The sequence below is a fragment of the Actinomadura verrucosospora genome, assembly GCF_039540335.1.
GTDB classification, from domain to species: domain Bacteria; phylum Actinomycetota; class Actinomycetes; order Streptosporangiales; family Streptosporangiaceae; genus Spirillospora; species Spirillospora verrucosospora.
Window position 1 is genome coordinate 56354 of the sequence record NZ_BAABEV010000012.1, and the last position, 115343, is coordinate 171696.

93 protein-coding genes and 1 riboswitch (2 of these 94 running past the window's edge) are annotated in these 115343 nt (G+C 72.5%); of the genes, 45 read left to right on the plus strand and 48 right to left on the minus strand.

The genetic code is table 11. The features are described from left to right. Both ABD944_RS15850 and ABD944_RS15855 read left to right on the plus strand, forming a co-directional pair. Positions 1–1702 carry the 3' portion of a thioredoxin domain-containing protein gene (locus ABD944_RS15850; protein WP_345176945.1) on the plus strand. 284 nt of this gene lie to the left of the window's left edge, so only the last 1702 of its 1986 coding nucleotides appear in the window; its start codon lies off the left edge, out of view; its stop codon occupies positions 1700–1702. A 210-nt stretch (positions 1703–1912) separates the two neighbouring features. After that, positions 1913–3085, plus strand: coding sequence for a C40 family peptidase (locus tag ABD944_RS15855; protein WP_345176946.1), 1173 nt, complete (start codon positions 1913–1915; stop codon positions 3083–3085). 21 nt (positions 3086–3106) lie between these two features. Here ABD944_RS15855 and ABD944_RS15860 read toward each other — a convergent pair whose 3' ends face one another. Further along, positions 3107–3748 (minus strand): acyl-CoA-like ligand-binding transcription factor, encoded by a 642-nt coding sequence (locus ABD944_RS15860; RefSeq protein WP_345176949.1) that lies wholly within the window; start codon positions 3746–3748, stop codon positions 3107–3109. Beyond that, positions 3729–5267 (minus strand): DHA2 family efflux MFS transporter permease subunit, encoded by a 1539-nt coding sequence (locus tag ABD944_RS15865; RefSeq protein ID WP_345176950.1) that lies wholly within the window; start codon positions 5265–5267, stop codon positions 3729–3731. The genes ABD944_RS15860 and ABD944_RS15865 overlap by 20 nt, the downstream gene beginning before the upstream one ends. A 116-nt stretch (positions 5268–5383) precedes the next feature. On the opposite strand from ABD944_RS15865, the gene ABD944_RS15870 reads away from it, so the two are divergent. From ABD944_RS15870 to ABD944_RS15890, 5 genes are all read left to right on the plus strand, one after another. Then, positions 5384–5905, plus strand: coding sequence for a hypothetical protein (locus ABD944_RS15870; RefSeq protein WP_345176952.1), 522 nt, complete (start codon positions 5384–5386; stop codon positions 5903–5905). 125 nt (positions 5906–6030) lie between these two features. Continuing rightward, positions 6031–6588, plus strand: coding sequence for a hypothetical protein (locus tag ABD944_RS15875; RefSeq protein WP_345176954.1), 558 nt, complete (start codon positions 6031–6033; stop codon positions 6586–6588). A gap of 155 nt (positions 6589–6743) precedes the next feature. Then, a complete protein-coding gene (locus ABD944_RS15880) occupies positions 6744–7568 on the plus strand; it encodes an isoprenyl transferase (protein ID WP_345176956.1) in 825 nt (274 codons plus the stop codon). 219 nt (positions 7569–7787) lie between these two features. Beyond that, a complete protein-coding gene (phoH2, locus tag ABD944_RS15885) occupies positions 7788–9062 on the plus strand; it encodes an RNA 5'-3' helicase PhoH2 (protein WP_378188591.1) in 1275 nt (424 codons plus the stop codon). 554 nt (positions 9063–9616) lie between these two features. Continuing rightward, entirely contained in the window at positions 9617–10483 is an 867-nt protein-coding gene (locus ABD944_RS15890; RefSeq protein ID WP_345176960.1) for an aggregation-promoting factor C-terminal-like domain-containing protein, read from the plus strand. A 75-nt stretch (positions 10484–10558) separates the two neighbouring features. Here ABD944_RS15890 and ABD944_RS15895 read toward each other — a convergent pair whose 3' ends face one another. The 4 genes from ABD944_RS15895 to ABD944_RS15910 all read right to left on the minus strand — a co-directional run bounded on the left by ABD944_RS15895 (position 10559) and on the right by ABD944_RS15910 (position 16044). After that, a complete protein-coding gene (locus tag ABD944_RS15895) occupies positions 10559–11959 on the minus strand; it encodes a class II fumarate hydratase (protein ID WP_345176963.1) in 1401 nt (466 codons plus the stop codon). Between the two features lie 87 nt (positions 11960–12046). Continuing rightward, positions 12047–13309 carry a serine/threonine-protein kinase gene (locus tag ABD944_RS15900; RefSeq protein ID WP_345176965.1) on the minus strand — a complete coding sequence of 421 codons (1263 nt, stop codon included), beginning with the start codon at positions 13307–13309 and terminating at the stop codon, positions 12047–12049. Between the two features lie 151 nt (positions 13310–13460). After that, on the minus strand, positions 13461–15101 hold the full coding sequence (locus ABD944_RS15905; RefSeq protein WP_345176968.1) for a fumarate hydratase: 1641 nt from the start codon (positions 15099–15101) through the stop codon (positions 13461–13463). 1 nt (position 15102) lies between these two features. Beyond that, positions 15103–16044 carry an EamA family transporter gene (locus ABD944_RS15910; RefSeq protein ID WP_345176971.1) on the minus strand — a complete coding sequence of 314 codons (942 nt, stop codon included), beginning with the start codon at positions 16042–16044 and terminating at the stop codon, positions 15103–15105. A gap of 113 nt (positions 16045–16157) precedes the next feature. Between ABD944_RS15910 and pdxR the strand changes: the two genes are divergently transcribed. Beyond that, positions 16158–17576: a MocR-like pyridoxine biosynthesis transcription factor PdxR gene (pdxR, locus tag ABD944_RS15915; protein ID WP_345176972.1), complete on the plus strand. Its 1419-nt coding sequence runs from the start codon at positions 16158–16160 to the stop codon at positions 17574–17576. Positions 17577–17605: 29 nt separating this feature from the next. Next, positions 17606–17839 carry a hypothetical protein gene (locus tag ABD944_RS15920; protein ID WP_345176975.1) on the plus strand — a complete coding sequence of 78 codons (234 nt, stop codon included), beginning with the start codon at positions 17606–17608 and terminating at the stop codon, positions 17837–17839. Between the two features lie 72 nt (positions 17840–17911). On the opposite strand, the gene ABD944_RS15925 is transcribed toward ABD944_RS15920, so the two are convergent. The 3 genes from ABD944_RS15925 to ABD944_RS15935 form a co-directional block, all read right to left on the minus strand. Further along, positions 17912–19177 (minus strand): MFS transporter, encoded by a 1266-nt coding sequence (locus ABD944_RS15925; RefSeq protein WP_345176977.1) that lies wholly within the window; start codon positions 19175–19177, stop codon positions 17912–17914. 103 nt (positions 19178–19280) lie between these two features. Further along, positions 19281–20093, minus strand: coding sequence for an ABC transporter permease (locus tag ABD944_RS15930; RefSeq protein ID WP_345176979.1), 813 nt, complete (start codon positions 20091–20093; stop codon positions 19281–19283). Beyond that, positions 20090–21043 carry an ABC transporter ATP-binding protein gene (locus tag ABD944_RS15935; RefSeq protein ID WP_345176980.1) on the minus strand — a complete coding sequence of 318 codons (954 nt, stop codon included), beginning with the start codon at positions 21041–21043 and terminating at the stop codon, positions 20090–20092. The genes ABD944_RS15930 and ABD944_RS15935 overlap by 4 nt, the downstream gene beginning before the upstream one ends. 83 nt (positions 21044–21126) lie before the next feature. Between ABD944_RS15935 and ABD944_RS15940 the strand changes: the two genes are divergently transcribed. Next, positions 21127–21738, plus strand: coding sequence for a DUF1707 SHOCT-like domain-containing protein (locus ABD944_RS15940; RefSeq protein ID WP_345176982.1), 612 nt, complete (start codon positions 21127–21129; stop codon positions 21736–21738). 19 nt (positions 21739–21757) lie between these two features. Here ABD944_RS15940 and glpX read toward each other — a convergent pair whose 3' ends face one another. Continuing rightward, a complete protein-coding gene (gene glpX / locus ABD944_RS15945; RefSeq protein ID WP_345176984.1) occupies positions 21758–22792 on the minus strand; it encodes a class II fructose-bisphosphatase in 1035 nt (344 codons plus the stop codon). 207 nt (positions 22793–22999) lie between these two features. On the opposite strand from glpX, the gene ABD944_RS15950 reads away from it, so the two are divergent. Both ABD944_RS15950 and ABD944_RS15955 read left to right on the plus strand, forming a co-directional pair. Further along, the gene (locus ABD944_RS15950) at positions 23000–23665 is read left to right on the plus strand and encodes a TetR/AcrR family transcriptional regulator (protein ID WP_345176986.1); all 666 of its coding nucleotides are present in this window, start codon (positions 23000–23002) and stop codon (positions 23663–23665) included. A 20-nt stretch (positions 23666–23685) separates the two neighbouring features. Further along, positions 23686–24393 carry a DUF4245 domain-containing protein gene (locus ABD944_RS15955; protein ID WP_345176988.1) on the plus strand — a complete coding sequence of 236 codons (708 nt, stop codon included), beginning with the start codon at positions 23686–23688 and terminating at the stop codon, positions 24391–24393. A 25-nt stretch (positions 24394–24418) separates the two neighbouring features. Here the strand turns inward: ABD944_RS15955 and ABD944_RS15960 are convergent, their stop codons facing one another. Next, positions 24419–24655, minus strand: coding sequence for an exodeoxyribonuclease VII small subunit (locus ABD944_RS15960; RefSeq protein ID WP_345176991.1), 237 nt, complete (start codon positions 24653–24655; stop codon positions 24419–24421). A 57-nt stretch (positions 24656–24712) separates the two neighbouring features. Then, entirely contained in the window at positions 24713–25921 is a 1209-nt protein-coding gene (gene xseA, locus ABD944_RS15965; RefSeq protein ID WP_345176994.1) for an exodeoxyribonuclease VII large subunit, read from the minus strand. A 144-nt stretch (positions 25922–26065) separates the two neighbouring features. On the opposite strand from xseA, the gene ABD944_RS15970 reads away from it, so the two are divergent. Both ABD944_RS15970 and ABD944_RS15975 read left to right on the plus strand, forming a co-directional pair. Continuing rightward, positions 26066–26491: a MarR family winged helix-turn-helix transcriptional regulator gene (locus tag ABD944_RS15970; protein ID WP_345176996.1), complete on the plus strand. Its 426-nt coding sequence runs from the start codon at positions 26066–26068 to the stop codon at positions 26489–26491. 20 nt (positions 26492–26511) lie between these two features. Beyond that, positions 26512–27735 carry an MFS transporter gene (locus ABD944_RS15975; RefSeq protein ID WP_345176999.1) on the plus strand — a complete coding sequence of 408 codons (1224 nt, stop codon included), beginning with the start codon at positions 26512–26514 and terminating at the stop codon, positions 27733–27735. A 72-nt stretch (positions 27736–27807) separates the two neighbouring features. Here the strand turns inward: ABD944_RS15975 and ABD944_RS15980 are convergent, their stop codons facing one another. Next, complete coding sequence (locus tag ABD944_RS15980) at positions 27808–28764, minus strand: DUF8129 domain-containing protein (RefSeq protein ID WP_345177000.1); 957 nt, start codon at positions 28762–28764, stop codon at positions 27808–27810. A 140-nt stretch (positions 28765–28904) separates the two neighbouring features. On the opposite strand from ABD944_RS15980, the gene ABD944_RS15985 reads away from it, so the two are divergent. Next, positions 28905–29867, plus strand: a complete 963-nt coding sequence (locus ABD944_RS15985) for a 4-hydroxy-3-methylbut-2-enyl diphosphate reductase (RefSeq protein WP_345177003.1) — start codon at positions 28905–28907, stop codon at positions 29865–29867. On the opposite strand, the gene ABD944_RS15990 is transcribed toward ABD944_RS15985, so the two are convergent. Together ABD944_RS15990 and ABD944_RS15995 are read right to left on the minus strand one after the other, a co-directional pair. After that, positions 29864–30478: a DUF6542 domain-containing protein gene (locus tag ABD944_RS15990; RefSeq protein WP_345177005.1), complete on the minus strand. Its 615-nt coding sequence runs from the start codon at positions 30476–30478 to the stop codon at positions 29864–29866. The genes ABD944_RS15985 and ABD944_RS15990 overlap by 4 nt on opposite strands. Then, complete coding sequence (locus ABD944_RS15995; protein ID WP_345177007.1) at positions 30475–31860, minus strand: DNA recombination protein RmuC; 1386 nt, start codon at positions 31858–31860, stop codon at positions 30475–30477. Before ABD944_RS15995 ends, ABD944_RS15990 begins: the two co-directional genes overlap by 4 nt. A 154-nt stretch (positions 31861–32014) precedes the next feature. Between ABD944_RS15995 and ychF the strand changes: the two genes are divergently transcribed. The 8 genes from ychF (at position 32015) to ABD944_RS16035 (ending at position 44804) form a co-directional block, all read left to right on the plus strand. Next, on the plus strand, positions 32015–33106 hold the full coding sequence (ychF, locus tag ABD944_RS16000; protein WP_345177010.1) for a redox-regulated ATPase YchF: 1092 nt from the start codon (positions 32015–32017) through the stop codon (positions 33104–33106). 443 nt (positions 33107–33549) lie between these two features. Further along, positions 33550–34566: a conjugal transfer protein gene (locus ABD944_RS16005; protein ID WP_345177013.1), complete on the plus strand. Its 1017-nt coding sequence runs from the start codon at positions 33550–33552 to the stop codon at positions 34564–34566. Beyond that, a complete protein-coding gene (locus ABD944_RS16010; protein ID WP_345177014.1) occupies positions 34563–34793 on the plus strand; it encodes a hypothetical protein in 231 nt (76 codons plus the stop codon). Before ABD944_RS16005 ends, ABD944_RS16010 begins: the two co-directional genes overlap by 4 nt. 89 nt (positions 34794–34882) lie before the next feature. Continuing rightward, positions 34883–37975: a TcpE family conjugal transfer membrane protein gene (locus ABD944_RS16015; RefSeq protein WP_345177016.1), complete on the plus strand. Its 3093-nt coding sequence runs from the start codon at positions 34883–34885 to the stop codon at positions 37973–37975. Between the two features lie 166 nt (positions 37976–38141). Then, positions 38142–40631: an ATP-binding protein gene (locus tag ABD944_RS16020; protein ID WP_345177018.1), complete on the plus strand. Its 2490-nt coding sequence runs from the start codon at positions 38142–38144 to the stop codon at positions 40629–40631. Beyond that, entirely contained in the window at positions 40628–43108 is a 2481-nt protein-coding gene (locus tag ABD944_RS16025; protein ID WP_345177021.1) for a type IV secretion system protein, read from the plus strand. Before ABD944_RS16020 ends, ABD944_RS16025 begins: the two co-directional genes overlap by 4 nt. Continuing rightward, positions 43108–43749, plus strand: coding sequence for a hypothetical protein (locus ABD944_RS16030; protein WP_345177022.1), 642 nt, complete (start codon positions 43108–43110; stop codon positions 43747–43749). Before ABD944_RS16025 ends, ABD944_RS16030 begins: the two co-directional genes overlap by 1 nt. After that, the gene (locus ABD944_RS16035; protein ID WP_345177025.1) at positions 43746–44804 is read left to right on the plus strand and encodes a C40 family peptidase; all 1059 of its coding nucleotides are present in this window, start codon (positions 43746–43748) and stop codon (positions 44802–44804) included. Before ABD944_RS16030 ends, ABD944_RS16035 begins: the two co-directional genes overlap by 4 nt. A gap of 13 nt (positions 44805–44817) precedes the next feature. Here the strand turns inward: ABD944_RS16035 and ABD944_RS16040 are convergent, their stop codons facing one another. Then, positions 44818–45321: a MarR family winged helix-turn-helix transcriptional regulator gene (locus ABD944_RS16040; RefSeq protein WP_345177027.1), complete on the minus strand. Its 504-nt coding sequence runs from the start codon at positions 45319–45321 to the stop codon at positions 44818–44820. A 61-nt stretch (positions 45322–45382) separates the two neighbouring features. Here ABD944_RS16040 and ABD944_RS16045 point away from each other — a divergent pair, with 61 nt between their 5' ends. From ABD944_RS16045 to ABD944_RS16055, 3 genes are read left to right on the plus strand one after another with little or no spacing between them, the layout of a single operon-like run. After that, the gene (locus ABD944_RS16045; RefSeq protein ID WP_345177029.1) at positions 45383–46669 is read left to right on the plus strand and encodes an amidohydrolase family protein; all 1287 of its coding nucleotides are present in this window, start codon (positions 45383–45385) and stop codon (positions 46667–46669) included. A 29-nt stretch (positions 46670–46698) separates the two neighbouring features. Next, positions 46699–47481: a Mut7-C RNAse domain-containing protein gene (locus tag ABD944_RS16050; protein ID WP_378188490.1), complete on the plus strand. Its 783-nt coding sequence runs from the start codon at positions 46699–46701 to the stop codon at positions 47479–47481. Positions 47482–47509: 28 nt separating this feature from the next. Further along, a complete protein-coding gene (locus ABD944_RS16055; protein ID WP_345177232.1) occupies positions 47510–47896 on the plus strand; it encodes a (deoxy)nucleoside triphosphate pyrophosphohydrolase in 387 nt (128 codons plus the stop codon). Here ABD944_RS16055 and ABD944_RS16060 read toward each other — a convergent pair. Next, a complete protein-coding gene (locus ABD944_RS16060) occupies positions 47893–48909 on the minus strand; it encodes a C40 family peptidase (RefSeq protein ID WP_345177034.1) in 1017 nt (338 codons plus the stop codon). The two genes, ABD944_RS16055 and ABD944_RS16060, sit on opposite strands and share 4 nt — an antisense overlap. Before the next feature lie 7 nt (positions 48910–48916). Beyond that, positions 48917–49048, minus strand: a riboswitch (cyclic di-AMP (ydaO/yuaA leader). A gap of 191 nt (positions 49049–49239) precedes the next feature. On the opposite strand from ABD944_RS16060, the gene typA reads away from it, so the two are divergent. Further along, a complete protein-coding gene (gene typA, locus ABD944_RS16065; protein WP_345177035.1) occupies positions 49240–51093 on the plus strand; it encodes a translational GTPase TypA in 1854 nt (617 codons plus the stop codon). A 70-nt stretch (positions 51094–51163) separates the two neighbouring features. Here typA and ABD944_RS16070 read toward each other — a convergent pair whose 3' ends face one another. After that, positions 51164–51556 carry an FHA domain-containing protein gene (locus ABD944_RS16070; RefSeq protein ID WP_345177037.1) on the minus strand — a complete coding sequence of 131 codons (393 nt, stop codon included), beginning with the start codon at positions 51554–51556 and terminating at the stop codon, positions 51164–51166. A gap of 51 nt (positions 51557–51607) precedes the next feature. Between ABD944_RS16070 and ABD944_RS16075 the strand changes: the two genes are divergently transcribed. Beyond that, the gene (locus tag ABD944_RS16075) at positions 51608–52570 is read left to right on the plus strand and encodes a hypothetical protein (RefSeq protein WP_345177038.1); all 963 of its coding nucleotides are present in this window, start codon (positions 51608–51610) and stop codon (positions 52568–52570) included. On the opposite strand, the gene ABD944_RS16080 is transcribed toward ABD944_RS16075, so the two are convergent. The 6 genes from ABD944_RS16080 to ABD944_RS16105 form a co-directional block, all read right to left on the minus strand. Further along, positions 52474–53241, minus strand: a complete 768-nt coding sequence (locus ABD944_RS16080; protein ID WP_345177040.1) for a 4Fe-4S single cluster domain-containing protein — start codon at positions 53239–53241, stop codon at positions 52474–52476. The genes ABD944_RS16075 and ABD944_RS16080 overlap by 97 nt on opposite strands. Continuing rightward, positions 53238–55151, minus strand: coding sequence for an AAA family ATPase (locus ABD944_RS16085; RefSeq protein WP_345177041.1), 1914 nt, complete (start codon positions 55149–55151; stop codon positions 53238–53240). The genes ABD944_RS16080 and ABD944_RS16085 overlap by 4 nt, the downstream gene beginning before the upstream one ends. 38 nt (positions 55152–55189) lie before the next feature. Continuing rightward, positions 55190–56314, minus strand: coding sequence for a response regulator receiver protein (locus ABD944_RS16090; protein ID WP_345177044.1), 1125 nt, complete (start codon positions 56312–56314; stop codon positions 55190–55192). After that, a complete protein-coding gene (locus tag ABD944_RS16095) occupies positions 56311–58647 on the minus strand; it encodes a serine/threonine-protein kinase (RefSeq protein WP_345177046.1) in 2337 nt (778 codons plus the stop codon). The genes ABD944_RS16090 and ABD944_RS16095 overlap by 4 nt, the downstream gene beginning before the upstream one ends. An 11-nt stretch (positions 58648–58658) precedes the next feature. Then, on the minus strand, positions 58659–59156 hold the full coding sequence (locus ABD944_RS16100) for a DUF4282 domain-containing protein (protein WP_345177049.1): 498 nt from the start codon (positions 59154–59156) through the stop codon (positions 58659–58661). A gap of 190 nt (positions 59157–59346) precedes the next feature. Beyond that, positions 59347–60498: a hypothetical protein gene (locus tag ABD944_RS16105; RefSeq protein ID WP_345177052.1), complete on the minus strand. Its 1152-nt coding sequence runs from the start codon at positions 60496–60498 to the stop codon at positions 59347–59349. A gap of 270 nt (positions 60499–60768) precedes the next feature. Between ABD944_RS16105 and ABD944_RS16110 the strand changes: the two genes are divergently transcribed. Together ABD944_RS16110 and ABD944_RS16115 are read left to right on the plus strand one after the other, a co-directional pair. Beyond that, positions 60769–61773: a hypothetical protein gene (locus tag ABD944_RS16110; RefSeq protein ID WP_345177054.1), complete on the plus strand. Its 1005-nt coding sequence runs from the start codon at positions 60769–60771 to the stop codon at positions 61771–61773. Between the two features lie 40 nt (positions 61774–61813). Beyond that, positions 61814–62323, plus strand: a complete 510-nt coding sequence (locus ABD944_RS16115) for a hypothetical protein (RefSeq protein WP_345177056.1) — start codon at positions 61814–61816, stop codon at positions 62321–62323. Positions 62324–62423: 100 nt separating this feature from the next. On the opposite strand, the gene ABD944_RS16120 is transcribed toward ABD944_RS16115, so the two are convergent. Then, positions 62424–63905, minus strand: coding sequence for a hypothetical protein (locus ABD944_RS16120; RefSeq protein ID WP_345177057.1), 1482 nt, complete (start codon positions 63903–63905; stop codon positions 62424–62426). A gap of 42 nt (positions 63906–63947) precedes the next feature. Then, complete coding sequence (locus tag ABD944_RS16125; protein WP_345177060.1) at positions 63948–65708, minus strand: CpaE/TadZ family protein; 1761 nt, start codon at positions 65706–65708, stop codon at positions 63948–63950. Between the two features lie 150 nt (positions 65709–65858). On the opposite strand from ABD944_RS16125, the gene ABD944_RS16130 reads away from it, so the two are divergent. Next, positions 65859–68501 carry an ATP-binding protein gene (locus ABD944_RS16130; protein WP_345177062.1) on the plus strand — a complete coding sequence of 881 codons (2643 nt, stop codon included), beginning with the start codon at positions 65859–65861 and terminating at the stop codon, positions 68499–68501. Then, positions 68486–72538 (plus strand): hypothetical protein, encoded by a 4053-nt coding sequence (locus ABD944_RS16135; RefSeq protein ID WP_345177065.1) that lies wholly within the window; start codon positions 68486–68488, stop codon positions 72536–72538. The genes ABD944_RS16130 and ABD944_RS16135 overlap by 16 nt, the downstream gene beginning before the upstream one ends. A 96-nt stretch (positions 72539–72634) precedes the next feature. On the opposite strand, the gene ABD944_RS16140 is transcribed toward ABD944_RS16135, so the two are convergent. From ABD944_RS16140 to ABD944_RS16150, 3 genes are all read right to left on the minus strand, one after another. Further along, positions 72635–73183, minus strand: coding sequence for a hypothetical protein (locus tag ABD944_RS16140; protein ID WP_345177066.1), 549 nt, complete (start codon positions 73181–73183; stop codon positions 72635–72637). Between the two features lie 280 nt (positions 73184–73463). Next, a complete protein-coding gene (locus ABD944_RS16145) occupies positions 73464–77282 on the minus strand; it encodes a hypothetical protein (protein ID WP_345177069.1) in 3819 nt (1272 codons plus the stop codon). 142 nt (positions 77283–77424) lie between these two features. Further along, entirely contained in the window at positions 77425–78075 is a 651-nt protein-coding gene (locus ABD944_RS16150; RefSeq protein ID WP_345177071.1) for a hypothetical protein, read from the minus strand. A 101-nt stretch (positions 78076–78176) separates the two neighbouring features. Here ABD944_RS16150 and ABD944_RS16155 point away from each other — a divergent pair, with 101 nt between their 5' ends. The 6 genes from ABD944_RS16155 (at position 78177) to ABD944_RS16180 (ending at position 83873) form a co-directional block, all read left to right on the plus strand. Then, on the plus strand, positions 78177–78755 hold the full coding sequence (locus tag ABD944_RS16155; protein ID WP_345177074.1) for a hypothetical protein: 579 nt from the start codon (positions 78177–78179) through the stop codon (positions 78753–78755). A gap of 166 nt (positions 78756–78921) precedes the next feature. Next, entirely contained in the window at positions 78922–80040 is a 1119-nt protein-coding gene (locus tag ABD944_RS16160) for a hypothetical protein (RefSeq protein WP_345177077.1), read from the plus strand. A gap of 30 nt (positions 80041–80070) precedes the next feature. Beyond that, positions 80071–80397, plus strand: a complete 327-nt coding sequence (locus tag ABD944_RS16165) for a hypothetical protein (protein ID WP_345177080.1) — start codon at positions 80071–80073, stop codon at positions 80395–80397. Positions 80398–80425: 28 nt separating this feature from the next. Further along, entirely contained in the window at positions 80426–82387 is a 1962-nt protein-coding gene (locus ABD944_RS16170; RefSeq protein ID WP_345177082.1) for a helicase HerA-like domain-containing protein, read from the plus strand. Next, positions 82384–83124 carry a hypothetical protein gene (locus ABD944_RS16175; RefSeq protein ID WP_345177085.1) on the plus strand — a complete coding sequence of 247 codons (741 nt, stop codon included), beginning with the start codon at positions 82384–82386 and terminating at the stop codon, positions 83122–83124. The genes ABD944_RS16170 and ABD944_RS16175 overlap by 4 nt, the downstream gene beginning before the upstream one ends. Before the next feature lie 35 nt (positions 83125–83159). Continuing rightward, complete coding sequence (locus tag ABD944_RS16180; RefSeq protein WP_345177087.1) at positions 83160–83873, plus strand: nuclease-related domain-containing protein; 714 nt, start codon at positions 83160–83162, stop codon at positions 83871–83873. A gap of 4 nt (positions 83874–83877) precedes the next feature. Here the strand turns inward: ABD944_RS16180 and ABD944_RS16185 are convergent, their stop codons facing one another. Both ABD944_RS16185 and ABD944_RS16190 read right to left on the minus strand, forming a co-directional pair. After that, positions 83878–85017 (minus strand): hypothetical protein, encoded by a 1140-nt coding sequence (locus ABD944_RS16185; RefSeq protein ID WP_345177089.1) that lies wholly within the window; start codon positions 85015–85017, stop codon positions 83878–83880. Next, positions 85014–85943 (minus strand): sigma-70 family RNA polymerase sigma factor, encoded by a 930-nt coding sequence (locus tag ABD944_RS16190; RefSeq protein WP_345177092.1) that lies wholly within the window; start codon positions 85941–85943, stop codon positions 85014–85016. Before ABD944_RS16190 ends, ABD944_RS16185 begins: the two co-directional genes overlap by 4 nt. A gap of 467 nt (positions 85944–86410) precedes the next feature. On the opposite strand from ABD944_RS16190, the gene ABD944_RS16195 reads away from it, so the two are divergent. Together ABD944_RS16195 and ABD944_RS16200 are read left to right on the plus strand one after the other, a co-directional pair. Continuing rightward, positions 86411–87187: a hypothetical protein gene (locus tag ABD944_RS16195; RefSeq protein WP_345177093.1), complete on the plus strand. Its 777-nt coding sequence runs from the start codon at positions 86411–86413 to the stop codon at positions 87185–87187. 10 nt (positions 87188–87197) lie between these two features. Further along, complete coding sequence (locus ABD944_RS16200) at positions 87198–87953, plus strand: hypothetical protein (protein WP_345177096.1); 756 nt, start codon at positions 87198–87200, stop codon at positions 87951–87953. On the opposite strand, the gene ABD944_RS16205 is transcribed toward ABD944_RS16200, so the two are convergent. Then, positions 87910–88620 (minus strand): response regulator transcription factor, encoded by a 711-nt coding sequence (locus ABD944_RS16205; protein WP_345177098.1) that lies wholly within the window; start codon positions 88618–88620, stop codon positions 87910–87912. The two genes, ABD944_RS16200 and ABD944_RS16205, sit on opposite strands and share 44 nt — an antisense overlap. An 86-nt stretch (positions 88621–88706) precedes the next feature. Between ABD944_RS16205 and ABD944_RS16210 the strand changes: the two genes are divergently transcribed. Then, the gene (locus ABD944_RS16210; RefSeq protein ID WP_345177101.1) at positions 88707–89630 is read left to right on the plus strand and encodes a S16 family serine protease; all 924 of its coding nucleotides are present in this window, start codon (positions 88707–88709) and stop codon (positions 89628–89630) included. A gap of 35 nt (positions 89631–89665) precedes the next feature. On the opposite strand, the gene ABD944_RS16215 is transcribed toward ABD944_RS16210, so the two are convergent. The 7 genes from ABD944_RS16215 to ABD944_RS16245 form a co-directional block, all read right to left on the minus strand. Beyond that, positions 89666–91012 (minus strand): J domain-containing protein, encoded by a 1347-nt coding sequence (locus ABD944_RS16215; protein WP_345177104.1) that lies wholly within the window; start codon positions 91010–91012, stop codon positions 89666–89668. A 144-nt stretch (positions 91013–91156) separates the two neighbouring features. Further along, positions 91157–91771: a hypothetical protein gene (locus tag ABD944_RS16220; protein ID WP_345177105.1), complete on the minus strand. Its 615-nt coding sequence runs from the start codon at positions 91769–91771 to the stop codon at positions 91157–91159. A 278-nt stretch (positions 91772–92049) separates the two neighbouring features. Then, complete coding sequence (locus tag ABD944_RS16225; protein WP_345177108.1) at positions 92050–93426, minus strand: hypothetical protein; 1377 nt, start codon at positions 93424–93426, stop codon at positions 92050–92052. A gap of 262 nt (positions 93427–93688) precedes the next feature. Beyond that, positions 93689–94756: a DMT family transporter gene (locus ABD944_RS16230; RefSeq protein ID WP_345177111.1), complete on the minus strand. Its 1068-nt coding sequence runs from the start codon at positions 94754–94756 to the stop codon at positions 93689–93691. A gap of 330 nt (positions 94757–95086) precedes the next feature. Next, positions 95087–96412, minus strand: a complete 1326-nt coding sequence (locus tag ABD944_RS16235) for a hypothetical protein (RefSeq protein WP_345177112.1) — start codon at positions 96410–96412, stop codon at positions 95087–95089. A gap of 191 nt (positions 96413–96603) precedes the next feature. Then, the gene (locus ABD944_RS16240) at positions 96604–97971 is read right to left on the minus strand and encodes a CAP domain-containing protein (RefSeq protein ID WP_345177115.1); all 1368 of its coding nucleotides are present in this window, start codon (positions 97969–97971) and stop codon (positions 96604–96606) included. Positions 97972–98142: 171 nt separating this feature from the next. Further along, a complete protein-coding gene (locus tag ABD944_RS16245; protein WP_345177117.1) occupies positions 98143–99147 on the minus strand; it encodes a trehalose-phosphatase in 1005 nt (334 codons plus the stop codon). Positions 99148–99564: 417 nt separating this feature from the next. Here ABD944_RS16245 and ABD944_RS16250 point away from each other — a divergent pair, with 417 nt between their 5' ends. Both ABD944_RS16250 and ABD944_RS16255 read left to right on the plus strand, forming a co-directional pair. Continuing rightward, entirely contained in the window at positions 99565–101187 is a 1623-nt protein-coding gene (locus ABD944_RS16250; protein ID WP_345177120.1) for a hypothetical protein, read from the plus strand. An 893-nt stretch (positions 101188–102080) separates the two neighbouring features. After that, a complete protein-coding gene (locus ABD944_RS16255) occupies positions 102081–103394 on the plus strand; it encodes a hypothetical protein (protein WP_345177122.1) in 1314 nt (437 codons plus the stop codon). A gap of 217 nt (positions 103395–103611) precedes the next feature. Here the strand turns inward: ABD944_RS16255 and ABD944_RS16260 are convergent, their stop codons facing one another. The 7 genes from ABD944_RS16260 to ABD944_RS16290 are packed head-to-tail and all read right to left on the minus strand — an operon-like array spanning position 103612 to position 111512. Beyond that, positions 103612–104577 (minus strand): ABC transporter ATP-binding protein, encoded by a 966-nt coding sequence (locus ABD944_RS16260; protein WP_345177124.1) that lies wholly within the window; start codon positions 104575–104577, stop codon positions 103612–103614. Between the two features lie 2 nt (positions 104578–104579). After that, positions 104580–105344 carry an ABC transporter ATP-binding protein gene (locus ABD944_RS16265; protein WP_345177126.1) on the minus strand — a complete coding sequence of 255 codons (765 nt, stop codon included), beginning with the start codon at positions 105342–105344 and terminating at the stop codon, positions 104580–104582. Next, the gene (locus ABD944_RS16270; RefSeq protein WP_185032556.1) at positions 105341–106234 is read right to left on the minus strand and encodes an ABC transporter permease; all 894 of its coding nucleotides are present in this window, start codon (positions 106232–106234) and stop codon (positions 105341–105343) included. Before ABD944_RS16270 ends, ABD944_RS16265 begins: the two co-directional genes overlap by 4 nt. Then, positions 106231–107247 carry an ABC transporter permease gene (locus ABD944_RS16275; RefSeq protein WP_345177131.1) on the minus strand — a complete coding sequence of 339 codons (1017 nt, stop codon included), beginning with the start codon at positions 107245–107247 and terminating at the stop codon, positions 106231–106233. The genes ABD944_RS16270 and ABD944_RS16275 overlap by 4 nt, the downstream gene beginning before the upstream one ends. A 1-nt stretch (position 107248) precedes the next feature. Continuing rightward, positions 107249–108835: an ABC transporter substrate-binding protein gene (locus tag ABD944_RS16280; RefSeq protein ID WP_345177134.1), complete on the minus strand. Its 1587-nt coding sequence runs from the start codon at positions 108833–108835 to the stop codon at positions 107249–107251. A 48-nt stretch (positions 108836–108883) separates the two neighbouring features. Beyond that, positions 108884–110458, minus strand: a complete 1575-nt coding sequence (locus ABD944_RS16285; protein WP_345177137.1) for a hydantoinase/oxoprolinase N-terminal domain-containing protein — start codon at positions 110456–110458, stop codon at positions 108884–108886. Continuing rightward, entirely contained in the window at positions 110451–111512 is a 1062-nt protein-coding gene (locus tag ABD944_RS16290; RefSeq protein WP_345177140.1) for an S-methyl thiohydantoin desulfurase family protein, read from the minus strand. Before ABD944_RS16290 ends, ABD944_RS16285 begins: the two co-directional genes overlap by 8 nt. Positions 111513–111631: 119 nt before the next feature. Between ABD944_RS16290 and ABD944_RS16295 the strand changes: the two genes are divergently transcribed. Further along, a complete protein-coding gene (locus tag ABD944_RS16295; RefSeq protein ID WP_345177142.1) occupies positions 111632–113110 on the plus strand; it encodes a PucR family transcriptional regulator in 1479 nt (492 codons plus the stop codon). Between the two features lie 421 nt (positions 113111–113531). Here ABD944_RS16295 and ABD944_RS16300 read toward each other — a convergent pair whose 3' ends face one another. Continuing rightward, complete coding sequence (locus ABD944_RS16300) at positions 113532–114020, minus strand: hypothetical protein (RefSeq protein WP_345177145.1); 489 nt, start codon at positions 114018–114020, stop codon at positions 113532–113534. A 299-nt stretch (positions 114021–114319) separates the two neighbouring features. Then, complete coding sequence (locus ABD944_RS16305) at positions 114320–114754, minus strand: hypothetical protein (RefSeq protein WP_345177147.1); 435 nt, start codon at positions 114752–114754, stop codon at positions 114320–114322. A gap of 151 nt (positions 114755–114905) precedes the next feature. Between ABD944_RS16305 and ABD944_RS16310 the strand changes: the two genes are divergently transcribed. Next, positions 114906–115343: the 5' portion of a hypothetical protein gene (locus ABD944_RS16310; RefSeq protein ID WP_345177150.1), read on the plus strand. 69 nt of this gene lie beyond the right edge of the window; the window shows 438 of its 507 coding nt (coding positions 1–438); it begins with the start codon at positions 114906–114908; its stop codon lies beyond the right edge, outside the window.

Below are 115343 nucleotides of genomic sequence, written 5' to 3' on the forward strand. Positions count from 1 at the left end.
GGCCATGACGGGCCAGGGCGGCTGGCCGATGACGGTGTTCATGACCCCGGAGGGGCATCCGTTCTACTGCGGGACGTACTTCCCGCGGGCGCAGTTCCGGGCGCTGCTCCAGGCCGTCCACAAGGCGTGGACGGAGCAGCGCGACGACGTCGCCCAGCAGGGCCAGCAGGTCGTGGAGGCGCTGACCTCGCGCGGTTCGGGCCTCGCCGGGACGGAGGCGCCCGGCGACGGGGTGCTCGCGCATGCGGTGAAGGTGCTCGCGGGCTCCTACGACGCGGTGCGCGGCGGGTTCGGCGGCGCCCCGAAGTTCCCGCCGTCGATGGCGCTGGAGTTCCTGCTGCGCCACCACGCGCGCACGGGCGACGACGAGTCGCTGGCGATGGCGTCCCGCACGCTGGAGGCGATGGCCCGCGGCGGGATGTACGACCAGCTCGGCGGCGGGTTCGCGCGGTACTCGGTGGACGAGCGGTGGATCGTGCCGCACTTCGAGAAGATGCTCTACGACAACGCTCTGCTGGCCCGCGTCTACGCGCACTGGTGGCGGCTGACGGGGACGCCCTTCGCGCGGCGGGTCGCGCTGGAGACCTGCGACTGGATGCTGCGCGACCTGCGCACGGACCAGGGCGGACTCGCCTCGGCGCTGGACGCCGACAGCGAGGGCGTCGAGGGCAGGTACTACGTGTGGACGCCCGAGCAGCTGCGGGAGGTCCTCGGCGACGAGGACGGCGCGTTCGCGGAGACCCTGTTCGAGGTGACGGGGACGTTCGAGCACGGCACCTCCGTCCTCCAGCTTCTGAGCGATCCCGAGGACGTCGAGCGGTACGAGCGCGTGCGCACCGCGCTGCTCACGGCCCGCGCGCGGCGGATCCCGCCGGCGCGGGACGACAAGGTGGTGGCGGCGTGGAACGGGCTCGCCGTCGCGGCGCTGGCGGAGTGCGGCGCGCTGTTCGATCGGCCGGACCTGGTCCGGGCGGCCGAGGAGGTCGCGCGCCTGCTGGTGGAGGTCCATCTGCGGGACGGCCGGCTGGCGCGCACGTCCAAGGACGGGACGGCGGGCGCGAACACCGGCGTCCTGGAGGACTACGGCGACGTGGCCGAGGGCCTGCTCGCCCTGCACGCCGTCACCGGCGACCCGCGCCACGTGCGGCTGGCCGGTGAGCTGCTGAACACCGTCCTCGAACGGTTCGCCGACGGGTCCGGCGGCTTCTACGACACGGCCGACGACGCCGAGCGCCTGTTCCGGCGCCCGCAGGACCCGACCGACAACGCGACGCCGTCGGGGCAGTTCGCGGCGGCGGGGGCGCTGCTGTCGTTCGCCGCGCTGACCGGGTCGGACTGGCACCGGCAGGCGGCGCAGGACGCGCTGGCGCCCGCCGGGGCGCTGGCGGACAAGCACGCGCGGTTCGCGGGCTGGGGCCTCGCCGTGGCCGAGGCCCTCGCCACCGGTCCGGTCGAGATCGCGGTGATCGGCGATCCCGACGACGCGCGCACCCGCGCGCTGCACCGGACGGCCCTCATGGCGGTCGCCCCGGGCGCGGTGGTCAGCGCCGGCCCGCCGGGCGCCGAGGGCGTGCCTCTCCTGGAGGGGCGGGGCCTGGTGGACGGGGAGCCCGCGGCGTACGTCTGCCGGGGGTTCGTCTGCCGGCTGCCCGTGACGACCCAGGCCGAGCTGAACCGCGAACTGCGTGGGCAATTGGACTGAGGGTCCACTTTATGGCAACGTGACCTTGATCTCAGCTGCCCGGGCTGTTACTACTGAGTAACTGGGGCGTTCCTGACCCGACGGGGTGGAGCGGCCGAGGGTGTCATCAGGCCCCCCGGGTATCTGGACGATGGCCGACCTTCTGGGTCATAGTCGTGTCCGGTGCACGGTCAGGAGCCGGCGCAGGGCGACCATCGAGGGAGCGTGGCAGTGGGAAAGCCGAACCGCCGGGTGCTACCGACGATCATCGGCGTCTCCGTGCTGACGACGCTCGCCGCCAACACCGCCGTCCTCGTCGCGCGCGACGACGGCGCGGCGGACCCGCCGCGCGGCGAGCAGCGCGCCCGCTTCGTGGCCGCGTCCGGCAGCACCGGCCTGTCGCCCACGGCGGTCGCGCCGCTCGGCAAGCGGCTCGTCCCGCACGTCCTGGTGGCGGCGCCGACCACCCTTCCGGCCGACTTCGTCCAGAAGGTCCGCGGCGCCAAGGGCGTGAAGGGCGTCGAGGTCGTCGACGCCGTGCAGGGCATGGTCGCGGGCAAGCGCGTGGGGCTGATGGGCGTCAATCCGTCCACGTTCCGCAACTACACGCCGAAGCCGACCGCCAAGTCGGACGCGCTCTGGCGCAACGTCGCCTCCGGCGACGTCGCCATCTCCTTCACGATGGGCAGCGACGGCGGGGTCGAGCTCGGCAGTCAGGTGCCCGTCGGCGGCAAGCAGCACCAGTCGCAACTGCGGGTGGGCGCGTACGCGACGATGGGCGTCAGCGACGTCGACGCGGTCGTCTCGCACGCCACCGCGCAGGCCCTCGGACTGCCGACCGGCAACGCGATGCTGGTCAGCGTCCCGAAGACGGCGCCGAAGGCGTTCATCACGAAGCTGCGCAAGGCGCTGCCGAAGGGCGCCAAGGCCGTCGCGGTCAACCCGGAGATCGACTTCCCGAAGTCCGGGAACGTGCCGGCCGCCGACGGCCAGGTCATGACGGCCGGCCAGGTCCGGACGGTGATCAAGGCGGCCTACACCCGGCTCGGCTGGCCGTACGTGTGGGGCGGCGAGTCCGAGGCCGAGGGCGGGTACGACTGCTCCGGCCTGATGCAGTACGCGTTCGCCAGGGCGGGCATCCGGCTCCCGCGCGTCGCCGCCGACCAGGCCCGCGCCGGCTGGGTCGTCCCCTACAGCAAGGCCGAGCCGGGCGACATGCTCATCTGGGCCAACGACCCGACCGCGCCCGGCTACATCTCGCACATCGCCCTCTACCTGGGCCAGGGCAAGATGCTGGCGGCCCCGCGGACGGGCACGGTGGTGCAGATCCAGAACGTCTACACCCGCAACATGCGCGGCGCCGTCCGCGTCAGCCCGAAGAGGGCCGCCGCGCTGGCGCGCTGACCCGCCCGTCGCGGGCGCCGGTCACAGCGGGCAGCCGCGGGCCAGGAACTCCAGGTTGCGGTCGACGAGCCCGGGAAGCTCCTCGGTCGTCGCGCGCCCTTCCATCCACTGGTACATGGCCGCCTGGAGCACGCCGAGGACGGCCCAGGAGAACGTCTGCACGTCCGGGTCGTCGGGGCGTCGCCCGGTCCGGTGGCCGACGACGTCGGTCAGCATGGCGAACGTGCCCTCGCGCAGCGCCTCGAACGTGCGGGCGCGCAGCGCCGGGACCTGGGCGGTGAGCCGCAGCCGGGCGTTGACCACGTCCAGGTCGGTCTCGTACATCACGGGGAGCATCTCGCGGAGCGTGGCGCGCAGCGCCTCGATGGGGGACAGCCCGGCCGGCTGGCCCCGCATGACCTCCGCCATGATCGGGTCGTACTCGTCGGTGACGACCACGTCCTCCTTGGTGGGGAAGTAGCGGAAGAACGTGCTCGGCGAGATCTCGGCCGCCGCCGCGATCTGCTCCACGGTCGTCTCGTCGTAGCCCCGCTCGCCGAACAGGCGGAGGGCGTGGTCCTGGATCGCCCGGCGGGTCCGCAGCTTCTTGCGCTCCCGCAGCGGCATCCGGGAGAGCCGGTCCTCCAGCCGGTCGACGGCGTGCTCACGGGACGGCGTGCTCATGCCCCGATTCTCGTGCATCGGCGGAGGGGGCCGCATCCGCCCGGGCCCGGCCGGGCTGGAAGAAGAACAGGAGCAGGGCGGCCGCGACCGCGGCGGCGGCGCACGCGGCGAACACCGCGTCCATGCCGTGGACGTAGGCGCCGCGGGCCGAGGCGAGCAGGCCGGCGTCGCCCAGCCGTCCGGCGACGGCGACGGCGCCGCCGATGGAGTCGCGCGCCGCGCCCGCCGCCTCGGGCGGCAGCCCGCCGGTGGCCACGCGGTCCCGGTAGAGCGCCGACAGCAGGCTGCCGAGGCCCGCGACGCCGAGCGTCCCGGCCGTCTGGCGCAGCGTCTGGACGAGGCCGGAGCCCCGTCCGGCCCGTGCGGCGGGCAGGGCGGTGAGGACCGCGTCCATCGCCGGGACGAGGGTCAGGCCGCAGCCGAGGCCGAGGACGAGCAGCCACGGGACGGTCGCGGAGTAGGCGTCGCCCGGCCCGGTGAGCGCGCCCCACCCGAAGCCGGCCGCGAGCACGAGCAGTCCGGTGACGAGGATCGGCTTGTGCCCGGCGCGGTGCGCGACCCGGTCGGTGACGATCCCGCCGGCGAGCAGGCCGAGCAGCATCGGCGTCAGCCGCAGCCCCGTGCCGAACACGTCGTTGCCCTGGACGGCCTCCAGGTACTGCGGGAGGACGAACAGCGCCCCCGCCATCATCAGGTTCGCGGCGACGGCGGCGACCACCGCCCAGGTGAAGCGGGGGTCGCGGAACAGCGCCATGTCCATCATGGGCGCGGCGGCGCGCCGCTCCCACAGGACGAACCCGGCCAGCAGGACGGCCGCGACCGCGAACGACGCCAGCACCACCGCGTCGCCCCAGCCCCGCACCGGGGCCTCGATGACCCCGTACACGAGCGCGACGACGCCGGCCGCCGACAGCAGTGAGCCGGCGCCGTCGATCCGCGGCGCGGACGGGTCCCGCGTCTCGGGCAGCAGCAGCGCCACCGCGACGCCGCCGACGAGCACGAGCGGCACGTTGACGAGGAAGACCGACCCCCACCAGAAGTTCTCCAGGAGCCAGCCGCCGAGCAGCGGGCCGAGCGGCAGCCCGAGCGCCATCGCCGACGACCAGACCGCGACGGCGCGGGTGCGCTCCTCCGGCGGGAAGATCGCGGGCAGCATCGACATGGACAGCGGCGTCACGATCGCCGCGCCGAGTCCCATGAACGCCCGGGCCGCGACGACGCCGCCGGAGCCGTCCGCGAACGCCCCGGCGAGCGAGGCGGCGCCGAAGACGGCGAGGCCGGCCACCAGCAGCCACTTGCGGCCGAACCGGTCGCCGAGCAGCCCGGCCGGGAGCAGCAGCGCGCCGAACACCAGCAGGTAGGAGTCCACGATCCACTGCAGCGCGCTGGTGCCCGCGTGCAGCTCCTCCGACAGCGTGGTCAGCGCGACGTTGAGGATCGTCATGTCGAACCCGAGCGCCAGCATGCTCAGCGCCAGGGCGCCCAGCCCGAGCCAGCGCCGCGTGTGCCCCACGGTCATGACCGCCACCTCCGATTGACTGTCATTCTAAAATGAAAGTAACTATCAAATGGTGGTGGTTGTCAATCGGTGCGGAGGCTGGCGCATCTCCCGAGGGGGGATGTAATTTTGATTACATGAATACGAGTGAAGCGGTGGAGCAGCTCCGCGGCTGGTTCGCCGGACGGCTCCCCGAGGAGTGGTTCGAGGGCGCGCCCGAGGTCGTCGTCGACCGCGAGGAGGTCGCGGTCGTCGGCACGCTGCCCCTCCCCGCCGCGGCGGCCGAGGCGGCCGGCGCCGAGCGCGCGGGCGTCGTCGCCGGGCACGTCCAGCGCTTCCGCGACGACACCCGCGACCGGCGGATCGCCATCGCCCGGGAGGCCGAGCAGCGCTTCGGCCGCAAGGTCTCCTGGGGCGTGGAGTGCGACGGCGAGCGGGAGATGTTCACCACCCTGTCGGTGCCGGTGATGACGCGGCTGCGGCAGCCCGAGCGCCGCGTCCTCGACACGCTCGTGGACGCCGGGGTCGCCCGCAGCCGCAGCGACGCGCTCGCCTGGTGCGTCCGGCTCGTCGGCAAGAACACCGACGAGTGGCTGTCGGAGCTGCGCAGCGCCCTGCAGCACGTCGAGCGCGCCCGCGCCGCGGGCCCGCAGGCCTGACCGCGAGGGCGGGCGGGGCCGGGCCGGCCATTACCCGATCCGAATGATCACTAGGTGTGATCATGGTGCCGACCTCCTCTACTGTGCCTGGGTAGCGGGCCGGACGGGGGCGGGAGGTGCACGGGATGCTGGGGCTGCGCTGCCTGGACGGGTCCGCGCTCGCGGTGGTCCCGATCGCCTCGCTCGACCGCGGCGGCACCCCGTTCGAGGTCACGCTCGAACTGTGGCGGGACGGCGACTCGTTCGGGGCGGTGGGGGAGCGGTGCGGCTACTTCCTGGCCGGGCTCGCCGCCCGGGTCGCCGCCGCACGGGCCGACGGGTCCCCGCAGGCGGCGCGCTGGCCCGACCCCGACGACCGCTTCCCCGACCCCGTCCCCGGCGACACCGCCCGCGAGCCCGAGCTGTTCGCGTTCCGCTACCGCGACCGCGGTGACGTGATCAGCACCGGCGAGCTGCGGTGCTCCCTGCGCACGTCATCGATGTGGGTCGGCCGCCAGCAGTCCGCGGCGGGACGGTGGCGGGTCGCGCGGCGCGCCGTGATCGAGGCGTGGGGCGCGGGCGGCCGCGGCGTGCGCGCCGTCCTCACGTCGGCCGAACTGGCGCGTTTTCTCTCCGACCTGCTCGCCGAGGCGGACCGGGCCAGAGCAGGCCATCCGCCCCGCCTGACGCCTCCCGCGCGTTAGCCTGGCCTCACGGGGACGGTGGGAGAAGTGTCGCCGTCGGGCCATAATTGAGCGACTTTCCGCCAGGGTCGGTCGCTCGAAGGGAAGCCCATATGCGGGTTCGGCGTACGGGAGAGCCGCGCACCAGGAGGACGCGCGGCGCGCGGAGGGACGGCGTGCGCCGGCGCCCCTCCGAGGGAGGGCGGCTGGTCTCGGCCCTCCGCCGCAGCGGCCCGTACGCGGCCGTCCGCGACGCCGTCTACCGGATGTACGAGCGGCGCGTCGAGGCCGATCTGCCCACCGACGTCACCCCCCGGCACGTCGGCGTGATCCTCGACGGCAACCGGCGTTGGGCCAGGTCGATGGGGCTGGCCGACGTCAACTCCGGGCACCAGCGCGGCGCCCAGAAGATCTCCGAGCTGCTCCAGTGGAGCGCCGAGGCGGGGGTCGAGCACGTCACGCTGTGGCTGCTGTCGACCGACAACCTCAACCGGCCCGCCGACCAGCTCGAACCGCTGCTGGCGATCATCGAGAACACCGTCCGCAAGCTCGCCGCCGACGGCTGGCACGTCAAGCCCGTCGGCGCCCTCGACCTGCTGCCCGATAAGACGGCCCGCGTCCTGAAAGATGCGGGAGAGGCCACATCGAGCGCACCCGGCCTGATTGTGAACGTCGCGGTTGGGTATGGAGGTAGGCGTGAGATCGCTGATGCGGTGCGCTCTCTGCTCATCGAGCAGGCGAGTCGTGGCACCAGCATCGAGGAACTCGCCGAGGTCCTCGACGTGGAGCACATCGCGGAGCATCTCTACACGCGCGGCCAGCCGGATCCGGACCTGGTCATCCGCACCTCGGGGGAGCAGCGTCTCTCCGGTTTCATGCTCTGGCAGAGCGCCCACTCGGAGTTCTACTTCTGCGAGGTCCATTGGCCGGACTTCCGCAAGGTGGACTTCCTGCGGGCCATCCGCTCCTATGCCGCGCGGCACCGGCGCTACGGTACCTGACCGTCCACTGAGGACCACCGCCCCTGCGCGGGCGGACCTGCGCGCCACCGGCAGTTCCCCCATATCCAGGGAGATCGAGTGGCCACAACCTCCGCGCGCCGTCCCGGCACGTCCGCCGGGATCCCGTCCGGGACCTCTGTTCCGGAGACCTCTGGAGACCGCGGGGGCGCCGCTCCCGGCAGGGAACCGGACCGGCGCACGTACGTCCTCGACACCAGCGTGCTGCTCGCCGATCCGGGAGCGATGACGCGGTTCGCCGAGCACGAGGTCGTACTCCCCATCGTCGTCATCTCCGAACTGGAGGCCAAGCGGCACCACCCCGAGCTCGGCTACTTCGCCCGGCAGGCGCTGCGCACGCTGGACGACCTGCGCCTGCGGCACGGCCGGCTGGACGAGCCGGTCTCGGTCGAGGGGGCGCTCGGCGACCAGGGCGGAACGCTCCGCGTCGAGCTGAACCACGCCGACCCGAGCGTCCTGCCGGACGGGTTCCGGCTCGGCGACAACGACACCCGGATCCTGTCGGTGGCCGCCTGGCTGGCCCGTGAGGGACGCGACGTCGTGCTGGTCTCCAAGGACCTGCCGATGCGGGTGAAGGCGTCCGCGGTGGGGCTCGCCGCCGAGGAGTACCGCGCGGAGCTGGCCGTCGTGGAGTCCGGCTGGACCGGGATGCGCGAGCTGGAGGTCACCGCCGGGGCCGTCGAGGAGCTGTACGAGTCGGGGAGCGCCGATCTGGAGGAGGCGCGGGACCTGCCCTGCCACACGGGGCTGCGGCTGCTGTCCGAGCGCGGATCGGCCCTCGGCCGCGTCCAGCCGGACAAGTCGGTGCGGCTGGTGCGCGGCGACCGCGAGGTGTTCGGGCTGCGCGGCCGGTCCGCCGAGCAGCGGATCGCGCTGGACCTGCTGATGGACGAGGACGTCGGCATCGTCTCGCTCGGCGGGCGGGCCGGCACCGGCAAGTCGGCGCTCGCCCTCTGCGCGGGGCTGGAGGCCGTGCTGGAGCGGCGGCGGCACCGCAAGGTCGTGGTGTTCCGCCCCCTGTACGCGGTCGGCGGCCAGGAGCTCGGATACCTGCCGGGCTCGGAGGGCGAGAAGATGTCGCCGTGGGCGCAGGCGGTCTACGACACCCTCTCGGCGGTGACGACGCCGGAGGTCGTGGACGAGGTGGTGGACCGTGACATGTTGGAGGTCCTGCCGCTCACCCACATCCGGGGCCGGTCGCTGCACGACGCGTTCGTGATCGTGGACGAGGCGCAGTCGCTGGAGCGCGGCGTGCTGCTCACCGTCCTGTCGCGGATCGGCGCGGGGTCGCGGGTGGTGCTGACCCACGACGTGGCGCAGCGCGACAACCTGCGCGTCGGCAGGCACGACGGCGTCGCGGCCGTGGTGGAGCGCCTGAAGGGCCACCCGCTGTTCGCGCACGTGACGCTGACCAGGTCGGAGCGCTCGCCGATCGCGGCGCTCGTGACCGACATGCTCGGCGACGTCGGGGTCTGACCCGGACGAGAGAGGACCCCGGCGGACCGGTGACGGCCGCCGGGGTCCTCGCGTCTCAGAACGCCGTGGACATTCCTACGGAGGGTGATCATTAAACCCCGCAGGGTAGGAATGTGGTGAAGGTCACACTCTCTCCGATGTGAGGGGAGAACCGCAGGTCCGTCCGTGTTTTCGGTACTTGCCGGGCGGGGTTGACAATCGTCCTGTCGGCCGCATTCGTCTCGTTTTGGTTGCGAAGCAGCCCTCGGCCTGGGGCATTGTGTCTCCCCGTAAGCACCCCCAGAGCGGTGCCGGCCCGGAGCGCGCCCCCCTATCGACGCGCGCGGCGGGCGGGGCGCCGTCCCGGGTCCGAGGCCGCCGGAGCAACCGGCGGCAGTCCCGGACCGGGGTGGAAAACAGTTCGTGCGCGTGTCCATGCGCGTGCGACCGTCGGAAGGACCGCCTTGTTCGGAGACCGTTCCGGGTCCCCTAGGCGAGACGATCGACAGAGCTCCGGCCCGGCGCAGCCGCCCGGCCCCTCCCCCGAGGGGCCCGAGGCGCCGCACGAGGACGACGTGCGCGTCGCCGGCACCGGGCCCCGTGCGGGCGTCCCCGCGGGGGACACGCTCGGCCTCCAGCCCCTCCAGGAGCCGCCGCGCACCGGCGTCTCCGCCGGCGGCCCCGCTGACGAGATCTCCTCCGGGCCGGGCGGACCCCGCCGGGCCGGTCGCAAGGGCGGATCCGGCGCCCGCAAGGGCGGTCCCGCCGGGCGCAAGGAGGCCTCCGGCGGGCGCAACGGCGTGCGGATCGCGGTGGTCGCCGCGGGCGCCGCCGTCCTGCTCGGCGGCGGCGCGGTCGCCGCGTTCGCGCTGACCGGCGGCTCCGGCGACGAGGGCCCCCAGACCGTCGAGCCCACCCGGCAGCTCGCCGACGCCGCCGTGCCGAAGATCGATCCGAAGGTGCTGGAGCAGCAGCGCAAGAAGCTGGCGCTGGAGCGGGCCTCCCGCGCGACGCGCCAGGACGGGGGCAAGAAGGGCCCGTCCCTGCTCCCCAAGGGCAAGCCGATCCCGACCAAGACGCCGGAGCCGAAGAAGACCGGCGGCAGCGGCGGCGGCCCGACGGGCGACCCGGTCCCCGCCGGCGAGGCGCAGGCGATCGCCAAGCGGCTGATGCCGAGCTACGGCTTCACCGGCAGCGGCCAGTTCGGCTGCCTGGTCAACCTGTGGAACAAGGAGAGCCACTGGAACGTCCACGCGTCCAACCCCTCCTCGGGCGCGTACGGAGTTCCGCAGGCCCTTCCCGGCGACAAGATGGCCAGCGCGGGACCCGACTGGCGGAACAACCCCACCACCCAGATCAAGTGGGGGCTCGGCTACATCAAGAACCGCTACGGCACGCCGTGCGGCGCGTGGTCGCACTCGCAGTCCGTCGGCTGGTACTGATCCGCCCCGGCGCGTCCCGGCCGCCCTGCGCGGCGCCTGGGACGCGCGGGGCGTCCGGGGCGGGCGCCGCCCGCCTCAGCGGCGGGCCGCGCCGGTCATCCGCAGCACGTCGAGCGCCTCGTCCAGCTGCTCGACGGTCAGCCTGCCCGCCTCGACGTGGCCGCGCTCCAGCACGACCTCGCGGATCGTCCGGCGCTCCCGGAGCGCCTGCTTGGCGACCTTCGCGGCCTCCTCGTACCCGAGGTAGCGGTTCAGCGGCGTCACGATCGACGGTGAGGACTCGGCGTACTCGCGCATCCGCTCCTCGTCGGCCTCGACGCCGTCCACGCAGCGGTCGGCCAGCAGCCGGGACGCGTTCGCCAGCAGGGTGATCGACTCCAGCACGTTGCGGGCCAGCATCGGCAGCATCACGTTCAGCTCGAAGCTGCCGGACGCGCCGCCGAACGCCACCGCCGCGTCGTTGCCGATGACCTGCGCGGCGACCTGCGCCACCGCCTCGGGGATCACCGGGTTCACCTTCCCCGGCATGATCGACGAGCCCGGCTGCAGGTCGGGCAGCCGGATCTCGGCGAGCCCGGCGCGCGGCCCCGACCCCATCCAGCGCAGATCGTTGGCGATCTTGGTGAGGCTCACCGCGATCGTGCGCAGCGCGCCGCTGGCCTCCACCAGGCCGTCGCGCGCGCCCTGCGCCTCGAAGTGGTCGCGGGCCTCGGTGAGCGGCAGCCCGGTGGCCCGGGCGAGCTCGGCGACGGTGCGGGCGGCGAAGCCCTCGGGGGTGTTGATGCCGGTGCCGACGGCCGTCCCGCCGAGCGGGAGCTCCGCCAGCCGCGGCAGCACGGCCTCCAGCCGCTCCACGCCGTGCCCGGCCTGCGCGGCGTACCCCCCGAACTCCTGCCCGAGCGTCACCGGCGTCGCGTCCATCAGGTGGGTGCGGCCGGACTTGACGACGGTCGCGAACTCCTCGGCCTTGCGGGCGAGCGCGGCCTCCAGATGCCGCAGCGCGGGGATCAGCTCGTTCACGACGGCCCCGGTGGCCGCGACGTGGATGGACGAGGGGAACACGTCGTTGGACGACTGGGAGGCGTTCACGTGGTCGTTGGGATGGACGGGGCGGCCGAGCCGCTCCTGCGCCAGCGTCGCCACGACCTCGTTGGCGTTCATGTTGGACGACGTCCCCGAGCCGGTCTGGAACACGTCGATCGGGAACTGGTCGTCCCACCGCCCGGCGGCGACCTCGCGGGCGGCCTCGGCGATGGCGCCGGCGAGGTCCTCGTCGAGGACGCCCAGCTCGGCGTTGACGACCGCCGCGGCGGCCTTGATCTGGCCGAGCGCGGCGATGTGCGCGGCCTCCAGCGTCCGTCCGGAGATCGGGAAGTTCTCCACCGCGCGCTGCGTCTGGGCCCGCCACTTGGCCGCGGCCGGAACCCGGACCTCGCCCATCGAGTCGTGCTCGACCCGGAACTCCTGCTCGCCCATGGAACGCCTCCCCGCTCGACTCCGGCGGCCGCCGCCTGAAAGGGGCAGCCCCGTCAGTGGGTCACGCATTCCCGCGTGAGGCGCGGATCACTCCTTGTTCAGCGTGTAGTTCTGCCGCTCGCCCGGCCTGCCCGCCGGCTTCTGCCGCCCGTTCACCCAGACGTCGCACGCGGACGCGTCGTAGACGACCGCGTTGATGCGCGGCTGGTCGTACCGGCGCGCCTCGCCCATGCGCAGCGTCTCGTCGCTGAGCACCGTCATCGCGGCCCCCGGGACCGACACGAAGATCTTGCAGGAGTCGGTGCGGGCCCGGACGACGAGCGTGCTGGTCGCGGCGCCGGGCGGCGCGGCGGCCTGGGTCGTGCTCGCCGGGGTGGACGCGCCGGCGGTGGGGGAGGGGCCGGGGCTCTCCCGCATCATGCCGACGATGAGGGCGGTGGCGCCGATGCCGCAGGAGGCGACGGTCGCGCCGATGAGCCCGATCACGACCATCAGCCGGTAGCGGGGGGTCGGCGCGCGGCGCCCCGAGCGCGGGCCCGCCATGGCCCGTTCGAGCCGGTCGACCGCGCGGGCGTGGCTGAGCCGCCGGGTGGGGTTCTTCTCCAGCAGCCCGGTGATGACGGGCGCGAGCGCGCCGGCGTTCTGCGGGGCGGGGGTCGACTCGTTGGCCAGCGCCGACAGCGTCGCCATGACGTTCTCGCGCTCGAACGGCGGGCGGCCCTCCAGCGCCGCGTACAGCGTCGCGCCGAGCGACCACAGGTCGGACCGCGGGGTCGCCTTCTCCCCGGCGGCGACCTCGGGCGCCACGTACGCGGGCGACCCCATGAAGTGGCCCGTCGCGGTGAGGCTCGCCGAACCCGAGGAGAACGCGAGCCCGAAGTCGGTGAGGACGACGCGGTCGCCGTCCAGGAGCACGTTGCTCGGCTTCAGGTCGCGGTGCACGATCCCGGCCTTGTGCGCGGTGTTGAGGGCGTCCAGCAGGGCGCGGCCGATGTGCCCGACGCGCTCGGGCGGCAGCGGGCCCGAGCGCTCGATGAGCTGTTCGAGGCTGGGCGCCTCGATCATCTCCATCACGATCCAGGGACGGCCCTGCTCGATGACCACGTCGTAGACCTCGACGATGGAGTGCGTGCGCAGCTGCGCGGGCGCGCGCGCCTCCCGGAGGGTACGGCGGTAGAAGAGCACCCGGTCGTCCTCGGCGAGGTTGTCGGGGATCCGCAGTTCCTTGATCGCGACAGCGCGGTCGAGGAGCTCGTCGTGCCCCCTCCACACCGTGCCGTTGGCGCCCTGACCTATCTCCGAGACCAGCCGGTAGCGCGTCGCTAGCACGAGGCGCTCTGACTGTGACATGGCGGAAAAGATACCGGAGTGGCCAGCCGGTCATCGGGGAGACTTCATCACCAACGCGAATTTTGGCCCAATACTGTGACCTTGCGACAAGAAACCGCGGGGGACCGCCTCCCGGCGGCCCCGGGCGGGGGCCGCCGGCCGCCGCCGGAGGTCAGCGCCTGCCGATGCTGAGGACGGGTCCGGTGGTGTCGGCGAAGAAGTCCTCGCCCTTGTCGTCCACCACGATGAAGGCCGGGAAGTCCTCGACCTCGATCTTCCAGACGGCCTCCATGCCGAGCTCCGGGTACTCCAGGACCTCGACCTTCTTGATGCAGTCCTGCGCGAGCCGCGCCGCCGGGCCGCCGATCGAGCCGAGGTAGAAGCCGCCGTGCTCCTTGCAGGCGTCGGTGACCTGCTTGGACCGGTTGCCCTTGGCCAGCATGACCAGCGAGCCGCCCGCGGCCTGGAACTGCTCGACGTAGGAGTCCATCCGGCCGGCCGTGGTCGGGCCGAACGAGCCCGACGCGTAGCCCTCGGGCGTCTTGGCCGGGCCCGCGTAGTAGACGGCGTGGTCGCGCAGGTACTGCGGCATCGGCTCGCCCGCGTCCAGCCGCTCCTTGATTTTGGCGTGCGCGATGTCGCGCGCCACGACGAGCGGACCGGTCAGCGACAGCCGCGTCCGGACCGGGTACCGGGTCAGCTCGGCGCGGATCTCCGCCATCGGGCGGTTGAGATCGATGGCGACGACGTCGTCGTCCAGGTGCTCGCCGGTGGTGTCGGGCAGGTACTGGGCGGGGTCGGTCTCCAGCCGCTCCAGGAACACGCCCTCCGCGGTGATCTTGGCGAGGGCCTGCCGGTCGGCGCTGCACGAGACGGCGATCGCGACCGGGCAGGACGCGCCGTGCCGCGGCAGCCGGATCACCCGCACGTCGTGGCAGAAGTACTTGCCGCCGAACTGCGCCCCGATCCCGAGCTTCTGCGTCAGCTCGAACACCTGGAGCTCCAGCTCCAGGTCGCGGAACCCGTGCCCGAGCGGCGAGCCCTCGGTGGGCATCGCGTCCAGGTAGTGGGCCGAGGCGTACTTGGCGGTCTTCAGCGCGTACTCGGCGGACGTGCCGCCCACGACGATCGCCAGGTGGTACGGCGGGCACGCGGCCGTGCCGAGCGAGCGGATCTTCTCCTCCAGGAAGGACATCATCCGCTTGGGGTTCAGGACGGCCTTGGTCTCCTGGAAGAGGAACGACTTGTTGGCGCTGCCGCCGCCCTTGGCCATGAACAGGAACTTGTAGGCGTCGCCGGGCGTCGCGTACAGCTCGATCTGCGCGGGCAGGTTGGAGCCGGTGTTCTTCTCGTCCCACATCGTCACGGGCGCCATCTGCGAGTAGCGCAGGTTCAGCTTCGTGTAGGCGTCGTACACCCCGCGCGAGATGTGCCTCTCGTCGTCGCCGTCCGTCAGGACGTGCTGGCCGCGCTTGCCCATGACGATCGCGGTGCCGGTGTCCTGGCACATCGGCAGGACGCCGCCGGACGCGATGCCCGCGTTCTTCAGCAGGTCCAGCGCGACGAACCGGTCGTTGGGGGACGCCTCGGGGTCGTCCAGGATCCGGCGGAGCTGCGCCAGGTGCGCCGGACGCAGCAGGTGGGCGATGTCGCGCATGGCCGTCTCGGTGAGCAGCCGCAGGGCCTCCGGCTCGACCTGCAGGAACGTCCGCCCGTTCGTTTCGAACGTCGAGACCCCGTCGGAGGTCAGGAGCCGGTAGTCGGTCTCGTCCGGGCCGAGCGGAAGCAGGTCGGTGTAGGAGAAGTCAGGCATCTCAGGCAGATCCTCGCGCGATTCCGATGGGGGCCGCCTCACAGGTTACGGGCTCGGCGGGCGCGGGCCCACGGGGGGCGACCCGGGCGCGCAGGCCCACCACGACGCCCGCGGCGACCAGGACGGCGCCCGCCAGATCGGCCGGTCCCGGCCGGTCGAGGCCGAGCGCGACGGTCGTGACCACCGCGCTGATCGGGATCAGGCCCGCGCACAGCCCGGCGCGGTCGGCCCCGAGCCGCCCGATCGCGTCGTACCAGAGCAGGAACGCGATCGTGGTGACGACGATCGACAGGTAGGCGAAGCCGGCCAGCTCGCCGGCCGTCGGGACGCGCAGCAGCGCCGTCCCGTCCGCGACCAGGCCGGCCGCCAGCAGCATCGGGACGGCCAGCGCGGCGGAGTAGGCGGAGACCCGCAGCGGTCCGAGGCGCGGCAGCAGCGGCACGGCCAGCAGCGAGAAGCCCACCTCGCCGCCGAGGGCGCCGAGCGAGAGCAGCAGCCCGCGGACGCCACCGCCCCCGAAGCCGTTCGCGAGCGCGGCCCCCGCCGCCACCACGCAGGCCGCCGCGATGATCGCCGGGGCGGGGCGGCGGCCGTCCAGCAGCGGCCCGACCACCGCCAGCACGATCGGGACCGTCGCGATCACCGTGCCGACGGTGGCCGGGCTGGTGTCCCGGGTGGCCAGCACGATGCAGACGTTGAACGCCACCAGTCCGGTCCCCGCCAGGGCCGTCAGCAGCAGCCAGTCGCGGGCGGAGGGGCGGCGGGCGGGCCCTCCGGCGAGGCGCGCCACGGCGAGCAGGACCAGCGCGGCCGCGGCGTACCGGACCGCCTGGCCGCCGAAGACGGGATAGCCGGAGATGGTCGCCGAGACGGCCGTCAGCGTGCCGACGAGGGACATCGCGGCCCCGGCCCCCGCCATGCCGCGCCTGTGGGAGGTGTTCATGGACCGAACGCTAGGGCGCGGTTGGTCCATGGGACAGAGCCAATCAATCCCCCCGAACGCGGACCAATACCCTCTCCGTGACGTCCACACCGCCCCTTGACGCTGAGAGTCATGTGACCGACCTTCATCTTTCTCTCGACCGGTCCGCCGGGCGGCTGGCCGCGCAGATCGCCGCGGGCTTCCGCGCGGCGGTGCGCTCCGGCCGGCTGACCGCCGGGACCCGGCTGCCGTCGAGCCGCGATCTGGCCCGTGACCTGGACGTCTCCCGCGGTGTCGTCGTCACCGCCTACGAGCAGCTCACCGCCGAAGGCTTCCTGATCGCCCGGCGCGGCGACGGCACCCGCATCGCGCCGCTGGCCCGCCCCGACGAGGAGATCGGGCCGCCGCCCGGGCCGCCGCCCCGCCCGGCCGAGCCACGGACGGAACCGGCCGTCCTGTACGACCTGACGCCCGGGCAGCCCGACCTCTCGGCGTTCCCCCGCGAGCGCTGGATCGCCGCCGCCCGCACCGCGCTGCGCACGCTGCCGCACGACGCGCTCGCCTACCCCGACCCGGCCGGCGTCCCGGACCTGCGGGCCGAGCTCGCGTCCTACCTCGGCCGGGTGCGCGCCGCGCACGCCGACCCCGGCCGGATCGTGATCATGAACGGGGTGGCGCAGGGCCTGTCGGGCCTGCTCGGCCAGCTGCGCTCCGACGGCCACACCGCGCTCGCCGTCGAGGACCCCACCAGCGTCCGGCAGCTGCCGATGCTGGCCGCCTCCGGGGTCCGCCTCGTCCGCGTCCCGGTGGACGAGGAGGGCCTGGACGTCGCGGCGCTCGCCCGCACCCAGGCCCGCGCCGTCCTCGTGACGCCCGCGCACCAGTACCCGACCGGCGTCGTGCTGTCCCCGGCGCGGCGCGCCGCGCTGATCGCCTGGGCGCGCGACGCGGACGGCGTCGTCCTGGAGGACGACTACGACGCCGAGTTCCGCTACGACCGCGACCCCGTCGGCTGCCTCCAGGGCGTCGACCCCGACCGGGTCGTCCTCCTCGGCTCGGTCAGCAAGTCGCTCGCCCCCGCCCTGCGCCTCGGCTGGGCCCTCGCGCCGCCGTTCCTCGCCGAGGGCCTGCGGGAGCACCGCACCAACACCGACCTCGGCGCGCCCGTCCTGGAGCAGTACGCGCTGACCGAGTTCCTGCGCGGCGGCGGCTACGACCGGCATCTGCGCACCATGCGGAGGCGGTACCGGGCCCGGCGGGACGCCCTCGCCGGCGCGCTCGCCGAGAACCTGCCCGGCGCCAGGGTTCACGGCGTCTCAGCGGGCATCCACCTCTACGTGGAACTGCCGGGCGGGTGCGACGAGGACCGAGTCGTGGAGCACGCGGCGCGGGCCGGGGTGTCGGTCGCGGGCGCCCGCGCCATGTGGTCGCCCCGCCGCGCCGAGGAGGCGCCCCCCGCGCTCGTCCTGGGCTACGCGGGCCTCCCGGAGCCGCGCCTGGTCAAAGCCGCGCAACTGCTGGGTCAAGCGGTTGCTCACGGTGATGGAGGGTAAGAACAGCATCCCCGGTGTAGGAGGTATGCATGAGTCTGGAAGAGGCCGCGCGGCAGTTGAAGATGGCCGGCCACGACGCGCAGGTGGCCTTCGACTGTGTCGGTCTGGGCGACCTCGAACGGGCGCAGGAGCACGCCGTGACGCTCCGGGCCGCGGCCGACGCCGCCGAAGTGGCGCTCAGCCAAGCCCTGAAGGACATGTCTCCCGAGGAGGCCCAGACGGAAGGCGAGCGCGCCGTCACGGCCCTGGCCGAAGACGCGTGAGCAGTGCCTTCCCAGGGGGGCGCCCCTGGAACCCCCGGTGCGGCTGGTCGTACCCGCTACCGGAGCGACACGTCATGAACCCGCACGGGCACGGGAGCCCGGATCGTGGCGTGAGGATCGCCCGGCTCGCAACGGGGGTTCCAGGGGGTCGCCCACCTGGGAAGACACAGCGAAGCCCTTCGCGGTGGCGAAGACGACCAGGATCAGGGCCGTCGGGGCGATGAAGGCGATGCGCAGGCCGTGGTCGGCGCTGAGCGGAGCGATGGCCCCGACCACGGCGGCGCCGAGGACGAAGCCGACGTAGTTGAAGATGTTGACCCGGGCGACGGCGACGCCGAGACCGGTCGGGTCGACGCGTCCGGCGGCGGAGAAGGACACCGGGGCGATCACGCTCAGGCCGAGCCCGGCGAGCGCGAACGCGGCGATGGCGACGGCCGCGTTGGGCGCGGCGACCACGCCGGCCATGCCGAGGACGCCGACCAGGCCGCCGATCCGCACCACCCTGACGGCCCCCGAGCGGCGGACGGCGAGGTCGGCGACGGCGCGGCTGACGACCATGGTGACCTGGTAGGCGACGTAGCCGAGCGGGGCGACCCAGTCGCTCGCGGACAGCTCGTCGTCCAGGTACTTGGCGCCGTAGCTGGAGATCGCCGAGTCGGCCAGGTAGGCGACGGCCATCGCGGCGCCCACGACCAGGATCGGGCGCCACGGGACGCTGCGCCCGGCCGCCTTCAGCTCCTCGGCGGTGGGGCCGTCCCCCTCCTCGGCGCGGCGGTAGAGGCGGCCGCCGGTGGCGAGCGAGGCGGCCACGCCGACGGCGGCGGCGATCGCGAAGCCGGTGAACAGCGACAGGTCCAGCTTGTTGGCGAGGGACGCCCACAGGCCGCCGAGGATCCCCGCGACGCTCCACACCGCGTAGAACCCGGTGATCAGGCTGATCCCGTACCGGCGCTCGACGGCGATCGCCTGGGCGTTCATCGAGGCGTCCACCGCGCCGACGAACAGGCCGAAGGCGGCGACGGTCACGTAGAGGGCGGGGTCGTTGTCGCCGGTGAGGCCGATCAGGGCGATCGTGACGGCCACGGCGGGCTGGGAGACGCGCAGCACCGGGGCGCTGCCGAGCCGCTGGAACAGCGCGCCGGACGCGACGCTCCCCACGCCCGCGACCAGCGGCACCATGAGCAGCACCAGCGACAGCGTGGCGTCGCTGAGGTGGTGCGACTCCTGCATCTTCGGCACCTGCGTCACCAGCGAGGCGAAGCAGAGCCCCTGGACGGCGAACGCCGTGTACGCGGCGAACCGGGCCCGGCGGTCCCGGGCGGTGGTGCCCTCGCTCATGCGCCCCGACCTCTCTGGCTGCGCACCGTGAACGGACGCAATGTGAAGAAGATTCGCGTCAGCGTAGGGACAGGGGACGCCCCAGGTCAATGGGCGGGGACCGTCAGCCGATGAGGCGCCTGCGCATCCCCCGCACGGCGATGATCCACATCAGCGCGGCGAACACCACCAGCGCGCCGAGGTGGCCGAGGTCGGCGAGCGGGTGCAGGCCGAACACCGCGTCCCTGACCAGCTGCACGCAGTGGTACAGCGGGTTGAGGTGGGAGACCTTCTGCGCCCAGCCGGGCAGCGTGTCGATGGGGAAGAACGTCCCGGCGATCAGGAACAGCGGCGTCACCACACCGGTGATCACGTAGTCGAACGAGTTGATCGACGGCACCACCGACGACGTCCACATGCCGAAGAGGCCGAAGCCGAGCGCGGTGAAGAACGTCACGAACGGCACCAGCAGCATCCCGGGGGACGGGTCGAGGCCGAAGAACAGCGCCACGACGAGCGGGGTGCACGAGTACACCGCCGACTTGGCCGCGATCCACAGCGCCTCGCCCGTCACGAGCTCGTGCACGTCCACGGGCGCGGCGAGCATCGCGTCGTAGGTGTGCTGGAACACCCGCCTGATGTAGCCGTTGAACATCCCCGGGAACACCGAGGTGAACAGCGCCGCGGTCCCGACGACGCCGGTCGCGACGAAGTCCAGGTACCGGTAGTCGCCGATCACCGCGACCATCGAGCCGAACCCGTAGCCGAAGGCCAGCAGGAAGAACGTCGGTTCCACCATCGAGGCGAACGACTGCGACTTCCAGTACCGCTTGTAGAGGGCCAGCTCGTGGCGCCAGATCCCCCGGACCGGCGCCGCCTCGAACCGCCGCAGACGCGGCGCCCGCTCCGCCGTCGCCGCTTCCGCCTGGACGGTCACTCCACACGCTCCCCGGTCAGCACCACGAACACGTCTTCGAGGTTGGAGGCCCGGCGGACGCCGTCCGGGCCGAGTTCGTCCTCCAGGGAGGGCGCGATGGTCTCGGCCTTCAGCACCGACACCGAGGGGCCGGTGCGGCGCGTCGGCAGCCCGGCCGCCCGCGCGACCCGCTCCACCTCCGTCAGCCGGTCCGGCGGCCCGTAGTGCTCGACGACCCGCTCGCCCGCGTACTCGGCCACCAGCGCCGACGGCGTGCCCCGCGCGATGACCCTGCCGTGCGACATCAGCGCGCACTCGTCGGCGAGGCGCTCGGCCTCCTCGATGTAGTGCGTCGACATCAGCACGGTCGTGCCGCCGGCGCGCAGCCCGTCGATCAGGCCCCACAGCTCGGCCCGCACCTGCGGGTCGAGGCCCACGGTCGGCTCGTCCAGCAGGACGAGTGCGGGGCGGTGCACGAGCCCGCGGGCGATCAGCAGCCGCCGCCGCATTCCCCCGGACAGGCCGTCCACCCTGGTCAGCTGCCGCTCGGTGAGGTGCGCGATCGCCAGCGCGGCGTCCACCGCCTCGCGCCGCGCCTTGCGCGGCACCCGGTACAGGTGCGCGAACACCTCCAGGTTCTCGCGCGCGGTGAGCTCCTCGTCGAGGTTGTCCTGCTGGGGGACGACGCCCATCGCCGCCCGCGCGCGCTTGGACTCCCGGGGCACGTCGAAGCCGAGCACGCGGATCGTGCCCTCGTCGGCGACCGCCTGCGCGGTCAGCATCTTCATCGTGGTCGACTTGCCGGCGCCGTTCGGGCCCAGCAGCCCCAGGCAGATGCCGGAGGGGACGTCGAGGTCGAGCCCGTCCACGGCGGTGAAGCCGCCGAACCGCTTCACGACGCCGCGGAGGCTGATCGCCGCCGTGCCGGTGCCCTCGTGGGCAGGCGCGATCTCGGCACGATGCAAGGTCATACCCCTCACACTAGGTAAGGGAGGGACGAATCCCCACCCGTTTTCCCGCGGGGCCGTCCCCGCCGGGGGATACCCTCTTCCCTGTGGACCTCCCCCATCGCCCGGCGGCCGAGAAGGTCACCAACGTGCGCGACCTGCGCGCGTCCGACGCCGACCGGGAACGCGTCGCCGCCGTCCTGGGCGAGGCCCTCGCGGACGGGCGGCTCACCATCGAGGAGCACTCCGAGCGCGTTTCCCGCGCCTACGCCGCCCGCACCCTGGGCGAGCTGACGGGGCTCACCGGCGACCTCAGCCCCGAGGAGGCGCAGCCCATCCTCGTGGACGACCGCCCGGTCTCGGTCTTCTTCGGCCGCACCCGGCGGGACGGGCGCTGGGTCGTCCCGGTCAAGCTCCCGCTCCTGGCCCTGTTCGGGACGGTCGAGCTCGACCTGCGCGAGGCCGTCCTGCAGCGCCGGCACATCGTCGTCGACTCGCTGGTGCTCGGCGGCCGCATCCGGCTGCTGGTCCCCGAGGGCGTCCGCGTGGACGTCACGGGGCGCACCATCCTCAGCACCCGCGACCTGCGGGCCCGTCCCGCGGCCGAGGGCCCGACCATCGAGGTGGGAGGCACGCTGATCTTCGGGTCGGTGCGGGCGCGGGCCCCGAAGCCCTCGCTGCGCAGCCGCGTCCGCAACCGCCTCACCCGCGGCCGGTAGGCCCGCGGGGCCCGCCGCCCTACACCGCCGTGTCGAAGTTGATCGCGCTGTAGGCGCGCAGCTTGCTCAGCTGGTGCTCGCTGGAGATCGTCCGGATGGTGCCGCTGCGCGACCGCATGACCAGCGAGTGCGTGACCGCCGTGCCCTTGCTGTAGCGGACGCCGTCGACCAGCTCGCCGTCGGTGATGCCGGTCGCGGCGAAGAACACGTCGTCGGAGGTCACCAGGTCGTCGGTGGTGAGCACCCGGCCCGGCTCGTGGCCCGCGTCGGCGGCCTTCCGCCGCTCCTCGTCGTCCTGCGGCCACAGCCGGCCCTGGATCACCCCGCCGAGCGCCTTGATCGCGCACGCGGCGATGATGCCCTCCGGGGTGCCGCCGATGCCGAGCAGCAGGTCGACGCCGGTGCCCGGCCGGGACGCCATGATCGCGCCGGCCACGTCGCCGTCCAGGATGAACTTGATCCGCGCCCCGGCCTCCCGGACCTCCTTGACGATGCCCTCGTGCCGCGGCCGGTCCAGGATGCACACCGTCACGTCGTGCGGCGAGGAGCCCTTGGCGCGGGCGATCGCGCGGATGTTGTCGGCGATCGGGCGCTCGATGTCGACGACGTCGGCCGCCTCCGGGCCGGTCACCAGCTTCTCCATGTAGAACACCGCCGACGGGTCGAACATCGACCCGCGCGGCGCCACCGACAGCACCGCGATCGCGTTGTTCATGCCGAGCGCGGTCAGCCGGGTGCCGTCCACCGGGTCGACGGCGACGTCGCACTCGGCGCCGGAGCCGTCCCCGACCTCCTCGCCGTTGTACAGCATCGGCGCGTTGTCCTTCTCGCCCTCGCCGATCACGACGACGCCCCGCATGGACACGGTGTTGATCAGCTGGCGCATCGCGTTCACGGCGGCCCCGTCGGCGCCGTTCTTGTCCCCCCGGCCGACCCAGCGCGCGGCGGCCATGGCGGCGGCCTCGGTCACCCGGACCAGCTCCATCGCGAGGTTGCGGTCCGGAGCCGACGGCTCGGTGGTGAGGGGGGAGGAAACGGTGGTCTCTTCGGACATGGCGGGGCAGCCCCTTCGGTCGGTGGTGCCTCGGATTCTCCGTGGACCGGATGGCAGGCCACAAATTGGACCAGACCAGCCGGGCCGCGGGCCTTCCGGGCACGGGGTCGATCAGGCGTCCTGGCGCGGGCGGAACGAGCACCGGAAACCACCACGGCACGGACAAGGGATCGTTTCCCCCTGGGAGAGGGCGTAATCTCAGGCGTCATGAGCAGCGACATCGACGTCCCGTCCGGCGGGGTGACCCAGAACGGGGGCGCGCGGCCCGCGGACGGCCCCGCGCGGACCTCCGACCGCGGGGCCGCCACCCGCGGCGCCCTGCTGGCCGCGGCCAGAGACGTCTTCTGCCAGTCCGGCTTCGCCCAGGCCGCGGTGACCGACATCGTCGCCAAGGCCGGCGCCAGCGTGGGGAGCCTCTACCACCACTTCAACGGCAAGGCGGACCTCTACCTGACGCTGTTCGAGGACTTCCAGGGACGCCAGCAGGAGCGCACCCGCGAGGCGATCAGCGCCGTCCGCGAGGCCGGCGAGAAGGACCCCATGCGGCAGTTCATCGCCGGCGCGGGCGCCTACCTCAACGGCTGCCTGGACGAGCGGGACGTCGCCCGGCTGTTCATCTCCGGCGACGGGCCTCCCGGGTTCGACCGGGTCATGCGCCAGCGCCTGAACAAGTGGGCCCGCCGCAACGCCGCCCTGTTCCACACCGCCGACGGCGGCGTCGACGAGGCCCTGGTCACGGTGCTGACGGGCGCGATGGCGGGCGCGGTCTCGGAGATCTCGCTGCTGGACGACGAGGACGCCGCCCGCCGGCTGGCCGACAAGATCATGGTCATCGTCGGCACGATCCGCAACCCCGGTACGGAGCAGCGCTGAGGGTGGGGGATCCTGGAGGGGTGACCGACAAGACCCCATCCTCCGCCCCGGAAACCGAGCAGGCGGGACCCGCGCCGGACGCGTCCGCCGGCGGGCCCGAGACGGACGCCGCGCGGGAACGGCCCGTGGTCGAGGTGAGCCCCGGCGTGTACAAGCGGCTGACCACGGGGCTCGGCGGCTTCGCCATGGCGATGGGCGCCTGCCTGCTGCTCGTGCTGGCGATCTACGTCGTCACGCCGCGCAGCGACGAGGAGGTCCTGCCGACCGTCGACTACAGCTCGCAGCTGTGGGCGATGCGCAACGACGCGCCCTACACCGTCCACGCGCCCGAGGGGCTGCCCCCCACCTGGCGTCCCAACAGCTCGCGGGTGAACGGCCTGGACGCCGACGGCAAGGGCCCCGTCGCCTGGCACCTGGGGTTCGTGACGCCCAGCGACGAGTACGCGGCGCTGGAGCAGAGCAACGAGAAGGCCTCGCAGTACGTCCCGCGCATGGCCAACAGCAGCCGGCCGGTCGGGACGCAGCAGGTGAACGGCGTCACCTGGACCAAGTACTACCGCAAGGACAAGAAGGCCAACTCCCTCGCCCGGACGCTTCCGGACGGGGTCAGCATCGTGGTCACCGGCACCGCCTCCTACGCGGAGCTGGCCGTCCTGGCCGGGTCGCTCAAGGAGCAGTCGAAGAACGGCGGCCCGACCCCTTCGGCGACGGCCACGCCGGCCTCCTGAGCCTCGGCGAGGGCCGCGCGCCGCCTCAGAACGGGGCGGCCGCGTCGCCGCCGTCCGGCCGTTCGAGCGCCGCGGCCAGCCGGGCGCGGGCGCCCTCCAACCACTCCTCGCAGACGGCGGCGAGCCTCTCGCCCCGCTCCCACAGGCTGAGCGACTCCTCCAGCGTCAGGCCGCCCGCCTCCAGCCGCTTGACGACGTCGGCCAGCTCGTCCCGCGCCTGCTCGTACGACGGCTTCTCGGCCGTCCCGTTCTCGTCAGCCACCGGCCCACCCTCTCATCCCCCGGGGGACATCCCGTTCCCCGGGCGGCGACTCGCGGTTCATTCCCGGCCGGTCACGCTCACGCCGAGGCGCCCGTCGGCGAGCCGCACGTGCAGGCGCTCGCCGTCCTTGACCGCCGCCGACTCCCGCACCACCGACGCGTCCTCCCGCTGGACGATCGCGTAGCCGCGCTCCAGCGTCGCGGCGGGGGAGAGGGCGACCAGCCGGGCGCGGGTGTGCCCGAGCTCGTCCCCGGCCCGGTCCAGCGCCGCCGACAGGCACCGGCGCGCCCGGTCGCGCAGCGCCGCGACCTGCTCGGACTGCCGCTCGATCTCCCGCACCGGGTCGGCCAGCGCGGGCCGCGAGCGCACCGAGCGCAGCCACGCCAGCTCGCGCTCCACCGCCCCGGACAGGCACCGCCGCCCGCGGTCGCGCAGCTGCCGGACGAGCTGGAGCTGCTCGCGCACGTCCGGCACGGCCTTCTTCGCGGCGTCGGTCGGGGTGGAGGCCCGGACGTCGGCGACCAGGTCCAGGAGCGGGCTGTCCTGCTCGTGCCCGATCGCGCTGACGACCGGCGTGCGGGCGGCGTGGACCGCGCGGACGAGGGCCTCGTCGGAGAACGGCAGCAGATCCTCCATCGCGCCGCCACCGCGCGCGATGATGATCACGTCGATCTCGGGATCGGCGTCCAGCGCGCGCAGCGCCTCCATCACCTCGCCGACCGCGTACGAGCCCTGCACCGCGGTGTTCTCCACCCGGAACGCCACCGCCGGCCACCGCCGCCGCGCGTTCTCCAGGACGTCGTGCTCGGCGTCGGAGTCTCGCCCGCAGATCAGCCCGATCCGGCCGGGCAGGAAGGGCAGCGGGCGCTTGCGCTCGGGCCGGAACAGCCCCTCGGAGGCCAGCACCCGCTTGAGCCGCTCCAGCCGGGCCAGCAGCTCGCCGACGCCGACCGGCCTGATCTCCAGCACGCTGAGCGAGAACGTCCCGCGGTTGATCCAGAAGTCGGGCTTGGCGTGCACGACGACGCGGGCCCCGTCGGTGACCGCGGGCCCGGCGGCCTCGAACACCGCGCGCGGGCCGACCACCCGCACCGACATGTTCGCCACCGGGTCGCGCAGCGTCATGTAGACCGTGCCGCCGCGGGCGTTGAGGTCGGTGATCTGCCCCTCCACCCAGATGCGGCCGAGCCTGCCGATCCACCCGCTCACCGCCTGAAGGACGGTGCGAACCGGAACCGGGGATTCGGCCGTGGTCTCCATCGCCATGCAGGCAGCCTACGGCGCGGCCGCGGCCGCCGAGCCGCGCGCCGCCGGTCCCGGCAGAATCCGTGTGACCGAAGAGACATGCCGCCGAGCGCACGATCTTAGCCAAGCTAACTTAGACTGACTAAGTAATTCCGAGGAGAAACCGTGACCGCATCCGAACGCGAGCTCGCCGAGCAGCTCAACCGGCGCCTGCGCCACGTGGTGCTGATGCTCCGGCAGGTCAGCGCCGACCAGCCGATCACCAGCCAGCAGCTGTCCGTGCTCGGCTCCCTGGAGCACGGGCCGCGGCGGATGACCGAGCTGGCCGCCGAGCACGGCGTCCGGCTGCCGACCATGACGGCGCAGATCAACCGGCTCGAACGCGACGGGCTCGTCGCGCGCGGCCGGAGCGGCGCCGACGCCCGCGTCGTCACCGCCCGGCTCACCGGGCCGGGACGCGACCGGCTGGCCGCCGGGCGCGAGCGCCGGATCGGCTTCCTCGCCGAGCGGTTCGCGGAGCTGACGGACGAGGAGCGCGCGGCGGTCGCCGCGGCGCTGCCCGCCCTCGACAAGCTCTTCGGCGCACCCTGAACCAGCACACGGAGGTACCCATGCACGCGAAGCCCTCGGCGACCCCGAAGGGCGGCGGCATCCTCAGGCAGCCGACGTCGGTGTGGGCGACCGCCTTCGCCGCGGTCGTCGCCTTCATGGGCATCGGCCTCGTCGACCCGATCCTGCCCGCGATCGCGAAGAACCTGGACGCCTCGGCGAGCCAGGTGTCCCTGCTGTTCACCAGCTACTTCCTGATCACCGCGGTGGCGATGCTGGTCACCGGCTGGGTGTCCAGCAGGATCGGCGGGAAGAGGACGCTGCTCATCGGCCTCGCGCTCGTCGTAACCTTCGCCGCCCTCGCCGGGACGTCCGGGACCGTCGGGCAGCTCGTCGGATTCCGCGCCGGCTGGGGCCTCGGCAACGCCCTGTTCGTCGCCACGGCGCTCGCCGTCATCGTGGGCGCCGCCTCGGGCGGGGCCGAGTCGGCGATCATCCTGTACGAGGCGGCGCTCGGCATCGGCATCTCGCTCGGCCCGCTCGCCGGCGCCCTGCTCGGCGACATGAACTGGCGGTTCCCCTTCTTCGGCACCGCCGCGCTCATGGCGGTCGGCTTCCTCCTGATCGTCACGCTGCTCAGGCCCACGCCGAAGCCCGCCGAGAAGACCCGCCTGAGCGCTCCGATCCGGGCCCTCGCGCACGGCGGCCTGTCCACCACCGCGTTCACCGCGCTGTTCTACAACTACGCGTTCTTCACCGTCCTGGCCTTCACCCCGTTCGTCCTCGGGATGAGCGCGCACGGCATCGGCCTGGTGTTCTTCGGCTGGGGCGTGATGGTCGCGCTGGCGTCGGTGTTCGGCGCGCCCATGCTGCAGCGGCGCGTCGGGACCGTCCGGGTCATGCACCTCGCGCTGGCGCTGCTGATCGTGTTCCAGCTCGGGCTGGCGTTCCTCGGGCACGACGGGATCATCGTCTGCACCGTCCTGTCCGGCATCCCGATCGGGCTGAACAACACCGCGTTCACCGAGGCCGCCATGGAGGTCTCCGACAGTCCGCGGCCCGTCGCGTCCGCCGGGTACAACTTCGTCCGCTGGATGGGCGGCGCCCTCGCCCCGTACATCGCGACGAAGCTCGCGGAGGAGGTCGACGCGAGCCTGCCGTACCTGGTCGGCGCGGCCTGCTGCGCCGTCGCGATCGGCATCCTCGCGGTGCGCCGCCGGCACCTGGAGCCGCTGGAGCGGGTCGACGTCGACCACGCGTTCCAGGACGCCCCCGCGGCGGCCTGACCCCGCGACGACGGAAGCCCCCGGGCGCTCCCGGGGGCTTCCGTCGTGTCGTACCGCTCGGCCTGCGGCGGCTCAGGTGAGGCCGTTGAGCTTGGCGATGCGGCGCTCGTACATGCGGATGACGTCCTCACGACCGGCGTGCTTGCGCTCGTACTCGCGCAGGAGCTTCACCTGGTCGGCGGACAGGCCGCGAAGGCGGGCCCGCAGCTGCGGCAGCGTGGCGCTGTCGTAGTCGGGCACCGGCAGATCCTCGGCGATGTGCGCGGCCTCCGCCTGCGCGGCGGGCTTGGCCTCCGGCTTCGGCTCGAAGGCGGCCTCGTCGGCCTTCTTCCCGGCCTTCGCCGCCGGAGCCTTCTTCTCCGGCGCCTTGCCCTCCGGAGCCTGGGCCGCCTTGGGCTCGGCCGCCTTGGGCTTGGCGGGCGACGCCTTGGGCTTGGGCTTGGCGGGCGCGGGCTCGGCGGCCTTCGGGCTCGGGGCGGGCTCGGCCTGCGGCGCGGGCTCCGGCTTCGGCTCGGACGGCACCGGCTTCGGCGCGGGCTCGGCCACCGGAGCGGCCCCGCCCTCGGCCTTGGCGTGGTCCCGGCCCAGCGCCCCTGGCCTGGCGGGCTTCGGCGGCGGTCCCGGACGGGCGTGCCCGGGCTTGCGGGCCGCCCCGGCGCCGGGCTTGCCGACCGAGATCTCCTCGGTGGCCGCCGACCGCGCGGCGGCCGTCCTGGTACGGCGCGCAGGCTCGGGCGCGGGCTCGGGCGCGGGCTCGGCCTCGGGCTCCTCACCGCGGACGCGCTCGGCGACCAGCCCCACGACCTTCCCGGCCGTGTGCTGGACGTCGTCGCGCAGCCGCAGGGCCACCGGCTTCACACCGCCGCCCTCGGTGATCTCCTTGTAGTCCCGGGTCACCCGGTCGCTGAGCAGCAGAGCCCGGCCGACGCCGAACATGGCCAGCCGGACGGCGTGCAGCGGCAGATCCCGGACCTGCTCGCCCACCGTTTCGCGGACCTGCTCACTGAGGCGGCGCGGCGATTTCCTCATCGGACATTCCTCTTCCTGCCTCGTCTCCGTCCCCCCTCACTCTGCCCCATCGGTGCGACCCTGGTCACGCGGGGTGAATGGAATTCTGGCAAAGCGTGCCGTGGAGTCGGTCACAGCCCGGCTCCTCGTACGATGGAGCCATGACCTCCACCCAGCGCCGTGTCCTGCTCGCCAAGCCGCGTGGTTACTGCGCGGGCGTCGACCGGGCCGTGCAAGCGGTCGAGATCGCCCTGGAGAAGTACGGGGCCCCGATCTACGTCCGCAAGCAGATCGTCCACAACGTGCACGTCGTGAAGACGCTGGAGGAGCGTGGCGCGATCTTCGTGGACGAGACCGAGGAGGTCCCCGAGGGCTCCATCGTGGTGTTCTCCGCCCACGGCGTGGCGCCCGTCGTGCACGAGGAGGCCAGGGGCCTGTCCCTGCGCACCATCGACGCGACGTGCCCGCTGGTGACCAAGGTCCACAAGGAGGCCGTCCGGTTCGCCGCCGACGACTACGACATCCTGCTGATCGGCCACGAGGGCCACGAGGAGGTCATCGGCACCACCGGCGAGGCGCCCGACCACATCCACCTCGTCGACGGCCCCGACGACGTCGCCAACGTGACCGTCCGCGACCCCGAGAAGGTGGCGTGGCTGTCGCAGACCACGCTGTCGGTCGACGAGACCGTCGCCACCGTCGAGAAGCTCCGCGAGCGGTTCCCCAAGCTGATGGACCCCCCGTCCGACGACATCTGCTACGCCACCCAGAACCGGCAGGTCGCGGTGAAGGAGATGGCGGCGGAGGCGCAGCTCGTCATCGTGGTGGGGTCGACCAACTCCTCCAACTCCGTCCGCCTGGTCGAGGTCGCCAAGGAGCACGGCGCCGACGACGCCCACCTCGTCGACTACGCCGAGCAGATCGACCCGGCCTGGCTGGAGGGCGTCACCACGGTCGGCGTCACGAGCGGCGCGTCCGTCCCGGACGAGCTGGTCCAGGAGGTCCTCGCCTGGCTCGCCGAGCGCGGCTACGGCGAGGCCGAGGAGATCGAGTCCGTCGAGGAGAGGATGCGCTTCTCCCTGCCGAAGGAGCTCCGCAAGGACCTGCGCATCACGCCGGTCTAACCCGCGGCCCCGGAGGGCGGCCGGTCGCCGCGGGCGTGGCGGCCCTCCTTGGGCGTGCCGGGGGACTCGTCCCACCGGACGGGGTTCTCGTTCTCCTCCTTCTCGAAGAGGCGGACCCCGACCAGCTTGTCGTGCAGCTCCCGGGCGTTCGTCAGCACGCCGCGCGCCAGGCAGATCACGACCACGAGCAGCGTGCCGAAGAACAGCCACGGCGCGGTGGCCGCGAGCGCGGTGAAGACGCCCACCGTGACGCCGCGCAGCAGCGAGCCGTCGCCGAGCGTGGTGACGAGCACGACCGTGAGCGTGGCGGCGAGGAACACCAGCGGCGGGCTGACGACGAGCGTGAGCAGGTCGGCGGGACGGGTCGCGAACGCGGCGAGCGCGCAGCCGATCGCGAACCCCGCGCCGGCCAGCAGCGGCACGCCGAACCACCGCGACAGCAGCCCGCACAGCACCCCGGCGGCGAACATGACGACGATGCCGCCGCGCCCGGTGAGCGTGATCGGGCCGGCCGACTCCGAGCGCGGCGGGCCGCCGCGCCGGCGCCGCGACGGGCCCTCCGGGGAGGCCGAGGAGCCTCCCGGCGCGTCGCGTACCGTCGATGAACTCATCGCCACCTCTTCCCCGTGGGAGGCGGGCCTCCCACACGCCCCGGCCCGCTCCGCTCCCGGACGTCCCGCGGATCGCCCTGCTCGGGGACGCGCCCGCCGAGACCCGCCGCTCCCGCGGCGGGGCCGCGCCGGGAACGGTCCCTTTCTGGGAGATGGTCCTCGTCGTCGAGAAGTTCGTCGTCCGCGGTCAGTTCGGCCGCGGACAGAGCGCGGGGGCTCTCCTCGACAGGATGAGGGCTTTCCAGGCCCTCGTCCACCACCCCGAGCTCGTTCAGCTTGCGCGCGCTGACCAGAACGCGGGTCTCCAGGGACCCGACCGTCCGGTTGTAGGTCTTGACGGCGCCGGTCAGCGCCCGGCCGAGCTCGTCGACGTGCTGCCCCATCGTGCCCAGCCGCTCGTACAGCTCCTTGCCCAGCTCGAAGACCGCGCGGGCGTTGTGCGAGAGGGCGGCCTGCTGCCACGCGTAGGACGCCGTCCGCAGCATCGTGACGAGGGTCGTCGGCGTGGCGATGTGCACGCGCCGCCTCATCGCGTACTCCAGCAGGCCGGGGTCGCGGTCGAGGGCGGGCGCCAGGAAGGCCTCGCCCGGGATGAACAGCACGACGAACTCCGGCGCCGGGCTGAACGCCTGCCAGTACGACTTGGCCGACAGGCGGTCGACATGGTCGCGCAGGTGCCGCGCGTGCGCGTCGAGCCGCACCGGGTCGCCGCTCTCCGCCGCCTGGAGGTAGGCGGCCAGCGAGACCTTGGAGTCGACCACGATGCTCTTGCCGCCGGCCAGCTGCACCACCATGTCGGGACGGACCGCGCCGTCGGCGGTCACCGCGCCGGCCTGCTCCTCGAAGTCGCAGTGGTGCGCCATCCCGGCCAGCTCCACCACGCGGCGGAGCTGGAGCTCGCCCCAGCGGCCCCTGGCCTCGGGCCGCTGCAGCGCCCGCACGAGCGACTGCGTCTCCCGCCGGAGCTGGTCGGAGCTCTGCCGGACGAAGTCGACCTGCTTGGCCAGCATGGCGTGCGACTCGCGCCGGCCCGTCTCCACCTCGCGGAGCTGCTCCTCCACCTTGGCGAGCGTCTCCCTGAGCGGCGCCACCAGGTGCTCGACGGCCTGCTGCCGCCGCTGCAGGTCACCGGCCGCCTCGGCGCCCGCCGCCTTGAACCGCGCGTCCGCCAGCTCCAGGAACCGCTGGTTGCTGGCGTCCAGGGCCTTGGCCGACAGGTTCTCGAAGTGCTCGGCCATCCGCCCCTCGGCGTAGGCGAGCTTCTCCTCGGCCGCGCGCGCCCGCGCGATCAGCGCCCCCTGCCGGCTCGTCGCGAGCGCGTACCCGGCGACGGCGCCGAAGACGGCGCCGACGAGGAGTCCGGCGAACAGCGCGAGGTCCATCCGCTCATCGTGACAGCGCGCCCGCGATCGGCGACCGCGACGCGCCGGGAGCCCCCGCGTCACCGGACATTTGGCCCAGTGTTCACCGGGGGGAGGCCGCACGGAGGTTCCGGGCAGCCCGAGGGGTCCGCGAGCGCCCATAAACTTGACGGCCGTGAGCCTCTCCATCGGAATCGTCGGGCTGCCCAACGTCGGCAAGTCGACGCTCTTCAACGCGCTGACCAAGAACGACGCGCTGGCCGCCAACTACCCGTTCGCGACCATCGACCCCAACGTCGGCGTGGTCGGGGTGCCCGACCCGCGGCTGACCGTCCTCGCCGAGCTGTTCGGCTCGCAGAAGGTCATCCCGGCGACGATGGAGTTCGTCGACATCGCGGGCATCGTCAAGGGCGCCTCGGAAGGGCAGGGGCTTGGCAACAAGTTCCTCGCCAACATCCGGGAGACCAACGCGATCTGCCAGGTCATCCGGGCGTTCGAGGACCCGGACGTCACGCACGTGGACGGCGACGTCGCCCCGTCCCGCGACATCGAGACGATCAACACCGAGCTGATCCTGGCCGACCTCCAGACGATCGAGAAGGCGCTGCCGCGCCTCGACAAGGAGGCCCGCACCAAGAAGGACAAGGACAAGCTCGCCGTCGTCGACGCCGTCAACGCCGCGCAGAAGCTCCTGAACGACGGCGTCACGCTGTTCGCGGGGGCCGAGCAGGCCGGGATCGACCTGGAGCTCCTGCGCGAGCTGCACCTGCTCACCGCCAAGCCGTTCCTCTACGTCTTCAACCTGGACGAGAGCGAGCTGACCGACGAGGCCCTGCGCGAGCGCCTGCGCACCCTCGTCGCCCCCGCCGAGGCGATCTTCCTGGACGCCAAGATCGAGGCGGAGCTGATCGAGCTGCCCGACGACGAGGCGCTCGAACTGCTCCAGGGCATGGGGCAGGAGGAGTCCGGCCTGTCGCAGCTCGTCCGCATCGGGTTCGCCACCCTCGGCCTCCAGACCTACCTGACGGCGGGGCCCAAGGAGTCGCGCGCCTGGACGATCCCCAAGGGCGCCACCGCGCCGGAGGCCGCGGGCGTCATCCACACCGACTTCCAGCGCGGCTTCATCAAGGCCGAGATCGTCTCCTTCGACGACCTGACCGCCGCGGGCTCGATGGCCGCCGCGCGCACCGCCGGCAAGGTGCGCATGGAGGGCAAGGACTACGTCATGCAGGACGGCGACGTCGTGGAGTTCCGCTTCAACGTCTGACCGCGCCCGGCGGGGCCGCGACCGGTGTGATTTTGGCGACACGCGGTGCCGGTGCGGCGGACGTGCCGGATGAGCTGGCCGTTTTGGTGCAAGGTGTCGCATTTTCGACTTCATGTCGGTTATTTCGGCGGGAACGGATTGCGGGCGCCGTCGCCATCCCGTGACCAAGCGACGTCGAAAGCATCCCGCTTGTCCGCTGACGAGGCTTGCGCACCGTTCGGAGCCCCAGGTAGGAGAACGTCACCGTTTGGCAATCCTCCCCGTTCCTGCTGAGGTGGATTGCATTATCCGCAACCGCGTGCCGGGGCTGTGTTTCGCTGGGATGCGCTGGAACAATTGACGCCCGTGGTTACCCTGGGCCCGAGGTGGGTTCGGAAAAGCCACCGGACATGACCAGGCAACAGGACCGCGCCGACCGGGGGCGAGGCGCGAGCGGAGGCAGGATGGCTCGCAGGTCGGCCGTGGGACGCGGCCGTGACACCGCCGTAGTCGAGGAGACCGCGACGCCCGGCCGGGCGCTCGCGGCGTCCGCCGACCCGTGGGACCTGCCCGAGCGCGGCCGCCGGGGGTCCGGTGGCGGCTCGCGCGGCGGCGGCCGCTGGGGCGGATCCGGCGGGCGCTGGTGGGTCTGGGTCGGCCGCGCCGTGCTGTGGGCCCTCATCCTCGTCATCCTCGTCAACGGCATCCGCGCCCCGTTCGAGCGCTTCACCGCCGACGACACGCCCAGCGCGGGCGGCACCGAGTCCAAGGCCCCGAAGGGCGCCGGGTTCCCCACCAGCGCCGCGGGCGCGTTCGCCCTCCAGTTCGCCAACGTCTACCTCAACTTCGACCAGAAGACCGCGCCCGCCCGCGAGGCGCAGCTGCGGACCTTCCTGCCCGACGGCGCCGACGCCCAGTACGGCTGGAACGGCGTCGGCAAGATGCAGGTGCAGTCCGTCCAGGTCGCCGGCGTCGACGCCCGCGACGCCAGCAACGCCACCGTGATTCTCCTGGCACGGACCGCCGACCGCTGGCTCCGCCTCGCCGTCCCGGTGTACGCCGACCGGAGCGGCTCGCTGGTCGTCTCCGCCCGTCCCGCCCTGCTGCCCCCTCCGACCAAGGCGCAGCTTCCAGGGGACGGGGTCCAGGACCGCGACACCGCGCTCGAAACCGAACTCCAGCCCTTCCTCAGCACCTTCTTCACGGAGTACGCGAACGGCAACCAGGCGGCCCTGTCCCGGTTCTCCAACGGGACGACCATCGCGGGCCTGGCCAAGACCGTCGTCTTCGTCCAGGTCAAGGAGGTCGTCGCGCCGAAGGGCCCCGGAGGCTCGCGCACCGTCACCGCGACCGTGGTGTGGCAGCCCGCCGGCGGCGGCGGCGGTGAGCTCGAGCAGAGCTACCAGCTCGCCATGGTGAAGAAGGGAACGACCTGGCTCGTCCAGGACATTCGTGGCACCACGCAACCGGACGCATCATGAGAGGCCGCGAAGTGATCAACACGCCCCCCGAACCGTCCGCCGGCCTCGGGAAATCCCGGCGCGCCGAACGGCCGCGCGAGATTCCCGGCCCGCCGTTCCCCGTGATCGGCGTGCCGCTTCTCCTCCGGCTCACCCGCGACCTCACGCGGTCCGCGCGATCCATCTGCCCGGCGATCGGGATCGGAGTGGTCTTCCACGTACCGAACATCATCGAGACCACGGCCTAGGCGATCGCCGGGGCCTCAGGCGTGGACGCCTGACCTCGGGCGGAGGTCGGCAGGCGGCACGGTGCTCGCGCAGTTAGGGGAGTAGGGGCGTGGATCTACCCACGTACACGAACATCTGGCGCATCGAGAAGCGGCTCTACAAGCTGTACGACCTGCGGCTTCCGATGCCGCTGCCGCTGGTCCAGATCGGCGTCTTCCTCGGCGTGTTCGTGCCGTGGATCGTGCTGCTCCGGGTCGTCGGGATCCCCTTCGCGTCCCCCTGGCACGTGCTCTACATCGTCCCGCCGGGCGTGCTCACCTGGCTGGCGACCCGCCCCGTCATCGAGGGCAAGCGGCTCACCGAGCTGCTGCTCTCGCAGGGCCGCTACCTCGCCGAGCCCCGCACCTGGTGCCGCCTCACCCCCATCCAGGAGCCCCGCGAGGTCGTCATCGTGGCCCGCGTCTGGCGGCGCACCGGGAGCCCCGCCCCCGCCGCCGCGATGGAACGCGCCGCGATCAAGACCCGCCGCCGCGCCCGCAGGCGCGCGGCCGAGCCGGAACCCGCCGCGGCCCCCGCCACGACCCCCGTCCTGGTCCCGCGCCCCGCGGCCGCCGCCGCGCCCCCGTCCCTGGTCGACTACGCGGCCCAGCGCGAGCCCGTCCCCGCCACCCCGCTCCCCGCCGCCTCGGAGCCCGCCGTCCCCCCGCCCGCCGCGCCCGAGCCCCTCGTCCCGCCCAGGGCGTGGCGCCGCACCACCCGCGACATCTCGCACGAGGACGACGTCCTGCCCCTTCCCGCCGGCGCCGAGCAGCCCCCGGCGACGCCGCGGCTGGAGGTCCCTCCGCCGGCCGCGCCCCCCGGCTCCGGCAAGCGCGCCCTGGCCTCCGGCGTCCGCCGCCCGGGCGAGCAGGCCGAGTTCTGGCAGGCCGTCCCGGCCGGCGACACCCGGCCCGTCGTCCCCCAGCAGTCCCGCCCCGACGTCCGCCGGGCCGCCGAGGAGATCGCGGGCGCCCCCGAGCCGCCCCGGCACGACGACGAGCAGCCCCCCGCGCCGCCGGGCGTCCAGTGGACCCGCCCCGCCGAACCGGGCGACGGCGTCACGCGGCAGCCCCCCGCCGAGCCCGAGCAGGACCGCGACGCCGACGGCGAGCGCGTCCGCGTGAGGCAGACGTTCAACGGAGAGCCCGGCGACACGAAGGTCGCCGGCACGCGCACCCCGCACCCGGCGGCCCCCGCCGCGACCCGCCCCGACATCCCCACGGTCCCCGGCGCCTTCGGCGCCCAGCCCCCCCAGCACCGCGCCCCGGAGCCGGTGCGCCCCCCCACACCCACAGAACACCCCACCGCCCCGGAACACGCCGAGGCACAACCGCCCCAGCCCCCCGAGCGCCCCGCCACGCAGGGGGAGCCTCCTACCGCGCTGCCCGAGCTGCCCGCCGCACAAGGCGAACGTCCCCCCGCGCTGCCGGAGCGCCCTGCCACGGAGGGCGAGCGTCCTGCCGCGCAGACGGAGCGGCCCGCCGCGCATGGGGAGCGTCCCCCCGCACTTCCCGAGCGTCCCGCCGCGCAAGGGGAGCGTCCCCCCGCGCAGCCGGAGCGTCCTGCCGCGTGTGGGGAGCGTCCCCCCGCCGTGCCGGAGCGTCCCGCTGCGCGGGGCGAGCGTCCCCCAGAGTTGCCCGAGCTGCCCGCTGCGCGGGGCGAGCGTCCCCGCGCGTTGCCGGAGCGTCCTCCCGCGCAGCCGGAGCGTCCCACCGCCGTCCCGGAGCGTCCCACCGGCGTGCCGGAGCGTCCCGCTGCGCAGGGCGAGCGTCCTGCCGCGCAGACGGAGCGGCCCGCCGCGCAGGGGGAGGGTCCCCCCGCACTTCCCGAGCGTCCTGCTGCGCAGGGGGAGCGGCCCCGTGCGTTGCCGGAGCGTCCTCCCGTACTGCCGGAGCAGGGGGGTGGGCAGGTGGTGCGGCCGCCGGTGGTGCCCGGGTGGACCGTGCAGCGGCCGCCCGCGCCGCCGGAGCGGGAGGCTCCGCGGCCCGAGATGCCCGCCGCATCGGCGGAGCAGCCCGGGGTCCTGAGGGAGCCGCCCAGGCCCTGGTCTAAGGGGCTGTCCAAGCCGCAGCGTCCGGACGTTCCCGTGCCGGTGGCGCCGCCCGCGCAGGACGTGCCGCCCGTGGAGCCGCCGCGTCCGGTGGAGCAGCGTCCGGTGGAGGAGGAGGCGCCGCCGCGGGAGGTGCGGTCGCAGCCCGCGTCGCCCGTCCGGCCGCGGCCGCTGCCGCCGCCTCCGGCGCCCCCGCCGTCGGGTCCGGCGATCACGCCGCCCGGTCCCGAGCACGAGGTGACGTCCGGCGGGCTGCGCCGGCTCATCCACGCGGTCGGCGGCGGGCACGGCGAGGTCGACGCCGACTACCAGCAGCGGATCCAGCAGCCGTTCCACGGGACGCGGCACGTCGTCGTGCTCGGCTGCACCGGCGGCGCCGGGCAGACCGTCACGGCGCTGATGCTGGGGCACACGTTCGCGCAGCACAACGGCGAGCCGGTCGTGGCGATCGACGTGAACCCCGGGCCGGGCGCGCTCGCGCGGCGCACCCGCAGCGACACCAACGAGACGCTGACCGGCCTCATCACGCGCGCCGACCAGGTCTCCAGCCTCACCGCGATGCGCCGGTACACCTCGCAGGCCAAGTCCGGCCTCGACGTCATCGCGGCGGGCAAGAACCCGCTGCAGGCGCTCGACGACCGCGACTACGCGCTCGCCATCCGCACCCTCGACAAGTTCTACTCGGTGACGCTGCTGGACGCGGCCGCCGCCGTGGTGGCGCGCGTCCTGCCCTACGCCGACCAGATCGTCCTCGTCGCGCCGGCGAGCGCCGACGCGCCCCGCGCCGTCGCTATGACGTTCGAGTGGCTGGACGGCCACGGCTACGAGGAGCTGCGGTCCCGCGCGGTGACGGTCATCAACGGGGTGAGCCGCCGCAGCATGGACGACGTCGAGCAGGCCGAGGCCGTGGCCCGGGGCCGCTGCCGGGCGCTGGTGCGCATCCCATGGGATGATCACCTGAGTATGGACCGCGCGCCGCGCAACGAGCTGAAGTCGTTGCGCACGCCCACGCGGCGTGCCTATCTTGCCCTCGCCGGCGTCGTGGCCGGCGGCTTCACCGTCATGCCCGAGCGTTACCAGGAGCTTCAGCAGGAGCAGGAGGCCACCCGATGAGCGCCCCTCGCGGGCATCGAGCGGAGACCGAAGTGGACCGGGCATTGCTGGCGGACGCGCCTGACGTTCATGACCGTCCGGATGGCGAACACTCTCCCGGGCAGCCCTGTGCGGCTGCCCGGCGGTGGAGAGAATCGTTGATCGGAACCGGCGTCGGGAGGACGGCATGAGCAAGTCGAGCCGACTGGCCGTTCGGTACTTCGACGACCGCGTCCTGCTGACCGACAGCGCCGCGTGGGCGTACTTCCGGCTCCCCACGGTGTCCTACGAGTTCACGACCGGTGAGGAGCGCGAGGCGCTCGCCACCAACATCACCATCGCGCTGGCCGGCATCCGCATGCAGGACGCCGAGGTCCATCTGCGGATCGGGCACCGGACGTATCCGGCGGCGGAGTGGGCGCTGGCGCTGGACCGGACGTCCGACGGCGGCCCCGGGTGGCGGGAGTACCTGGAGGAGACCTACGCCCACGTGTGGGCCAAGGATTTCTGGACCAAGGAGGTCTACCTCGGGGTGCGGCTCGGCCAGCGCGGCATGGGCGCGCAGCTGTCGGGCGGCGTCCTGTCGCAGCTCCTCAGGGCCTACAAGCGCAGCGAGAGCGTCCTCGGCGTGCACGACGACGCGGTCGACAAGAAGGAGATCGCGCGCTGGACGGAGCAGGCCGACCGGATCGGCCGCGCGCTCGGCGGGTCCGCCCTCTACGCCAGGCACGCCACCTCCACCGAGGTCGCGTGGCTGTTCCAGCACGCGGTGACGGGGGCGCTGGCCGACCCGCCGCCGTCCGCCGTCCCGCGCCGGGCGTGGGGCAAGGGCGAGATCGAGTCGCTGGTGGAGGGCGCCATCCACAACGGGCGCTCGTACCTGCGGATCGAGCAGCCGAACTTCACCGGGGCGGGCGGCGGCGCCACGGCCGCGTCGTACGTCGCGTACCTGTCGTTCGCGCGGTTCCCCGACATGATGCCGTTCCCGGACGGCGAGCCCTGGCTCCACTACGCCGACGCGCTGCCGTTCCCCGTCGAGATCAGCGCGCGGATGAAGCTGATCCCGCCGGCGAAGGCGTCCAAGGACGTCTCGCGCAAGCTCGCGCACGCCCGCGACATGGACCAGCACATCCGGGAGGCGGGCGCGGAGGCGCCGATCGCGCTCGCGGAGCAGATCGACGCCGCCCGGATGCTGGAGCACGGCATCACCAAGGAGCGGCTGCCGTTCGTGTACGGGTGGCACCGGCTGATCGTGTCGGCGCCGACCGAGGAGCTGCTCGCGCAGCGCGTGGACGCCGTCGTCGAGCACTACCGCGACATCGGCATCGACGTCGTCAACTCGACCGGCGACCAGTTCTCCCTGTTCCTGGAGTCGCTGCCCGGCGACCAGATCCGGCTGAACGCCTACGCGCAGCGCCAGCCGCTGCGCACCATCGCGGGCGGCATGCCGGTCGCGACCGTCGACCTCGGCGACCGCACCGACGACGAGGGCGGGGGCTGGGTCGGCCCCTACATCGGCGAGACGCTCGGCCGGGCCCGCGCCATCGTGCACTTCGACCCGCTCGTCGCCGCGGCGCGCAACCGGCCGACGGCCGTGGCGATCACCGGGGAGCCCGGCGGCGGCAAGACCACGCTCGCGCTGCTGCTGATCTACCAGATGGCGCTGCGCGGCGTCACGATCGCCGCGATCGACCCGAAGGGCGACGCCGAGTCGCTCGTGGAACTGCTCAAGGCGCGGGGCCGGAGGGCGCGCATCCTGCCGCTCGGCTCGGCGGCGCCGGGCCTGCTCGACCCGTTCTCCTTCGGCGACGACCTCGCCACCAAGAAGATGATGGCGACAGAGACGCTGCGGCTGCTGCTGCCGCGGATGTCGGAGGAGCGCGAGTCCGCGATGATCCAGGCGGTCGGCGCGGTCGCCAACGCCGAGCGGCCCTCGCTCGGCCGGGTCGTCGACTACCTGGAAGGCGCCGACGACCCGGCGTCCAAGAACCTCGGCGCGGTGCTGCGGTCGATGTCGGAGATGCGGCTCGCGCGGCTGTGCTTCGACCCGTCCGGCGGCGAGCGCATCGACAGCGCCGGCTGGACGACCGTGTTCACGCTCGGCGGGCTCACCCTGCCGGACGTCACGATCCCGCGGGAGGACTACTCCTACGAGCAGCGGCTGTCGGTCGCGCTGATGTACCTGGTGTCGCAGTTCGCGCGGCGGCTGATGCACGGCCTCGAACGGCGGCTCCCGAAGGCCATCTTCCTGGACGAGGCGTGGGCGATCACCTCGACGCCGGAGGGCGCCAAGCTGGTGCCCGAGGTGTCGCGGATGGGACGCTCGCGCAACACCGCGCTGATCCTGGTCTCCCAGAACGCGGGAGACCTGCTGAACGAACAGGTGACGAACTGCCTGTCCTCGGTGTTCTCGTTCCGCTCCACCGAGCGGGTCGAGGTCGGCAACGTCATGTCCCTACTCGGGGTCGAGGCGTCCGACGAGCACAAGGCCGTGCTGCGCAACCTCGGCAACGGCGAATGCATCTTCCGTGACCTCGACGGCCGAGCGGGGCGCATCGGCGTCGACCTGATCTCCGAGGAACTGCAGCGTTGGCTGGACACCAACCCGACCCGGTCCCGTCCGGGCACGTCCGAACTCACCGCCGCGGGGGCCGAGGTCGAGGAGGTCTCCCGATGATGGGGTCCCGCGAGGGGGCGGCGCGCCTGCAGCGCTCGCCCGGCGAAGGGCTCGACCGCAAGGCCCTGCGGCGCCCGCGGCGTCCCCGGCGCCGCCGCGCGCCGCGCACGCGCCGCTCGGTGCTGCTGCTGGTCGTCATGGCGCTGTTCATGCTGGGGCCGCTGTCGCCGGCGTCCGCGTCGGTCCCGCAGCTGCCGAACCCGCTGAACGACGCGTGCAGCCCGGCCGACCATCCCGCGCCCGAGCAGTACGGATCCGGGACGGACGGCATGATCAAGCCGCCCGACTACCCGGACGAGAAGCTGAAGAAGACGCCGGTCGAGAAGCTCACGTACTACGACCGGTACGGCACCGCCGGGCAGACCTGGTACGCGGTCGACATGGGCTGCTCGGACGCGATGTCCATGATGGGCAACGCGATCGCGAACACCGTGTTCACCCTCGTCCGGACGATCGACCGGACGACGATCAGCGTCTACCAGGCGGCCGCGTCGGAGTCGCTGCTGAGCTGGCTGAAGGACACCGTCGACGGGGTCATCACCAACGTCGGCAAGACGTTCAACGCCCGCTACTGGTCGTGGGTGATCATCCTCGGCGCGATCTGGCTGGCCTGGTGGGGCCTGGTCCGCCGGCGGGCGAGCAAGGTCAGCGAGGGCGTGATCTGGATGGTCGCCGCGATGGTGGCGCTCACCTGGCTGATCACGCGGCCCTCGGACTTCACCACGCTCGGGACGAAGGTGTCGGAGGCGACCAGCGCCGCGTTCAGCGCGGCGCTGCCACCGAGCGATACCAAGGGCGGGACGTGCGTTCCCGTCCCCGAGGGCAAGCCCGACCCGGCGACGTCGAAGGACATCGACGCGACGTCCCGCAACGCCAACGCGCTGTGGGTGGCGCTGGTCTGCAAGCCGTGGCTCCAGGGCGAGTTCGGCACCAGCGACCCCAACGCGAAGATCATCAAGCAGAACGCCGACAAGCTGCTCTGGTCGCAGGCGGTCGACCTCCCGGAGACGTACGGCACGAACAAGGTCGACCTGGGGAAGAAGTCCGACGCCTACAAGGACGTCACAAAGGACATCCACGACAACCATCCCCAGAACTACGCGCTCTTCCAGGGTAAGGACTGGCAGAACCGCCTGGGGGTGTCGCTCATCGCGCTGTTCGCGGCTCTGGTCGCGGGCCTGCTCATCCTGGTCATCGCGCTCGCGCTGATCGTCGTCAAGATCGCGTTCCTGCTGCTCCTCGTGGCGGGGCCGATCTTCCTCGGCATCGGCATCCATCCGGGCGTCGGACGCGTCGTCGCCATCCGCTGGCTCGAACTGCTGCTGTCCATGCTGCTGAAGCAGGCCGCGCTCATCGGCGTGCTCTCGCTGCTGCTGTGGGCCTACAGCCTGATCCTCGGCGAGACGCTGCCGTGGGGCCTGCAGGTGGTGCTGATCGCGCTGGTGACGTTCGCGGCGTTCGTGTACCGCAAGCCGTTCCAGCACCTGTTCTCCGCCGTCGGCTACTCGGCGGTCGGGGCACGGGGCAAGGGCGAGGCGGAACTCGACAAGTCGGTCGCGGCGGCCCGAAAGAGCACCGAGGCGATGCCGCCGGTGGCCGCCTACCAGATGTTCCGCAAGGCCAAGAACGACCCGGCGATGGCGGCCGCCCTCGCCGGCGGCGTGACGGGCGGCGTGGTGGCGGGCACGGTGGCCGCGGCTGACCGGTCGTCGCCCGGCGCGGGCACGGAGCAGTCGCCCGAGGACGCGCCGGTGCTCGCGGCCAACCCGCGCGGCGCGGGAGCCGCGGCGGCGCAGGGGCGGTCCAGGCGCGGCGCTCCTCCGCTGAACCTGCCGACCAGGGCGGGCGCGCTCGGCGACCGCCGCACGGACGGAGCCAGGGCCGCCGCCGTCAAGCCCGGCGGCGTCACCGTCGCGAAGGGCGACGGTGAGGACGCCGGAGGCGGGGGCGGGAGCGGCAAGGGCACCGTCCGCCCGACGTCCTGGACGGGCCGCGGCGGCACCGGCGGCGGCGTCTCCGGTGGCGGCGGTTCGGGCGGCAGCGGCGGTTCGGGCGGCGGCTCCGGCGGTTCCGGCGGTGGCGGTGGTTCCGGTGGTTCCGGTGGCGGTTCGGGTGGTTCCGGCGGTGGCGGCGGCTGGTTCGGCGGCGGCGGTGGACGCTCGTCCGGCTCCGCCGCTCGCGGTCGCGGGCGCTCGGGCGGCGGCCCGGGTGGTTCCGGCGGTTCCGGCGGCGGTTCCGGCGGCGGCAGCGGCTGGTTCGGCGGCGGCAACGGCGGTTCGGGCGGCGGGTCCGGGAACGTCCCCCGGCAGCGCGGCCGAGGCGGCGGTGGGGGCGCGAAGCCCTCGCGTCCCGAGCCGGGCGGGCGGCAGGAGCCCCCGCCGCTGTGGGGCAGGGGCGGCTCCAACGCGAGCCCGCCGATCCCGTTCTGGCTGCGTCCGGTCGACCGCCGGTCGGGTGAATCGGACCGGGACGAGTGATGAACCTGAACGACCGGCGGCGCAAGCTGCTGTTCGCGGGGCTCGTCGTCCTGCTCACGGCGGTCGGCGTCTACCTGACGGTGGCCTCCCCCTCGGGCGGGTCCGGCGACGAGCCGGAGGCCCGCCCGAGCGCGGCGGTGTCGCAGGGGCCGCAGGCCCCCGCGTCCCCGCCGCCGGGGATCCAGAGCACCGTCGACCCGAACGACTTCGACGTCTACCGGCTGCTGCCGTTCTCCCGGCAGGAGTTCGCCACGGCGGCCGACCTGGCGCAGCGGTTCGTCGCGGCCTACGGGACGTACCGCTACGACGAGGCCCCCCAGACCTACATGGCGCGCTTCGCCGGCCTGGCCACCTCCGACCTCGGGCAGCGGCTCGGCCAGGGCGTGGCGACGCCCGGGATGGTGGAGGAGCGCAGGCGCGAGCGGCTCGTCGCGCAGGGCACGGCGTCCCTCGACCAGGTCCGCGACATCGAGAACAACTCGATCATCTTTCTGGTGACCGGCCGGCAGCAGGTCACCAAGAACGGGCGGACCGGCAGCGACAGCAAGCAGTACGCGGTGACCGTGACGAGGGACGGCGGTTCGCTGAGGGTCTACTCGTTCGAGCCCGCCGACGCGGGACAGGCGGGTGACACGGGATGAGTCCGCGGAGGTTGCTGCTCGTCGGCGCTCTGGGCGTCGCCGCGGTGATGTTCGTGGCGCTGGTGTTCGTCCCGATCCTGTTCGGCGCGAGCCAGTTCCTGTTCGGCGGCGGGATCGGCGGTGGCGGCGGCTGCGTGAACGTCGCCGGCGCCGGCGCGCAGCCCGCGGCGGCCGCCGACGCGAAGTCCGTCCCGGTCGACTACCTGAAGCTGTACCAGGAGGCGGGCAGGAAGTACGGCATCCCCTGGAACGTCCTGGCGGGCGTCGGCAAGGTCGAGACCGACCACGGCAGGTCGACGATGCCGGGCGTCTCCAGCGGGGAGAACTACGCGGGCGCGGGCGGTCCGATGCAGTTCCTGGACGCGACGTTCAAGGCGTTCGCGGTGGACGGCGACAAGGACGGCAAGAAGGACCGCTACGACCCGGCGGACGCCATCCCGACGGCCGCCGCCTACCTCAAGCACAACGGCGCCCCGGAGCGGATGCGCACCGCGATCTTCCAGTACAACCACTCGTGGGACTACGTGGACCTCGTCCTGGACTGGGCGAAGCGCTACGTCGGCGGCGACTTCAAGCCCGTCCAGGCGAACGGGATCAACTGCGAGGACAACGAGCTGCCCGCCAACGTCGGCGCCCTCGTCAAGACGATCATCGCGTTCGCGATGGCGCAGCGCGGCAAGCCCTACGTGTTCGGGGCGAACGGCCCGGACGCCTACGACTGCTCCAGCCTGATCCAGGCCGCCTACCGCCAGGTCGGGCTGAACCTCCCGCGCACGACGTTCGAGCAGTGGCCGTTCGGCGTGAAGATCGCCAAGGGCAAGGAGCAGCCCGGCGACCTGGTGTTCTTCAACTCCGGTCCCGGGACGTCGCCCGACAATCCCGGCCACGTCGGGATGGTGATCGGCGGCGGCAAGATGATCGTGGCGAGCTGCTCGGCGTGCGTGCCCGCGATCGGCGTGAAGACCTACAAGAAGCCGAACTGGGTCGGGGTGACGCGCCCGCTCGCGCGGCCGGACTTCAAGAAGAAGGTGGCCGAGCTGGCCGCGCGCCGGTAGCGGCCCGGCGGGGTCAGCGCAACCGGCGCCGGCCCACGACGAGCACGATCTCGCGCAGCGCGTCGGCGGCGGCCCGCACGTCCTCCGGCGGCACCCGGGCCAGCACCTCCTCGTGCGCCACCCCCGACGCGACCAGGGCCTGCTCGGTGACGCGCAGCCCGTCCGCGGTCAGCTGGACGAAGCGGCTGCGCGCGTCGCCCGCGTTGGCCTCGCGCTCCACGTAGCCGGCCTTCTGGAGCCGCTGCAGGACGTTGCTCGTCCCGCCCGAGGTGAGGAACGCCGACCGCGTGAGCTCGCTCGGCCTCAGCCGGTACGGCTCGCCCTCCCGGCGCAGCACGGTCAGCACTTCGAACTCGGCGTAGGTGAGGCCGAGTTCGGCCAGCGGGCCCCGGAGCGCCTGCTGCACCAGCGTGGCGACGCGCCCCGCGCGCTTGCTCAGTTCCAGCATCGCGACGAACGGCTCGGTCAGGCCGTCCCGCCGCCACGCGTCGGCCAGGTCATCGATGTCGTCCCGCACGCCCCGAGCGTACTCGCTCGACTGATTGCTTTTCGTAAAGCTATCTTTTAAGCTTTCGTCCATGGCAAATTCTCTGCTGCTCACGAACGGCCTCGTCATCGACACCGCGCCCGAACCGACCGTGCTGGGAACCGCCGACGTGCTCGTCGAGGACGGCCGCATCGCCGCGGTCGGCCCGGACCTGGCCGCGCCGGACGGCGCCGAGACCATGGACGCGACCGGCCGCATCGTCATGCCGGGCTTCGTCGACACCCACCGGCACACCTGGCAGGCCGGGATCCGCGCGGCCCTGCCGGACGGCACGCTCCACGCCTACCTGCAGCGCGTCCTCGGCGAGCTGGCGCCCCGGTACCGGCCGGGCGACGTGTTCGCCGGGACGCTCGCCGGGTCCCTGGAGTGCCTCGACTCCGGGATCACGACGCTGGTCGACTGGTCGCACATCCAGCTCAGCGAGGGCCACACCGAGGCGAACATCGCGGCGCTGCGGGCGTCCGGCATCAGGGCGGTGTTCGGGTACTGCTACGGCGGCGACGGCGGCCTCGACGCGCTCGCCGCCGAGACCGGCCGCGTCCACCGCGAGCACTTCGGGTCCGGCGGCCAGGTCACGATGGCGATGGCGGCGCTCGGCCCCGAGATCGGGGGCGACGAGCGCGCTCTCGCCGAGTGGCGGACGGCCCGCGAGCTCGGGCTGCCGGTCACGGCGCACCTGGGCGGCCACGGCGCCGAGAGCGCCGCGCGCGGCCTGGCGTTCCTCGACGCCAACGGACTGATGGACCACCCGGCCACGTACGTGCACGCCAACTTCTACACCGACGAGGAGCTGAAGCGGATCGCCGGAAGCGGCGGGACGGTGTCCGCCGCCCCCGCCATCGAGGCGGCGCTGGACATCGGCGCCCCGCCCACCGGGCGCGCCCGCGCCGCCGGCGTCCCGACCGGGCTCGGCGCCGACACGGTCATCTCCGGCCCCGGCGACATGTTCAGCATCATGCGCGCCGCCTACGTCCTCGAACGGGGGCGCCCGGACGGCGCCGGCCTCGGCTTCACCGTCGCCGACGCGCTGCGGACGGCCACGATCGAGGGCGCCGAGGTCGCGGGGCTCGCGGACGTCACCGGATCGCTGACCCCCGGCAAGCAGGCCGACCTGCTCGTCCTGCGCACCGACACCTTCGGCCTCGCGGCGGCGCACGACCCCGTCGCGGCCGTGGTCCTGTCAGCGGACACGCGTAACGTCGAGACCGTCCTGGTCGGCGGACGCGTGGTCAAGCGCGGGGGAGCGCTGGTCGGCTACGACGTCCCCGCCCTCCTGGCGTCCCTCGCGGACTCCGCCGCGCACGTGACAGCGGCCTGAACCGGGGAGAATCGTCGGCCGCGCGTGGCATGCTGATCGGCGTGGAGTCCGAGATAACGATCCGCGTCGCCGACGAGCTGCTGATGTTCCTGCCCGCGACCCGGCGGGAGTCCCCGGCGCGGGTCCCCTACGACGGGACCTCGACGCTGGGGCACCTCGTGGAGTCGCTGGGCGTCCCCCTGCCCGAGGCGGGCCCGATGACCGCCGACGGCGAGCCCGCCGGGCCCGGCGCCCGCCCCGCCGCCGGGGCCGAGGTGCGCGTGGCCGCGGTCCCGCGCCCCCAGCCCGTGCCGCTGGACCCGGGCCAGGTCGCCCCCCGCTTCCTCCTGGACGTGCACCTCGGCACGCTGGCCCGGCGCATGCGCCTGCTCGGCCTCGACACCGCCTACCACAACGACATGGACGACCCGGCGCTCGTCGTCCAGGCCAACGAGGAGCGCCGCGTCCTGCTCACGCAGGACCGCGGCCTCCTGCGCCGCCGCGCGCTGTGGTTCGGCGCCTACGTCCGCGGCTCGCGCCCCGACGACCAGCTCCGCGACCTGCTCGACCGCTTCGCGCCCGTCCTGCGCCCGTGGACGCGCTGCACCGCCTGCAACGGCGAGCTCGTCCCGGTCGACAAGCAGGAGATCGAGCGCGAGCTCCAGTCGGGCACGCGCCGCAGCTACGACGTGTACGGCCGCTGCGCGGTCTGCGGGCAGGTGTACTGGCGCGGGGCGCACGGCGACCACCTGGAGGAGATCGTCCGCGACGCGACGCGTCTGGTCGACTCCCTCAGGCGGGACGGAACCGGACGGACCGGCGCCGCGGTCTGATCACGAACACGGAGAGGAGCTGGTCGCGATCGATCTCGTGGTGGTGGGGGCGGCGATCCTCGCGGAGGGGCGGCTGCTGGCCGCCCAGCGCGCCGAGCCGCCGCACATGGCGGGCGGCTGGGAGCTTCCCGGCGGCAAGGTCGACCCCGGAGAGTCGGACGAGGACGCCCTGGTGCGCGAGTGCCACGAGGAACTGGCCGTGAAGGTACGCCTGGGCCGCCGCGTGGGCGGCGACTGGCGCCTCAGCGAACGCGCCGTCCTCCGCGTCTGGACGGCCGAGCTGGTAGAAGGCGAGCCGCAGGCCCTGGAGCACCTGCAACTCCGCTGGCTGGCGCCCTCAGAGCTCCACGACGTCAACTGGCTCCCCGGCGACCGCCCGGCAGTAGACCTCCTGGCCGTCCAAGGCCTCAGCTAGGAAATCCTATTCGCGCCTGCGAAGTCGGAGCGGTCGGAGAGTTTGGAGATCTTGACCACGTCGCCGGTCTGGGGGGCGTGGAGGTACTTGCCGTCGCCCAGGTAGATGCCCATGTGGTGCAGGTTGCTGCCGAAGTACACCAGGTCGCCGGAGCGGAGGGCGCCGCGGGAGACCTTCGTTCCCATGGCGAACAGGTCGCCGGTGTAGTGCGGGAGGCCGGGCTTGCCGACCTGGGCGTAGGCCCAGACGACGAGGCCCGAGCAGTCGAAGCTGCTCGGTCCGGCGGCGGCCCACACGTACGGGGAGCCGAGCTTGGTGAGCGCCTTGCGGGCCATCTTGGCGGGCAGGCCGGAGCCCTTCACGGTGGCGCTGAGGCCGGTGCGCGGGTCGCTCGCGTGGGTGGTGGTCAGCTTGTCGAGGCGCTTCATCACCTCGGAGACCTTGGCCTTGGCGGCCTCGCGCGCCTGCTTGGCGTCGTCCCAGGCCTTCTTGACCTGGGCGGTCTTGGCCTTGGCGGTGCGCTCCGCGGCGTCGGCCTGGTCGATCTGCTTCTTCAGGGCGAGGACGGCGGTGGCCTGGCTCTGCGCCAGGTAGGCGCGGTCGGACAGCCCCTCGGGGGAGGCGCCGGAGCCGAAGAGGACGTCGGGGCCGCCGGCCATGTAGTTCGCGGCGGCCAGGCTGCCGAGCTTCTGGCGGGCGGGTTCGGCGAGGGCGCGCAGCCGCTCGGCCTCCCGGGTGGCGTCCTGTTCGGCCTTGCGGGCCTTGGTGAACTCGACGCGGGCCTTGTTGAACTTCTCCGTGAGGATCTCGGCCTCTTCGTTCAGCGCGTCGAGGCTCTTGCGCAGGCCCTTCTCCGTCGTCGGCGTGGGGCTCGGCGCCGTGGGCGCGGAGGCGGGCCGGAACGGCTGGGCGGCGTGGGCGAGGTCCGGCGCGGTGGCGCCGAGACCGATCAGGAGCAGGGTGGCGGTGGCGGTGGGCAGAACGCGACGCCGCCGGGGGGAATCCGGAGCCAAGCCGGTGTTCTCCTCTCCTCGTACGCCTACCGGGTTAGCTGACGGGTTCGGGCCAGGAGTCGCCCTACGACGAGCGTCGATTCACCCCGAGGGTGGTGGGTCCCCGGTTCTCCCGCGGGAGATTCGGCGTTCCGGCCGCAGTCCCCTGGGGGCGGGACTCCGGACGACCGGATCTCGGGCAGATTACAAAGGATGCGCAAAGTTGGCCAATCGAGGTCCGTGTGACCGATGGGGCGAACGACTCGGAGTGGGTGGTACGCACGGCCAAGTAGAATGGGTACGGCCGCACGTCTGCGGCGACTCCCGAACTCTCACGCAAGGCGAACCCGCATGCCCATCTCCACGCGCGACGACCTCCGTAACGTCGCGATCGTCGCCCACGTCGACCATGGCAAGACGACGCTGGTCGACGCCATGCTCTGGCAGTCCGGGGCCTTCCGCGAGAACCAGGACGTCGACGACCGCGTGCTCGACTCCAACGACCTGGAGCGCGAGAAGGGGATCACCATCCTCGCGAAGAACACCGCGGTCCTGCACAACGGCCTGACGATCAACATCATCGACACCCCGGGGCACGCCGACTTCGGCGGCGAGGTCGAGCGCGGCCTGTCCATGGTGGACGGCGTCGTCCTGCTGGTCGACGCCAGCGAGGGCCCGCTCCCGCAGACGCGCTTCGTGCTGCGCAAGGCGCTCGCCGCGCGGCTGCCGGTGATCCTGGTCGTGAACAAGACCGACCGCCCCGACGCGCGCATCGACGAGGTCGTGGACGAGACCTACGAGCTGTTCATGGACCTCGACGCCGACGAGGACCAGATCGACTTCCCGATCGTGTTCGCGTCCGGCCGCGCCGGGCGGGCCTCGCTCGACAAGCCCGCCGACGGCGCCATGCCCGGCAGCGAGGACCTGGAACCGCTGTTCAAGGTCATCACCGAGACGATCCCCGCGCCGTCCTACGACCCCGACGGCCCGCTCCAGGCGCACGTGACGAACCTGGACGCCTCCAGCTACCTCGGCCGGATCGCGCTGTGCCGCGTGCACGCCGGCACGATCAAGAAGGGCCAGCAGGTCGCCTGGTGCCGGCGCGACGGCAGCGTCGAGCGGGTGAAGATCACCGAGCTGATGATGACGGAGGCGCTCACCCGCAAGCCCGCGGACGAGGCCGGGCCCGGCGACATCATCGCCATCGCCGGCATCCCCGACATCATGATCGGTGAGACCCTCGCGGACCCGGACGACCCGCGCCCGCTGCCGCTGATCACGGTGGACGAGCCGGCGATCTCCATGACGATCGGCACCAACACCGGGCCGATGGCGGGCCGCGAGAAGGGCACCAAGGTCACCGCCCGGATGGTCAAGGACCGCCTCGACCGCGAGCTCGTCGGCAACGTGTCGATCCGGGTGCTGCCGACCGAGCGCCCCGACGCCTGGGAGGTGCAGGGCCGCGGCGAGCTGGCCCTGGCGATCCTGGTCGAGAACATGCGCCGCGAGGGCTACGAGCTGACCGTCGGCAAGCCGCAGGTCGTCACGCGGGAGATCGACGGCAAGAAGCACGAGCCGGTCGAGCGGCTCACCGTCGACATCTCCGAGGAGCACCTCGGCGCCGTCACGCAGCTGATGGCGGTCCGCAAGGGCCGCATGGAGCACATGACCAACCACGGGACGGGCTGGATCCGGATGGAGTTCCTCGTCCCGGCCCGCGGCCTGATCGGGTTCCGCACCGAGTTCATGACCGAGACGCGCGGCACCGGCATGGCGCACCACGTCTTCGAGGACTACGAGCCCTGGTTCGGCGAGCTGCGCACCCGTCCGTCCGGCTCGCTCGTCGCCGACCGGTCCGGCGCCGCCACCGCCTACGCCATCACGAACCTCCAGGAGCGCGGGACGTTCTTCGTCGGCCCGACCACCGAGGTGTACGAGGGCATGATCGTCGGGGAGAACTCCCGCGCCGACGACATGGACGTCAACATCACCAAGGAGAAGAAGCTCACGAACATGCGGTCGTCCACCGGCGACGAGCTGGAGCGGCTCACCCCGCCCCGCGCCCTGTCGCTGGAGGAGGCGCTGGAGTTCTGCCGCGAGGACGAGTGCGTCGAGGTCACCCCGACCGCCGTCCGCATCCGCAAGGTCGTCCTGGACGCCAAGGAGCGCGAGCGCACGCGGGCCCGCACCAAGCGCGCCGGCTGAGCGCCGAAGCCGAAAGGGGCGGCCCCGCGGTTCTCGGAACCGCGGGGCCGCCCCTTTTCGTGCGTGCCGCTCAGCTCAGCTGGACGGTGCCCGTGACGTCGGCGGCCAGGCGGAGCTGGTCGCCGTCGCGGAGCGGGGCGTCCACGCCGCGGGGGAGCCGCTCGCCGTTGACGAACGTCCCGTTGGTGGAGCCCTCGTCGCGCACCCAGGCCGTCCCGGACGGGTCGAGCCACACCGTCGAGTGGCGCCGCGACACGTTGTCGTACTGCGTGAACGTGGCCGCCACCGGCGACTGGCCCGCGTCCCGGCCGAGCACCAGGTGCTGGCCGACCGAGACCTTGAGCTCGCCCGTGGGGAACTGGACGCGCAGGACGGGCGTGCCCTTCTGCGGCAGCGGGCGCAGGCACGAGTCGCACTGCGCGGCGCCCGGGTTGCTCAGCACCGCCTCGCAGTACGGGCACATGAACGCCGTGCTGTCGGGCGCGGCCGACCGCTGCTGCCCCTGGTTGTGCTCGTGCGGCAGCAGCGTCGCCTCGCGGCCGTGCGGCAGCTGCGGCGACGGGCCTCCGTGCTGCGGCTGACCCCCGTGCTGCGGCTGGCCTCCGTGCTGGGGCTGGCCGTACTGGGGCTGCCCGTGCTGAGGCTGCCCGTACTGGTGGTCGGCCGGGCCGGGCTGCGGCGCGCCGTACTGGTCCTGCGGTGCGCCGTACTGGTCCTGTGGGGCGCCGTACTGCTGCTGCGGCTGGTACTGGTCCGGCTGCTGCTGTTGCGGCTGCGGCGCGCCCCACTGGTCCTGGGGCTGCTGCGGCGTGCCCCACGGGTCGGCGGGGGGCTGCTGCTGTTGCGGCTGCCCGTACTGCTGCTGCCCGTGCTGAGGCTGGCCCTGCTGCGGCTGCCCGTACGGGGGCTGGCCGGGCTGGCCCTGCCCGTGCTGACCCTGACCGTGCTGGTCATGGGACTGCTGGGGCATGGGCGGACCCCATGCGTCCGGCTGCTGCTGTTGCGGCTGCGGCGCGCCCCACTGGTCCTGGGGCTGCTGCGGCGTGCCCCACGGGTCGGCGGGGGGCTGCTGCTGTTGCGGCTGCCCGTACTGCTGCTGCCCCTGCTGAGGCTGGCCATACTGCGGCTGCCCATGCTGCGGCTGGCCGTGCTGACCCTGACCGTGCTGAGGCTGCCCGTACTGGTGGTCGGCCGGGCCGGGCTGCGGGGCGCCGTACTGCTGGCCCCCCTGCTGCGGCCCCGGCGGCGGGGGTATCCGCTGCGGTTCGTACCCGCCTGGGCCCTGCTGGTGAGCGCCGCCACCGGCGCGCGCCAGGTTGGCCCCGCAGCTCATGCAGAGCAGATCGCCCGGCTGGAACGGCTCGTCGCAGACCGGACAGTTCAAGGTCGCCATGACACATCCCCCGAGCGCACCCCGGCGCGGTCGAGCCTCGACGTGAGGTGCTCCATGTCACCTCTTCGCGGGATCCCGATGTAGTACACCCGCTTTCCCTCCGGCCCTTCGTCCACGGACACCTGTACTCGGGGCCCTCTTCCTTCAGTGTCACCGATCGCTTCAGTGTCACCGACGCCGGCCACTGCCCCGTACCGCTCGCGTCCCAGGGGGGACACCGGCACGACACGCTGGTTGGCCGACCCCCTCCAGAGTAGGGAGCCGTCCGCGGGGTGTCGCCCCCCAGGGTTGAGCCGGTCGACGTACGGCCCGGTGACCACGGCGTCACACATGTCGACGATCTCGCGCGTCACAGCGGCGCGCGAGAGTCGAGAGTAGACATATCCGCTGTAAACCAATATGTCCAACGCAATCGTCTCACGGTCGCGGGTCTCCCGCCACGCGCGGATCCCCCGCACCAGGGCCGCCAGCGCGGCCGGCTGCTGGAACGGTTCGCCGCCCGAGATGGTCACCCCGTCGACCGGTTCGGGAAGGGACGCGAGCCATCCTAGGACCGCTTCGACGGGGATGGCCCGGCCCGGGTCGGCGTCCCACGTGTCGCGGGAGAGGCACCCGTTGCAGTGCAGCGTGCAGCCCTGCGTCCAGATGCCCGCCCGCGTCCCCGGGCCGAGTGTGGTCACCGGGTAGTGCGCCTTGGCGAGCAGGAGCGTCTCGCCGGCGCCGTCTCCGGCCGCCGGGGGACGGCCCGCGCTCACTGGAGGTCCAGGTGCACGATGCTGCCCTCGCGCCGGATCCCCGTGACGGTGACCTTCTCGTCCGGGACGAGCTCCCGGTCGAAGAGCGCGCGCGCCAGCGGGTTGACGAAGTGGGACTCCAGCGCCATGCCGATGCCGCGCCCGCCCTTGGCCAGCTCCTCCGTGCACCACTCGCGGAGCGTCTGGAGCGCGTCCCCCTTCACGGCGAGGACGAGCCGGTGCTCCTCGGTGACCCGCCGGCAGATGTTCGCGAACTGCAGGTCGAAGATCTTGTGCGCGGCCTCGCCGGAGATGAAGTCGAACACCACGATGTTGTCGCCGAACCGGTTCAGCAGCTCCGGCCGGTTCAGCACCGTCGTGAAGTGGTCGGCGACGGCGCCCTTGATGCGCTGCTCGACCTGCTCGTAGGACATCCCGGGTGTGATGTTCTGCACACGGTCAGGGGCCCCGTACGCGGCCCCGTCGCGGGTCGTGAGGTCGCGTCCCGGCACGAACATCCCCAGGTTGGAGGTGAAGATGAGGATCGACTCGGAGAAGTGGACGGTGTTGCCGCGCCCGTCGGTGAGCCGCCCGTCCTCCAGGATCTGCAGGAACTTGTCCAGGATCCGCGGGTGCGCCTTCTCGATCTCGTCGAAGAGGATCACCCGGAACGGGTCCTCCCGGACGGCGTTGGTGAGCTCGCCGCCGGCCTCGTGCCCCACGTACCCGGGCGGCGACCCGATCAGCCGGTCGCCGGAGCCCTCGCCGGAGAACTCGCTCATGTCGAAGCGCAGGTAGGCCGACTCGTCGCCGAAGACCAGCTCGGTGATGGCCTTGGCCAGCTCCGTCTTGCCGGTGCCGGTCGGGCCCGCGAAGAACAGCACCCCGCGCGGCCGGCTGCCCGACCTGGTCGCCTGCGCGCCCGACAGCCCGAGCACCGCCCGCTTGAGGATGTCCAGCGTCTTCGTGACCGCCTGCGGCTGCCCGATCACCCGCTCGGGGACGCGCTTCTCGCCCTCCAGCACCCGGCGCCGCAGGTGCCCGCGGCTCCACGGGTTGTCGAGCACGCCCAGCTTGTAGGTGCGGACCGCGTCCGGCAGGTCGGCGAGGTCGACGTTGCGCTCCTTCGCCAGCCGGGTCACCTCGATCATCGACTGGAGGGTCAGCCCGTCGGCCTGCTCGGCGAACGCGTCGCACGCCGCGGCCGCCACCTCGTCCGACCCGACGTCGCTCACCCCGAACGCGCGGGCCAGCAGCCGCGCCGTCTCCTGCCGGTCGCCGAGGTGCGGGCGCGGGATCGTGATCTCGCGGATGTTCTCGTTGTCGGCCGTCAGCCACGGCGGCAGGTCGCCCGGCCGCTCCACCAGCCAGACGACCGGGTTGTAGAGCGGCTTCGGCCGCGCCCCCGTCACCCGGACGGGGCGCGCGCTGCGCGACAGCTTCGCGCAGAACCGGAAGAAGTCGCGCTCGGCCGGCTCCAGGTCGGTCGGGGTCCGGGCGATGCGCGACGCCGAGTCGATCACGAAGGCGGCGCGGACGTTCTCCTGCGGCCGGGCGACCGCGGCCAGGTGCCGCGTCAGCCCCTCCAGCGAGGGCTTCTCGTCCGCCTTGACCTTGCCGAGCAGCGACTCCGCCGCCGCCGCGGCCTCGTCCCCGGACGGCTCGGTCGGGCCCGGGACGATCTGCAGCCCGTCCACCGGGTCGTAGACGGCCATGAAGGCCGCGCCGCTGGAGCGCAGCGTCTCCCACAGCAGCGCCCGCAGGGGCAGCAGCACCGCCGGGCCGCCGTCCGGCGAGGGAGCCAGGAAGCTGTCGTGCAGGTTGCCCGACAGGACGTACTGGGAGTGCACCGAGAGGGTCGCGTCCAGCTCCCGGATGAACGGCGGCCAACCCAGCAGCCGGCCCCCGAGGGTCGGCGAATCAATGCTCATCTAGTCACTCCACTCCGTCCGAGCGCCCCCTGCACACCTCACTTGTGACGCTCGCGGGAGCGTTCGCGTTGGGCGGCACGGCCCCTAGTCTGCCGTGCCTCCGCCGAAACGGGCAGCTCACGCACTCCGGGCTCCAGCCGCCACGCCACGTCCGAGCGGATCCCCTCGCCGGCCAGGCGCTCGCGCGCCGCCTCGAACGCCTCGCACCACTCCCGTTCCCGCTCGACGTCCACCCGGCGGTCGTCCTCGCTCTCGGCGGGCCGCTCGCGCACCATCGAGGCGCGCACGTGCGCGGCGTCGTCCACGCGCATCCGGACGCTGTGGTCGGGCCAGGCGCCCTTGGTCAGCGTCACGGTGCCGTCCTCGGCCGTCAGCGTCTCGAACCCGGCCTGGACCTCGTACCCCATGTCCTCGAACGCGGCCGTGATCGAGTCGAGCACGTACCGGCGCTCGGCCTCGGCCTGCTCGGCGGCGTCGCGCTCGGCCGCCAGCCGCCGCTCCTCCTCCCGCCGCTCCCGGGTGCGGCGGTTGGCCTCCTGGATCCGCAGCCGCACCTCCTGCAGCACGCCCTCCGCGTCGGCCGGCGTCGCCGCGCCGGCCAGCAGCCGGGCCGCCTCGGCGACCGCACGCCGCTCCGCCTCCCCGGCGTCGGGCAGCAGCCGCACCATGATCCGTTCGAGGTGCTCGCGCACGTCGGCGGCCCGCGGCGGCGGCGAACCGTCCCGCACGCCGGCCGCCAGCCCCTCGGCGGGGACGTCGAAGATCTGCGCGCCGACCTGGGCGGCGAGATGCTCGGAGAGGCGCCGCTCGGCCTCGTCCAGGACGGGGTCGGTCGCCGCGCACCAGGCGGTCAGCTCGGCGGCGGACCGCTCGGCCGGGTCGAGCCGGCCGGGCAGCGGCACCTCCGCACCGATCTTCGCGCGGGTCTCGGCGAGTGCGGCGATGCGCGCGTTGCGCTCCACCGTCTCGCGCAGCGCCCGCTCGTGCGTGCGGACCTCGGCGAGCGCCGCGGCACGCGCCTCGGCGGGCCCGGCGGCGAGCGCGGCCAGCGCCTCCGCGCCGCGTCCGGCCAGGCCCGCGCCGTGCCCGAGCAGGCGGGTCATGCCGAGGCTGAGCACCACCGCCGCGTCCAGCGCGATGTCCGCGTCGATCCCGCTGCTCATGGGGTCCCTCCGATCGTCCGTGCCTGCCGCCAGTGGTGCAGCCGCACCCCGGCCGCGACGGCGTGCGCGGCGGGGACGGCGATGAGGACGAGGACCCACAGCAGGCTCGCGATGGACGTCACCGCCGCGAGCAGGAGGAGGAAGAGGAGCAGCGGCACCGTCGCGGCGGCGAGCACGCATCCGCAGCCGCGCCGCCCGGTCTGCCGCGCGGCGCCCGACATCGTCTGGGACGCCGTCGACAGCCCGCGGCCGCCCGCGCCGAGAATGCCCGAGAGCATCGCCCAGGGCCCGTGGGGGAGGTAGTCCGCGCCCTGTGCGCGCGCCGCGAGGACCTCGCTGCCGCACTGCACCGCCCAGGCGAGCACGGACACGACGGCCAGAACGCCGAAGGAGACGCCCGAAGAGGAACTGTGCAGGCCGACCGATGTCGTGCCGTCGTCGTTGCCGCCGCCGCCGAACAGCGAGCCGATCATCCAGCTGCCCAGGAGCCAGAACAGCAGCAGCGGCGACGTCAGCGCGACCGCCTTCGCCATCGCGGCGCCGCGGCCGGCGAGCCGCTGCCGTTCGCGTTCGGCCCAGTGCGTGCGCAGCGCCTCGTCGCGCTGCTCGGCGGCGTGCCGCTCGCGCGTCCGCGACTCGCTCTCGGCCACGGCTTCGGGTGCGGCGCGGGCCACGGCGAGCAGCCGCAGCGGATCGTCGCCGGCACCGTCCACCATCCAGGTGAACCACGGCACCGGTTCGGAGACCGGCTCGCGGGCCCGTGCCGCGCCCTTGGCGATCAGCCGCCCGGTCTCGTCGGGACGCGCCGCCAGCGCGAGCAGGGCGAGCAGCACGGCGGGCGGCTCCTCCGCGCCGGCGTCGGGCAGCCGGCCGGCGAGGCCCGGCGGCGCGGCGGCCTGCTCGCGCAGCCAGCGCACCAGGTCGTTCCATGCCGACACGTGCGCGCGCCACTGGTCGTCGACCCGGGCCAGCTCCTCGCCGCCCGCGAAGCCGGCGAGGACGGGCAGCAGGCGGTGCTCCCACAGCGCCCGCCCGATGAGGCAGGCGGTGCGGTGGTCGGGATGGCGCCGGTCGGCGGCCAGGCCCGCCAGCCCGGGCAGGTCGGCGGCGGTGATCCGGCGGCCGAGGTAGTGCGGGGGCATCGCCGGATCCAGCCACCGCACGAGGTGCAGGAGCTTGACGTCGGGCGGCAGCGTGGTCATGAGGTGGCCGTCGACGAGCGCGATGCGGCCGTCGTCGGGCACCTCCGCGAGCCACTCCCGCAGGCTCCGCCACGCCTCGCCGGTCTCGCCCCGGCCGAAGAAGTACTGGGCGGCGTGGTCCCAGTTCTCGACGAGCGCGCGGGCCAGCTCGCTCCTGCCGGTGTAGCGGCGGCCCCTGAACGGCAGCCCGGCGCCCGCCGGGACGCTCTCCTCCGCGACCCGCGGCGAACCGCCGTCCAGCCACTCCCGAACCTGCTCGCCCGTCCATCGCGCGCGCGGGTCGCGGGTCAGCAGCCCCTGGCACAGCAGCCGCAGCCGGGGGTCGGAGACGTCGTCCGCGCTGACCGGCCGCGTCGCGAGATGGTCGACCACGACGGTCTCGCTCAGCCCCTGGAACGGCGGCCGGCCCGTCGCCAGCTCCCGGACGATCATGCCGAGCGACCACCAGTCGCGCGCCGGCGACACCTGGCCGGACAGGGACTCCGGAGCGGCGTAGGCCAGCGTCCGCGACGACGAGGCGAACACCACGCTCTGGTCGAGGACCCGGCTCAGCCCGAAGTCGGCGATGGCGAGCCGCAGCGGCTCCCCGCCCAGCACCAGGACGTTCTCGGGCTTGAGGTCCCGGTGGACGATGCCGGCCCGGTGCAGCGCCTCCAGACCGGCGGCGAGCTGGGCGGCGACCTCGGCCACCGTGTCCTCCGGGAGCGGCCCCTCGTCCATCAGCGCCCGCAGGTTGCCGTCCGGCGCGTACGCGGCGATCTCGTAGTCGCGCCCGTCGGCGTGCCCCGTCTCCAGGATGCGCAGGACGTTCGGCGCGTCCAGCGCGGGCAGCTTCGCCCACACCTCCCGGTCGGCGCGGTACCCGCGGCGGAAGATCTTCACCACGAACTCGGCGCCGTCGGCGTCGCGCACCAGGAGCAGGTCGGACTCGGCGCCCTGCACGGGCAGCTCGGCGACCGTCGCGTACCGCTCGCCGAGCACGGCCGGCAGCCGCATCAGCGGATCCCCGGGACCGTGCCCCTCCCGCCGGGTCGACGACGCCGGGCGCGGCCCGGGCACCTCCGCGTCCCGCCGCGTCGTCCCGGCGTCGCGCCGGGTGTCGCGTGGCGGGGCGCCATCGAACTCGCCCACAGCCGTCCCGTCTAGCCCTTGTCCTTGATGGCCCGAAGATACTCGCTGATCTTGAACTGGTTGATGACGAACTCCAGGGCGATCCGGGTCGCGAACACCTGGAAGAGCCACGCGAACGGGGACCCGAGGAGGAGCATGAGGCCGAACGCCGCGCTGTCGTCGAGCCACGCGATCCCGTACACCGCCATCAGCAGCGCGAACAGGGTGATCGGGATCAGCGCGAGCACGTAGAGGATCTTCACCACCCGCGTGGTGATCATGGTGTCGAAGTTGAGGTCGAACAGCCCTCCGAACACGTTCCCGCCCCTCGGCTCGCCGGGCGGGGGCGCCCATCCCCGCGGCGGCTCCGGGTACCCGGAGGCCGGGCCGGGCGGGCGGGGGCCGGGGACGGGGCCGGGGAAGGGGCCGCCGGGCCCGGCGGGCCCGCCGGGCGGTGGACCGTAGGGCCCGCCGGGACCGCCGGGCGCCTGCGGACGCGGAGGGTTGCCAGGGTCCGGTGGGTTCGTCATCACCGTCGTCTCCAGTGTGGGGACCGCTACACGGAGACTCTAAAGCCTGGCCCCGTCCGCCGCCGGAACCCGCCGCGCGACGATCCCGTATCGCGCGGGGGCCCGGTGCGGACGCGCGGGCCGGCGGTGCCAGGTTCTGGCCCCGCCGGTCCGCGACGGCGCGAGGCGCGGCGCCGGACCGCGCCGGAGGTCAGGCGGCCGGGACGCCGGTGGCCGGCTGCGCGGACCGCACCTCGGCCTGGTTCGGCTTGGCCGCCAGGCCCGGAAGGTCGGTGGTCGCGGCGCGCAGGCGGGCGATGCCCTCGGCGCCGAGGTCGCCCAGCATGATGTCGTAGGCCAGGTCGCGCACCGTGTCGACGCCGACGGACGAGTGGAGCATGGCGCCGATGGTCTCGGTGAGCACCCGCTCGTAGGACTCGAACGTCACCGCCTCGGCCACCGCCGGGTTCCACTCCAGCTGGTCGCCGGCCGTGACGTGCAGCTGGAGGCCGCCGGTCACCGGATCCACCTGGTCCAGGTCGATCTCGGCGGCGACGCGGCCGCGGGCCGCCGGGGTCCCGTCGTCGGTGAACAGCAGCGCCGGGACCGAGAAGGTCACCTGCTCGGCGGGCTTGCGCGGCCGGACGGCGTTGCCGCGCGGCACCGCGGGGACGTCGACGTGGTCCAGCTGCGACAGCATCCGGAACGTCGCCAGGCCGAGGATGCTGTTGATGGCCAGCGCGGTCGCCCGGGTCACCGTCTCCGTCTCGCCGGGCTTGCGGGTGAGGTAGCCGCTGAAGCCGTAGGCGATGATGCGGTCGCGGACGGGGGAGCGGAGGAAGATGCGCAGCCGGACCCCCGCGACGGGGAGCTCGAACTCGGCCTCGCCGTCGCCGACCTCGGACCGGACGAAGCCGCCCTCCGACGCGGTGAGCCGGCCCACCAGGGCCAGCGTCCCCTCGTTGCCGCTGCGGGAGAGGCTCAGGACGTAGAGGTCGCCGTCCAGCTCGGTGATCACTTCGTCGCCGAGGACGACGGCGAGGGCCCGCGCCGTCTCGTTCAGGCCGTGCAGGGTCCTGCGCGGCATGCGCAGCCGCAGCTGGTTCTGCGACGTCACCCGCCCGCCGACGGTGTTCTCGACGTGCTCGACCTCCCGCTCGGCCTGCTTGCCGGTGTAGTTGCGCAGGCTGAATGCCAGGACCTCGTTGTCCGTGCGCACCCCGCAGGTCGCCTTCAGGGCCTTCTTGGCGCTGAGCGGGTAGGGGGCGTCCTGCCGGACGTATTTGGTCGCGTCCACGAACACGGGGACGTCGTCGTCGAAGAGGCGCCGGACGTAGAATTCTTCCTTGGTTTGCGCTGGCACTGTTGCACCCTTCTCCGTGTCCTGCCGCCGGCCGCGGACGGCCGGAGGTAACCTCGGCACCCGGCCGATTCCGGCCAGGTGCGGCACCGGTCCCACCGCCCGGTGTCCACTCTTCAGTCATAACCGTTTCGGGGCAGGTCGGATCGGCAAGTACCAGAGGGCCGGACGGCGCCGCCGACGAACCGGTTGACAAATAAAGCATGCGGCTCGCCCTGTCGCGTGGACAGTCATGCGTGACACACGGGGGCGGCACACTACAAAGGAGACCAGATGCACCAGTTGACCGATTACGTGCTGGCCGTTCGCACCACCGGTTCACCTCCGGCGATCGAAGGGGTCAAGTCGGTCGACCTGGTTCCGGGCGACGACCAGGACGTGATCGCCGCGACCATCGCCGGTCTGCGGGCGAGCGGGCTGACCGCGGCCGACTTCCGGTCGCGCGTGATCTATCTCGCGCCCGAGGACCCGAGCTGCCTGGTGCCGTACGCGGCACTGTGCGGCTTCGCCGGCCGCCGCGTCGACGCCTACGCCGGCGGCACCGTCCTGGAGTTCTCGCGGCTGGACCCGCAGGGAGAGGCCTTCCCCGACGCGGGCCGGCCCTCCGGGTACCTGGAATGGGGCCAGGTCGGGGGCGAGGAGGGGCCCGTCCCCACCGTGCAGGTCGGCTCCGGCGCCCAGCGGCTCGTGACCCCGGAGGCCGCCACCGTGATCCGGTACGCGGCGCGGCTGCGCATGGTCCCGCCGCCCTCGGCCCGGGACGCGCTGGCCACGTTCGTGCTCGTCGCGGCGCTGCGGCGGCGGGCCGACGACCGGTTCCCCTACCTGTCGACCGGGAACGAGCCCGCCCCCGTCACCAAGGACGACCCGACCCAGGGCATCGACCTGGAGAAGCTGCGGCGCGAGGCGGCCAAGTACCGCCAGGAGCTGCGGGCCGGGCGCCGCGGCGCCGACATGGTGCCGCCCGTCCCCGTCTCGCCGCACAACAAGCGGATCGCCGAGGCCAAGTCGGTGGACGTCCGGACGGTGCTGACGCGCCTCGGCTCCTCCTCCGACGACGGGAACCTGTGGCACTGCCCGCGTCCGAACAGGCACAGCAACGGCGACCGGAACCCCTCGATGAAGGTCTACGGGGACAACCGCACCAGGTGCCACCGCTGCGACGCCGAGAAGGTCGGTCCGATCCGGCTGGTCATCGACGTCCTCGGGGTCACTCCGGACGAGGCCGCCAGTTTCATCCTGGACTCCGACCGCGTCGTGGACATGCGTCCAGCCTGAGCGTCCCTGGCGGCCGGGGGCCGCTGGGCAGGGGGAACCGATGGCCGAATCGCAGGGCCGCGCGGACGTGGCGCTGCTGATTGTGGATGGAGTGCAGGTGGGCCACGTTCACCGCAGTGTCCTCGATCGGGTCGCCGAGATCGCGGGCCGGCTGGGCTGCCGCGACGCCGTCGCGCTGGCCGGCCCGCCGGTCACGTTCGACTCCTCCCGCGTCCCCCGGCTGCGGCGCGACCTGGAGCAGGTCATCGCCTACGCCGAGGCGGCGCGGCAGACCGGCTGGGTTTTAGGCGACCTGGCCGTCGCCCCGGGTGACCAGGCGGTGCCGGTGATGGACACCGCGCAGGGCAGGATCTGGGCCCACCCCGTCCGCGGCTTCGAGCTGCACGGGGAGGCCGGGGTGCGCCGGATCACCGAACTGGCCGAGATCCCGGGGACCCCGCAGCGCACTCCGCTGGCCCGTCTCATCGCGCCGCTGGCCGACGCCGCGGCGCGTGCGCAGGTGCTGGAGATAGCGGACGGCAAGCACGAGCGCGCCGTGCGCCTGGGCTGACGGGCGAAGGGGCGCCGCTCGCCGGAGACGGCGAGCGGCGCCCCTTCGTCGTTCGGGCGAAGACCGGGCGCGGCCCGCGGGCCGCGCCGGTGGCGTGCGGTCAGCGTTCGACGAGCCGCTCCGGCGCGGCGGACGGCCCCGTGACGGCGTACCGCAGCGCCGCCGGGAGCCGCGTCTCCGGGTTGGCGATGAGGCCGCCGACCTGCCCCGCGCCCGCCATCTCCTCGGCCACCGCGCCCGGGCGCACGCCGAGCACGTAGTCGGCCTCCATCGGGCTCACCGCGGTGACGCACCCGGGGGGCAGCGTCGCGTACGCGCCGAGGAAGACGCGGCTGCCCTCCGGGATCAGCGAGGCGAGCGCGCGGAGGACGATCCGCGCGGCCGGACCGGTCACGGTCACGGTCTGCATCTGCTGCAGCGCCTGCCGGATCCGGGCGAGCTGCTCCCCGCTGACGACGCCGCTGGCGACGAGGGCGTTGGTCTTCGGGACCACGCCGTTGCGCCGGCTGATCACGACGGAGTCGTTCACCTTCGACACGACGAGGCCCCGCTTCTCCCGGGAGGCCGTGATCGTCTTGACGGCCCGGCGGGACGCGGCGAGGCTCGGGAACCCCGGGATCTGGTGGATGCCGCGCGCTCCGCAGACGGTCACCTGGGTCCCGTGGACGTGCACCTCGTCGATCGTCTCGTCGCGCATCAGCTCGCCGAGCAGGTGCGTGCCGTTCAGGACGTGGTAGACCCTGCTGGCCATGGCCGGATCCCCGCCGGTGTGCCGGGTGAGGACCTCCAGCCAGAGCTCGGCCACGCGCGGGCGGAGGCTGGTGGCGATCCGCTCGGCGGTGGCCCACGCCGGGTCCGCCGCGGGCGGGGGCGGGGGCGTGGTCCCTTCCGCGGGCTCCTGCGAGGCCGGTGCGGCCTGCGGGGCCTCAGTGGTCTGCGGAGCCTCAGTGACCTGGGGGTTCTGCGTGGTCTGGGGGGTCTGCGTGGTCTGGGGGACCTGCGTGGTCTGCGGTGCCTGGGCGGGGGCCGCGGACTGGAACCCCTGCCCGGCCGTTCCGAAGGGCGTGCTGCGCGTCATCCGGTGATCTTGCGTGGACGCGGGGGTCCACGCCGGGGCGTCCGCCTTCGGAGCCGAGGGGGTCTCGGCGCTCTGCGCCGGCTCGGGGTCCTGGGGAGGCTGCTCCGCCGGCGCCTCCGCCGGCGCTTCCGGCTCCTGCTCCGGGGGCTCTGCCTGCGCCTCCGGCTTCGCGGCGGCCGGCGGCGCCTCGGCCGGCGCCCCGCCCGCCCCGGCCGCCGCCTGGTCGGCCGGTGCTCCGGCGGACGGCTGCGCCGCCGCGGGCGCGGCGCCGTTGGCGGAGTCGTCCCAGGCGGAGAACAGCGACGCCCAGTCGTCCTGCGGGCTCCGCTGGTCGGTCTCGGTCTCGGAGCCCGCGGCGGCGCCCGTGTCCGCCGGAGCGGGGGCGCCGGTCACCAGGAGCTTGTCCTGGGAGGGTTGCTCTTCCGGCCCGTCGTCCTCCTCCTGGCCGACGCCGATGGCCGCCCAGAAGTCCATTCCGGTGGCGGGCTCATTTTGCGCTGCCATATGGCCGCTTCCTTTCTCGTGAGAGGGCCGGATCAAAGATGATCACTTGGGGTCCATGCCGAGGATCCTCTTCAGGAGGCCGCCCCGGTTGCCCGCCGGCTGCGCGGCCACGGCCTGGCCGAACACCGGGTCCCCGGTGACGAACTGGAGGATCTCACGGAAGGTGACGTCCAGGTCCGGGCCGATCTGCAGCGCGTTCAACCGGCGGTTGTTGGCGGCCTGCGTCCACTCCAGGTCCTCGGGGATCATGCCGACGAACCGCCAGCCGGGCATCAGGTCCATGACGTCCTCCGGGCTGCAGTCCACGTCGGCGCGGGCCCGGTTGAGGATGAGCGACAGCTTCTCGGGGTCCACGCCGCCGCTCCGGGAGTGCCGCGGCATGGTGATCGCGCTGAGCCAGGCTCGGGCGGCCTCCAGCGTCACCCGGTTGGGCTCGACCGGGACCAGGATCGCGTCCGCCTCGGGCAGGACCAGGTCGGTGAACGTCATGTGGTAGAGCTCGGCGACGGGCGTGTCGACGAACACGAAGTCGAACGCCTGCCGCAGCACCGCGATGATCCGCCGGTACAGCATCGCGTTGATCAGTGCCGGGTCGGCCATGGTGATGTCCTGCGGCCCGAGCAGCGTGAACAGGTCGGCGTCCGGGAGGTGCGCGAGATGGGCGCGCACGTTCTCGACCCTGAGCGATCCGTTCGACCGCAGCAGGTCGAGGATCGTCGGCGACTCCACGTTCAGGTACCGCGCGACGTCGGCCTGCTGGAAGTTGGTGTCGACCAGCGCCACCCTCCCGGGCCGGCCGGCCGCGTGCAGATGCCTGGCCGCGTAGACCGACAGGTTCACGGCCGTGGTGGTCTTGCCCACGCCGCCCTTGGCGGAGGCGATGGCGATGACCCGTCCGAGGGCCGGGGCGGGTTCCTCCGCCCTGACCAGCGCGGCGGCGGGCGTCTGCTGCGGCCCCGGCCATCCGTTCGAGACGGGCTGGGCCGGCATCGCGTTGTGGTCCTGCCTCGTCGCGGACTCCGGGGCCGGGGCGGGCTCGACCTGGCCTCCGGGGACGGGCTGCTGCCCCGCGAACCCCTGCTGACCCGGCGCGGCCGCCGGCCACGGCTGGGAGACGGGAGCCGGGGCGGAGGGCGCGGGCGGTTCGACGGCCTGCGGAGGCGCGGCCCCGGGCGGCTGCGCGAAGGACGGCGGCTGCGCCGGGTTCGGGTTCCAGCCGCCGGCGGAGGTCTGGCCGGTGGCGGCGGGCTGCTCGGGCGGCGCCGGCGCCGGTGGCTGCGCAGCGGGTGGCTGCGCGGCCGGGGGCTGCGCGGCCGGGGGCTGCGCGGATGGTGGTGGGGCGGTCGCGAACGGTTGGGCCACCGGCTGCCGGCCCGCGGCCGGCGGCTGGGACGCGGCCGGAGGCGGCGCCGCGGCCGGAGGCGGTGCGGCGGGCTGGGCCGGGGGCTTGCCGGCGATGCCGAACAGCGCCAGCAGGTCCGACATCTTCAGCTGCCCGCCGATGACGTGGACGCCCGGGGCGAAGGCGTCGCCGCGATCCGCGAAGTACCCGTGCACGAGCACGGTGAAGCCGCGGCCGGCGAGCCCGTTCGCCAGAACGGCCACGCCCGCGCCCGGAAGGTCCTCGACGAACCCCGGGGCGAACATGAAGGCGGCGGGGGAACCGACCCGCCCGCTCTTGGACAGGTCGCGAAGTTCCGCCGCGGAGGCGGCGTCGTACACCGCGGAGAACCGGCCGGTATCCCGCAAACTCCGGGCGACGCCCGGATCCCCCGCGACGACGAGGTTCGGCGCAATTGCCATCACTCAGTGTCCTCAGCGCTCTGGTTGTCACCCGGTCGGCGAAGCGGCCGGAATCTCTCTTAGCGACTGTGCGGACAATGACGGATGCCGCCAGCCCCGGATGCCGGACTGTCTCCCTGAGAGCCAACACGACCTGGGAGATGACAACACATGGTCAACCTGAGGGCGGCGCTCGGACGTCTCACCGGGACCAGCCGCGCAGGCCGTTCCGAGGCCGACACCGCCACCATGTGGACCACTCCTTACGCCTGGCGGACCGCCGACGGCGTCTACGTCGGCTACAACGGCGAGGTGTGGATGTACCGCACCGTGCGGTTGTCGCCGATGAAATGGGAGGACCCGGCGGAGCAGCTGTCGCTGGCGGCGCCGCTGTCCAGGCTTCTCGGCGACCTGGGCCGGACGTCCCGGCAACCCGTGGGCGGCCTGGCGACCCTGTCCAACAACCGCAACGTCCACCTGGTCTCGATCACCTGGGACGACCTGGTCACGCCGCCCAAGGAGAACACCGAGGAGCTGCGCGCCTACCAGGCCGAGGCGTTCGGCTTCCTGGCCCCCAAGCGCGTCCTGTTCGTCGGCGTGCAGCTCAGGTCGTCGCTCATGGACAAGACGTCCCGGGCCGGCAAGGGCTCGCAGGGCGGCATGGCGACGTTCCAGGCCTTGACGGATCTGGTCAAGGACTCCATGGCGGACGACGTTCCCGACCTGGCCGACTTCCGCAAGGACATGGAGCACCTCGAAGGGATCTTCAAGCGGGCGGACGCGCAGCTGCCGACCCGGCAGGAACTCGACCAGCTGGAGTCCTGGTACAACCTCGGGCGCGGGCCGGACGCGGTGATCGAGGAGATGCCGACCCGGCTCGGCGTCACCGGCATCGGCGAGCTGGAGATGGCCGCGGTCATGCGGTTCGACCAGCCGATCATGCCGTCCCCGGAGGCCCAGTGGGCGCTGGACGTGATCAGCCACCCCGGCGACGCCCCGCACGTCATCTCCATCCGGGCCGAGCTCGAACCGGCGAACCTGACGCGGGCCCGGGCCCGCCGGGCGCAGCGCCGGATCATGAACAACATGGAGGAGGAGCGCAAGACCCAGGACCTGGAGAAGGTCGAGCTGTCCCAGACCTTCCAGCAGGCCAAGGAGGTCGAGGACTACCTCGCGAACTCCAACCAGCCCATGCTGGCCAGGTGCAGCTTCGTCATGGCGCGGGAGGTGACCGACGCCACCGAGACCTACATGGAGTTCCTCGCCCAGTACTACGGGATCCAGATGAAGGCGCTGGAGCACCGCCAGATCCAGGCGCTGGAGGAGACCCTGCCCTGCTCCTCCGTCCGGGTGAACCCGTTCCTGCAGGACGTCAACGTGCCGATGGTCTCGCACGCCGGGCTCCAGGCGTTCTCCGACCTCGGTGACGACATCGGCGTCTACGGGGGGCTCATCGACCCGGACGGCACGCCGTTCTTCGTCGACCCCCTCGGCGCTCCGCGCAAGAACCTGCCGCCGGTCTTCGGGATCTTCGGCGACCCGGGCAGCGGCAAGACCTTCTTCGCGCAGTCCGTCGCCACCCAGGCCGCGCTGAACGGCCTGCCGGTGATCTTCGTGAACCCGAAGGGCGGCGACTCCCTCTACGGGATGGTGGACTACGTCCAGAGGCTGGGCATCCCCGCCGGGCGCGTGTCGATGTCGGCGCTGGAGGAGTCGCCCGGGGCCTTCGACCCGTTCCGGTACGCGCCGCCGACGATCGCGGCCGAGATCGCGAACGTGCACATCCTGTCCGCGCTGGACGACTCCCGCGACGGTCTGTCGCTGTCGGAGCGGCTCGCGCTCGGCTCCGGGCTGAAGCGGGGCGCGCTCAACGGCGCGCGCTGCGTCTGGGACGCCCTGAAGTACGTCCCCGGTGACGACGCGGACCGGGTGCGCGGCCTGGTGGAGCAGCAGATGGAGGCGTCCTCGATGTTCTCCCTCGGCATCGCCCTCCAGCCGCTGCCCCGCCTGGACATGTCGCAGCGGCTCACGCTGGTCGACTTCGACCGCGAGCTCGGCCTGCCGGAGGGCAAGACGCCGAGCGAGTACTCGGTGTCGGAGCGCATCGCGCTGGCGGCGGTGCGCCTGGTCATCCGCGCCTCGCTGGAGATCCTCATCGCCAACCGCTCGGGCGTGCTGATCGTGGACGAGGCGTGGACCTTCCTCTCGCAGGCCGAGGGCCTGGCCTCGCTGCAGCGCATCTCCCGCGAGGGCCGGTCGCTGAACATCATGCCGGTGTTCCTCACCCAGCGGATCGCGGACGTGGTCACCAAGGACCTGGAGTCCTACCTGAGCCGCGTGCTGGTGCTCAAGCTGAACGAGAAGCGCGAGGCGGAGACGGCGCTGCGGCTGTGCGGCCTGCAGCCGACCGCCGAACGGCTCGCGCAGATCCGCGAGTTCGGCCCGCTGCCGCCGGAGGACGGCAAGCCGGCGCGCTGGGCCCGAGGGATCTTCCGTGACCTGTTCGGGCGGCACGCGCAGGTCGTGCTCGGCCCCACGCCGCCCGAGGCGGCGGAGGCGTACAGCACGAACCCGGAGGACCGCCGCAGGCGCGAGGAGGCCCGCAAGCAGCGCGAGGAGGCCGAGCGGGCCGAGTACGAGGCGGCCGTCACCGCGGCCGCGCAGATCGACCAGGCCGCCGCGCCGCCGGGGCAGAACGGCGCGGCCCAGGCCCCGGCGGGCGAGGACATCGGCGCCGCGGCGCACACGGGGCACGACGTCAACGCCGCGCCGCCGCAGACGGGGGAGGGGCAGAACCAATGGCTCGTCGGCTGAGGCCCGGTCGTGGGCGTTCCGGTGACCCCCGGAAGGGGAACCCCCGCGGCCAGGGGGAGTCGGGCGGCGCCAAGGCGGCGCGCCAGAGCCCGCGCCGCGGACTCCAGCTGCTGGTGTGGGCGCTGGCGCTGACCGTCTTCGGCGGTCTGGCCCTGCTCTCCGGACAGACGGGGGGCTTCGGGTCCGGAGGCCAGTCGTCACGGGCGGCCGCATCGCCCGCGCCGGTCACGTCATCTGCGCCGGTCACGTCATCTGCGCCGGTCGCGTCGTCCGTGCCGGTGGCGCAGCCCGGGACGGGCTCCGACGGGCGCCTGCTCGCCGCGCCGCTGCGGCCCGACCCGGGGGAGCCCACCGGGTCGACCGACGTGTGCTCGAACTACAAGGAGCAGAGGGACTACCTGCCGCTGCACCGGTGGACGTCCTTCGAGCTCTTCGTGGTGGACAACGCCCGGATCTTCAAGACCCAGCGGTTCGTCTCGATGATCGCGGGCCTGATGTTCATGGCGGCCGGGCTCTGCTGGCGGATCATCGGCACGCTGATGGGGTTCGGCTACTCGTTCGACATGATCTGCCAGACGGACGCGGCGAAGACGATCAACTCCGTCGTGCGGACCTTCTCGCTCTACGCGGCCTGGTTCCTGATCCCCGCATGGCTGTTCGTCCTGGCGGCGGTGGTCAAGAGGTGGTCCGCCACCGGCGGCAACCGCAAGGGGCCGGCCGCGGCGATGCGGCTGGTCGCGGTGTTCCTGGCGGCGAACGGCCTGGTCTTTTTCATGGGCGACCAGGCCGACAAGCACCAGGACAACCCGACGGCGCCGTACACGGCGCCGTGGATGGCGACGACCGTCCAGGGCTGGTTCGGTGTCGCCTCGTCCTCGCTCAACAGCCTGCAGAAGATCGGAAGATTCAACGAGGGCAAGGACACTAATCCGGTCTTCTACGACAACCAGGGCGGCGGGACCGGCAAGGTCACCTGCGCGGCCCTCGACGCCACGCTCTACGACCAGTACGAGAAGGGCAACGGAGCGGCGAGCTCACTCGGCGACAACGGCACGACGACGCTGATGCAGGTGAGCAAGATGTGGGAGATCTCGCTCGTCCGTTCCTGGCAGACCGCGCAGTTCGGCGAGGGCACGAAGGACTATCCCTCGCCGGCGCACGCGTCGTGCCGCTTCCTCGAAGCCAAGGCCGACGTGTCCTCCGCCAGCAAGATGAACGCCTACGACATGTCGGTCGGACTCAAGCCGGGCACCACCAAGCCGGAGATGGCGCGCGGGTACTTCATCTCCCCCGGCGCGGACGAGCAGATGATCTTCGTCGCCTGGGGCGCCTGCAAGGGACCCGACAGCGGGGACGGGGGAGGGGCCAAAGAGCAGCCCCTCATCGACCAGTGGAACGCGCCCGACATCGACGACGCGAAAAAGGCGTGCGGGAAGCTTTTCAGCAACAAGGGCTACGAGAACGACAAGAGCGGCACCCAGCTCAGCGTCGCCGGCATCGACGTTCTCTGCTTCATGTGCGACAACGGCACGATGGGGCCGTTCTACTTCAACGGCGACGACGAACTCAAGGACAAGCTCGGGAAATGCTACGCGAGCCAGCCGGCCTGCCAGGCCGACTGGAACTTCGTGAGCGCCTGGCTGGGCAAGAACCAGGCCCAGCGTCTCACCCAGGGCCTGCTGTCGATGATCGTCGCCTTCGTCTTCCTGTTCGTCATGGGACCGATGGCGATAGGTATGACGGTGTCAAGTGTGGGCTTGGCAGGCCTGGTCATGATATTGCCGATAACATTTTTGCTGATCGGGGCGGGTCTGCCGCAGGGAATGCGGGTGCTCAAACTCACCGGCGCGGCGGCGGCGGGTGATTTCCTCTTCACCCTGGGTCTCACATTCCTGACGATGTTCACCGACACCACGTACCAGGCCATCGAGGCGACGACCAACGACGCGACACCGAACTTCTTCCAGCAGGTCGCGCAGGGCGCGGCCCCTCTGGTCGCGCTGTTCCTGTTCAAGAAGATCAGCAAGATCCTGAGCCTGGGGGACATCTCCACCACCAGCGGGGCCACGGGATTCGCCACGGCCATCGTGATGCGGAGCAGCGGCGACCCGAGGCTGTCGCGCAACGCCGGTCAGCAGGTGTCCCAGCGCCTCGCCCGCCTCGGCGTGGGCCGGGCGCGGCTGGGCGCCTTGGACGAGCGGTCGCTGCAGCGGCGCATGCTCGACAACCGCGCGACGCGGGCGGTGGCCGGCGCCGCGAAGCGGCGTGCGCAGCGGGCGGCCCGCCCGGTCACCGACTGGGCGAAGGACAAGTACGACGGCGGACGCGCGCGCCTGCAGCGCAGTGTCATGAATCTGCAGCACAAGGCCGCGTCCGGCTCGCCCAAGCAGCGTGCGGCGGCGTACGCGGGGCTGACCGCGGGCCTGGCCGGGTTGACGATGATGGCGCCGCCGGCGGTGCTGGCGACCCTGCCGCTGATGGCCTTCACCGGCGCCGCCGCGTCCGTCCGCGGCGGCCAGGCGCTCGGCGACGCGATCGGCCCCAAGATGCTCGGCAAGGGTGCGGCAGGCGCGTCCGGTCCGCCGCTCGCGGCCGGGATGCCCACGGCGGCCAGTGCCCGGACGGCCATGCGGGAGGCCGACGACTGGCACCGCAACATCATCAGGGTGAGCGACCCCGAGGAACGCCAGAGACTGATCGCCGAGCGCACCGAGGACGTGTTGAACGCGAGGCGGGCACGGCTGTGGGGCGCCGGGCAGCCGAACGGGCTCCACCCCGACTTCACGGGATTCGACAACGAGGCGGAGCTGGAGCGGGGACGTAAGCAGATGGCGGACGAGATGGGGCTGAAGCCCGACGACATCCTCATGGGGATGAGCGGGCAGGCCCTCCCCGCTCCGCCGAAGTTCGACAGGGTGACCGGACGGATGGTGTACCCGGAAGGGCTCACCCCCGAGCAGTTCGGCCACTGGATCTACCACATGGACCCGTACACCCTGGAGAAGAAGCCGGGGGAGACCAACGACCAGCAGATCGCCCGGCTGGTCGCGCAGGCGGCCGAGCGCGGGTACGTCACCTCCGACGGCCAGGACGTCGACGTGCTGCTCGCCAACGGGTTCGACACGCGCCTTCCGGAGGTGCGCGAGCGGGTGGCGCACGTCGTGTCGGGAGGCAAGGACCCGGAGATCCAGGGGATCCGCATCACGTCCCGCCGGGCGGAGGACGTCGCGGTGTCGGCGAGCCGCGAGTGGGCCAAGATCGACGCGGTGATACCGCCCATGCCGACCTCGCCGCCCACGGTCCACCTGCAGGGTCCGTCCCAGAACGTGATGGACGTGGGCGACGCGGCGCGCCAGGACGTCGTCGGCGGCTTCAGCAACGTCAGGGTCAACTCCGGAACGGCGGGGGAGGCCTGGCAGCAGATGCAGCGGCAGGCCGGCGAACTCCGCAACCTCCTCCAAGAGCTCAATGACATCAACGCCGCGCAGGCCTCGGGCTTCGGAGCCGACTTCCAGGTCGATCTCGGCTCGTTCCGCCGGCAGATCCAGGACGGCGTGCGGAACCTGGAGAACGTGGGCACGCAAGTGCGTGACGCGATCGACGCGTTCTCCGGGGCGCAAGGCGTCTGCGAACTCCAGGTCCGCGCCGCCGGATCGGGGGGAGGCGCGATCGACATGAGCGAGATCGCGCGATTGGCCGACCGGTTCACGGCGAAGATGCGGCGGGACCAGCAGCAGTTGCACGAGGAGGTCGAAAGGCTGTTCGGCGCCCTGTCCCGGCCGCTGGACGACGCGGACGGCGCCGGCTCGATGATGGACGCCGTCGACCGGCTCACCGACCTCCTCTCGCGGCGCATCTCCCGCGAGGAGCGGAGCGGCCAGAGCGTGGCCGACAGGATCAGGGACATGGAAGAGGCGTTCAGGAACAGCGCGTCGATGTCTCAGAGCGACCCCCGGATGTCGTCGAGCCAGAGCCAGCCGGCCGACATCCGCCACATCATGAGGGAGATGTTCAGCCGGCAGATGAGCGGGAGATGAGCGGGTCGTAGTCCCGGGATCCTTCGCCCGAACGCAGAACCGGCCCCCACCCTCTCGAGGGTGGGGGCCGGTCGGTGTCGGTGTCGGCGTTCACGTTCACCCGCCGACGTGCTCGCAGGCGTTGACGCCCTGCGTGCGGCAGTCCGTGTACTTCAGGTCGTACTCCGCCACCTTGTCCCAGAACTCCTTCGGGGACGTGATGCGCGTCCACTCATGCAGCGCCACACCGGTGAGGGTGTCGGCGAGCTGGAGGTGGTCGTTGGAGACGGTGACCTCGATGTCGCCCCCGGTGTCCCGCAGTCCGCTGAACACGAACCCGGAACCCGTGCCGTAGCCGGTGAAGGGCTTCGGGTCCTCCGGGAGCTTGGTGCCGGAGCCGGACCAGGTGACCTGGGTGTAGTCCCCGGTCACCTGCTTGCCCACGCCGCGGTAGGCCTTGAAGTGCAGCAGGCCGAACTTGCTGCCCTCCGAAGCCCACGCGAAGTACTCGTCGTACTGGGGCTGGGTCGGGTTCGCGGTCGTGCGACCGGGTCGGCCGTCGTCGTGCTCCGTGCCCGAACTCGTCAGGGTGATGCCGATTGCCGCCGCGATCGCGACGACCACGGCGAGGAGACCGAGTACGATTGCCAGATTCTTGGGCTTCACGCTTGTCACGGTTAGTCCTTCCGGGGAAGGCGCGAGAAGCCGGCGGATGGACCCGGCTTCTGTGCGCGTCTGATGAGACGCAAACGGGGCCGGGTCGGCTCTGTTTGCAATGTGCCCGTCAATTGTCGCGCACTACGCACCTACTTGCAAGCGGACGGTTCCTTGTGTTCGTTTCCGGGAGGCTCGCGTATCGAGCGCCGACGCCGACGGGAAACGGCCGTTACGCCGTTTCCGCATGTTTTTTGTCACGCGGAAACGGCGTCAGTCGCGGATTGGCTTATCACACCTTGCTGGCGTCGACCCAGCCGGACCAGACGGCGCTGTCGTAGGCGCGCTCGACCCTGGAAACGTCCGTGCTGGTGTTGGTGTGCACTTTGTAGCCGTCGGCCAGTTGCATGGCCACATGACCATAAGTGGGTTCCACCAGGTCGCCGGGCTTCAATTGGCTGAACGGGATGTTGTGCACCCAGGACACCTGCCGGAGTGTATGGGTGGTGGGGGCGTTGCCCTGGTACAGGTTCGGAATCGCGCCGCTGTCGCGGTAGGCCCTGGAGACGAAGCTGGAGCAGTCGGCCGAGTTTCCGCTGTTGCGAGTCGGGCCCGCGCTCGGATTGGTGTTCTGGGTGTAGATCCAGTTGAGGTGGGTCAGGGCCCATTTGATCGCCATCGCGGCCTGCGGGGTGCGGGCCTGGGCGACCGAGTCCACGCACAGCTTGCGGATGCCGATCTCCTTGGCCCCCTGGCGCAGGGTGTTGCCCGGGGCGTTCTCGGGGCACCCGTCGGGCCCGACCGTCACCTGCACGGTGCCGGTGTCCAACGTGCCGCCGCCGCCGGTCGCGAGCGACCCGATCAGCTTGCCTGCGCTGTCGAACGGGGGGATGACGCCGCCGAAGAACCAGGCGTACTCGACGGCGACCTGCTCCAGGGGCAACAGGATCCCCTGCGTGTTGCTGAGCCGGGTCCACGCCTCGGTCGCGTCCGGGGCGATCGGCGCGCCGACCGGCTTCAGCGGGCGCAGCGCCAGTCGCGGAATGACGAGGGTGTCCTCACCGACGACCGGCGGGGTCTCCTTGTTGGCCTCCTCCCTGCCCTGGTAGTAGTTGCCCAGGCCGTTGAGGTTGGTGCTGTCCGCCCCGCTCCCCGCCAGGTCCGCGGCGATCTGGGAGAGGGTGCTGTTGTAGCCGGGGGCCCAGGAGCCGATCATGCATGCGGGGTCGTCACCCGGGTCGGTGATGCCGTGGGCCTTCTCGACCGCATCCAGCTTCGGCTGCCACTCGCTGTACACCTTGTCGACGCCCGGCGGCTTGTCCAGCGACGCGAACTCGTTGGCGTACGGGGCGACGTCGGTCAGGAACTTCCTCATCACCGCGATGCACTTGTCGGACGCCTCGAAGGACTCCTGCCCGGGCCCGATCAGCGAGAACAGCTTGAGGTCGGTGCCCATGGCGATGCTGAGCTTCTGCCAGCCGCCGACCATCGGCTGGAAGACGCCGAGGTCCTTCGGGCGGTCCTCCGGCGGGACCTTCTCGACGGAGAGCACCAGCTTGGCGGCGCCGGCGATGTTCTTGTCCACATCGCACCGGTCCTCGACGCCGGCCTCCTCCGCCTCCTTCTTGGTCATCGGGAAGATCCCCTGGCGCGAGTCCTTCTTGTCGTCGCACCCCTCGGTCTTCCACTTGCCGGCTCCATAGCTGACCGACATCGCCTCGTTGACGAGGGTTTCAACGGCGGCGGGCCTGTTGTCCTCCACCGTGTACTTGAACTGCCCTTCCTGGTACTTGCCGTCGGTGACCAGGTAGAGGTTCTGGATGCGGTTGGTCTCGCAGCGCCAGACCGTAATGATCTTGAAGCTGACCGACCACGGCTTCTCGGGGTCGTCCGGCGCAGGGACGGCGCAGGGACCGTCGGGGTTGGCGGTCCGCTCCATGAAGATCCCGGAGGTCGCGATCGCCTTGCTCCAGTACTTGCGCGCCTCCGCCTGGTCCTTCTCGTTGCCGTCGGCTTTCCACTGGGGGCTCTTCGGGTCGCGGTGGACCTTCTCCGCCGCCTTGACCAGCTCGAAGGCGACGAAGTACGAGGACTGGCAGGGATTCTGCGGATCGAGGCCGTGCATCCGCATCTGGCCCGCCGCGGCGGGCGTGAGGAGGTACGGCCCGGTGCCCTGGTTGTCCTTGCCGCCGATGTCGGGGTCGGGGTTGGCGACGTCGCAACCCCAGGCGTAGACGCCGGCGCTCGCGGCTCCCGGCGATCCCGCGGCCGCACGGCCCGTGGTGGCGGACGCGGGAGCCGCCGCCGCGGCGGGGACCGCCCGGGGCCCCTCGGGCTGCAGGTGGTACGAGGCGGGCTGCGCCGCGGAGCCGGCCGGGTGCGCCTGCGCGGCGGCCCGCATCTTCGTCATGACGCCGTCGACGTACTTCCAGGCCGTCGGGTTGAAGTCACAGGCCCCCGGGCACTGGTCCCACTTCTCGGGGCTGGGGCCCCAGCTCCCCGTGAAGTGGTCGACCGCGATCGGCTGCCACATGTGGTACTTGTTCCACATCCGGATGATGTCTTCCTTGGCCCGCCGGTCCTGCACGCTCGGCGGAGCCTGGCACGCCCTCGCGTAGCCCCCGTAGTTGTTCCAGGTGCTGGTGATGTACTGGTAGGCGCCGCAGGCGGTGCTCTGGTTCGTCCCGGCATTGCGGTCGTAGACGCCGTTCGACTCCTGCATGCGCAGGGCCCAGAGGAACCAGCCGAGCTGGTGGCTGAAGTCGCCGTCCGGCGGCGCGACGTGGTTGCTCCCGGTTCCTGGCACGGTGGCGGTCGAGCCCGGGCCGGAGACCCCCTCGACCGGCCCCGGCCCAGCGCCGACGGTGTTGCTGGCGTTCACGTCCACGCCGCCCGTGCTGCCGTCGCCGGAGCCGTTGCCGCCGGGAACGTCCTTCGACTTGCGCCCGGGGTCGCGGTCGACATTGTCGTAGGGGCTGTAGCGGGCGAAGTCGGTCTGCGCCTTGGCGAGCCCCGCCAGGATCGTCCAGGGGACCTCGGAGTAGTCCTGCGCGCTGCCCGAGGTCTGCTCCGACGCCTGCTTGAGGATGCGCTGCCAGTTGCCGGGGAAGTACTCGGAGACCTTCTCGTCCGATTTCGGCTCCGGCTGGGCTTCCGGGTTGTCGTCGTCGACGTTGACGCCCAGAAGCAGAGCGGCGATCAGAAGAATGGAGATGAAGGCGGCGAAGATCGGCAGGCCGACGGTCAGCAGGATCTTGAGCCTGCTCCGGTTGTGCTCGCTGCTCGACCCGGATGCGCTGGCCTTGTCCTTCTTCTTCTTGTTCTTCTGGTTGCCCTTGGTGTACCTGCTCTGGAAACCGGCCCAGAACGACTCGGGCGCCAGCTTCCCGAGGGGGGACGACCTGAGCTGGCGCATCACGAGCCAGCGGCCGAGCCGGTTGTTCATGGCCTTGTCGTAGACGCCCGGCGCGTACCGGTCGAGGAAGCGCCCGAGAGCGAAGTTGGCGCCCTGGCCCACACCATGGGCGATCTTGTCGCCCTTGGTGTCGCCCTCCGGCATCGTCAGGCCGTACCTGCCCGCGACTTCCTCGGCGGCGTTCTTCGCGGCGTCTTTGGCGGCGTTCTTGGCGGCGTTCTTGGCGGCGTCGCTCAGAGCCTGCTTGACCCCGCGCGGGGACCCGCCGTTCGCCAAGGCCTTGTTCGGATCGTTCGGGTCGCCTTCGGCGGCGCCCTTCGCGGCGGCTCCGGCCGCCCGCTGCCCGGTGAGCGGATTGAGCTTGTTGAGCTTGACCTGTCCGCCCAGGAGCGACGCGTCGCCGTAGGGGTTCTTCCCCTGGCCGTCCACGCCGCGGTCGATGGCCGCCTGCTCCGCGAGGATGTCGGCGACGTTCTGCGGTTGCTGGGCCGCCGCGGCGACCCGGGGGTCCGAATCGAGGGTCGCGACCTCCTCCGGCGTGAGCACGGCCAGGTCGTCGGGCAGTTCGCCCTCCGCCACCGGTTGCAGCGCCGTCGGCCCGGACGTGGGCTGAGGCGGGTCGCCCAGAAGCTCACCGCCGTCCAGAGGCCGCGGTGAGATCTCGGAGCCCTTCCCGGGGCTGCTGTCCTCGTCCATCCAGGGCATTAGCCGCTACCTCGGTTCCGCTACCCTTGCTCAGCTCTACGCTCACCCCCCGGACGCGGGAGACGATCGACCATGACCGTCCGCCGATTCGCGGTGAGGGCAACGGACGGCCGTATACGGGCGCGAGTGCGCGCTAGCCCGCCCGCAAGGCGTATCCGCGCTCGTCCGGCTCCACGAGCAGTTGCACGACCTCCGGCCGCGCCCCGCCCGGACGGGTGATCGTCGCGCTGAACAGGTACTGGCTGTTGCCCGTCCTCGTGGGGTCCGCGACGGTGATCCCCTGCACCGCCGAGCCCGGTGCCATGCCCTTCTTGGCCGGAGACGGCCGCGCCGCGCCGATGAAGGGGATGCCCTTCCAGTTCCCGGACACCGTGGCCGAGGCCGCGGCCGTGGCCAGGTTGAGGGCGCCCGCCGGGACGACCGTCGTGCCTCCGCCCGTCACCGGGACCTTGGCGGCGGCGGTCGCGGTGAAGTCGTTGGCGGAGGCCCCGGTCGGAAGCACCTGCGAAGGGGAAGCGGAGGTGCTGGGCGTCTCACCGGGGCTCGGCGACTCGGTGAGGGTCCGGGGGTCGAGCGTCTGGACCTGGTAGCTCGGCGCCTGCCTCCCGGCGGTGGGGGCGCCGGAGGAGTCGCCGCGGTCGAGGACGGCGCTGACCGCCAGCATCAGGACGATGCCGCCGACGCCCGCCCACACCGCGATGTTCCACCATTCGGGCAGCTCGGTGTCCTGGAACAGGCGCCGCCGCCGGAAGCCCTGGCGGGCGTAGTCGGTCATCTTCGGCATGCCTCTGACCGTCGCCGGCGCGGGTGTCCGGGCAACCGGCCGGCGGTGATGTGTCGCGAATCGTTATGGCGTCCGGGGCGCGACCGCGCACGGTTCCTGGCATGAGCGAGGAGGACGACCGCGTCAGGGGGCCGGCGATGCTGGCCGCGACCAACATGCTGAAGCCGCCGCCCGCGGTGATCGGCAGCGTGAACAAGGACATCACGCTGCCCCGTACGGTCAGGCTGACCACGCTCATCGCGGTGCTCATCGGAGCGGCGGCGGGCTTCCTGTTCGCCTTCCTGGTCTTCGGCCCGGGACTGAACGCGCTGATGTACGGACCGGTGCTCGGCGGAGCGGCCGGCTGGGCGACCGTCAACCTCTCCCCGCTGCGCGGGGAGTCGCTGGCGACCTGGCTGGGGCTGCAGATCAACGGGACGCGCAACCGCAGGCTCGTCGTGGACGACCGGCCCGTCCGGCTGTACATCGGCATCGCGCCGCTGCGCCGCACGGCCGCGGGCACGGTCCGCATGCTCCCCGGCGGCGTTCCGGTGGACGCCGTCCGCTGGGACCCGCGCGGTTACCCGCTGCAGGAGATCCCCGGGGCGGACAGGCTGCGGGCGCCGCGCCGCAAGGGCCGAGCGCTGAAGGCCTCCACCCAGCTGTCCAGTGGGCGCGGTGGCGGCAAGCGCCGCGGGTGAGCCGACAGGTACTTGCGCATCCGGGTGAGGGCCGCACGGTCCTGGCTGCAGCGTGACAAATAGAGGAGGGACAATGCCGGAACAGTCACCCACTCGTTTCACCATGGTGCCCGCCCGGCGTTCCAGTGAGCCGACCGCTCGCAGACGGGCGCGGAGGATTCTGGCCGTGCTCTTCCTCGCCGCCGGGCTGAGCATCGTGGCCGTGGTCATCGCCATTTCCAAGGGGAGCGGCGAGACGGACCTGAGTTCGGTCGACCCGAAGGGCCGCGACCTGGCGTACACCGCGGCGGTCAACTTCCTGACCGGCAGGCAGCAGGACGTGCCCCACGCGGAGTCCTTCGACCCGCAGGCGGCGCTGGCGCAAGGCACCGGCGGGACAGAGGCGACCCCGCTCGACTACCGGGCGTTGAACTGGGTCGGATTCACCCCCCAGCATTTCGGGACGAAGGACCTCGGTTTCACCGAGTTCGAAGTCCACCACTTCCTCGTCGTGATGAACGATTCGGGGGCGGGGACCTCGCCGGCTCCCTCCCCGGCGTCCACCGGCACGCCGCCCGCGTCTCCGGCCGGCAGGACGCCCGCGTCTCCGACCGGCGGGGCGCCCCAGGCGGGTGTGCCCACCCCGGGTGCGTCCACCCCGGGCGCGCCGACCCCGGGCGCGACGGGCGCCACCCCGCAGGGCGCTCCCACGACGAGTCCGGGGCCGGAGGCCGGGAGCAGTGAGTCCCCGTCGGTGAACTCGCACGTGCTCCAGCTGGACGTGACGGTGCTGCTCGACCCCTCAGGGCCCCGGCTGGCCGCCGCACCCGCCTTTTCGGTCTGGAAGAACGGGGCCGGCAAGCCGAAGGGAACCGGCGACTACACCAATTACAACGGACTGACCACACAGGTCAGCACCGAGTCCAAAAACCAGATTCTGCGGTGGGCCGCGGCCTATGCAACAGGCGATTCGGCGGGACTGCTCGCCGTTACCGGCGACCAGGACCCCTCCCACCGGTACGAGGGCCTGTCCGGGTTCCGCCTGGCGGACTCGCCCCAGGCCGTGCAGATCCTCTCGGCGATCAAGACGCTCGACGACCAGCTCGTCGTCCGGGTGCGGATCATGCTTGCCAGAGCGGACCAGCCCGGGACGGTTCCTGGAAAGAAGACCGTTCAACCATTCACTAGCTTCGCTGACTTCGATCTGCTGGTGGGAGCCAGCGGAGCGCAACCACCAGTGCTCGCGTGGGGTCCTGCCGGTTCCGCGGCGGATATGGAGCCCTACAGCAACGCACTGCAGAACTGACCGGGGCCTTACAACCTGGAGGGAATGAGAATGTCAGTTCCTGGTTTGTACATACTTGCGGGACCAGATCTTGGAACCAAGGGTAGCGACAGCTTTTTCGATTCGCCCGCGGGCAAGGCGCTCGTCGCCATCTGCGGCGCGATCGCGGTCGTCATCGTGGTGATCGGCATCCTCCGGATGGTCAACGGGATCGGCCGTGGACGTCCGGGTGAGGCCTTCAAGTCGCTCATGTTCGCTCTGCTCATCGGCGGAATGCTGTTCAACCTCGGTATCACCGTCAAGGGCGTCAACATGATGAGCGGCCTCGTCGTGAAGATCTTCGACAGCGTCAACAGCGTCGCCAATAGCGGCGGTTGACGCAGGCACCTCAGCGTAAGGAGTGACGATGGCGGACTCGAGGGGCAGGCCGGACGACAGACCCACGGACCTGGTCGGTGGTGGTTATGTCTTCCCCACCGTGGTCCTGCTGGTGTTCGCGGTCATCCTGGCCGTGCTCATCCCGGCTCTCTGCGCCTGGGTCCTGCTCATCCCGCTGCGCCGTTTCCTCGCCCGGCGGGACTGGGCCATCGTCACGCTGGCCGGTGTGGTGGGGCTCGCCCTGCGGGCCAAGGAGAACGCGTACGCCTACGGTTACTGGCTGGCCAGCTTCGCCGACTTCGGCCCGGGGGAGCCCGGGAAGGTGCCCGTCACCGTGCTGCTGTCGCTGACCGCGGTGCTCGCGGGGCTCTTCGGCCTGATCGTCGGCAGGGCCCGCGGGTCGGTGATCATGGGGCTGTCGTCCTTCCTGCGCAAGAAGAAGAAGTTCGTCGACCTGTTCGACGGCACCTGGTTCCGGCAGAAGGAGCTCGTCGACGACCCGATCACTCCTCGGGACGGCCGGCGGGAGATGCTGAAGAAGCGGGTGGCCACCCGGGTGACCGTGGCCGACATCCCGGCGGTGCACGGCCCCTACGCCACGGAGAAGGCCAGGAAGACGCCGATCAAGGCCAAGACGATCCCCCTGGGGCTCGGGGCCAACGACCGGCCGGTGTTTCTGAGCACCCAGGAGATGGGCATGCACGGCGCCGTGGTCGGCTCCACCGGCAGCGGCAAGACCGTCACGCTGATGTGGATCATCGGGGCGGCGCTCGACATGGGCTTCGACGTCACCGTCCTCGACATGAAGGAGGACACCGAGCCGGGCGGCCTGCGCGACTTCCTGCGCGCCTACGCGCAGGCGCACCGCATGCCGATGCAGGAGATCGCCCTCGGCGACGAGCAGCCGGCCTTCTGGTTCAACGCCCTCGCGGGCATGTCCGCCGACGAGGCGTTCGACACCATCATGACGATGGTCGAGTTCGACGACGCCTACTGGCAGGCGCTGAACCGCAAGGTCCTCCAGCAGGTCGTCCAGATGCTGCACGAGGCCGCCGAGGTCGCGCCGGACCGTTTCGCGCCGCCCAACATGCTCGAGATCGGCAAGATCATGGAGCACGGCGAGAACATGAAGGGCGCGGTCAAGGAGCAGGTCCTCGCGATCGACGGGGTCCGTGGCTTCGGCCACTGCACCGAGCGCTACACCAACGTGCTCCGGCCGTCCCGCGACGAGGGGGTCTCGGCGGCGAGCTTCGGCACCAAGCTGACGGGCCTGTACGACTCGGGCGCGGGCCGCCGCATCCTGGTTCCCGGGCAGGACCGCCAGATGATCGACGTCCGGCGGGAGGGGCTCACCTACATCGGGCTCAACTCCCTCGGCCAGCCCGACATGGCGAAGATCCTGTCCTCCTCGGCGCTGCAGCGGCTGTCGGTGTACGCCGCGCAGCGGATCCAGGGCCGCGCCCCCAAGGACAAGCCGCGGCTCATCGTGGTGGACGAGGCGAACTTCATCGATCGCGAGATCGCCATGAACATGCTGTCCAGGGTCCGGTCCGCGCTGTTCAACATGATCCTCTGCACCCAGGGGCCGACGGACTGGATCGACAAGGACGGCGACGACTGGTCGCGCCTCACCCAGAACATCAACTGGCTGATCGCCATGGCCCAGTCGTCCCCGGAGGCCGCGGAGAAGTGCGCGGACTTCCTCGGCATGCGCGACAACAACAAGTTCAGCGAGCGCGTCGGCCAGGACGGCCACACCCAGAACCTGCAGGCCATGGGGGAGGAGCAGTACATCGTCTTCCCGAAGGAGCTGCGCGCCCTCGGCACCGGTGAGGGGTACCTGCGGGTCAACAAGCCGGCCAGCAGGGTCGAGTACGTGATCATTCCGATGCGGAAGCAGGAGCTGGACCGCTACCAGCCGCCCGCGCCGCACGGCGTGCCGGTCACGATGCCGCTGGGCGGCCCGCAGGGGACGAGGGGAACGGTGTGAGGCCGCCGCGGCGCCGTCCTAAGGACGAGGCGCGCCCGAAGGGCGAGGAGCGGCCGAAGGAGAAGGCGCGGCCGGACGACGAGGCGCGGGAACGGCGGATCGACCCTCTGGCGGTCGCCCTGGAGTCCTCGATCATCGTGCTGCTCGGCTTCGTCCTCGCGGGCCTCTCGATCGGGCTGCTCATCCTCCAGGCCGGGGACGTCGTCACGTTCGACGTGGGGGACGTGGTCACCGCCGGTGCGGCGGGCGTCGCCGCCGCCGCGGTGGTCCGGCTGAACGTGCGGCTCCACCGGCGCTGGAAGAAGACGATCGGCAGGTTCACCGCCGCCGCCGCGCTGTGCGCCCTCGCCGGGGCCGCGGGAGCCCTCGTGGTGCTGGTGCCGAGCGAGTGCCCGGGCGGGCTCTTCAGCACGGGCCGGTGCGGGGTGCGCGAGGCGGCCGCCTGGGGGCAGGTGGCCGGGCTGGCCTCGGTGCTGAACTTCATGATCGCCGGCATGGCGCTGGCGGTCTGGCGGCTCGTCCGGCGGCTCGCCCGGGAGGTCCGGGACGTGGTCCGCGACGGGTCGGAGCAGGGCGTCGCCTGGTTCAGGGCGCTGAAGAACGTCCGGAAGCGCCGGGGCGGCGCGCGCGAGGCCGGCGGGGAGGCGCGCGGCGCGCAGGACTCCAAGGGCCGCCCCACGCCGCGCCGTGCGGACGCCGAACAGGCCCGCCGCAAACGGCTCCGCGCGCGGGCCTGAGCCGCGGCCCCGGAGTGAGCGTCCAAGGGAGATCCATGTACGAGGTCGGACGGGCCGGAGACTTCGTCTCCCGGCAGATGTGGCGCCACCGGACCCGGGGGTCTCTCTACGCCGCCGGGGCCGCCACGCTGGCTCTCACGGCCGCGGGCGCCCTTCTGGGGGCGCTGCTCCTGGACGGCGGTGCGCTGAGAGTGTCGGCGGCGGTCGCCGGGGTGGCCGCGGCGGCGGGATGCGGGTACGCGTGGATCCGCGCAACGCGGGCCCTGGGGCAGGCCCGGCGGTCGGCCGTGGGCGCGCGGTCCGAGCGCGAGGTGCGCGCGGCCGTCCGGCGCACGGACTCGGTCGCGGCGGCCTACGGGCTCGTCCTCGGCTCCCGCGGCGGCGACTGCGACACGGTGGTCTTCACCCGCGGCTGCGGGGCCGCGGCCATCGAGGTGAAGACGGGCCACGGCCGGGTCTCCGCCGAGGGCGGCACCATGCGGGTCGGCAAGCGCGTGCTGCACGGCGACCCCGTCCGGCAGGCGGCGAACCAGGCGCGGAGGCTGTCCCGCAAGCTGGGCGGCAGGACGGTCCTGGCGGTCGTGTGCGTGCCGGGAATGCGGAATCGGCCGTTCACCACTGCCGACGGCGTGTGGGTGTGCTCCGCACGGGACCTGCAAGCGGTCCTGGACCGTGCTCCGCGCGTCTTCGGCGCGGCGGAGGAAGCGCGGGAGACGATGCGGGGCCTCTGGCATGCGGCCCCGGCCTGACCGGCTACGGCACTTCCGGACGCCACATCAGCGAGGCGACGACCAGCAGGACGCTCATGCAGGTGATGACGAGGGTGATGAGCGTGGGCATGAGGTCGACGCCGCCGAGCCCCGGCAGCCGGCCGGACCGCGAGCGGCGGACCGCGCCTGCGGCTTCGTCCGGCGCCTCGTCCGGGAGGACGTCGTCGGTGTGCTCTTCGAAGAACCAGCCGCTCTGCGGGGTGCCGGCGGCGCCGTTCTGGTCGGCGGCCGGCGCCCAGCCCGCGGCGGGCTCCGGTTGGTACGCGCCCCCGGCCGTGGGGAAGCCGTGAGGCGGCGCCGCGGGCACCGCACCGGGCGCGCTGGCGGGCGGGTAGCCGACGCCGGGGGCGGCGGTGTGCGGGGCGCTCGCCGGGGCGCCGAAGGGCGACCCGGGCGGCGTACCCGGCGGCACGCCATGGTTCGGCGGCGCACTGGGAGTCGGCGCGCTGGGAGCCGGGGCGACGCCGTAGTTCGGGGCAACGCCGTGCTGAGCGTTCGGCGGGAAGTTCTGCTGGGGGCTTTGCGGGAGGCTTTGCTGGGGGCGCGGCGGGATGTTCTGCGGCGCGCTTGGCGGAACGCTCTGCTGGGGGCGCGGCGGGATGTTCTGCGGCGGGCTTGGCGGAACGTTGTTCTGGGAGCGCGGCGGGACGTTCTGCTGGGGGCTCGGCGGGACGTTCTGCTGGGAGCGCGGCGGGACGCTTTGCTGGGAGCGCGGCGGGTTCGTCGACGGGGCGGGACGGGTGTTCCGCTTTCCGGAGGGGGCTTTGGAACCGGCGGCCTTCGCGCCGGTTCCGCCGGGCGCCGCGCTGGGCGCGGAGGAGCCGGGCGCGGAGTTGGGACCGCTCCAGTCTCCGCCGGGGGCCTCGGTGGGCGCCCCCGGGGCGGCGCTCCAGGAGTCCCAGGTCCCGAGCGAGGCCCAGGGGTCGCTCTGCGCGGGCTCCGCGTCGCGCCGCGGCTGCTCGGACTCGGGGGCGGCGGACTTCCCGCCGGCCGCCGGCGGGGCCGCGGCGGGTTCCTCGGCGGCGTCCGCGGTGTCATCGATGATGACCCACGAGGACGCCTCCCCGGCGCCGCCGGCCGCTCCCGCGCCGGGGCCGCCCGCGTGCTCCCGTCCGTCGTTCATCCTGCCCGTCCTTCGATCCTCCGGGCGCCCTCGGGCGTCTCGACGACGGGCTGGAGCAGCTTGGCCAGCGCCTTCTGCTGGATCTGCCGCACCCCTTCGCGGGACAGCCCGAGTCGTTCGCCGATGACGCGCAACGCCTGCTCCGGCTCGCCGTCCAGTCCGAACCGGCGCGTCAGTACGTACCGTTCGCGGGGGTCGAGCAACGGCAAGCCGCGGCTGCTGAGGGCGCGCAGGTCGAAGCGGAGCATCACCTCGTCCTCGATGCTCGGGGACGCGTCGGGCAGCCGGTCCTCCCACGCGACGTCGTCCTCGCCCGGACCGCCCGCGACCGTGTGCAGGCTGTCCAGCCGGGGGGCGTCGAGCACGCGGCGCACCTGGGCCTCGGTCACGCCCGCGCGGCGGGCGATGTCGGCGTGGTCGAGCGGGGCGTCCGGCCCGGCCTCCTCCAGGAACGCCCGCTCGGCGGCCAGGATGGCCGGGCGCTTCTCGAAGTCCCCGGGATTGAGGTTGGGGTGGTCGGCGTCCCGCACCGCGCGCAGCACCTCCCGCTGGATGGGCTTGAACGCCCAGCTGGCGAAGGGGCCGCGGTTGGGGTCGTAGGAGGCGATCGCCCAGAGGAGCCCGACCTTGCCGGCGCTCTCGAAGTCCTCGATGTGCTCGCTGGACTTCGACGTGAACATCGTGACGTACCGGCGCACGAGGCCGAAGTTCGCGATCATGATTTCCAGCGTGAGGTCGTCGAACTCACGCTCGACCCGCCGTAGCACCAGTTCCGAGAGCATGTCGATCTCGCCGGAGTCGGCCCGCGCACGCAGCGCGGCGAGGCGCTCCTGGAGTTCGTGGCGACGGGCGAAGAGCTCGTCGTTGCGGGTACGGAACTCGTCGGCGGTGGGGCGCTCACCACGCCCTGGCTGCTCGCTGTCCATCCGTCTCCCTCGGCTAGTCGGGAATGCGAGGCTGGAGTTGTAGCTATGCACGTTCGATGCCGAACGGACCGGGAACGGTCGGAACTGAAACAGATCGTTGATACGTTCGCAGGCCGTTCGGACGGTCGCGAGACACTTGCTCGGCCGCTGAAAACGCGCGCTCGGCCGGGCGCCGGCGGAAGATCGCAGTTGAGCGCATCGCGGGGAGGCGCGCGACAGTCCGGAGAGGGATCCCCCCGACAAGTTCGTTGACAGAAAATTGACCTTCTATGGATCAGCTGTTGCCCCGCTGATGGTCGTTTGGTGTACACGCGGTGTGCCGGCAGCGGGAACGCCGAACCAGTTCCCCGCGTCGGGTTGCGGATTCCGGAACCGACGGACTCTAGAGGGCAGGGGGCAGGCGCTTAGGCTGCGGTAGGAACAGGCGAGGCCACGGGCCTCGTCTGCCAACGAAAGGAAGAACGACGGTGCAAACGATCCTCAGCGATCTCGGTCTCGAATCTCCGCTCGTCGGGACGACGGTGACCGCACACATCAGGTCGAGCGGCCCGGACGGGTTCCGCTGCGCCGTCTATGACGTCGCGACCGGGGAGGCCCGCGACGCCCTGCTGCCGCGCGCCGACGCCTTCGACCTGCCCGAGGGGGCCGCCCCGCCCGAACTGGCGGCGGGCAGCAAGGTCATCGCGCTGGTCGTCGGCGTCACCGCCGGCGCGGACCCGGGCTCCGAGCGGCTCATGCTCTCGGTCACGGCGCCCGAGCTCGTCGAGCGCCTGCTGGCGGGGTTCGTCGACGAACTGCTCAACGGCAAGGTCGTCATCAAGGCCATCGCCCGGGTCGCCGGGACCAAGACGAAGATCGCCGTGGCGCCCACCGTCACCGGCGTCGACGCGCGGGGAGCCTGCATCGGCCGCGGCGCGAGCCGGCTGAAGGGCGCCCAGAACCTGCTGAACCACGGCTACGGCAGGGAGCGCCTGGAGATCATCGAGTACGCCAAGGACCCGGCCGCCTTCCTGGTGAACGCCATGAACCCGGTGCAGGTCACCGACGCGCTCGCCGAGCGCGGGAACGCGATCGTCGCCGTCGAGGAGCACCAGCTCTCCGGCGGCATCGGCGAGGGCGGCCTGAACGCCCAGCTCGCCGGGCGGCTGACCGGCCACTACGTGCGGGTCGTCAAGACCGGCACCGACCTTCGCGAGGCGCTCGACCAGCTCGTGGCCGACAAGGCCGCCGCGGAGAAGGGCTGAGGCGACCGCCGTGGTCCCGGTGGTCGTGCACGCCCGGGCGGGGGTCCCGCCCTGCGGCGTAGAGGATCTGAGCGGCCCGGCCGGGGGGACCCTGGACCGGGAGACGCTCGTCGCGGCCGGCCAGGCGCTGACCTGGCGGTCGGTCTTCACCAGCGGCTCGCTCACCGCGATCCCGCTGACCCCGGCGTCCGCGGTGATCATCGGGCACGACGGGGAGACGCCGCCGGAGCTGTGGCACGACCGGTTCACCCGGGGGTTCGCCCACCGGATGGCGGGCGAGCTCACCATCGCCTCGGTCACCGCGGGGCTGCTCGGCGAGACGGTCTCCGGGAACCGGGACGAGGACGCGAAGCTGCTCGGCTCGGCGATCGACGGGCTCGCCCGGCTGCTCACCGACCTGGAGGAGGCGTGCTCGCCCGGCGAGAAGGCGGACCGGATCGTGGCCGACACCGTCCGGACCCACTCCGCCCTGCTGGGCGCGCTCGCCCACCAGCAGGTCTCGGCCCGCGACCAGGGCGACTTCATCGTCCACACGGTGCGGTCGGTCGCCCGGCACCTGACCCGGTCGGACCTGGAGTCGATGCGGGCCCGGATCGGGCTGCCGTGGCCGGCCCGCGTGACCAGCGGTGTCGGCGATCAGCTGGGGCTGGCCCGGTGGCGGGCCACCATGCAGTCCGACGGCGACCAGATGTGGTGCCGGCTCGAAGCGCAGAACGTCCTGGTCACCGAGCTGTGGCTGCGGAATCCTCAGGAGCCGCCGGAATGAGGTACCCGAATCCCGTCCGGGTCACGATCACGCCGTCGCCGAGCTTGCGGCGCAGCCGGGACACGTGCTCGGCCAGCGTCCGGGAGACGCCCCGGTCGGTGCCCCACACGTGCAGCATGATCTCCTCCTTCGAGACCGCCCGGCCGCGGTTCACCGCCAGGAACTCCAGGACGGCGTACTCCATGGGGGCCAGCCGCACCTCCGCTCCCTCCCGGAACACCTGCCGGGCGGTGAAGTCGACCCGGACCGGCGGGATGTCGAGGAGGTCGCCGCGGGTCTCGCCGGCGTGCCGGGCGATGGTGCCCGCGCTGCGCCGGAGCAGCGCCTGGATCCGGGCGATGAGCACTTCCGGGTGGAAGGGCTTGACGACGTAGTCGTCCGCGCCCAGCCGCAGCCCGAGCGCCTGCTCGTGCGGCTCGGAGCGGGCGGTCAGCAGGATGATCGGCGTGGTGTTCCCCTGGTCGCGCAGCTGGTCGATCAGGGACAGCCCGTCGATGTCGGGGAGGTTGATGTCCAGCAGTGCGAGGTCGATGTCCCCCCGGCGCAGCGCCAGCCGGGCCAGCTCGCCGTTGGCCACCGACTCGACCTGGTAGTGGCGCTTGCGCAGCAGTCCCGACACGAGCTTCACGAGACGCGCATCATCATCTACCACCAGGATCCGCGCCATGGCGCCATGATAACGGGGGTGCGACAGCCATCCGGAGTGGCAGGAAACAGGCCGAGGTGCCGGCAGGGCGCCGTGTGCTGTACGGCGTGGTCGCTGCCGTCGTCGTCCTGAGCGTCTTCGGGATGAGCGGTTCGCCGTACAACCGGGTCGGTCCCGGGCCGGCGATCCAGATCGGCCGCCCGGAGGGCGGGTCCTGGTCGGTCCTGACGGCCCGCGTGCAGCGCAGCAACTGGTTCCAGTGGGGGAAGGCCGAACTCACCGGGGAACGCCTGGTCCGGGACGCGGGGCCGGGCCGCGGCGCCGGCGCCGCTCCGGCGCCGGGCGCCGACGCGATGAGCACCGCGCAGACGCATGCCGCGCTGGTCGCCGCCCAGCTCGCCGCCGGGCGGGCACCGGTGAGCGCCGCCGGCCTGCAGGTGAGCGCGGTCGGCGGGGCGGCCGCCGGAAGCGGCCTGCGCCCCGGCGACGTCCTCCTGGCGGCGGGCACCGCCGACGGTCTGACCCCGCTGCGCGCACCGGCCGACCTGGAGACGGCGGTCGCCGGGCGCGCCACCGTGCACGTGCTCGTCGTCCCGCACCTGTCCGGCGACGCGTGGGGCAGCGCCGAGGTCCGGCGGATCCCCGTCGGCCGGCTCGCCGGGACGGTGGCAGGCCCCACCGTCTCGGTCACCGCCTACCCCCTCGGCCCGGTGGAGGGGCCGTCGGCGGGGCTCATCCTGGCGCTGGCCCGCCTCGACGCGCTCACCCCGGGCGACCTGACCGGCGGGCGCCGCGTCGCCGGGACCGGCGCGATCGGACTCGGCGGGACCGTGACCGGCGTCGGCGACGTCCCCGAGAAGGTGCGCGCGGCGGTCGAGGCGCGCATGGACGTGTTCCTCGTGCCGATCTGGCAGCGGTCCGCCGCGGTCGCGGCGGCCGAGGGCACCCGCCTGCGGGTCGTGCCGGTCCGCACGGTGTCGGAGGCCGTCGAGCGGCTCTGCGCCGACGGAGGCCGCGCTCCGATCTGCTGAAGCCCGGCTTGCCGGGACGGCGGAGGCGGGACCGCTCAGGGGCGGCGGAGGTGGGGCAGCAGCGCGGCGAGCACGCGCCGGTCGACGACGGGGTCGCTCTCCCCGAGCCAGGCCGCGATCCGCTCGCTGACCTGCTCCAGGGAGCCCGCGAGCAGGTCGCCGTACTCGGGCTCGGGGAACCGTGCCTGGGACGACCGCACGGGATCGTCCGGAAGCACGGCGACGAACCCGCGCACCCGCACGCGGCGCGGCACCACCTTGCGGATCTCCTTCACCGCGGCGCCGATGCCGGTGTCGCCGCCGGGGAACGGGCGCCCGATGGCCGTGAGCGCGCCCTTGCCCGTCCAGGCGTAGGCCCCGGCGGGCCAGCGGCGGGCCATGACGACGGCGAGCCGGTCGCCCCGCAGCACGACGTGCTCGACATAGTGCACCGCCTGCCCGGACGGCCGCGGCGCCGTGAGCGCGTGCACGATCCGGACCCCGTCGAGCCGGGCGAGCCGCTCCAGCCCGGCGGCGCTCTCCCGCGCCACCACCTGCCGGGAGAGGTCGTGGTCGAGCCCCGCCCCGGGCACGTTGAAGATCTGGTAGTCGAGCGACTCGGGGGCGATCAGCCGGTCCAGCTCGCGGCCCTTCCGGACGAGGTGCGGCGCCGCGGCCAGTCCCGCGCCCCCCACGGCGAGCCCCAGCAGCACGCCGCAGAGCGTCCAGAAGGCGCCGCCCTTCGTCTCGGCGGCGGCGAGCACGGCGCCCCCGGCGAACGTCAGCACGCACACGGCCCAGAGCCAGGACAGGGACCGCAGCGTGGGCTCCAGCGCGATGAGCGGCATGGCGACCACGGGGAAGGCCACCAGGAGGAGGAACCCGAGCGGAAGCCCCGCGGGCCACAGCGCGAACACCGCGACCAGGAACACCACCGTCCATGCGGCGACGGCCGCCACCCGGTACCAGTGGGAGCCGAACCGGGGGCGGACGCGCGGGGCGGAACCGGGCGGGGGCGCCTGCGGCTTCGTGAAGGAGGGACCGGGCGGCGGGGTGCCGGAAGGGCCTCCGGATCCCGCGCCTTCCCGCCGTCCCCCGCTCTCCGCCCCCGGCCTCGGACCTGGCCCCGGCCGCGGCTCGGGATCGGGGGCCGGGTCGGGTTCCGGCCGGGAGGGAGGCGGCTCGGGCGGGGCCGTCCGGCCGCGAGCGTCGTACGCGGCGCGGGACGCCGGGTCCTTCAACGTGTCGTACGCCGTCTTGACCAGCCGGAACAGGCCGGAGGTGCCGCTGGCGTCGGGATGCACCGCGCGCATCGCCCTGCGGTACGCCCGCGTGATCTCCTCCGGCGTCGCGGTCCGCTCCACGCCGAGGAGTTCGTAGTAGTCCGGCTGATCGCTTCTCATCGCATCCCACTCGTCATCGGTCGTCCCTCCCGACCGTCCGCTGTTCCCGCCCCGCGGCTGGCCGGGAGCCGGCGGTGAGCGAAGACGGGCGGGGAGAACGGCTCCTCCCCGCCCGGCTCACTGGGTGCGCCTCGCAGCGCGCGGTCAGTCCTCCGCCGCGGGGACCGCCCAGAGGGTGATCATCGTGGCGGCGAACGTGGCGACCCCCGCGATGACGCAGGGGATGACGACCTGCCAGGCCGGGAACGTGGTCAGGGCCATGGCGCCCACGCCCGTCAGGCTGAAGGAGGCGGTGAAGAGGCCCCCGATCGCCGCGCCGAGCACGGGGTGGTGATACCCGCGCCACGTCCGGCGCAGGGACTGGACCGTCTGCGCGGTCCCGATGTAGAGCAGGATCACGCAGACGATGAACGGCACGACCACCGCGTCGAACGCCCACAGCAGCAGGAACACGGCCACGGTGGGGTAGAACGCGAGACGGAGGATCTCCTTGCGGTAGTTCGTCCAGCTCGCGAGGAGTTCGATCTCCTTGACCCGCGGGACGTCCGCGCGCTCGCGGAGCCACGGGAGGCGCAGCGCCAGCAGGAAGAGCAGGGCGGTGACGCCGGTCGCCGCCGTGATCACGCTGAAGGCGATGTGCACGCCCTGGAGGGTCCGCCCCGTGGGGACGTGGAGCACGGTCGCCGCGACGAAGACCCACGCCAGTGCGGCCGACAGGACCCGGGCCCTACGTGCCCGGGTTGATTCGGTTTTGGACATTCTGTTCTCGCTTTCCGTTGAGACGGGATCTGCCGGTCCCGAGGACTCGGCAGGCAATGACGACCGTGCGAAGTGGACGGGAAACGGCAACCGCCCCCACGAGGGGGCCGACCACGCGGCCGGAAAACGGAATGCCCCGGTGGGAACGGCGTCAGCCGTCCCCACCGGGGCACCGGTGTGCTCACTTCCTCCGGCAGGAGGAAGCGTGGGTGCCTCCGGTGAAACGGCCGTGGCCGCTCCACCGGAGACGGTGGTTCCCTTCGGTGGCCGCTAGGCGACTACCGCAGGTAGCTCTCCGGGAGCAGGTCGACCGGGTCGACCCACATCCCGTGGTAGAGCCCCGAGATGCCGAGCCGGTCGTTGACCGACACGACACGTCCCGGGTCACTGCGGTACATGACGGCCCCCTGCTCGAGGGGGACGAAGTGCGAGAAGGGGTAGACGGCGAACGAACCGCCGCGGAACGTGAGCTTGCCGTGCTCGGTGAGGACCCTGGTCCACTCCTGCACGAAGTGCTCGATGGTCTGTTCCACGTAGTCGTTGACCGACATGACGGCGCCCACCAGCATCTGCCGGAGCACCGCCACCACGTAGGAGGCTCCGCACAGTTCCTGGACCGTGCGGAGTTCCGGTTCGAGGTACTTGCCCGCGAACTTGACCTTCGTCCGGAGTTCCGGGTCGAGGATCAGGTTCCAGAGTTCGTCCCCCGAGTTCCGCATCGTGTCCACCAGGACCTGGAGGCTCGGGGCGTGGCGCCCCGGCTTCATGCCCACCAGGACCTCGTCGAGCGGTGCGAGTTCGTCACGGTCGACGATGTCCGCCGGGTCGAACCGGTCACCCTGGACCTCCCGAAGGATCTCCATGGTGCGGTCGCTTCCCTGTCGGCATCGCCTGGTGGCTTCCTCGCACCACCGCTGATAGGCCCTGGCCGAGGTCTGCTCCTGCTGCATGGCCGGGAGCAGGTAGGTCCAGTAGGCCCTCTGCGGCACGTCGATCACCTTGGGGCACCGGAGGTTCTCCGGTGCGTGCGCCATCACGTTTCCGGCGAAGGTGGCCGCCAGGCGCGCGAGGTTCTCCTCGTAGAAGGAGAGCTCCCGGACGAATCCGGCCGAGGTGATGAACTCGCCCACGTTCCCTTCCGCGCCGTGAGAGCCGAGCTGGAACGAGGTCCGCCGGCCTTCCGGGTCGGTAGAGATGGTGGCCCTGCTGCTGCCGTTGCAGCCACCCATGACGACGGACACGATCTCCGGCCTGTCGGCCAGGGCCTTGTCCGGTTCGCCGAGGATGAGCACGTGGTCGAAGGCGTTGCCGAGCTTGAAGCCGGCGTAGGCCCCCTGCACGTACGCGGAGCCGTCCTTCCTGAACCGGAGTTCGTAGACGACGCTCTCGTCCGCGACGGTGCCCGGGTCGACCGTCAGCTGGAGACCCCTCACGAGGTCCCCGACCTTCCGGCCGGCCTTGGTCGTGATCTTGCCCGCGCCGAAGTCCAGGTGCCCGAGAGCACCCTTCACCGGCTCGGGCGACCACAACCAGTTCGGCGTGATCAGGGCGCGCTCCCGTCCGAGGTGGACGGGGGTGATGCGGGACGAGTCGGGCCCGTCGGGGTCCGACTCTGTTGCCCAGCGGATGAGACCGCCGGAGTCCGGGCGTGCCATATGGCACACCTCCTTTTGGGTTGTACTGCGCCCGGGACTGAGTCCGGACGGCGCGGCTCGGAAGCCACTCACGTGGTTGAGCCACGCACAGTTGACTGTGCTGGTCGAACACGGATCGGCAAGTGAAAATCGAAATGACGGCCGTGTAACCGAGGTAACAGAAGATCGGTGACCTGGAGAGACGGGAAGAGGCGGGAACGGAGCAGTGCTCCGTTCCCGCCTCAGGGGTGGCAGGCGGCCGTCAGACGGCCGCCTGCCCACTTCAGGCGGAGAGGTCGCCCTTCCCGCCGCGGTCGCGGCGCCGCAGGACCGCCATCACGGCGGTCGCTCGACGTCGCGACCAGGTGACCAGCGGGGCCAGCGGCTTGCCGCCGACCTCGAGCTGGTAGAAGCAGCCTGCCCCCGCCGCGGTGACGAGGATGGCGCCGATGGCGTCCAGGCGGGTCGGGGAGTGCCCGAGCACCACCCAGTCCAGCGTCAGGGCCACCGTCGGCTCCACGGCGGTCAGAACCGAGAACGTGGCGGCCTTCATGAGGCGCCGCCCGAAGATCAGGTTCTGTCCGACCTGGGCGACGAACCCCGTCAGCAGCCCGGACAGGAAGGTGAGGCCGACCACCCGCCAGCTGTGCCAGTCGGGGCCGGGCGTGATGCCCGGAACCGTCCGGCCGAGCGCGGCGGACGCGGTGATCACGATCGCCGTCAGCGCGGCCAGCGCGGCCGTCGACCGCATCATGGACTCGGCGATCGCGACGTTGACGCGGTCGCCGAGCGCCTTCCCTAGCCGGTCGTAGGTGAGGAGGAAGTTGCCGTAGCACGCCGCGGCCCCGAGTGCGAACAGCACACCCAGGAAGTCGGCGTGCCCCTCCCAGGGACGGGTCACGAGCAGCATCCCGGGCGTCGCCAGGGGGAGCCACAGCAGACCCGAGAGCCTGCGGGGGCTGTCGGTCGCCATCTTCCAGATCGCCACCGCCAGCGGACCGGTCCACATGAGCGCGACGACGGTCCCCAGCGCCTCCAGCCGCTGGAGGGACAGCAGCGTGAGCGGGATCACGAAGGTGTTGCTGACCGCCATGCGGTTGATCAGCGTTCCCGCGTTGAGCTCCCGCAGCAGCCGCCGCCTGCCCCGCCGGATGAGCGCGGAGCGCTCCGCGAGGAGGACGAGGGGGATGGTGCCGAAGACGCCCGCCATGACGGCTGCCACCAGGGGCGATGCCTCGTCGATGACGAGGCCGTTGACCGCGTCCCCGCCGATGAGGGCGTAGAACACGATCAAGGTGATCACGAGCCCCGCTCCCGGCGTCCTGCCGAGGCGGTCGATGAAACCGGCCATTGGCCATCTCTCCTTTGTGTACGTCCCGGACCGAGCCGGGGCGCGTTCGTGGTTCCGTGAACCCGATGCGCGTCCTGACCTGGAAGGCCCGGACGCGCACCCGGTCGTGAGAACCGGTGGCACGTCCCGAGCCTTTTCGGAACGGCGTGGCCGAGCCACGCACTGACGACCGTGTCGAGGCCGTCATCAGAGGCAACTCCGGCAGGCGGACCGGAGAAACGAGGACGGCGGGGAGGATGGCTCCTCTCCGCCCGGCACACGGAAGTGCCCCGGTGGGGACGGCTTGCAGCCGCCCCACCGGGGCACCGGGTCGGGCTCACTCCGGTGCGGTCATCGCACGAAGTAGAGCTCTTCGAACAGGTCGCCGGTCGGCACCCGTTCGCCCTTCGAGGGCCCGCCGGGGTCGCGGACGACCATGTGGCCGGCCTTCCCCCGGAACAGGCTGAAGGGACCGCACGGCTCCGGCGTCTCGCCGAGGATCTCGCCCAGCGGTCCGATCGCCATCATCCGTGCCGCCCCGTCCGGGTGGAGCCGCGCGAAGCGGTCGGCCAGGCCGATCGTGCTGCGCGCGGCGCTCGCCTCGTCGACCACGATGGCCAGGCCGTCCCTGCCATAGGTCAGCAGGTTGACGACGTCGGCCGCGTTGACGAGTCCGGTGTGGCCGTTCAGATCGGGCAGATCCTCTGGAGCGAACCGCCGCTCGGCGTCGAGTCCGCTCCAGACCGCCTGCTGGATGTCCGGGTCCAGGACGAACTTCCAGAGTCCTTCCGTCTTGGACAACTCGCCGCGAAGGCCGAGTTCCGACGGCCTCTCGCCCCGGGCGACGGCCGATTGGAGCCGGTGCCCGATGTCGTGAAGCGCGTCGTAGGCGGCCACCCGCACCCGGCCCTGGTGCTCGCCCAGCATCTCTCCGAGGATTCGGGTGAACCGTTCCTGCAGGAGATGGCGGTTTCGCCTCGTCCTCCGGAACCAGCTTTCGCACAGTTCGGGCAGGACGCGGTCCTGGACCAGGGCGGGGAGCAGCGGTAGCCAGTCCTCCTCGGCGGGAACGCGAAACAGGACTCGCACCTCGATCCCGTCGGGCAGGGTGTGAACCAGCTTCGCGACACTCCCGGCGAAGAGCCAGAGCGCTTCCCACGTCCCCAGCAGAGTGCCTCCGGGCTCGAAGACGATGGAATCCACGCGGTCGTCCATCAACGCCAGGAACCACCCGGAGGCCAGTGACTCCAGCGGGACCCCGGACGTCGACATCCGCGCCACCGGACGCCGCCGGCCGCGCAGGCTGCCGGCGCCCACCAGGAGCGTGATGACCTTGGGTGCGGTCTTCAACGCGTGGTCGAGGTCGCCGCCGATCCACCAGTGCTTCACGTCGTCCCCGCCGCTGCGATATCCCGCGTGGGCGAGATGGTCCGGACCGGTCGCGGTGCGGACGACCGCCTCGGGCTGGGGGAAGACGCCGAGCAAGCCGAGCCCGTCTATCAGGGTCTCGAACCGGCGGCACGCCTCCGACGAGGCGCCCGTCAGCGGCCGGCCCGGCCCGCCGACCTCGCGCCGCAGGCCGGCGTGGGTCTCACCCGCCTCCATCGCGAACTTCCTGAGCACCTGCTCCGGCCCCTCCGGGGCCTCCACGATGTAGCGTCTGAGCGGGAATGACATAGGTCATCCCTCCTTCTTCTTTGTCGTCGCTCGCCCGCACGCTTCGTGCGGACGGCCCGGTCCGAGGACCGGGCAAAGATGACCGTGTCGTGCTCGACGCGTCCGGCAATGTCGCCGAAGCCGTCAGCGGGACGAGGACGCGAGGCGGGACGGAAAGGCGAGGCGGGACGGAGACGTGAGGCGGGAAGCGCCTAGACGGAACCGAAGAGCTGCGTCCAGTAGGTGCCCGCCGTTCCGCCCCCTTGGAAGCCGACCCCGATATGGGTGAAGTCGGGCTTGAGGATGTTGGCGCGGTGCCCGGGACTGTCCATCCAGCCCTGGACGACTTCGGCGGGGGAGCGCTGGCCGCACGCGATGTTCTCGCCGATGCCGAGGTGCGTGGAGCCCGCCGCGCGGGCGCGGTCCCAGGGCTGCGTGCCCTCCGGGGAGGTGTGGGAGTAGAAGCGGCGGACGGCCATGTCCTCGCTGTACGCCTGGGCGGCCGCGGTCAGCCGCGGGTTGTCGGCGAGCGGCCGGAGCCCGTGGGAGGCGCGGTGGGCGTTGGTGAGGGAGACGACCTCGGCGGCGAAGCGCGACCGGCCGGCCGGGGAGAACGGCGTCGCCCACAGGATCGTCCAGTAGAGGTCGCGGTCGCGGCCCCTTCCGGCGGCCTGGCCTATGCCGACGTTGCAGAGCTCCCCGTTGCGCAGGGCGTCCACCGGCCGTCCGCCGTCCAGGTGGTACTGCGTGAACTCCTCCAGCGAGCGCGGACCGGACACGAACTGCTCGTCGATGGTCAGATAGACGTAGCCGTGCTGGGTGACCTGGTCGAAGACCGACATGCCGTCCGGTCCGTCGGCGTCGAGCCGGCGCTGCGCGGCCATCACGGCGGCGTGCGCCTGCGCGGCCGCGGTGAGCCGTCCGTCCAGCGTGACGGGCGGCAGCCCGCTCCGGCCGCGCCGGAAGTTGACCTCGCGGGCGAAGGCGTCCAGATGCCCGACGGAGACCGGCGGCAGGGCGGGGCGGCGGGAGACGGCCGGAGGCGGCGCGACCGGCGGCGGGGGAGGCATGACCGGTGGCGGGGGAGGAGCCTGGGAACCGTCGTCGGTGACGTCGACGCCGAAGTCGCGGGCGAGCCCGGCCAGGCCGTCGGCGTACCCCTGGCCGATGGCGCGCAGCTTCCACTGGTCCCCGCGCCGGTAGATCTCCACGAGCAGCAGGACGGTCTCCGTCGCCGGGCGCGGCGGGCTGAACCGGGCCACCACCGCGCCGTCGCTCCCGACGGCCCGCAGCGCGGGGGCGGGCAGGCGGCTCAGCGGAGTCCCGGGATCGGCCGCGCTGATGACCACCGTGACCCGGCTGGCCCCGGCCCGCAGCCGCGCCGGATCCACCATGACGGCTCCGGCCCCCAGGCGGGCGCCCGGAGCGGAGGGCTGGTTGTAGAAGACGAAGTCGTTGTCGCCGCTCACCTTCCGGTCGTCACCGGTGATCAGCGCGGACAGGTCGAACGGCCCCGGAACCTCGATCGAGATCGCACCGCCGGGCAGCGCCAGATTCCCCCCGGCCATCAGATCGCGCATCGCCTACCCCCGTCAGAAGAGGCCGTCCGCACGAAGGGGAGGTGCCGGACGACCGCGCCGAGCGAACACAAGGGTTCGTCCAAGACCGTACGAAGCCGGGGCGAAGCGGCAAACGAGTGACCCCCGGACATCGCGTCCGGGGGCCTGGTCCCCGCCTAGGCGGGGACCAACTCAGGCGGCGTGGCCGAGGCTACGCCGCAGGAACCGCAGCCACCAGGGCGCGGTGTGGAGCTCCAGCTCGCGGACGAACTGGAGTGCGCCGGCCGGCCCGTCCACGACGATGTCGGCCAGGTCTTCGAGGGGCTTGTGGCCCTTCACGGCCACCTTGAGGACGGGGATGCCCAGCCCTCGCAGGTAGTCGAACAGGAGGAAGACGCCCAGGTCGGGCGCGCTGTCTCCCACGAAGATGAAGTAGGGGCTCTGCAGGGAGGGCACGAGCTCGGAACCGGACGCCTCCAGAGACGCCCAGATCTGCTCGTAGACCTCCTGCTCGACCGGGTCGAAGCCCCGGACGAACCCCTCGATCACCTCGGCCGGCAGGAACTGCCGGGCGAAGCAGGCGGCCGACACCTTCTTGCTCATGCCCAGGGGGCTGAGCTCGACCACCAGGTTGCCCGGGTGGTACGCCAGACGGTGCTCCTCGGCCAGGGACTGCTGGCGGGCGAGCAGCTGCCCGACCGCCACGTCGTCGTCGGCGGCCGTCCAGTGAACGGCGACCGCGTGGGTCTTGCGCTCAACGCTGTACGTCGTGCCGTCCAGCGCCGAGATCGCCGTCGCGAGGCCGGGCGGAACCGGCACCAGGTCGACCTGCCGGCCGGCCTGCCACCTTTCGGCGCCGAACTGGCACCAGGCCACGACGCCCCGGACGAGCATCCCGAAGGACCGGAGCTGCTCCGACGCCCGCCCGGTCAGGTAGGCCATCATGAACAGCCGGCTCCTCCCGAGACGGGAGAACAGCCGGGGGATCTGGCAGAGGACGAGCGGCGTCCTCGGCCACCTCACCGGGTCCCAGAAGGATCCGTCGAGGTCCACCAGCAGGATGGTCCGCCGGATGTTCCGCAGGATCTCGGTTAGCGCGATCCGCCCCGCCGCCGTCCTGACGGTGAAGCAGGCCATGCCGTCGGCGTCCCGCATCGGGCGGGTGAGGCCCAGGAAGAACTGAACCACCCGCAGCACCGCCCTTACGACGGTGTTATTGAAGCCTCGAGGTTCCGAGGCTTCGCGCGCCCTTTTACGCACAGGGCACACTCCTTTCCCATGTTCTTTGGTTCTGTGGCGTCCGCGACGCCACTCGGATGAGACCGCCCTGGCGAACCAGAGGCGCTCTCAGCTCAGACCGTCCCTGACCAGGCGCGGGGCGCAAGTCGGATCCCGTCCGGCGGACGACGGCGCGAATGCCGAACGCCCCGGAAGCCCGGCGGCACGGTGCCTGCGCCGGTTCGTGAGGAGGTTCGGGTTGCCGTGGTGCCGTGCTTCAGGACGGTTAACAGAGCCGACTCATCAGTCGGGCTCGCAGGCCCTCAGGGCAGGCGAGACACAACAACCGCCCGGCTTCGCGCCGGGCGGCACGCAATGCACAGGAAGGGACCAATCGTGTCCACGAAAATCGCTGTGGCTGGAACCGGCCACGGTCCCAGCCCCCTCCGGAGGCGGGCGGCGACGGCGCTGCTCATCGCCATGTTCCTCCAGGGCGTGGGAGGCGCGCTCACCACGGGTTCCGTCCCGTTGGCGGCGGCCACCCTCATCGTCCTCGGCGGGACGCCCCTCCTCTTCGGCTACACGAGCCTCGCGTACCGGCGCTACGGGCGCTCCATGTTCAGCATGGGCACCTTCGGGCAGGAGGAGACGACGATCTTCAAGACGCTGCGCAGGGGCGGGTTCACCGTCGACGCGGCGGCGCTCAGGTGGGTCTTCGTCGGTGTCATCGGGCTGACCAGCCTGGGCATCAACATCGGGATCGCCGAGGCCGACAGCATCATCGGCACCGGCCCCCGGACCGCCGTCCAGACGCTGGGCACGCTGCTGGCGGGCGTCCTGACCTTCGTGGTCTGGCAGCCCCGCCGGTGGAACCAGGTGGTCCTGCGGTTCATGCTGTTCGGTTCGATCGTCTTCGCGGTCGCGCTGTTCAGCAACGGCGGGAACATCGAGACCCGCGGGCTCGTGTGGGCCGGCGTCGTCGGTCTGCACATGTTCATGGTCCAGAAGGCGCTGACGGCCTTCGGCACCGAGGCGTTCGAGGACGACAAGGTGAACAAGGAGCTGAGCCAGCGGTACCGGGACGTCGGCATGACGCTCGCGAACTGCATCACGCTCGGCCTCATCGTTCCGTGGGCGCTGCTGAACCACAGCTTCCCCACCCCGGACAAGTTCGCGGGTGCGCTGCTGCCGGTGCCGGCGCTCTACGCGCTGATCCCGCTCTGCGTGATGTTCCTCCCGGTCCTGCTCATGAACTGGGCCCGGAACCACCTGCAGGAGACCGAGCAGGCGATGCTCTCCTCGACGGCCCCCATCGCGGGTGCCTTCGCGGCGCTCCTGCTGTCCTTCATCGGCTGGGCCAACACCCCGTCGCTCGACGGCGGGCAGTGGGTCGGCATGTGGATGGTCTTCGGAGCCGCCCTCGCGGCGGGGATCGACGTCGCCGTCCACGCCAAGCTCGACCAGAAGGACACCGAACTGGCGTACGTGTGGGGCCAGCTCACCGAGGCGAACACCCGGATCACCGGGCTGATCACCGAGGCCGGGCAGGCGAACGACAGGTGCGCCGAGGCGACCCGCCTGTACCAGGAGGCGGACACCAAGGTGCGTGAGACGGAGGCCAAGCTGCGCGAGGCCGACGCCGAGCGCCAGCGGCTCCAGGCCGAGCTCGACGCCAGGAACGCGGAGGCCCAGCCCCCCGCGGCCAACGGCGCCAAGTCGGTCAAGTACAGCGAGGTCACGGGCCTGGTCGGCACGCGGGACGGGATCCGTTTCCAGCGCGCCGGCGGGCTCACCGTCGAGAGCGACGGCGTCGTGATCGAGACCAAGGGCGTCCAGGAGGCCTCCGTCGGCAACGACGGGAGCTTCACGGGCGGCCGGGTCGACAGCGGCGTCGTCAGGTGCGACGGCCGTGAGTTCCGGTTCCTGGGAGGCGAGGCCGTGCAGGCCGACCCCGACGGGAACTACCGGATCGAGCGGGTGGCCTACGGCGACTCGATCGGCGCTCCGAGCGCCGAGTAGAGCCGCCGCCCGAGATTTCCGGCCTGAACCGGCACCGCGTGGAAGCGGATGCGAGGTGAGGGCCGGCCAACCCTCTCTCGCATTCGGCGAAACGTGGTGTCGGCCTCGGCAGACGCCGCGGTCAGCCGAGTGTGGAGCGAGGGTCGGCCAACCCTCCTCCGCACTTCGGTGAACCGCAGCGTCGGCCTCGGCAGACGTCACGGCGAGTCGGGTGCGAGGTGAGGGTCGGCCACCCTCCTTCGCATCCGGCGAAACTGTGGCGTCCGCCTGGCGGGCACCTCGGTGCAGTCGGATGAGACGAGGGTCGGCCAACCCTCCGTCGAATCCGACGAACCGTACGTGTCCGAGCCGAGTGCGGCACGGAATCTCATGCGAGGGTCGGCGGCTGGCCGCCTCCGACCTCAGCATCGAGCGGGAGGGAGCGCCACTCCCCTCCGCTTCTCGGTGGCCGTCCGGGGGAAACCCCGGACGGCCACCAACCTCAACGGCCGGTCTCCCCAGACCGGCCGTTCTTCTTTTCCGGAGCCGGTTCGCCGCCGTCCGGCCGTGGCCCTCGCCCCTGTGCCCGAGAAAAACGGCGGGAGCCTCCGGGGAGTTCTTCCGGAGGGCCTCCCGCCGTTTCTGCGCGCCCTCGGCGGCGGTTCACGACGCCGCCGCTTTCGAAGGAGGGCCCGCGCCATTGCAGCCTAACGCCGGAAATGGCGTCACGAGCGTTTCGTAAGAGCCTGTTCACCCCGCGTCAACCTCCAGGTCTCCGCAGCTGAGTCGGCATGTCCGAAGATCGTTGAACACGACCTGGCTCTACGGAGTCGTATCCGTTCTTCGGTGCGACAAAGGGAGCCGGGTCACGACCGGTTCTCTTTGTGTGCGCCTCACACGAGGAGTTCTCGGAAATGACAAACAAGAAATCTGAAAGCAGGCGGTACCCCTGGCTCGGGGTGGCGCTCGGAGGCGCGGACCGGCTCAGCTCGGCGTCCGGCAAGGCGCTCCTCGACGAGCGGCTGATCGGCGCGAACGGTCTGCAGATGCACCAGGCGACGGCGCTGGAGGCGACCTTCGGCGGTCTGCTGCTCCTGCTCCGCGTCTTCTTCTGGAAGATCTCGGGGAAGGGCGGAGACGACCGGCCGGCCACCGAGATGCCGGCGCGGTCGCGGCGGATCCTGTCCCTGATGACGTTCGGGGTGATCGGCGGCGACAAGGCGCTGCTGTTCTCGGCCCTGCTGTTCATCCCCTTCAGCGTCACCGGAGGGATCTACTACACCGTCCCGCTTCTCATCCCCGTCATCGCGGGGTTCAGGAGCGGGAGCAGGGGACGCGCCGCCCTCCTCACGCTCTTCGCGGCGGCGGCCGCGGTCGGCGTGGTCCTGCTCGTCCAGCAGGACGGGCCGGCTCCCGGAAGCGGCTACCTGCTCGGCGTGATCTGCGCCCTCGGCGCGGGCGGCCTGCGGACCCTGTACCTCCCCGTCACCGACCGCCTCATCAAGGGCGCGGGCCGGTACTACACGGAGAAGGTGATCGCCTGGTCGACGCTGTCCGTCGGCGTGCTCGCCGGCGGCATCGTCATGCTCACCGGGGGCCTCACCTTCCTGAACTGGCAGCTCGTCCTCTGGGCGATGCTGGTGGGGCTGCTGAACAACACCCTGCCCCGCATCATCCAGATGCCGGCGAGGGAACTCGCGGGCGACGCCGTGTACTCGGTGTTCCTCACCGCGAGTCCGCTGATCGCCACCCTCGTCGGGCTGGCCTTCCTCGACACGCGGCTGATCCCGATCCAGTGGGCCGGGGTCGTCGTCATCACGGTGGCCGCGGCAGCGGTCGCCCAGATGAGCTTCAGCCTCAGGGACCGGACCCACGCACCGCTCATCGAGCTGTCGTCGGCCACCCCCGAGGCCGTCCTGCAGCACGCTCTGGAGGAGCGCGGCAAGATCCTGGAGACGCTGGAAAGGCTGACCCAGGAGTACGGGGCCTGCGAGCAGGCCGTCCTCCAGGCCGAGCGCAGGGTCGCCGAAGCCCGGCTCGTGAAGGCTCGCGCCGACGCGAAGAAGGCGCAGACCGCGGCGGCGAAGACCCGGACCGAGGCGGAGAGGGCCGCGACCCACGCGGAGACCGCCGCGGCTCAGCGGGACGCCGCCGAGGCAGCGGTCAGGACGGCCGAGGAGGAGGTCCGTCTCGCTCGGGAGAAGGCTCCCACCACGCCGTCTTCCTAGCCGACGGCAGACGCGTCCCCCTGACAGGGGGGCGCCTACCGCCCTACAAGCGGAGCAGGGGTGCGGAGACTGCCTTCTCCGCATTCTGAACACGGTCCGGGGCCGGGCCGGCCAACCCGCGCCCCCGAACCGTGAAGTCCATCCAGCGCGACGCCGGCCAGCGCCGCGCTTCCGACCCGACGGCGGGAGGACCAGTCCTCCCGCCGTCCCTTTTCTTTCACACGTCGGCGCCGGTCCGGGGTTCGTCGGTCTTGGCCGGGACGGCCTCGTGGCAGGCGACGCTGTGCCCGTCGGTGAGCGGCAGCAGCCGCGGGTCCTCGGTGGCGCACCGGTCGACCGCGATCGGGCAGCGGTGCCGGAACGGGCAGCCCTCGGCGGCGGCCAGCGCGTCCGAGGCGCCGGCGGCCCGGTGCGTCGCGCCCAGCCGGGGGACCGCGTCGCGCAGCGCGGCGGTGTAGGGGTGGGCCGGGGTGCCGAGCACCGTGCCGATGGGGCCGGACTCCACGATCCGCCCGGCGAACAGGACGTGCACGGTGTCGCAGAGCCGGTCGACGATGGCCAGGTTGTGGGTGATCAGCAGGTAGCTCAGCCCGTGCTCGTCCCGCAGCCCCGCCAGCAGGTCCAGCACGTGGGCCTGCACGGTGACGTCGAGGGCGCTGGTCGGCTCGTCCAGGACGAGCAGCCGCGGGTCGACCGCGAGCGCCCGCGCGATGACCACGCGCTGCCGCTGCCCGCCGGACAGCTGGTGGGGCCGGCGCCCGGCGAGGGAAGGATCGAGGCCGACGTCGGTGAGCAGCTCCGTCACCGACGGGAGGTCCCCGTCCTTCCCCGCGGGCTCGCCGCCGGCGCGGCGCCGCCGGACCCGCAGCGCCTCGGAGATCGAGGCGCCGATGCGCATCCGGGGGTCGAGGGCCTCGCTGCCGTCCTGGAACACCGGCTGGACCTCGGACCGGTAGAGCGCCCGCCCCGCCCGGTCGAGCCGGGCGATGTCGCGGTCGCGGAACAGCACCCGGCCCTGCTCGGGCTTGACCAGACCGAGCAGCGCCCGCGCGATGGTGGTCTTGCCGGATCCGCTCTCCCCGATGACGGCGACCCCGCCGGAGCCCTCCGGCACCGTGAGGGAGACGCCGCGGACCACCGGGGTCCGGTCGTAGCTGACCGTGAGGTCGTCCGCGCTGAGCATGGTCACTCCCCGATCGCGGGGACTGCGTCGAGCAGTTCCCGGGTGTAGGCGGCGGAGGGGCTGTGCAGGACGTCGGAGGCCGGTCCCGCCTCGACCACGTGGCCCTGCCGCATGACGACGACGTGGTCGGCGATGCCGGACACGACGGCCAGGTCGTGCGAGACGAAGACCAGGGCGATGCCGTGCTCGTCGCGCAACCGGGCCAGCAGGTCCAGGACGGCGGCCTGCACGGTGACGTCCAGTGCGCTGGTGGGCTCGTCGGCGAGGATGACGTCGGCGCGCAGGGCCACGGCCATCGCGATGGCGAAGCGCTGCGCCTGGCCGCCGGAGACCTGGTGCGGGTAGCGGCGCAGCAGCCCCGGGTCGAGCAGGACGCTGCGCAGCGCCTCCTCGGTCCGCTCGCGGGCCTCGGCGCCGCGCAGGCCGTGCCGGGCGAGCACCCGCTTGAGCAGTGCCCCGAGCCGCATCGTGGGGTTGAGGGACGCCTGCGGGCTCTGGCTGACCAGGGCGATCACCGAGCCGCGCATCTTCGACAGCGTGCGCTCGTCCGCCGTCACGACGTCGGTGCCGTTGACGACGATCTTCCCGCTGACCCGCAGCCCGTCGGTCAGCCCGAGCATCGCGTTCAGCGCGGTCGTCTTGCCCGATCCGCTCTCGCCGACGATCGCGGCGCACTCGCCGGGGCCGACGCTCAGCTCGTCGAGCGAGGCCAGCAGCAGGTCGCCGGCCCGCACCCGCAGGTTCTCCGCAGTGAGCACCGGTTTCATCGGGTGACCTCCCGCCGGGGGTCGAGGGCGGCTCGCATGCCCTCGCCGAGCACGTTGAAGCAGAACGCCGTGATCACGATGGCCAGACCGGGGAAGGCGACCACCCACCAGTTGGTGGTGAACAGGCTCTGCCCCTGCTGGACCATCAGCCCCCATTCCGCGGTGGGCTCCTGCGGCCCGAGGCCGAGGAAGGACAGCGCCGCGGCGGTGAGGATGACCCCGCCCGCGTCCAGGGACAACTGGACCAGGACGGGGGTCAGTGAGTTGGGCAGGACGTGCCGCAGCACGATCCGCGTCCGGGACCCGCCGAGGCAGCGGGCCGCGTCGATGAAGCCGCGCGACCTGATGGAGGTCGCGGCGACCGCGCTCATCCGGGCGTACCAGGGCCACCAGGAGGCCGTGATGGCGATGATCGCCCCCTGCGTCCCCGGGTGCAGCACGAGCGCCAGCGCCACCGACAGCAGCAGCGCCGGAAAGGCCAGGAACACGTCGGTGATCCGCATGATCACGTCCCGGACGATCCCGCCCGCGTAGCCGGCGACGACGCCGAGCAGCACGCCGATCACGGCGGACAGCGCGAGCACGGAGACGGCGATCGTCAGCGAGGTGCGCGCCCCGTAGAGCACCCGGGTGAGCATGTCGCGGCCGACCCCGTCCGTCCCGAACCAGTGCTCGGCGCCGGGCGCCCGCAGCGCCTCGGCCGGATGGGTCGCGTCGGTGCCGTCGCCCGGGTAGGGCGCCAGCAGCGGGGCCGCGAGCGCCGCGAGGACGATCAGCGCGAGGACCACGGCGCCGACGGCGGCCAGCCGGTCGGTGCGGGCCGCCCGCAGCACCCGGTGCACGGGCCGGTCCCGCAGGGGCGCGGCGGGGGCGGTGTCGAGAGCGGTCATCTGATCCTCACCCGCGGGTCGATGGCGGCCTGCGCGAGGTCCACCAGCAGGTTGACGACGACGTAGGTGAACGCGATCGCGATGGTGACGCCCGCGATGGCGGGGGCGTCGGACGAGCGGATCGAGTCGGCGGCGTACCGGCCGAGCCCCGGCCAGTTGAAGATGGCCTCGACCAGGAAGGCGTTCACCAGCGAGAAGGCGAACACCAGCGCCAGCAGCGCCAGCACCGGGCTGAGCGCCGGACGCAGCGAGAACCGCGTCAGCACCTGCCACCGGGTGAAGCCGAGGGCCCGTTCCAGCCGCGCGTGGTTCTGCGTGGACTCCTCGATGAGCGCGGCGCGCGTCATCTGGGCGACCACGCCGGTCGGGTAGGCCGCGATCGCGGCCGCGGGCAGCACCAGGTGCGCCAGCGTGCTGCCGAGGATCGGCCAGTTCCCGGTGATCAGCGCGTCCACCGCCGTGATGTTGGTGTACAGGTGCAGCGGGCTGGTGCCGTCCAGCCTGGGGTCGTACTCGCCGGCGACGGGGAGCCAGCCCAGCTTGGTGGCGAAGACGTTCTGCGCGAAGAGCGCCAGCAGGAAGACCGGCACCGACACGCCCGCCATCGAGGTGATCCGGATGGACCCGTCGGCCGGCCGGCCCCGGAACCGGGCGGCGAGCACCCCGAGCGGGATGCCCACCAGGACCGCGATGATGACCCCGGTGCCGACCAGTTCCAGCGAGGCGGGGAAGGCGGTGGAGATGTCGCCGAGCACGTCCTGGCGGGTGTGCAGGCTGATTCCCCAGTCGCCCTGGACCAGCGAGGTGAGGTAGTCCCAGAGCTGGACGGGCAGCGTGTCGTCCAGGCCGAGTTCCGCGCGGGTCCGGGCGAGCTCGGCGGCGGAGGCCCGGGGCCCGGCGTAGGTCACCGCCGGGTCCCCGGGGACCAGCCGCATCACCACGAAGGTGAGCACCACGACACCGGCGACGACGAACGCGGCCTGTGCCAGGCGTCGAAGCAGGTAGCGGGTCATGTCACGCGGCCGGGCTGAGCTCGTGGGCGAACACGACGTTCGGATACGCCGGGTCGTCGGTGTAGCCGTCGACGTCCGCCGAGTACGCCCGCTGGTACTGCTGGACGAACAGCGGCGCGGCGACGGCCTGGTCGACCAGGAGCTTGCGCTGGAGCGACGCGTACGACGCCTCCGCCGCGGACCGGTTCGTGGCGGTCAGCTCCGGCAGCTTGTCGATCTCACCGTCGACGGCGGAGTCGTCGAGGTAGGTGAGGTTGAAGTTGACCGGGTCGGCCGAGCGGAACAGGTTCAGGAACCAGCTGTAGGCGTCCGGGTAGTCCGGGTACCAGTACATGACGAAGACGTCCTGGCGCTTCGCCGCGTCCTTGCTCTTGGCACGGTCCCACTGGGCGTCCCACTGCATCGGCTTCGCCTGGAGCTTGACGTTCAGGCCCTTGAGCGCGGAGCTGAGCAGCGTCACGAACTTCTGCTGGTCGTCGTCGCCCTGCGCGTAGGTGAGGTCGAGCGTCAGCGACTTCTTGCCCGGACCGTACCCGGCCTCGTTCAGCAGCCGCGTCGCCGCCGCGGTGTCCTGGCGTCCGGCCAGACCCGGCGTGGCGCCGGTGAGCCCGTCCGGGACGACGCCGCTGGCGGCGGTTCCGGAGCCCTTGAGCGTCGACACGAGGCCGTTGTAGTCGATCGCCGCCTGGACCGCCTTGCGGAGCTTGACGTCCTTCAGCGGGCCGGCCTCGGTGTTGAAGAACGCCATGAGGTTCTGGAACGAGGGCACCGAGTCGGTCTTGAGGCTCTTCATCCCCTTCGCCTGGGCGAACAGCTGCGGGTTCAGCCGGTGCACGTAGGTGACGTCACCGGCCTGCAACTGCTGCCACGCGGTGGTGACCTGCGGGGTGTTGCGGAACTCGACACTGGTGTAGTGCGAGCCCTTCCAGCCGCCCCAGTAGTCCTTGAACTGGCCCAGCCGGACCTCGGCCTCCTGCCCCTTGTTCCAGGAGGCGACGGTGTACGGGCCGCTGCCCGTGTCGTGGCCCTTCGCGACGTAGTCCTTCAGGTCGCCGCCGCCGGGAGCCTTCGTGTCGTAGATGTAGGAGGCGTAGCCGGAGGAGGAGACCAGGTCGAGCGGCGCCGCGTACTTCAGCTCGAACACCAGCGTCTGCGGGTCCGGCGTCTCGATCTTCTTCACCGGTTCCCAGATGTAGGCCGCGCCGCCCTTCATCTTCATCGTCCGCTCGATCGCGGCCTTGGCGACGCTGGAGGTCAGCGCGGTGCCGGTGTGGAACTTCACGCCCTCCCGCAGGGTGAACGTCCACTTCTTGCCGCCGTCGGACGAGGCCCACTTGGTCGCCAGCCGCGGCTCGACCTTCTTGGCCTTGGTGTTGTACCGCGTCAGCGACTCGTAGACGTTCTGCATCGCGATGATCTCGTTGGAGTACGAGGTCGCGGGATCCCAGTCGGTGACGACGTTGAGGTTGAACGAGTAGACGAACGTGCTGGACGTGGAGGCCGTCTTGCGGACGGCTCCGCCCGAGCAGCCGGTGACGGCCACGGCGACAGCCGCCGCGAGCGCCAGTGATCTTATGCGCCAGGTCATGACGGGATCTCCTTGCAGGGGGGACCGGACAGGGGGAGTGGGGCCGGGCTAGAGGTTGCCGAGCGGGCCGGCGGCCTTCACCCGCAGCCGCAACGCGGGTTCGGGCAGATAACTCATCGGTACTTCGGTGATCTCCACGACCTCCACTCCGGCCGGATCGGCTCCGGCCTGCACGGCCCGGCGTCCGGCGACGTCGGACGCCTCGGCGATGGCCTCCCTGCGGCCCTCGCCGGCCGGGATGATGGTCTCGATGGTCCCGCTGACCATGGCGATCGCCGCGCCGACGGCGTTGGCGATGTCTCCGTGCGCGGGACGGATCACCTCGGCGACGCCGGCCAGGGCGTCGGGGATCAGGAACGATCCGCCGCCCACCGCGACCAGCGGCTGGTCGGTCTTGCCGAGGGTCATCCGGTCGACGGCGTCGGCCAGCATCCGGTCGGCGGTCTCCACCGCCGAGCCGAGCGCGCCGCGCAGCCGCTCGGGGATCGGCGAGCCGGCCGGCGCGCCCCGGCCGGCCAGCGCGCCCGCGTCGGTCATGGTGGGGGTGTCGCCGCCGAAGGTCAGCGCCTTCTCGGTGATCCGGTAGCCGACCGACTGCGGCCCGACCGACCCGTCCGGCCCGATGACGGTGCCGCCGCCGAGCGCGAGCGCGAGGATGTCGGGCATCCGGAAGTTGGTCCGCACCCCGCCGATCTCGACGCCCGCGGACGACTCCCGGGGGAAGCCGGCGTACAGCACGCCGAAGTCGGTCGACGTGCCGCCCACGTCCGCGATGATCGCGTCGGTGAGGCCGGACAGGAACGCGGCGCCCCGGATGGAGTTGGCCGGGCCCGATCCGATCGTCAGCACCGGGTACCGGACGGCGTAGTCGATGGCCATCAGCGTGCCGTCGTTCTGCGCGAAGTAGGTGGTGACGTCCAGGCCGCGCTCGGCCAGCGTGTGCTGGAGCCCGTCCCAGACGGCGCTGATGACCCGGTAGAGGGCGGCGTTGAGGATCGTGGCGTTCTCGCGCTCCAGCAGCCCGAGCGTGCCGATCTCATGGCTCATCGAGATGGGCACCGCGTCGCCGAGCTCGTCCCGGGCGATCTCCGCCGCCTCCAGCTCCTGGTCGGCGAAGGCGGGGCTGAACACGCTCGTCAGCGCGATCGCGTCGGCCTCCCCGGCGACGTCGGCGAGGACGGCGCGCAGCGCGCCGGGGTCGAGCTTGGAGATCGGCCGGCCGTCGACGTAGTGGCCGCCGGGGAGCACGGCGGTGCGCGCGGTGATCGCCGCCGACAGGTCGGCCGGCCAGGACTGCGCCGGGGGGACCGAGGTGGTCGCCGGCCCGCCGAGCCGGATCGCGGCCACCTTGCCGAGCCCGCGCCGCTCCAGGATCGCGTTGGTGGCGTGCGTGGTGCCGAGCATGACCCGGCCCACCCGCCGGACGTCGTCGCCGAGCTGGTCCAGCACCGCGGTCAGCGCCGCGTGCAGGCCCGAGCTGACGTCGGCGCTGGTCGCCTGCTTCGTCCTGGCGAGGACCTCGCCCTTGGCGCTGAGGACGACCGCGTCGGTGTTGGTGCCGCCGACGTCGACACCGATGCGCAGGTCGCGGGCGACGGTGCCGCCGGACGTACGGTCAGCCATGGTTGAGCTCCTCCACGGGCGTGTAGTCGATGTCGTAGCCGAACGCCCGCGGGCCGGCCGTGGCGAGACCGCGCTCGGTCCGCCAGATCGGGTCGCAGGGCCAGGACAGCACCGCCACTCGCTGTCCGTAGCGCAGCGACTCGGTGGAGATGGCGCCGGCGGTCTGCGCGTCCACCACGGTGATCAGGTCGGGGACGCAGGCGCGCGGCCGGCCGTCCTCCAGCGCGATCAGGTTCTCGTTCTGGATCTCCACGCGGAGCAGCCGGCCGCGGTCGTCGCCGGTGCCGTCGACGACCAGGCTGCCGCGCACGAACCCGCCGCCGGTCCGCCGCTCGACGTCGATCACTTTTCCGGTGATCAGCACGCTGGCGTCCAGCGTCGCGCACAGGGCGCCGAGCGGGTCGGCGCCGTCCTTCATCGCGTGGCCGATCGCCAGGGCCTTGCTCACCGTTCCCTCGATGACCGCGCCCCGCGCCTGCGCGCCGGTCAGCACGTAGTCGGCCATCAGCGCCGACGCCCCGCTGGCGACGCAGACCGCGCGGGAGATGCGCTCGGACCACAGCCCGTCGATCGGGCGCACCGTGGTGACGTTGCCCTGCACGTCGGCCAGGACGACGAGGTTCACCGGCCGTCCCGCCACGTACATCGAGACCATCTGGACCTCGGGGAACGCCCGTCCCATCCCGTCGGCGTCGACGAGCGGCAGACCGAGCCGCGCCGCCCAGCCGACCGGCCCGACGCCGTTGGAGCCGCCGATCTCGCAGGCCATCACCGCGGCCACCGGGCGGCCGAGGATCCGCTCGACCTCGTCCCGGATCAGCAGCGGCTCTTCGCCGCTCATCAGCATCTCGTGGGCGACGGTGGGCGCTCCGATCCCCGACAGCGGAAGGACGAGGCTGTCGTCGGGCACCTCCGACAGCGGGATCAGCGGCACCTCGCCGTACTCGTCGATCGCCCGGACCGCGGTCAGCGTGCCCGTCTCGACGTCCCCGCCGCCCCCGGTGCCCAGGATCGCGCAGCCGCGGGCGAGCGCCGGAACGTCGTCGAGCGTCACGCGACCGGTCCTCGAAGGTGTCATCTGCATGCTGGAAGAATGGTCCCACCTTCTGACCTGGCGGAAGGGTGGAGGGCACAAGGTTCCGCGAGGGTTTGTGCCGATGGCACAATGCGAGCGTGTCCTTCGTCTCGGACCTGGTCGGGACCGGTTCCCGGATCCCCCTCACCCTGCTCGCCGGCCCGGCCGACGCCGTGCCGCTCACCTCCGTGACCGCGGTCGAGGCCCTGGCGCGGCTCCAGCGGGCCCCGGAGGGGGCGCTGGTCGTCGTGACGGGACGGTCGGCCGCGCGGGCCGCCGGATACGAGCTCGACATCGCCGTCCGGACTGCCGCCGAGCGCGGCGTGCCCGCGCTGGTCCTCATCGGCTGCGGAACGCTGCCGATCACCGCGGCCCGGCTGGCCGACCGGGCCAGGCTGGCCGTGCTGTCGGCCGAGGAGGACTGCGACGTCGCCGAGGTCGTGCTCTACCTCGGCCAGGTCATCCGGGGCGACGCCGCCGACTCGCTCGCCCGTGCGCAGGCGGCGCTGCGCATCGTCCGGGAGGCCGGCGAGCCCACCGGGAGCGCCGAGGGCGACCGCGTCGCCGCGCTGCTCGAACGCGTCGGGGCGGTGCTCGGCCGGACCCTGGTGACCACCGACGGGACGGGGGGACCGGCCGGCGCCGAGCCGATCTGGGTGGCGGGCCGCCGTCAGGGCGGCGTGACGGGACCGCCCGACGACGCCGTGCGGCTGGTGCTGCCCGCCGTGGCCGCCGCGATCGGCCGGCTGCGGCAGCACGCGCTGGAGCGGGCGACCGCGCCCGGCCAGACCCGGTCCGACATCCTCACCGAGCTGATCGTCAGCGAGCGTGCCCAGGCGGGGGCGCTGGCCGACCGGGCCCGCCTGCTCGGCCTCGCCGTGGACGACCTGCACACCGTCATCTGGATGACCCCGGACCGGCCGTCGGGCCCCGACCCCGCCGAGCTCGCGGAGCGGCGGCGGCTGTTCGACACCCTCACCCTGCGCACCCACCAGGCCCAGCTGCCGTCCGGCGAGTCGTGGAACCTCGCCCGCCTCGCCGCCGACATCGTGCTGGTCGGCACCGCCCGGGCCGAGATCCGCCCGCCGCGCGCCCTGCGGCTGATCGACGCCGTGCGCGCGGCCGTGGCCGAGGAGCATCCCGGCACGGTGCTGCGCTTCGGGATCGGGACGCCGCAGCGGGGGGTGGAGGGCCTGCGCCAGTCGGCCACGGAGGCCCGCGCCGCGGCGGCCATCGCCGTCCGCTCCGGCGAACTCGTCCACGCCTTCGACGCCGCGGGCATCAACCGGGTGCTCGCCCAGATCGCCGCCTCGCCGCTCAGCCGCCGGGTGGTCGACGACCTGCTGCGCCCGCTCGACGCGCTCGGCCCCGGGCGGTCGGCCGAGGCCATCGCGACGCTGGGCGCCTACCTCGACGCGCGCGGCTCGCTGAAGGCCGCCGCGTCCCGGCTGGCGCTGCACCCCAACGCCGTCAACTACCGGATCAGGAAGATCGTCGAGAGGCTCGGCGCCGACCTGTCCGACCCCGACACCGCGTTCGCCCTGCACCTGGCCTGCCGCGTCCGCCTCCGCGACTGACCCGGGCCGCCGCCGCGCGGAAACAAAAGAACCGCCCTCGCCCCGGAAACCCGGGACGAGGACGGCCTGGTAATCAAATCAAAGCGGCTCGAAAGCCGCGATCATCACTGTTCGTCAGTCACCCCGAACGACGCCGTCGTCGTCGAGGATGATGTCGCCGTCTTCGTTCTCGCCAACCTTCTTGGCCATATCAGTAACCCCGTTCTTATTTGCAACCAACTGTGAACAAATTGACGGGTCGCAAGAACCCGCATGGATGACTGTACAGAGCCCCGTCGGATCGGCAACCCGTTTCTTGGAAGAAGTCGGGCGATGTGTGTGCAAGGGCACAAGTAGAACCGGCCGCCACCCCCGAGAGGGGATGGCGGCCGGCCACTGCATCGCCCGGATCGGTGAAAGCCGGGCGTCGTTCAGGTGGAGATCAGCGCGCGTCGGGGCTCACGAGAGCCCAGTAACGCTTGCCGGACGTGGTGCGAAAGGCGCCGCACCGGTGGGTCAGTTCGACCACCAGCCCGAGCCAGGTCCTGGTCAGGTCCCGCACGTCGGGCATGGCGGCGTTCCCGTCGCTCACCGTGATGAGGGGGTACTTGACCCACTCGTGGGGGCGCTCGTCGGTGGCCCAGCCCAGCGTCACGGTGACGGCCGGGCTGCCGGGGCGGATGACCCCGGCCTGCGGCCGCCAGAGGGGCTGGGTGTTGCGGATCAGCTCCATCGCGACCCGCCTCACGTCGCCCTGCACCTCCTCGGGGAGGTCGCTGAACATGCCCTGCACCGCGTGCCTGACCATGGCGTCCGTGGGCTCGTTGAGCTCGAACGACTGCAGGTCGATGGCGTAGGGCACCTGCTGGTCGCTCTCGAACGCGGGCCTGCGCTGCGAACGAGAGGCGCCGATGACGGTCGATCCGTGCATGGAAACACTCCTTCTTGGTTGCGTGGCGAGAGCCGGGAAGGTCACTCGCGAGGTCTACCGTCCGGATGCGGCCATGGACCGCAACTCTCGTCGGGTGAGCGGACGCAGGTGGTAGGGGGTCTCCAGCCGGCCGAAACGGCGTCGCGTCACCGAATCCGGCGGGCTGTGTCAGGTTCAGGGCAAAAGAAGAACCGGCCTCCACCCCCGTCGGGGGTGGAGGCCGGTCCGTCTCCTCGCCTCGGCTTCCGATCAGGAGCCGTGGCGACCGTTGGCGCGGACGGCGGGCGGGGGGCCCGCGATCAGATCTGGGCCCACACGACCTTGCCGTACGGTGATGCGGCCTCGCAGCCGTACTCGTGGGCGTAGTCCCGGATGGAGGTCAGGCCGCGGCGGGCCGACGACCAGTGGAAGTCGCGCAGGTCGCCCCGGTCGTAGACGGCGACGCGGACGCGGGTCGTGCCGCGCACGTCGACGGTGCCGACCTCCAGGCGGATGTTGCGCGGCAGCGGCTCGTCGCCCACGCGGGCGAGGTCCACGCCCGTCGTGTGCTGATAGGCGTTGAGCAGGAGCTCGTACGCGAACTGCTCCAGCCTCTGCGCGACGTCGTACGGGAGATTCAGCTCCGCCAGAACGTGGCGCGTCAGGAGGGCCGCGCGGTCGGGCCGAGCCTGTTCCAAAGCGAAGAAGAGCCTCCGGAACGGGGGGAACTTCTCCTGGTCGGGGATCTCGTACATGAGATGCCTTTCTGAGATGTGGTTTGCATGACCGCGGGGTTCTGAGGCCCCGCGGTAAGGGACCGTCCGCGCGCGGTGGCACCGAGCAAGCCGGCGACCCCTGTGCCCTCGGCGGTTGCGTCTTCCGGGGGTCTCCGGACGGGTCCTCAGTGTGTTCTATCGACGGAGTGCCGGGCTGGGCTGCATCGGGCTGATCGCCCGCGTCGTGCTCCTCGTGATGATGGGCATCGTGTTGATCATCTGCGTGGCCAACCGTTCCTGGCTGCAGGCGAAGGCCGTCAACGCGATCTACCAGGGCCGGCCCCAGATCCATTCCGGCAAGTACTTCAAGCCCGGTGCGACCGCGGTGGAGGACGGCGTGCGGCAGGAGGCCGTGCTGATCGACGAGAAGCCGTACGTCCGCGTGAAGTCACCGCCCGACGAATGGCGCGAGAAGCACAAGGGCGCCAAGTGCAAGGACCACGTGTGCACGGCCCCCGCGACTCACGAGTCCTTCAACGGCGGCGGCGCGATCGACATCGGGAGCGTGCTCGCCGGGCTGGTGCTGTGCTATTTCGTCTGGATCCTGATCAACGGCGATGACGACTAT

Bases quoted from the DNA above. Each gene is read 5' to 3' on its own strand.
- ABD944_RS15860 (WP_345176949.1), bottom strand. From the start codon at position 3,748: ATGAGCACGCCGTCCCGTGAGCACGCCGTCGACCGGCTGGAGGACCGG.
- ABD944_RS15865 (WP_345176950.1), bottom strand. From the start codon at position 5,267: ATGACCGTGGGGCACACGCGGCGCTGGCTCGGGCTGGGCGCCCTGGCG.
- ABD944_RS15870 (WP_345176952.1), top strand. From the start codon at position 5,384: ATGAATACGAGTGAAGCGGTGGAGCAGCTCCGCGGCTGGTTCGCCGGA.
- ABD944_RS15875 (WP_345176954.1), top strand. From the start codon at position 6,031: ATGCTGGGGCTGCGCTGCCTGGACGGGTCCGCGCTCGCGGTGGTCCCG.
- ABD944_RS15895 (WP_345176963.1), bottom strand. From the start codon at position 11,959: ATGGGCGAGCAGGAGTTCCGGGTCGAGCACGACTCGATGGGCGAGGTC.
- ABD944_RS15900 (WP_345176965.1), bottom strand. From the start codon at position 13,309: ATGTCACAGTCAGAGCGCCTCGTGCTAGCGACGCGCTACCGGCTGGTC.
- ABD944_RS15905 (WP_345176968.1), bottom strand. From the start codon at position 15,101: ATGCCTGACTTCTCCTACACCGACCTGCTTCCGCTCGGCCCGGACGAG.
- ABD944_RS15910 (WP_345176971.1), bottom strand. From the start codon at position 16,044: ATGAACACCTCCCACAGGCGCGGCATGGCGGGGGCCGGGGCCGCGATG.
- ABD944_RS15920 (WP_345176975.1), top strand. From the start codon at position 17,606: ATGAGTCTGGAAGAGGCCGCGCGGCAGTTGAAGATGGCCGGCCACGAC.
- ABD944_RS15925 (WP_345176977.1), bottom strand. From the start codon at position 19,177: ATGAGCGAGGGCACCACCGCCCGGGACCGCCGGGCCCGGTTCGCCGCG.
- ABD944_RS15935 (WP_345176980.1), bottom strand. From the start codon at position 21,043: ATGACCTTGCATCGTGCCGAGATCGCGCCTGCCCACGAGGGCACCGGC.
- glpX (WP_345176984.1), bottom strand. From the start codon at position 22,792: ATGTCCGAAGAGACCACCGTTTCCTCCCCCCTCACCACCGAGCCGTCG.
- ABD944_RS15950 (WP_345176986.1), top strand. From the start codon at position 23,000: ATGAGCAGCGACATCGACGTCCCGTCCGGCGGGGTGACCCAGAACGGG.
- xseA (WP_345176994.1), bottom strand. From the start codon at position 25,921: ATGGCGATGGAGACCACGGCCGAATCCCCGGTTCCGGTTCGCACCGTC.
- ABD944_RS15975 (WP_345176999.1), top strand. From the start codon at position 26,512: ATGCACGCGAAGCCCTCGGCGACCCCGAAGGGCGGCGGCATCCTCAGG.
- ABD944_RS15980 (WP_345177000.1), bottom strand. From the start codon at position 28,764: ATGAGGAAATCGCCGCGCCGCCTCAGTGAGCAGGTCCGCGAAACGGTG.
- ABD944_RS15985 (WP_345177003.1), top strand. From the start codon at position 28,905: ATGACCTCCACCCAGCGCCGTGTCCTGCTCGCCAAGCCGCGTGGTTAC.
- ABD944_RS15990 (WP_345177005.1), bottom strand. From the start codon at position 30,478: ATGAGTTCATCGACGGTACGCGACGCGCCGGGAGGCTCCTCGGCCTCC.
- ABD944_RS15995 (WP_345177007.1), bottom strand. From the start codon at position 31,860: ATGGACCTCGCGCTGTTCGCCGGACTCCTCGTCGGCGCCGTCTTCGGC.
- ABD944_RS16005 (WP_345177013.1), top strand. From the start codon at position 33,550: ATGGCTCGCAGGTCGGCCGTGGGACGCGGCCGTGACACCGCCGTAGTC.
- ABD944_RS16010 (WP_345177014.1), top strand. From the start codon at position 34,563: ATGAGAGGCCGCGAAGTGATCAACACGCCCCCCGAACCGTCCGCCGGC.
- ABD944_RS16020 (WP_345177018.1), top strand. From the start codon at position 38,142: ATGAGCAAGTCGAGCCGACTGGCCGTTCGGTACTTCGACGACCGCGTC.
- ABD944_RS16025 (WP_345177021.1), top strand. From the start codon at position 40,628: ATGATGGGGTCCCGCGAGGGGGCGGCGCGCCTGCAGCGCTCGCCCGGC.
- ABD944_RS16030 (WP_345177022.1), top strand. From the start codon at position 43,108: ATGAACCTGAACGACCGGCGGCGCAAGCTGCTGTTCGCGGGGCTCGTC.
- ABD944_RS16035 (WP_345177025.1), top strand. From the start codon at position 43,746: ATGAGTCCGCGGAGGTTGCTGCTCGTCGGCGCTCTGGGCGTCGCCGCG.
- ABD944_RS16045 (WP_345177029.1), top strand. From the start codon at position 45,383: ATGGCAAATTCTCTGCTGCTCACGAACGGCCTCGTCATCGACACCGCG.
- ABD944_RS16050 (WP_378188490.1), top strand. From the start codon at position 46,699: ATGCTGATCGGCGTGGAGTCCGAGATAACGATCCGCGTCGCCGACGAG.
- typA (WP_345177035.1), top strand. From the start codon at position 49,240: ATGCCCATCTCCACGCGCGACGACCTCCGTAACGTCGCGATCGTCGCC.
- ABD944_RS16070 (WP_345177037.1), bottom strand. From the start codon at position 51,556: ATGTGCCCGTACTGCGAGGCGGTGCTGAGCAACCCGGGCGCCGCGCAG.
- ABD944_RS16085 (WP_345177041.1), bottom strand. From the start codon at position 55,151: ATGAGCATTGATTCGCCGACCCTCGGGGGCCGGCTGCTGGGTTGGCCG.
- ABD944_RS16090 (WP_345177044.1), bottom strand. From the start codon at position 56,314: ATGAGCAGCGGGATCGACGCGGACATCGCGCTGGACGCGGCGGTGGTG.
- ABD944_RS16100 (WP_345177049.1), bottom strand. From the start codon at position 59,156: ATGACGAACCCACCGGACCCTGGCAACCCTCCGCGTCCGCAGGCGCCC.
- ABD944_RS16110 (WP_345177054.1), top strand. From the start codon at position 60,769: ATGCACCAGTTGACCGATTACGTGCTGGCCGTTCGCACCACCGGTTCA.
- ABD944_RS16115 (WP_345177056.1), top strand. From the start codon at position 61,814: ATGGCCGAATCGCAGGGCCGCGCGGACGTGGCGCTGCTGATTGTGGAT.
- ABD944_RS16120 (WP_345177057.1), bottom strand. From the start codon at position 63,905: ATGGCAGCGCAAAATGAGCCCGCCACCGGAATGGACTTCTGGGCGGCC.
- ABD944_RS16125 (WP_345177060.1), bottom strand. From the start codon at position 65,708: ATGGCAATTGCGCCGAACCTCGTCGTCGCGGGGGATCCGGGCGTCGCC.
- ABD944_RS16130 (WP_345177062.1), top strand. From the start codon at position 65,859: ATGGTCAACCTGAGGGCGGCGCTCGGACGTCTCACCGGGACCAGCCGC.
- ABD944_RS16135 (WP_345177065.1), top strand. From the start codon at position 68,486: ATGGCTCGTCGGCTGAGGCCCGGTCGTGGGCGTTCCGGTGACCCCCGG.
- ABD944_RS16145 (WP_345177069.1), bottom strand. From the start codon at position 77,282: ATGGACGAGGACAGCAGCCCCGGGAAGGGCTCCGAGATCTCACCGCGG.
- ABD944_RS16150 (WP_345177071.1), bottom strand. From the start codon at position 78,075: ATGCCGAAGATGACCGACTACGCCCGCCAGGGCTTCCGGCGGCGGCGC.
- ABD944_RS16155 (WP_345177074.1), top strand. From the start codon at position 78,177: ATGAGCGAGGAGGACGACCGCGTCAGGGGGCCGGCGATGCTGGCCGCG.
- ABD944_RS16165 (WP_345177080.1), top strand. From the start codon at position 80,071: ATGTCAGTTCCTGGTTTGTACATACTTGCGGGACCAGATCTTGGAACC.
- ABD944_RS16170 (WP_345177082.1), top strand. From the start codon at position 80,426: ATGGCGGACTCGAGGGGCAGGCCGGACGACAGACCCACGGACCTGGTC.
- ABD944_RS16180 (WP_345177087.1), top strand. From the start codon at position 83,160: ATGTACGAGGTCGGACGGGCCGGAGACTTCGTCTCCCGGCAGATGTGG.
- ABD944_RS16185 (WP_345177089.1), bottom strand. From the start codon at position 85,017: ATGAACGACGGACGGGAGCACGCGGGCGGCCCCGGCGCGGGAGCGGCC.
- ABD944_RS16190 (WP_345177092.1), bottom strand. From the start codon at position 85,943: ATGGACAGCGAGCAGCCAGGGCGTGGTGAGCGCCCCACCGCCGACGAG.
- ABD944_RS16205 (WP_345177098.1), bottom strand. From the start codon at position 88,620: ATGGCGCGGATCCTGGTGGTAGATGATGATGCGCGTCTCGTGAAGCTC.
- ABD944_RS16215 (WP_345177104.1), bottom strand. From the start codon at position 91,012: ATGAGAAGCGATCAGCCGGACTACTACGAACTCCTCGGCGTGGAGCGG.
- ABD944_RS16220 (WP_345177105.1), bottom strand. From the start codon at position 91,771: ATGTCCAAAACCGAATCAACCCGGGCACGTAGGGCCCGGGTCCTGTCG.
- ABD944_RS16225 (WP_345177108.1), bottom strand. From the start codon at position 93,426: ATGGCACGCCCGGACTCCGGCGGTCTCATCCGCTGGGCAACAGAGTCG.
- ABD944_RS16230 (WP_345177111.1), bottom strand. From the start codon at position 94,756: ATGGCCGGTTTCATCGACCGCCTCGGCAGGACGCCGGGAGCGGGGCTC.
- ABD944_RS16235 (WP_345177112.1), bottom strand. From the start codon at position 96,412: ATGTCATTCCCGCTCAGACGCTACATCGTGGAGGCCCCGGAGGGGCCG.
- ABD944_RS16240 (WP_345177115.1), bottom strand. From the start codon at position 97,971: ATGCGCGATCTGATGGCCGGGGGGAATCTGGCGCTGCCCGGCGGTGCG.
- ABD944_RS16255 (WP_345177122.1), top strand. From the start codon at position 102,081: ATGACAAACAAGAAATCTGAAAGCAGGCGGTACCCCTGGCTCGGGGTG.
- ABD944_RS16260 (WP_345177124.1), bottom strand. From the start codon at position 104,577: ATGCTCAGCGCGGACGACCTCACGGTCAGCTACGACCGGACCCCGGTG.
- ABD944_RS16265 (WP_345177126.1), bottom strand. From the start codon at position 105,344: ATGAAACCGGTGCTCACTGCGGAGAACCTGCGGGTGCGGGCCGGCGAC.
- ABD944_RS16270 (WP_185032556.1), bottom strand. From the start codon at position 106,234: ATGACCGCTCTCGACACCGCCCCCGCCGCGCCCCTGCGGGACCGGCCC.
- ABD944_RS16275 (WP_345177131.1), bottom strand. From the start codon at position 107,247: ATGACCCGCTACCTGCTTCGACGCCTGGCACAGGCCGCGTTCGTCGTC.
- ABD944_RS16280 (WP_345177134.1), bottom strand. From the start codon at position 108,835: ATGACCTGGCGCATAAGATCACTGGCGCTCGCGGCGGCTGTCGCCGTG.
- ABD944_RS16285 (WP_345177137.1), bottom strand. From the start codon at position 110,458: ATGGCTGACCGTACGTCCGGCGGCACCGTCGCCCGCGACCTGCGCATC.
- ABD944_RS16300 (WP_345177145.1), bottom strand. From the start codon at position 114,020: ATGCACGGATCGACCGTCATCGGCGCCTCTCGTTCGCAGCGCAGGCCC.
- ABD944_RS16305 (WP_345177147.1), bottom strand. From the start codon at position 114,754: ATGTACGAGATCCCCGACCAGGAGAAGTTCCCCCCGTTCCGGAGGCTC.